Consider the following 115,343-nt stretch of genomic DNA (forward strand, 5'->3'; position numbering starts at 1 on the left):
GCGCTGCAGCGACAGGCCATGAAAGGCGATCCAGAAAGCATGTACCAATTTGCACAACTGCTGCTGGCCGGCAAGGCCCAGGGCAGCCTGGCGGGTTACGATCAATCGGCGCAATTCGAGGCCTACTACTGGCTCAAGCGGGCGGCGTTGATGGGCGACATTCCATCGGCGACAAAGCTGACGGAAATGTCAGAGGTAGAGGCTCAAATGGCCCTGCACAAGATGACTTACCAGAAGCTGGACAAGGCGTTGACCGGCACCAAGTCCTGATTCGACTGAGGCTGCAGGCTGCCTGGTTACCGCCTGGCAGCCTGCGTAGCTCACCTCAACCGCAAGTGCAGCTTGATCATACTAAGCAAGGCCTTCAGCCCAGGTAGATCCATACCACCCGGCTCAACCTTCCTACCATACATGCGCTCGAACTGGCGCAGAACACCCAGAAATTTTGCACTGTGACGGTCGACCATTTCTTCAGCCTGCTGGCGCAATCGGTCGGGTACACCAAAGCGTGCCTCAGCGATGGATCCCGCAATGGCGCACAGGGTGTCGGTGTCTCCCCCAACGTGGAGACCATTCCTGATGGTTTCCTCGAACGACTTGGCCTGGAAGACGCAGGAGAGCGCCTGGGGAATCGTTCCCTGGCAGGTAGGACTGAAGGTGTACTCTTCGTTCAGGACATCGAGATCCAAACGGGTCTCGTAATCGAACCAATCTGACATGACCTCTTCGACTACAGCCGCCTCTACCCCGTTGCGGAACAAGAAGATCGCCAGCGCAACCGCTTGCGCGCCTTTTGTGCCCTCGGAATGGGCATGAGTGATGCACGCCGACATGTGCGCCTCGCTCATCACGCGCTGAACACTTTCAAACGCCCAACCTACAGGTGATACCCGCATGCCGGCGCCGTTACCGCAGGAAAAATTCGGTTTGCTGTAGCTGGAGTTCGTGTGGGCCCAATCCATGAAGCTCGGGCCATACCCGTAGTTTGGGTAGGTGCGGGCGTAGAGCTGGTAGAACTCGCTGTAGGAACGATGATTGATGATCGCATCGGCGGTGGCCAGGCTTAAGACCGAGTCGTCAGTGATCGTCGAATGGCCGGGGATGAAAAAATTTGCGTTGCGATCTTTCTCGTCGCGAAATTCATAGTAGGAACCGGCGATGTCGCCAATAATTGCGCCAATCATGGGGTTGTTCCCTCTTGTTTTTGGCAATTATCACTGTTTGTCAGCTGCTTGCACAGCCCATTGTTCAGGACGCCATGGCGGGGGTATCGACCTCGAGGTCATCTGTGCTCTTCAGCCATTGCACGGGATGATGAGCGAAAGCCTCTCCGACACGCTCAGTCACGAATAGCCGTGCCTCGCGCATCATATCAATGGTCTGAGCGTCGAACCCCTTAAAAGCAATCACAGACGCCAGCCCAGTGTCGTAAATGATCAGCGAATCGGCAGCCTGAACGGCACACAGATCGCCCTCTAACGGACAATAACCCAATGCAGCCGGCCAATGGATAAGCCAGTAATCACCTTGGGCATCGCCTCCTTGGGCCATGTCAAAAGCGGGTAAAGCCTGTGTCACGGTTAAACGCATCAATTGCCCCTTCGCAGCTATCCACCCATTATAACCTGCTCCGGGGTTGGTATCTTCAGCTTTCCGAAAGCGAAGAGAATGTTACTTTTCCAACGCAACAAAAAGCCCGCATCTGCGGGCCTCTCGTGTTCCGTGTAACTTCGCTTATAGCGTGCACTCAGACGCGTTCCAGCTGCGCTGGAAGGTTAGAAGCGACTCTACCAGAGCGTCTTCACCTTTGCTCAAGACTTGCTGTTCAAACGCTTCGCCGTGGTGCAGTTTGAACGCCTTGATGAAGCCGCCGAGTTCCTCCTTGTCCAGGCCGGTGACCCTTTCCACCAGCTCGCCGTTAAGCCGAGCCTTCCGTACGAGCTTCTGCTTCAAGTCCTCCATCACAGTCTCGTAAGCAACCTTCCCAGCCGGGAACGCCTCAAAGATCGAATCCAGGTAATCCGCCCTGGACGCTTTCCAGATCACACCGCTACTCGTCACCTGATTGTTGCGCAGATATTCAAGGAAACCTGCGTAGGTAGTTCGCCGACGCTCTTTTGAACGGTCGTTATGGCTTCGGAACTCGTGCAGATAGACGTCCGGATCGAATAGGCTCGAGGACGCAGCGAATTCGAAGATCTGTTCAAGGTTGTCGAAGCCTCGCGCCCAGCGAGCGTGGTCATAGCCGAAAAACTCGACCGTGGCCTTGAAGTCCTGTGAGATCAAGACCTCCCCGCCATAGCGGTTGCCCAGGCTCACCATCATGGTCAGGCCTTTGTGGCCAAATTTCAGGCCCATCTTCTTGCCGATCACACCCATCAGGTTGCCCAGGTCGTTCCAGGCGTAATAGCCCTCGGCATAGTCCAGTTCATGATCCTTCACCCAGATCAAGTCAACCTGCACGCGTCCACCCTCTTCCAGCGGCACACCCAGGCTGATCATTGACGTTTTCTGGATCACAGTCAGGTCTGGCTCATCCTGACCATGGTACGCACAAGGGATCTCAACACCGTAGTGATCAGAGAGCAGCTTGGCGATCTGCGGAGGCGTCAGCAGGTCACGCAGACCGTCCGGCACGAGCAAGTCGATGTCGCCATGGTCGGCCTTGTCGCGGTAAGCAATGACTTTGCGCGGCAGCAGCTCCAATCCAGCTTCAAGCATGCGAGCCGACAGGATCGAAATGACCTCCGCAGCCTTACGTGCCTCCACCGCCGAGCTTACTCGTACGACACCATAATCCTTCAGCGCATTGCCACCCATTCCAACACCTCATCTCCAATATGAAACTACAGGCCGAGGTCTTCCCCAAACCGTTTTCCTAAATCTTTAAGACCAACATACTGCAGGCATTCTGGCCAGCCGAAACACCTCTCTAGCGACTTCACTTTTACCTTATCAAGGCCTGCAAGCAAAGCCTTTCTGTCGACCATGGTGCCTGCAAGCTCACGAAACAGATCATTTGTAGCGAAATCCGTCATCACCTCGGCCTGACCGACTAGCAGTGCGTGCATGACTTTGTGCTGACTACCAGGGATTAACCGCTCTGCGGCCAGGCTGATGGCCTTCTGAGTGTTGATGAATGACTCATTCATGAACATTTCTGGCTTACCCGGCTGTGTTTCGAGGAGCGGACGGGTGATCCTGTTTAGCACAGCCATGCTAGCGACCTTGTCAGCCAGTAGTCGTCCGATCCAAAACTTAAACCTTTCACATGAATAGGGGTCAGAAAGTTTATCTGCGATGAAGTTTTCAATAACGTCATCAACACCCTGGCCACTGTATAATGGTAACGATATACCGTGGGCAATACCCGTGGTTAAAAATAACTCATGCCTCGCATGATCAAACTGCATTTCATCACCCCATATGTGGAATGTGTCCAATGGAGCCTGGTCATGACGAATGATTTCTAATATTGATTTACCTTCAAGCCAATAATCACCCTTACCATATAACTTGATCACATCAGCGAACGGTTTCTTTGCTGTTAATTTGAAAATCAGAGTATCCAAACCCTCTGCAGCGATACCAGAAAAAGCGCTGCCGGCTTGAATCCTGTCCATTTCCTGGCCATAGCTATTTGGGGTCGATCCAACGACCAAACCAGACGGGGTGAAGCCCGTGAAATGTCGCCATAAGGGCTTGATCGCGGCATAATCCCCAGCCTCCAACAGGCGTCGGATAGGATTAATAGCAGGAAAATGCCAGGTCAGATGCTTGAGCTTAGGATGCTCTTCGGTGACAGAGGGCTCCGTGAAGCTGGCTAGCTTCGGCAGTTTGCTCTGGGGTAGCGTCAGGCCAAAGGCTTGCTGGTGGGCCTTTACGGCTTCGCCAATGGCCTGAAGGCTACCCTGTTTGATGAGCTGAATGACCTTCAACTCAATAGCATTGCAGAGATCCGGATCCGGATTTGAAATGTCTCCCAGTAACTGAAGCTGGTCGACCAATTGCAGTTCATTGTAGTTTTTATGGTTCATCGTGAATCTCCTGGGTTACTACCAGGTTAACAAACCAGTGACCTACAACTAAAGCAATTATGGAGTCTTAGCGCCGATTTCTTCGAGGAATGACTGGTAGTTCTCTTCGCGCAAGTTCGGGATTTTGCGTTGCGAGTGCTTCTTCTCGGGCGCTGGGTACGCAGCGTAGACAGTGACATTAACACCGTAAATGTTTTCAGCCCTTTTGGTTTGCGCTTCCAGGTACTCGCGAAGTTCCTGCTTATTCATAGTTAACCCATTTGGTTGATCGAGGTGAGGCTAAGGAGTGAAGTTAGCTCTGACTATGAATTGAGTATAAAAGTGGAGCTTCGCCACTGTCAATTCATTGCCTTTGTTTCTGTCCGGGTCGAGCTCATCACCAGAGAGGTCGACCGTTGCCGCGCAGCGGCCTGTTAAAGCCAGGAATTTAGGCACACCATGGCCTGCAACCCCATAGCGAGGGACGTTTGGGCTCCGCCGCTACTAGTCACCAGGGGCACACTGGTGCCATCCTCCACTCTCGCGCAGCGAGCTAATGCCTTTGTGCCGTATCATCGTAGGGCCGGCAGCAAAGTTTGGATCGGGCCGGTTTCTCATCCATCCGCGCAGCGGCTTCAACCGCGAAAACCAGCCATTCCTCCGGAATCGGATGTTATGGCCGCTCCCTAGCGTCCAGCGGGGCTCGATGGGTGTCGGCCAGGCGCACACGTAACCTCAATCCGCGCAGCGGCTAAAAAGCGAACTTAGCCACCCCTCCGGGTTCGGAGTGGGTGACCAGCCTGATGAGTGCACCAGCACGTCCTGCGGTGGTTCGTTCCCAACCCCCGGAAAGCCCGCTCCGCGAAGCGGCTAAAGCGGGGCCCTTACGGGCATTAGCCAACCCGCTGGGTTCGGAGCGATAGTCGTCGCACCTTAACGCTCGTCCAAAAATGAACATCGCATGCACAGTCGCTACCGAGGAGCACGCTCCGCGTAACGGCTAAAGCGAGGCCCTTTCGGGCCCTTAGCCAACCCATGGGGTTGGGAGCACTGAAGGCCCTGGTTGGGTACAACCAACGCAATCGGTTGATCCGGAGAGAGCAGAAATCCGCTCCGCGAAGCGGCTATCGGAGCTGTTCATGGTCAAGGGGACTCCCCGCCCTCAATTCTCAGGATCAACAGCCGGCCTTACCTGGCTTTAGCCATTCCGCTGGAATCGAATGGGGGTAAGCCAACCGGGATGGCTGACCATAAATTCTGAAGTGACTGCTGATTCGCTCCATGTAGCCCGCTTCGCGTAGCGGCTTAAAGCAAAAAGCCCCATCAACGGGGCTTTCGACACAACATGGAGCAGGAGCATCACTGATCCGCTACCACCACACCCAACTTCTTGCTGGCGTCCATTATCTCATTCATGTCTTTGACCAGGTCATTCAGGATAACCGGATCTTTGGCAATCACATCAATCATCGCGACAGTCTCTGTTGGACAAGCGCCTTTGTGGCCGCACTTAGCAAGCATGTTCCTTGCTGTACGGTAACCAATAGACACCCGCCCATTGTGATCAGCACTAGCGTATTTCTGGATCATTTCCAGACCCGCTTGCTTGTCCTCGTTGAAGGTATAAGCAACCTGCTGGCCAGCAACAACTGCCTCATCCAGTAGATTCATGAACTGCTCGGGAGTTAGCGACTTACCGGTTAGTTTCCAGACCGGTAAAACTGCTGCTTTATATGCATCAGTACCATTCACGTAAGAGTTTTTGGCATGAAGCCCCTCATGGAACATTGTACCTTTGTCTTTTAACCAACGAGCATCGGTTACAACAATCGAAACATACTTCTTGCGAACTTCGTTACCAGGAATTTCCCTGCCGGCAACTGTGTATGCCCTTACACCGGACTCTGCGGTAAGCTTTGGCGAAACACGGCCCAGTAGAAAATTAACGGTTTTCTTGGTCAAGCCCGCCCGCAAAAAAGCATCGGCGTCTACTTGCTTCAAAAAACGACCACGGTCGTCTTTCATCAGATAAACAATTGCCACCTCAGCAGGAAGAATATCTTGGACGCTCCTGAATAGAACGTCAGCCTCGGTTCCAGCTTTGTAGATGTTCCCCGCTTGTACCGACATACACCCACCCATGAAACCCATGACCATAAGCATGGTATTCATCAGCAGTTTAATGGTGACTGTGGTCATGTCATTATCTCATTTCGACATTGCAGAATAGAGGCACTTATTAGCCATTCCGCTGGAATCGGATGGGTGAAAGGCTACCACCGTGGTCATCCAAACAATTTCAGGCGCCCCGGCCAGCCTAAGCGGAAGCATAATTCTAGTGACGGAGTAAAAAGAAAAGCCCCTTGCAAAGGGGCTTAATCATGAATCTTCACATTTCACTGATCCGATACAACAAGACCATCCTTCTTCCCGGCTTCAGTGATTTCGTTCATGTCTTTGATTAGGTCGTTCAGAACAACCGGATCACTGACGATGGCATCAATCATTGCAACGGTATCAGTTTGGCAAGCACCTTTTCGACCGCACTTTTGCAGCATATTACGAGCGGTACGGTATCCAATTGAAACGTTACCGTTGTGATCATAACTGGCATATTTTTGGATCATCTCCAGACCAGCTGATTTGCCTTCGTTGTAGGTGTAAGCGACCTGCTGTCCAGCAACTACGGCCTCATCAAGAAGGCTCGAAAACTGTACAGCATTGAGCTTTACAGCCAGTTTCCATGCTGGGAAAGCCGCCTTCTTGTACTCGTCAGTTCCGTTTACGTAGGCGTTTTTTACATGAAGCGATTCGTGAAACATTGTGCCTTTGTCTTTCAGCCAATGCTCGTTGGTAGCAACAATCCCCAGAAACTTCCTGCGAACTTCGTTACCAGGGATGTCCCTTTGGGTCATGGTGTAAGCATGAACACCGGCCTCAGCCGTAAGTTTTGGCGAGATATGCCCAAGCATTGCGTCGATGGTTTTTGTGGTCAACCCGGCGTCAATGAACGCTTTGGCATCTACTTGTTTCAGAAAGCGACCACGGTCATCTTTAAGTAGGTAAACGATGGTCACTTCTGGAGGAAGTACATCCTGGACGCTTTTGAACAGCGAGTCGCCTTCAGTACCAGGCTTGTAGATGTTTGCAGCTTGTACCGACATGCAGGCGCCCACCAGACCCAGGGTCAGAAGTGCGGACTTCATCAGAGTTTTGGTGGTTGGCAATTTCATGTCGTAATCTCCTTTTCCTGACTTAATTATATGCACTGTTGACATCATGTCAATACATCACAACAAAAATAATAGCAAATTGCCAGATATTCTTTCCCGACTGCACGCGTTGAGCCGGATTTTGATTATCAGCGTTAGCCGGATCCCCTAAATCCATTGGTCTTCGCACCGATTAAAAGAGCGCACTTCCGTCTCTGACAAGAGAGGCTAATGCTTTGTCAGTAGACGGGGCATATCACTAAACAACAGCAGCGACGCCCTCATGCCCGTCATACCGGCGCAGAGATTAGCCTTGGCGAAGCGCCAAGAGCAGCGATCTTCGTGCCTGTATGCCTCCTGGACTTCACCTGCCCAGCAACAGTCGCCAATTCGTCAATACTTTGTTTTTGTTTGGCTAATAAAAAAGCCTGGCGAAGCCAGGCTTTTGGAGTGGTACTGCTCAGCTGATTTGCAGACCGTCGTCGATGATCCGATCACGCTGCGTAACCGCATTCAGGTATGTGCTGATCTGCGCAGGGGAGCCGTTCGGCAGTGCCTCAGTCTGCAGCATATCCACAGTAGCCTTGTGCGCGTGCTCATTCACAACAGGTGTTGGCGCTGCATGATGTGGCGCATCAGACATCACCGCCGAGATTCGGGCAGTATCCACGCCAGGGATAGCTGGAGCCGACACCGGATGGTCAATAACCAGCGACTGGTGGTCGAAGATCAGGTTCGGATTGTTTCCAATCAAAGCCTTGTTGTCTTCGTAGATTTTGTTAACCAGGTTATGAATCTCGGTGTTGCTAGCGTGCCCACCATTAGCATCGAGGTGGTCTTGGGCGATTTTCCACAAGCTTTCACCGTGTTTTACCTCATGCACAGTCGGCCCAGCCGCTGGTGCGGGTGTGGACGGTGCGTCTGGAGTTGGGACAGCTGCGGTTGCAGTTGGGACAGCTGCGGTTGCGTCTGGGGTTGCAGAAGCGATGGAATCGGTCGGAAAGCTAACCCCATCAGCCGGGCTGAACTTAGCACCCAATCCAGCTGTTTCGCCCAGGCCGGACATATCGGAATGATCCAGAACAACGTGCGGGCCAGCACCCAGCTCCGCATTTCTCGCGACCATCTCAGCCAAGTACTTGTCGACCGAAGCACGATCTGCTGCACTGGCAACGTGGTCGCTCACGGATGGATCTACCGTGTCAGCAATTACACGCAGCCCTTCTGCCGTGCTGCTACCGACGCTGTGGGCGGTATCAACCACGGCATCTTTCACAATCCCGGCTGCCTCGACAGTGGCATGTCCCGCGTCAACAATCACATCACCCGTGAATTTCGCAGCTACGGCAGCGCCGTGAGCAATCTGCCCTGCACCAGTGGCAACGAATTCCTGTGTAGCTACGGCTCCATCCGCAACAGCGTCTACCACAGCGATGGAACCAGCTTCGAAAGCCTCGCCTGCTTTGACGACGGTTTCCAGCGTAGCACCTGCTGCGGCTACAACAGCTTGCTGCGTGGTGTCGAGGGCAGCCGAAGCCAACTCTGTGGCGCCGTGGAATGCCGTTGCCGAGTGCTCCGCCACAGTCATTGCAGCATCGTGGACGAAGTCCAGGTTGCCTAGGGCGACGCCCAAGCCGACCATTGCAGCTACTTTGGCTGCCGTTGCCCACTTGCTGTGGCTGACCGCCTCGGCGACGCTCTTGGCATGTTCAACTTTCTCACGAACCTTGGCCTCATCGATTTTGAACGTCTGACTGACGAACTTGATCGACTTGTCTTCCAGGGTTTTAGCGAGCTCCTGGACTTTTGGGTTCTCACCCAGTTTCTCAGCCAGGAACGCAATACCTTTCATGCCGACTTTGGCTACGATGCCACCGGTGGCGCAGCCGACGATCAAACCGGCCCACTTCAATGAACGCTGAACGTGGTCATTACCCAGCGCTTCAGCAATTGTCGCCTTATGTTCTTTCAGGCGCTCTACCATACTCGGGCCGGTCTGCTTGAACGCCGTATCGTGGAGTTCAGAGATTGCCCAATGATCAAGTACGTCTTGCGGAATTTTCTTGATCACGTTGTCGCTGTAGCCGGCCTCGACCATCATCTCACGGCCAGGGTTCAGCTTCGCAGCATCCCAGACCATGGCAGTAAGGTCAGGGTAAGCCTCGGTAACCACTTTGGACATCTCGGCGCTCAAGGCGACGTTGCCAACCGCAAGTGGAAGAACGTCTTTAGCATCTTTGCCCAGCTTGGCAGCGACAGCCTCAAAGCCAGCCTTTGTGCGACTCTTCTGGATGGCCATCTGCCAAACCATCTGAGCGACCTTGATATTGCTCGCATCCTCCATTTCAAGAGGATCGCCCAGCTCATCGAGCGGGCCCTGAACCTCTTTGATTTTGGCTTTTGGCGCTGAGCTGAGGGAAGCAAGACCCTCCTGAACCAACTCGGCCTGGCGTGCCTCAGCCTTATCCTGAATGGCTTTTACGTCTTCAACATACTGAGCGTTGTACTTCTGGTACGCCGCGTCAACGATCTGTTGGGTAGAGGAACCGCTGGCGGCTGGATCAGCGACCACAGCATGTGGAGCCGTGTCGGCAATATGTTGAACAACCACATCGACCGGTTTCTCACTCAGCCCTTCGATATCCGTGGCAGCCTCTGCAGGCTTGCTAGCCAGGAGCTCTTGAATTTCTTCAGGCGATTTTCCATCCAACAGGGCGTTAATTCGCTCCTGGATAGACTCGGTCGATGGAGCGTTAGGGTCTTTCGCCGCTTCGAGGGCGACAATCATGTCCTGGCGCAGGCGATGGTTAGCCGCATTGCGTGCCAGGATCTTTTGAATCTGTTCAGGGGATTTGCCTTGGGCTTCGGCAATAATGTCCTGAGTTTCCTCAGGAGTATAGGTGCGCGGGCCTGTTCCGTATTTGACAAGGTCTTCGGCAATCTCAGCCACGGTCTTAGCTGGTCTCAGTCCATCGGCATCAAGAACTACGTCTTTTTCGCTCATTTTGGAGCTCCTATTCTTATTATTATTCTCAGCGTATCACAGCCAAAAACCAGAATTAAACAGGTTTCGAGGTATTAGCTGGAGCCGTTAATTGCATTTCCGGGGAGGCCATGAATTCATCCATCATGTCCGCTGCCCGGTCGAAACTGCTTACCTTTTCAGCCACGTCGTTAAACGAGTTCTGAACCGCAAGCTGTTCTTTATTCTGAGGTTTTTGATCAAGCATAAACGAGTCCTTCGTTAGAGTTGGTTAAACGAGTCTTCAAAAGTGCTTTAAACTTTTGAAGCCCTTGATATTCAGGGTCAGCATCCGCGAGCCTCAGGTCTCTGATAACAATTTTGCGGCGGCGATCAATGCCGGCGCTGATATCGTTTTTGATTCCATGATGCTCTAGCCAGTTGTCAACTTTACCAAAACTGCTGGCCATTTTGGCCATTTTTTTCAAGTATAGGCCGTTTAAAGATTTTGCCACTGCGTGCGCAGAGAATCCTGCTCTCAATGCCCAGGCGGCACCGGATTTGGCCTGGTAATGGCTGGCCACCAGGCTCTTTTTCAATGACTTTACCGCGACGTTGACCTTCATTTTATTGTGCTTGGAAGGGTTGTCGACAAAGTTCTTCATTGCCACCTTGAGTCGGTGGGTATTACGCTCTACTTGTTGCGAGGTTTTGGTGATTTTCTGGAAGGTTTCACGCATGCGTTTCATGCGCCACTCATCCACTCTCTCGCCCAGTATCTTGCCGTAGGCTGGTCTACTTGCCATGGCCTTGTACAAGGGCGTATTCATCATCAGGCTAACCTCATGGCGAGCCATCAACTTGGCTGCCACCTCAAGGTTACGCTTCGACGCAGGCATCAGCGCCAATTCATTCAAGGTGAACTGATCAAAACGACCGTTGTATTCGAACACGAGTCGCAGGGTCTGCCCGGCAGTTTGATCAAGGATCAACTCAAGATCGTACTGACTAAGGCCATCCGCATCGCCGCCGTACAGCTGCGCCAATTTTGCATGATTGTTTTTCACAAACTGCGCCAGCGCGGCCTGGTAGAAGAGATTATTGGAAGGCATGGCAAATCCTCATGTGCATTTTACTAGAATTGCACATGAGGCTTTTTGCAAGCAAATAGCGGTTGGTTTAGATGTCGTTCGCAGGCGGTAGAGCGGCTTCAGCCATGTTGCAGGCCATCACCTCGTTCGCCTGTTTGTACTTGACCGAGTCCTTGTACTCCGGCGAGCACGCTGGACAGGTGCTGCAGGTCGTACGGGTGTTCTTCAGCTTGCCAAGATGGCGATCACTCGGGTTGGGTTCAGCGAAACACAACCGCTTAACCCGCTCCAGGATTCGGAAGAAGTGCTTGCGACGTGCGCCACGGTTACCGCGCAGCTCGCTTTTCAATTGATCCATGGTGACACCCTCTCTTTTTGTAAAAGCTAGATTTGGGTTTGTCGCCTTGCCGCAGCCCCCTTTAGGCCGCCGCAGACCTGTAGACAAGTTCCCGCTGGGTGGCGACTGGGAACTGGCAGACTCAGGTCAATTTACCATAATTGACACCTCGACGCCCGCGCATTTTAAAACACCGCACGGTTAGGCCGGCAGGTGCAGCGCTTTCACCACCAGCAAGGCCAGGCCTACTCCTCCGAGCGCGAGAGCGCCAAAGGCCAACAACCATTGCCATATTTTGACTTTCACCATGCGGGCCGTCCGGTCACTGATGAAACCAAAAGGGATCGCACACCAGAGCACCAAGCCAGTGATTGCGACACGGTCGAACGTCGATGCAAAGAACTGTGTCAGTCCTGGTACCAGGGTGATCAACCCAGAAAGGATGAGAAAGAAAAGCGTGATCTGCTTGAATAACGACATCTTCAATCCTCAGACCCCAGGTGCAGCATTGAGGCCAGAATGGCCTTTCGTTTTTTGGCCTTCAAACTCGTCAAGGCGACCACCGATAACACCACGCCGATCACCAGGATCATCGTAATTCCACGGGTGCAGTCGCCGGGCAACGCACGGGTCAACCCAGGCGCTACCATCATCACAGCCGCGCCTACGACACACAGCGCAAACACGTATCTCGCTAGCGTTTCCATTTTATTCTCTTCAATCAGGTTGATCAGGTGAACTGGCTCTCGGCCAAGCTCCAGAGCTGTTTTATTTGGCATCTATCCCGAGCGAATCGAAGAACGCTGCGCTGTTCTCATGTTGGACGATGCCCTTCTGCTCTGCCATTGATTCCAGCAACGCCTTTGCGCGGGGATTCAGCGTCGGCACATCGAGTTTCAGAGGAAGGGTTTTCTGCGCCACGACCTCGCGCAACAGCAGTTGAACCGCTTGGGAAATAGTGAGCCCTTGCTCGGCGAGAATCTTGACCGCTTCGTCTTTAATGCCTTGCTCAACACGCGAACGAACAACTTCAGTTTTAACGGTTTTCATGAGATGAGCAAAACTCCTGGCTGATTTTTGTAGCTACATTTTCAGCGAGCTAAGCCGCACCGGTCAACAGGAAAACACCCCAAACAAACATTTACCTTGAATTGCCTGTTAGGAAATCAAAAAGCCCACCGAAATGGGCTTCTGGACTTGCACAAATCTAAGCGACCGGTTGCTTTTTGCTACCCGTCATCCAATCATTCATCAGGGAGTAAGCGACCGCCAGCAGCGTTGGGCCTAGGAAGATTCCCATAAAGCCGAAGGCGAGTAGCCCACCGAACAACCCGATCAGCAACACCACCAACGGCAGCGTGCTGCCACGACTGATCAGCAACGGCTTCAGGACATTGTCCACCCCGCTGACAATGACCACACCCCAGATTGCGAGGAAGATCGCCATGCCATACTCACCCTGATAAGCCAACCAGCCTACGGCAGGTAGCCAGACAATGGGTGGGCCCATTGGGATCAAACTGAGGAAGAAGGTAGCAAAGCCCAGCAGGATGGCACCGGGGACGCCGGCAATCATGAAACCTATCATCGCCAAAATGGCTTGAGCAGCGGCGGTACCAATCACCCCATTGACCACGCACTGGATACTGCCACCGACCAGGTTAAGATAATACTCGGCTCGGGTACCGATTAGCCGCTCAAGCAAGCTTTTCGCGAAAGCTGCGATTTGCTCCCCGCTTCGATAAAAAAAGAACACAAAGACCAGACTCAACGACAACTCAAGTAAACCGCCCCCGATTTGTGCGGTGCGGGCCAGCAACCAGTTACCTACCTGAGTCAGATATGGTCGCATCGTGGAAAAGAAAGCCACCCCTTCGTGATCTACCCGTGTCCATAGATCCAGGGCCTTATCGCCGATCAACGGCAAACCCTTCAACCATAGAGGTGCAGGCGGTAAACCCTCAATCCACAGATTTTTTATCAACCCCGATAGATTGTGAAGGTGCTCACCCAAATTGGAGACCAGGAACAGCACCGGAACCGCAAACAGCAGCATCCAAAAGCTAGTCAGGACAGTGGCCGCCAACGTTGCTCGCCCCTTCAACAGCACCGTAAGTCGACTCATGACGGGCCAGGTTGCAAAGGCAAGGACGCTTGCCCAAAAGAGTGCGGGTAAGAAAGGTACCAAGATCCAGAGGCTGGCACACAGCAGCGCCAGCACGATGATCGAGGACAGAAGCCTGTCGGTCGAAGTCATGCAAGAGTTCCGTCAATTGTTGTGATTTATTCAGAAGATAACGCAAAAGGCCCCGAAGGGCCCTTTGTCTTAAGAAGCTTTGCCGAACTCGACAACGCCCTTGTTGGCCAGTTGATCGGCCCGTTCGTTGCCTGGATGACCCGTGTGACCACGTACCCAGACCCAATCGATATCGTGACCCGCTCTTGCAGCATCAAGTGCCTGCCACAGGTCGCCGTTTTTGACGGGTTCTTTTTTCGAGGTTCTCCAGCCGTTTTTCTTCCAGCCCGGAAGCCACTCGTTGATGCCCTTGATCACGTACTGGGAGTCCGTGGTCAGCCTGACCTTTGAAGATGCCGGCAGCAGCTTAAGAGCATTAATGGCCCCCAGCATCTCCATTCGGTTGTTGGTGGTCATGACCTCTCCACCGTAGATTTCCTGCGGCGGCATACCTGGCACTTCGATCAGGGCACCCCACCCGCCTGGGCCTGGATTGCCCTTGCAAGCGCCGTCGGTGTAAGCATTCACTGTGTTTGGCATGTTCGCCCTTAATGCTGGATCGACTGGAGCAGGACTTTCGCCTCTTCCAGCGAAACTTGAATTTCCGCCAATGGCGCCGTATGCAGACCGTGAAAGCAGAAGTCTTTCAGGGACAGGCCTTCAGAACCGATATTTGCGTACCCCAGACCGTGTTTTTCACACATGTCTGTCGCGAACCCTTTTACGTCATGACTGAAATAGAGGATGAACCCCTCATTTCGATGACGCTCTTTTCGCAGGCCTTTGCTTTCACCCAGGGCACTGGCTTCGAGAAGAATCTGATTAAGGATTTCTTCGCCGATGTAACCGTGGTCATCTGCTACCCGGTTAATGAAGAACAACGGTTGAGAATCCGTTTGCGCGGGATCTTCGTTGAAGGCCCTCAAGGCCTTCAAAAATTGAATACTCGGTGTGTTTTCACCGTTTTCATTAGGCGCTTTTAGCGCGCTTTCGGCGAATTCAACGAATTGCCGAATCACATCGACCTTTTTAACTGACATGGCTCTCTCCATTTAATGGCAAAGTATATACAAAATCCAAATCCGGTCAATTGACATGGTTTAAGGCGCCAACGATTGGATTATTTTATATAGGATTTTGACATCTTCTTTGGCGACCCTTGGAAACTGGGTTTCCAGTATCTCGTCGTACATGTTTTGTACGGTTTCACCGTCATACCGTTGGGCAAGGGTGAGCACTTCAAAAGTCAGTTTCACCTGCACGGCGCTGAACAAATGATGCACCCGATCCCGTTTTGAATCAGTGCTGACCAGCAAGACCTTGCCCCCGAACAGCCTGTTGAGTATCCGGCTGAGAATGTAGGGATCTTGCCCTTCGGCAATCAATAAATCCCTGCTGAGACCATGGTCGTCCTCAGCTGCGCTGTCCCAGTGCGTCCAATCCTCGAGAGGGCAGATGTACCACGACCACGACGTATCAGCCGGCCCAGCAATTCCTATGCTGATCGGAAAAGATCCTGCATCTTTATCTGAGCCAGAAGACTCGACATCCATGACAATGAGTTCAGCCGTCATCCTGCAGACCAATCCTTTCCAAATATGGGACAAACGTACACCGTCACGATATACGAATCTGCAGGATAATTACTAGCACAATGAAATCATTTTTTCCTGAGGCAACGCTTTTCCATGCTTGTTTATCAATTGCCAGGCATGGCGAAGCTGCTCATGCTCCAAGGTATCGAGAACCTTGACCGTATTTGAGGAATATTGCTCAGCGAATCGCTCCCCGTTGCCACCCTCCAAGAGCAGTTCCAGTACCTCATCAGAAGGCGCTACAAACGATTCAAAACAGGGTAATCCCTGCGCAATCACAATTCCTGCGGGATCGTAGTCAACGAAGGCAGCCACAGGCTTCTGAAGTTGCTCAAGCAGAGCATGGGTAAAACCTACTTTGTACACGGTAGGATCACCACGAAACACCACCAGCGGGTTGCCAGGGATCTCGCCCAGCAACTCCACATCGTGCGCACGCTCGAAGCACTCCCAGTTCTCAATTACCAGGACGGAATCATGCCGGATATTGGCTGCCACCCACTCAAATCCGACATCGAGGTTGGTGCCGGGCGGCAGTGTTATCGGGCCCGTCGTGAGCAGCAAAGGACGACCAGGAAGGGATTTGATAGCAACCTTCCCCTCTCGGACGGGCCGGGAGGTATCCTTTTCATTGTTGCTGAGCCGTGAGACCTCGGCCCGACTCAATTGGTTGAAGGTGCTGATATCCGAACGCCAATCATAATTGCTGGCGAGCAGAATCCGTTTGATCTTTTCTCTGGCCGTGGCGTAGAAACGGAACGATTTACCGTCCCGATAACCAACCCCATACTCTTCGCAAAATGCCTCAAGCCCCTTGCCAGCAGGGTACTCCTCGCAGGCGTTCTGACAAATCGTCGCAAGGATTTTTGCTACACCCTTTTCCATGCGGAAATGTCCTCCACCTGTAGGTTGCCACTGCGCGGATCATCATTCTCGAAGAGATGGCGCTCGATGGTCAGCCCGGCAATCAACGGAGCGCCAGCATTGGTGTGGTTGTCCAGGGTGCTCATGAGGCAGAGCAAACTGATCTTCGGTTCGATGTGACTGAGCAACGGGTCATTGGCCAGGAATTCCCGCGCCGAAATTGGTTTTTTCGACTCATTGGCAGTGCGCAGGTAGTTGATGATAGCGGCCTGGATCGGCGTGACCTGAATCTCCACCACCCTCTTCTGCTCGTCATCGAGCAGGACGCCCGCACTGCGCTGCCGACTCGGCACGGCGGTCAGTGAAGGGATCGAGCGGGCGACTTCGATCAGGTTCTCAGTGATGTCATCGCGACCCATGTCCGGCCAAGGTGCGATGGCTATGCCACCGTGAAGGTACGCCCACTCGGGAATGTAGGGATACTCCTCCACATCACGCGGCTGGTACCCAGGGTTTTTCTGCAGGAACAGCGCCATGGCCCTGATCCGACGCGCCTTTGGCTGGATCTCGCGAGTCTTCTCCAGGAACGCCTTCAGGACGCTGGTGATATCCAGCAGGATGGCTCGCCATTCCGAGAGGTTGTCGACGATATGGCGGTAGTAGACCGTGTTCAGCGGCTCCAGCGTCAGCGACGATTCCAGCAAGTCCAGAAAGTCCCGGCTTTGAAGGTCGGTCAACGCCGCGTCAATTCTGTTCATCTGCGCAAGGTAGTACTCGTTCTGGCGCAGCTTCTCCGCATGAGTCTTCACGTTCGCGAAGTTGTTGTCCGTGAGAGTGCGAACCCGCATGAGGAGGTTGCTGGCCTCCTCGGACAGCTCGAACACCGCCGCATCGAAGTCGCTCAGGTAGTTTTCCTGGTCTTCGGTGCGGCCCTCATCACGGGCGTTGCTGTACTCCTCGACCAGCTTGCTCAAGCTGGCCGATTGTTCACCGAAGTTGATCGACACCGAGAAATTGCGGTGGCGCCGGAACACTTCATCCAGGTGCTTGCTCAGGGATGGGCCCAGGCGGAAGGTGTCCTCCCTGGAACCATCCGGGCGCATCACGCGAAATTGCTGCAACCGGCGCACCGCTTTCAGGTTGGTATCCGTCAGCGTCACCTTGCCGTCACAGTAGGCCTGGGCGATCAGGTGCCGATCTTTGTGGAGCATCTCGATAAAGTTCACGATGTCATCATGACTCTGAGACATGCCGGCGTTACGCCGGCCATCCATCATTTCCAGTACCGCACTCATGCCACGACCTTACGGGCGTCATAGGCCTCGTCTTCATGGCTGATTTGATCGTGCTGCATCAGGAAAATGATGACTTCCTGGACAAACTCGACCTTGCCGGTGAACTGGAAAATTTCCTCCTCGCGATTCACCTCTTCCAGGTAACCATCCTTGCTGAACTTGCGCAGAATTTTCAGGAAGCGGTCACTGTCCGAGCCGTCGCTGGACACGGTCTTGGTTTGGTTAGCCACGTTGCGCAAGGCTTCAGTCAAGCTGGGGTTTTGCGCGATCAGGCTCATCAGCTTGTTCTTTTCAAGCTTCTCGCCAGGGGAAATGGCGTTGTCGTCGCGCACCGTGCGCATGATCAGGTCAAGGAACGACACCAGCGGGCGGATGTTGTTCTTGATGTCGGTGAACAGGGCCTTCGCCGACTTCTTGCCTTCGTCATCGAGGTCAGCGTGCGTCACGAAATAGGCCATGCCAGACCCGGTTTTCGACAGGCGCAGGTCGATCTTGCGCAGGTAGTCGTCCACCTTGCGGAAATGCTCATCATCCTGAAGGTAGGTGTAACCGTCACGACAGGTCACGCCGCAGATGAAATCACCAGCCAGCAGTTGTTTGACAAGACGATTAAACATTGGCGGCAACCTCGTGCAGGTTCAGTTCTTTGCCGGTCACCACCGCAGTGGTCAAGCAGCGATCAGGTTCAATGGTGTACGCGTTTTTGAACAGCATCAGCGTCTCAGCGTCGGGATCTGGGAACGCGGAGACCAGGGTGATGTTGTTCTGGGACAGCAGTTTGCACAGGCCCACGATGTTGCCCGAGTCAATGGCCTTCAGCTCGTCCAGGCTCCAGACCAGGTTGATCGGCACGTTGCGGCGAATACGGTTGAGGAACGCGATGAAGATGATCACCAGCACCAGGTAGGACAAGCCGTTGGAGGACACGTTGTCCAGGTCGGCGGAGTTCTTGAAGGAGCGCACGTTGCCGTTTTCAACAACCTCACCCCGGATCGAAACCATGTGCTTGAAATCGGCGTTGATGCCGTTTTTAAGCTCCCAGTGCTCGAGCAATCCTTCGAGCATCTGCACGAACTCCATATCCGGCAGCGTGGTGCTGACATCCGACCATTCGCGGCGGGCATCGACCAGGCGCTTGATCGCCGGCCAGTACTTGAGCTCGTCCACGGTCGAGATGATCGACACCGTCAGGCCAGAGATGCTGTCAAAGCAGGTGCTGCTGTCCAGGTACTTTTGCAGCTCGCGGTTAAAGCTGTTGATGCGGTTGGTGAACGTGCTGAGTTTGCGGTGGAACAGCTCAATTTCCGCCGTGATGGTGCGCACTTCGGTCATCAGGATCTGACGCATGTCCGAGTGGCGTGTTTCAAACCACTCACGGAAGACTTTCAGCCACCCCAGCGGAGTGTCGTTGTCCAGGCGCTTGCCGGCTTCCTGCATGTAATCGAACGGTGGTGTATTGACCTGCTGGGTGAAGCTCTTTTTGATCTGCTGGACATAACCGCTGATTTTTTTGATCAGGACTTTTTCGGTGTCCAGTTGCTGATTCAGCACAACGATCAAACCGTCTGTTGTCCAGGTTGGATCGAACGCCACGGTCTCTTCACTTGCAGTGACATTGACCAGTCGCTCAATGCCCAGCGAAACATGCGCAGACTCTTTGGACAGAACGTCCACACGCAAATCGGCGGCAGCGGCGGTCGCATTCAAGGCCTCAGCCTGTGCTTTCCAAGCCTGCTCCAGTGCTTTGATCTCACCGGCGAGATCTGCCTCCTGGCGAGTCAGCTCCAACGCCTGTGCTTCTACACCCTCGCGGTGCACATACTCATTGGTCAGCCACAGCTTGTATTGCTGCACCTCTGACCAGGAGGCCCGGATCAGGTCGCGTTCTTTGGCCAGGGTGGCCAGCTGAGTTTTCAGGGCATTGATCTGCTCTACATCCGCCCCTTCCTTGCGCAGAACCTCATCGCGCTCGGCATTGCAGTCTCGAACCGCCGAATCAAACAGCATTTCGCGGTTTTTCAAACTGGTCTTGATGCGTTGAAGCCCGTTATCGCGCTCATTGATCGCCTGACTGCGCTTTTGTGCATAGGCGTTGCGGCGCAAGGCCATGGATTCACGCTGTTTGGTCTCAAACTCAGCGAGGGTCACCTTTCTCGCCGCGAAGGCGTCTTTCGCATTTTGCAGCGCAGCATCGGCAAGGGACTGAGCGTCGTTAAAGCTCTTGCGCAGTTCAAGCTTCAAGGCAGCCAGTTCGGTCTCACTGACCTGCACGCTAGACACTGCGTCCAGACGCTCTTTACCGGCAGCCTTGTCCACCTGCTGAGCTGCTTTCAGGGCCGCAGCCGCCGTATCTCGCTCAGCCTCAGCGGTCTTGCGGCCTGTCTGCAGTGCCGTCAGGGTCGCTTGTGCAGCTTCAATCTGCGCCAGCACGACACTCTCATCGGCCTGAGGCAGTGCCTCCAGGACTTCGAGATCGAGGCACAGCCCGTACAGGTTCTCACTGCTCTCGATAATCTGTGGCGACAGATCGGTACGGTGTAACAGGTCTTCACGAATGACCTTGGCGATATCGTGCTTCCACTCGGGATGTTCATTGCGCAATACATGCAGCAGTGAACCTTCGGCAGGAGTGTGGGAGCGACGAATGCTTTCGATCAGGATTTCCTGCTCACCAATGCGTTTGATGTGCTTGAGCACTGAAGCATCGGCAGCTTCTTCATCTTTCTTACACCGCTCGACCGCCTGGTTGGCCGTGCGGGAGGCTCGATCAGCCTCATCGCGCTTGGCTCGCAACCGTGTGACTTCTTCGTCCTTGATGCTCACGCGCTCGGCGATCTGGCGATCCGCCTGTGGGCTCTTGGCGTTTTGCTGGGCCACACCCAGGTTGATGCCGGCCTCCTGAACAGCTTCGTTGAGCGTCTTCAGCGGGGCTTCAGCATCAGCAGCCACCTCTTTTTCATGCTCGGTGAAGCGCTGTTCGGCTTTGGCGAGGAACTCTTCGCACTGCCGGCTGACCTCATCAAGCTCCTCGCGATACCGTGCACGGTCGCCCTCAAGGTCGTTGGCGAGGTTTACCTTAACCTGCTCATACTTGGCCGCGATGTTCGCAAAGGAGCCCTCCAGCGCAGCCAGACGGCTTTCCAGGCCCTGAATATCCTGAAGAACCTGATTGATCGTCTTGGACTTTTCGACCTTGTCGTCCATGCCATTGGTTTTGTACTCATCGAACTGAGCGATCAAGGCCTGAACCTTTTTGACCACCTCCGCCGCTTTCATCTCGACCTGAATGCGAGATTTTTCCAGCCCGTTAACCTTCTCGGCCTGTTCAGAGACTCCGGCATCACGGGCAGAACGTGCGTCGAGTGCAGCCTGACGCTCCTTCGCCTCTTCGGACGTTAAATGGTCGGCCAGCAATGTCAGTTTGGTCTTCAGGCCCGACAGGGTATGGCGCACCTGGGTGTGCTCATCAGCTTCGGCCTCGGCCTGAACCATCACCGGCTGCATCAGCATTACTGCCGAGTAAGCGCGGAAATGGCGTGGCCATTCCTCTATTTTTTTGCGGTCACTGCGAATGCTGTGAACACTTTCGGTACCGGCATCTTCGGACACGCAATCGACGACCATGGCCTGCAGATCTTCGAAGTTGGTTTTGCGGGAAAACATACCCAGGACGATCTTGTCGACGTGGTTGAGTTGCGTGCCATAACGCGAAAACGCGTAATCAGCGCTCAACCGCTTCAGGTATTCCTGTTGTTTGCGATCAGCACTGGTGACCTTGCCGTACTGAATAACGCTCTTGTAGTCCGCATAGTTTTCGATCTGGTGCAGGCTGCATTCGATGCGCAGTTCGCTCAATCGGGCGCGGAAGTCCTTGTTCTTAACAAACTCATTGTTTTCAAGGACAAACAGGCGTTTTTCATAGCCGCTGCGGACAAAACGATAGAAGACTTTATCGCCCGTCGAGTTGCTGTAAGCCACCACCAGGCGCAACGAACCGTCATCACGCTGATATTCAAAGACAATGTAACTGGTGGAATTCGGCAGGTAGTACTTGATGAACGAGTCCTTGCCAGGCGACACCAATTTGTTCGGGTTAACCCCGTAGAATAACGGCAGGAACTGCAACATCGAGGTCTTGCCCCGACCATTGCGCCCGGTAATGACCGCCCCGCCGTCCGTGACCAGTTCGGTGATCCGCCCCTTGGTGAGCGAGTCGATCAGAAATGCCCGCAGGATCTTGAATTGATGCACCGGCGCCAGAGCGCCGTCGAGGGCTGAGGCCAGGGCGGTGGGTTCAAAGGGAACTGATTGATCTGGGGCGTCTGTTACGAGCGTGTCCATGGGCTACCTTGACGAAAAAACCCCCTTTGCAGGGGGTGGGAATTGAGTGGTGTCAATATACCATATTTGTTTGAAAAATAAAGACGTAAACCCGCTTTTAACCGTTACCAGTAATGCCATCCGGCGTCTTTCAAGAAAGGCCGGAGCGTCAATTCTTCGGTGCGGTTGACTACCAGCGCCTGGTGGAGTTGGGCCTTATGCGTACGGCGCAGGCGACGCTCGCACACCAGAGTTCGAAACCAGGACGGTGCCCGGTAAAAGCTGTAAGGGCACAAATGGCGGCCCGCTTCAGAATGGAGCCGATTCCAGCTGATCTTGAGAAAAGAATCGTAATCCTTCGCATGGCGAAGCCTGCGGCTAACCACGCCGGAGGCTGGTTGCTCTCCGTTTGCCAGCGCCTGACCAACCTCTTCATTAAAGCCCTGCAGACTCCCAAAGAAGGAGTCTTTGTACACTTCAGTCTTGCGGCGATACGTTCTTGACATAGGCGTGAGCTCTCCCCGAAATTCCACTCTACCGAGCGCGCATCGCTAGGTTCAAGCGACATGTGTCACTTTTCGTTTGTCCTCATTGGGTAGTCAGGTCGCCGTCTGGTACAGTGGGCTTCGCATCAATATACCCACTATGTTCATTGCGAACGATTGCTGCCCAACGGATAGCCTGTCGACACTTAAAATCAACAACAGGAAAAATAATGCTCAAACGAATGCTCTTCATTTTACCCCTGGTGCTCGGCAGTCTGCCGGTTGTGGTCGGATCTGCCTGGGTTGCTGTCTATGTACTGAACTGGAAATTCCCTAACGTTTTTGAGCCTTCGACGGCTTTGAGTGCCAGCGAAACCATGAACTTTATCGGCTTCGTACTCATGGGTTTTGTGGTTTGGCCGATTGCTGGCGTCATCGCCACGCTGCCGCTACTGAAGCTGTATGAAGTACGCAAGTTGGCTCGTCGCCGCAGACAGGTTGCTCTCCGCGCCGCTCATGCTTAAAACTGCGTCCCTCAGGCCTTAAACGAGGCTTGAGGGATTCGTACGAAAGGATCACTGGGCAGCAAAAAAATCCCCCTTGGCTCAAGCCAAGAAAGCACCAAGAAGATCACGTTTCGTGATTATTTAAGCGACTATCATTGCCAATCTGCCATTTCGTGCTTAAATCTGTCTTCATCACTATGAAAGCCAGGGTTACCTAAATGTCCTCAGTCGCTGATCGCATCAAGCAATTTCGAACCAGAGCCTGTATGACTCAAGGAAAATTGGCCGAGCTTTGTGGTTGGTCGCAATCACGTATTGGCAACTATGAATCGTCGCGGCGGGCTCCACCCTTGAGTGAAGCCAGAATCATCGCCCGCGTACTGGGGGTCACACTTGAAGAGCTGGTCAGCGAAAACCCCCTTTCCTCTCCTAAAAAAGTTTCCTATGACTACCCGGTCGTCAGCCTGACCGATGTCGAAGGTATGCTCGCCGGCAACCCGATCCCCACGCACACCCAGACTGAGGTTTCTCACTACTGCACGATTGGACAAGCCTACTGGTTACCGATTACCGAAGACACCTTGAACTCTGCTACCGGGCTCAGCCTGTGCGCCGGCTCCCTCCTGCTGATCGACACTCAGGCGAAATTTGGCTCAGGCTCGCTTGTGTTGGCTCAGCTTCCAGGGAATCGAGGACTCACGGTACGCAAGCTGGTCAAGGACGCCGGCGACTCTTATCTGATGGCGCTGAATCCTGCCTACGCCATCATCTCCCAGGAAGGTGAGTTTGACGTGCTCGGCGTGGTTGTTGAATCAAAGCTGATTTTTTAACGATCCAGGATGAACGCGTCTTTCAAAGCCGGGAACCTTTGGTCAGGTTGAGCCATTTTTTCCAGCAGGCGATCCCGTTCGATAGTGTGCATGGAAAAGTTCTCCACGCGGCTGATCACTCGCTGGTCAAACAGGATGTCGAAGATATCTCCAGCCCTGTTCTTGCTGGACGTAACTTCCATATAGGGCCAAGTGGTGGATATCGGGCCTCTCACCCCTTCTGGCCAACGCCCTTTGCGTTCTGGTTTATCCGCATAGGCGCAGCGTGATCCCCAAAACATGGGATCATCGCTGAGTGCGTCGAACTCATCATCCAGGATCAGGTAAACCACCTCATGCTTGACCTCGTACTGACCATTCACCAACCAGCGCGTGACGGTTGAAAACGTGTCTGGGATCGAGGGAATGTCGAACAGCACCCCATCCATCGCCTTCTGTCCGGCCTTTCGGCAAGCCACCAGGTAGTTTTTGTTCAAGTACGGACGTTTGACCATCAGATCCTTACCGCCCAGCAGGGTAAAGCCCAGTTCTGGCGACGCAAACTCGATGAGCTCACAGGGATGGGCTATGGGGTTGGCAAAGATTTTTGGGATCAAATGAATCAACATGCATCAGTCCTTACACGAAATGGCAACACGAGTGCACACTCGGCACCCATGGTTCTGCACCACTACTGAGCTCATTCAGTGGTCTCTTGGTAACCTACAAGCCCAGGTCTTCCGAGAAGATATGCTTCAACACATGCGGGCTCTTCCACTGAAGGCTGCGCATAAACTCATCCGTAAATACCTGCGGGAAATGGCCCTTGTAGACATTCAGCGTCTGGTCATGGATTTTGAGCAGAGCGTTCTGAGTACGGGTATCAACCAAGGACGCCATGAAATCCCTTTTCAGCGGCTCGACATATTCTTCACTTTCCGTCGCCGTATTGCTATAGGCAACGAGCTCAAGCAGGCCCATGTGCGAGCGTCGCATGTCGAGGGTCTCGTAAATGTCCTCATTGTGGAGCTCTAGCGCCAAAGCGGAGACGAACGAACGGATCTCTGGATTGGATTTCAACGAACTGGTGATGTCCCCCTGCTTAAGGAGAACCGCCATGCTGACAGCGTTCCGGCCAATGGACATTTCACTCAACAACTCAACGGCCTCATCATGAGTCCACGTCACCTCTTCAGGTACCGACTTCATTACCTGCCTAAGATGTCCAAACAGGTTTCCTTCGGCATTAAGCTGGTCTATGACTTGCTTCTGTGTAAAACCGTTCCGCTTGAGCACGCCTAGGTACTGCGTTGCCAACTTTGAATCCAGCTTAGTTTCCGCATTAAACCGAGTCATTACCGACGTGAGTAATGATTGCTTTGGGCCGTCAGCAAAACCAGATAAAGATGAAAAATCGAATTTCTCGTTATCACCTCGAATCATCATGAACACCATAAACATCACATGTTCATCATCGATAAACGATTGATAACGCTCAGGGTAGGCTTCACGCAACCCCATCAGCAGGTTGGAACTATTCGTCTCTGTAAAGATATTCCTCATTAATCTGTTTTTGTGATGCTCATTTTGCGGCAGATGGTCTAATGAACTGGTCTTTCTGAGATCAAGTCGAGCACTCAAAAGATCAATGTGTTCGTCAATTAGAGCCAGGGCTTTTAAAGTCCCCTCCCGGCCACCGCAAACGATCAAGGCTGCAAGGTAATCCTGTAAGAGCAGCCCCGCGTCGCGGGGATCCACGAGGTCATCATATTCTACCTGAGCCACGAACAAACTGGCGACAAGCTCGGTCGCCAGGTGAGCACGGCCCAACTGCTGCTTTGATTTTGCGGTGTAGCTCACAGCCCCCTCAGGGCCCTTAGATAAATCTCGCCTCAAGTTTCCCAGGCCATGGTCTGACTGAACCAGCCCGCCCGCCTTTGCACAAACAACCGCCAGCTTGGTGCGCTTTGGCTCCTCTGGGTTGCTAATCAAATAACTCAGGCCAGCAGCGATTAGGGAGGTAAGCAGAAAAGGATTCGGATTGATTGACTGGCACACTTCTAACAGGCCAGCATCCACGACAAAATAGGTATGACGCTCAATAATTTTCCCAATTACATCCTGGGCACGCAATAATTGAATCTTTCCTCGCTTAGATTGAACGTCTAAATCCTTTAGGCTGTTCGCAAGTTTAGGGATGTCAGTTTCAAGCTTGTCAAAGAATTTTGGGGCATGGTTTCTACTGTGTGTGATTTTTTCGAGGTTATCTTCAAGATCCCGAATAATGGTACCGACCACAGTGCAGTGACTGGAATTCACAGACCAATCTCCGAAGAAAATATTGAAGCAGCAAACTTAAGATTTCTGCACATCAGAGATTTATCCAGACCAGAGAGTTCGTGTAAAAACGCCGCATTCACAGAGTAGTTTTCAACCAGGTGTTCAAAGAAGGCCATTGTTTCAACATTTTGGCCTAGTAGCGTACCGAGGGTAAAGAATGATCTCGACACTCCCACTGTAGTCGCCATTTTTTCTTTGAGTGTTGCGACAGCCACATCGACCTGATGCTGCGATGGTTGATCATCTCGGATGTGAAATAGGTGACTCATGCAGTGGTGATAGGCGCCGACTAGATTTGATATTTTCCGGTGATTCCTTGGCCAGGTGCCATCGCTGAAGTCATTGACCAAAAGACTCGAACTTATTTCGTGGTCTTCGGCGATTACGGCGAAGGATTTCTCCACGAAGTCGTAGAACGTGGTCTCCAGTTTTCCGCTACCCGTCTTCAAGCCTTCGGCAATGGAAATGATCTGGAATTCGAGGGCGCGGCTCGACCAATCTTTCGTGACGCTTCTCTGGTCGGGCGTGTCCTCCAACAATGACAGGAGAAATCGCTGTTTCCAGTCCAGGCACAAGGCGCCTTCATGGATCTTCAATGCGGCGTCACGGGCCGACATCCCGAAGTAGTGTTCGTAATCGCACCAGTTGAACAAGTCCGTGTTCACGTACCCCGCCTGCCACTGGCCAGCAAACCCGAGTTTCATGCTTTCGCAAGCCAGGTCGCGTTTATCCTCAGGGAAACTCTCCAACACCTCGAACATCAAGCGCGACGCCGTGTGCGCAAGAGACCGCCCTTCCCCTGCGGTGCGCTGGATCACATCGCCCACGCAATGAGCCCACATACTCGAGGTGATGTCGGTTAACCCTTTTGGCTCAATACCCACGCTCACCAAATGGGTCAGCCAGTTCTTCTCCAGCTCGAAGTCAAATTCGGCGTCGCGGCAATATGTCGTTTGGAAGGTCTGGAATTCGACATCAGACAGCTTCAGCAACTCGGTGACAACCTCAAATCGGCCCAATAACCTGGCCACTGAGAACAGGTTGTCGACAAAGTAATGCTGAGGCTCGCCGGCGCAGGATTGGACAAAATCCATTGCATTGACCGTGTCCTGATTCTGGGTCATCCAATACGCCTGGTAGTAGGACTCTTTGTACCAGCGCATCGCCTTGCGCAGGGGATACAGGTCGACGTGCATGCCCTTGGCCAGCAGGTTTTTTTCCATGTCTTCGATAAACCTGCAAACGTCTTTGTCCAGGCGACCCAGCAACTTGGACAACTCACCCACTGGACGGTCGTTTAACCCGAGCAGGTAAAACTCCCGGTACAGTGTTCGTAGACTGTCCTCCGTCACGACGTAGCCTTCCGCTATCGCGGTCTCGAACGCACGCAGGGATTGAACAATGAGGTCAGCCAGTGCCGGTGTCTCGGCCCAACGCTTTACGAAGGCCGGCGCCGCACAGTGCGCAGTAGTGATCGGGTACATGGAAGTCCTTTGATTCCCTGGTTATCAGGCTTACTTCGCCGGGCGGTCACGCCAGACGCTTTCTCGGCGGCCCAAAGCTACAGGCAGGAGACGGGCAATGTTGAGAGCGTCGTCGATTCCACGGTGTGCCGTGCCTTCAAAGGCCAGGTTCTCGTAGCGCAGGGCCTTACCCAGACCGGCGCCTTTGTCTTTCAGACCCAAGACCTTGCCGTAACGAGCTTTGTAGTTGATGTGCTGAATTGTCAGAAACGCCGGCGCCGGCACATTGATAAGCTGCGCATTGCGCTCGAACTGCTTGCGGTCGTAATCGCCCCAGCTTCCCCAGGCGTCGATAGCGCCGAATTGAGCCTGGCACTGAGCAATCCACGCCTCAAAGAGCGCAATCGCTTCCACGAAGCCAGGGGCGCCTTCCACGTCATGCTGGGTGATGCTGGTCAGCTGGGTGCAGAACGCCGACAGTTGCGGCTTCACGACCGGACGCACGAAGGTTTGGAACTGCGCCACTACCTGAAGCTCGGGATTCACCAAGCAGGCCCCGATTTCGATGATTTCCATCTGGTTGCGGTCAAACTGCGGTTGATCGCAGGTAGCTTCGAGGTCGAGCGCAATGAGGTTATTCAATTTTTATCCTTAAATTGACAAATCGTCACAAAACACTCTAGCCAGTACCGTCATATTTTTCAACCGAGGCGGGAGCGATGGATCATTGGTCTTTTTATACAGCGCGGCGATCAACTCATCGGCCTGGGCGTCGTCCGGTACTGTCGCGATGGCACTGACCATCGTCGGGACGCCAATGCTCTGGATGAAGCTCTTAACTGCCTGCTCATAGAGCGGATTATCGGATTTATCGCCGGCCAGGTCGATACAGAAGTCCCTGAGCCAATCCTTACGTTCTGCGAGGTCGAGCAGGAAGCCAGTGTTCTCGTATTGTATGCCGACGTAGTACATGTTGGCACAGGCCTCAGGGGTCGGCTTCACCAGGTGCATCCACTGTTCCAGAAGGGTCACCTGCTGTTCCCGGAAATTATCCTCGTGGGAGCTGTGCAAAAGGTCTCGGAAAATATACTTGCGACTGCTCAAGACTTCCTGAATCAGTTGAACTCCGTTTGCCTTCAGATAATTCTGAACAGCCGGCACCTCGACCAAGTCAGGATCCCAACGTGGATTGTATTCGCTAAAAATACTGTTGTTTTCCTTATCTACGAAAGAAAACTGGCTTAACAGCTTTTGATGAATTTCTGAGCGCGCAAGTTCAACCTTACCCAATAACAGCTGTCGAACATTTAATGTCTCACTGTACCTGGCTAGACGAAGGTAAAGAATAGCGTCCCGACTCATTCGCTCGGCTGAACATTTGGTAATCAGATCAACCACAACATGATTATCAGACTCGACATGAATCATTAACTGCTCGCGATCATTAATTGGGTTGTATGCCGCAAATGAATCACGACTTTCCTTGCTTTTATAAATCTCCTTCATGGGAAGTGGCAGTGGCGAAGAAAGCGCACCTTGCAAATGAGGCTTAACCTTTATGGAGATGTCATCCACATATTTTTTGATGACATCCCTATCATCTTTATCAAACTTCGACCAATTGTAAATATCAGCCACCCTTTCGCCGCCAAACGCCAAGGCGACGGCGATCAGATGAGCAATACCACCAACATATGTATCTCTATCGAGCTCTGGGTAGTTGGTTTCACTCTCGGCAAGTTCACTCGCAGTTACCCCTGCCGCCATTTGCTCCAGCAAATACGTTTGGCATTGCTGGATCGCATGACCTGATTTAAAAAACTCTGGATCTTCAAAACCAAATTCTTCAAAGTATTTCAGGTAATCGGAAATATTTATCATGGCGACCGAATCTCGTAGTCCTTAACTTTCACCCCTTCATTGAGGAGTTCCTTGTTAACGATGACTTCTGGAATCCGCCGTAGTTCTGGCGTCTTCGCTTGGCCAGTGCCCATCCACCGAATCCCGAAGTAACCAGAGCGGTAATGAGGTGCTTTGGTGCCTGGCGTGAGTGATCCCGAGGCTATCCGTTCATGGCGCGGAGTATAGCTTTGCGGGCCAACCACAATTCGGTCGTAGGTGCGCTGCAGTTGGCGAGAGAGCTTGCCGCGCTTCTTCTCAGCGACAGACTCCATGCGCTTTTCCAGATCACTGGCTTCATTGACTGTGACTTGCTGACGACGTTCAACGTTCAAGTAGAAAAGCACTTTAAACAGCCGAGTGAAGTTCCTTCGATAAGCATCCATGAAAATGTCGAGTTCACGAGGTGAACTCAGCTGGACAGATTTTTTGCTCATAATGTGGTTGAGGTTTCGCTCGAGCATATCCCCCAGCGCCTCATTTTCATCCTGAATATATAGACTGGCATAGTCCATTGCGTCAAATTGCACCGACTGCGTCTTCCTGCTATTCAGCGGTGAAGCACTAAAGCCAACGTACAAGAGCCTTGTTGGTTTATGGGGGTCAAGTTCTAGCCCTTCCCTGTCAACTGCTGACATTTTTGGCAGGACATCGAATTGACGCTCTTGAATATAGCAACCTTCACAGACACTCAAGCGCCCGTCATCATAAATAATATAATCTGATGCTCGACGAAACTCTGGGGGCTCAAACTCTATGTAACAAGTGCGTTTTGGAGCCGCAAGAAATCGAACGGGGATATTCTTTTTAACGCCGGTGTCATCAAGCAACATGCTTAAAGATTCATTGACTGTGTAGATAGGGCCTTTTGCTTCCTGATGGCGAATAATCGCATAGCAGGTTTCAATTGAACCACGATTCCAGCCAGACTCTGCCATTTTTGACAAGAAGTTGTTGTCGCTCATTAACTCAGACAGAACTTCCAGTCCGGAATATTCCTTCCTGGCGAATTCGACCAGCTTTTGATATTGGTCACCAAGGACAGCACTTCGCAATGTTTTAACCGGCTCAAGCGACATTCGCCGTGGAGCGCACATCGTCAGCGAATCGCCACTAATTTGTTCTAGTTCTTTGAGGGCTTCGATGATTTTGTGATCAGGGCGCATAAGCTGAAAATCCATAGGTTGAATCGCCAGTATAAAGATGGATCCCCCGGCCTGGCAAAGATGTCCCCGATATCCTGGTTTTCATAGCTTTTGGCCACAGGTGATGCGGGCCTCGGTTGTTGGTATTGTAGGCCTCCCTTCCGAGAGGTGTCGCCATGCTCGACCTTAGTGGTTTCCCAATTTCGAACGTTGCCCACAGCGCTGATGTTGGCCGATGGCACAGTGTAGCCACCGTAGGGGGCTACAAGCAGCCGCTGTCATCGCACTCCCACCTGGTCACGATGTACTGTCGCTACCTGGTAGCATCCATTGATCCCAAGGTGAGCACAGAAGATTTGCTGCTATTGCTGGAAACGGCCATGTGGCATGACATGCCTGAGACCAAGACTGGCGACATGTCGACCCCATTGAAACGGTGTATTGAGCGGGACTACCCCAAAGGTGAGTCGCCCCTCGATAAGCTTGAAATGAAACTGTGCCCGCCGTACGCCCAGCTCAAGGAGCGGATCAAAGGATCCTACCTAGAAGTCATCCTAAAATTGGCCGATATCATGGATGCCATCCATTTCATTGAACGCTCCGGCGTCGGGAAGGCAGCAGGCCGTATCTCCCGTGAGCGTTGCGTGGCTTTCCAGAGCTATGTCACATTGGGGCATAGCAAATGGCCGGAATACAACTGGCTGGGAGCTTCAGTTGTCCTGGACGATTTGCTTAATGGCGAACCAGACACCCTCGACTTCGAAGAAATGATCAAAGAGGTCAAACTCAAGGAATAAAAGCATGACAATACATCGCAAACTATTGGTAATTGACCTTGACCAGACCCTTATCCATGCGGACGAGAAGCCGTTTGAGCATGCGCAAACCAAGGTTGGCGAGTTTCACCTGGCCATTCGTCCAGGCATTGTCGAGATGCTTGAGCGGCTCCAGCCACACTATGATTTCGTGCTCTGGAGCAACAGCAGCCCTTCCTACATTCATGAAATGCTTGCTGCCTTCTGGCCAGAGCAAATCCCCATGACGGGCATCCTGTCACGCGCCGACTGCAGCAAGCTCGTCAAGCATGGTCAGGGGGAACCACACTTCAAGGATGTGAAAACCATCCGCGCCCGGTTTCCGCAGTACCGCAGGGAAGATATCGTCGGAATCGACGATAAGCCTGAGGTCTACGCGAACAATTACGGCAACCTCATCCGGGTCGTACCTTACCGAGGGGAAAACGACTACGAATTGGAACAATTGACGGATTACTTGATTTCCGTAGCCAACTGTCCCGATCTCAGAAAACTCGAAAAACGCGGTTGGAAAGCAGCCGTGCGCAAGCTAAGGTACCTGGCCGAGATTGTCGACGACGAGCCGGTGCCCAGCTGAAAACACAACCACTCTTAAAGCTAGACGAAGGATTAACATCGCCATGTCGGAACAAATGGAAAGCGTTAAAGCGGTCTTGAACGCGCTTCTTGGCGGAGTAGAAGCCGATGGCCAAAGCGCTCTACAGCAGGTCTCCGAGGTGCCAGCGGTCATCCAAGCTCGGGCAGCTGCAAAAGCCCTGAGCCTGGACACGTTCTACTTCGCACTTCCCTACAGGCTAAATCAGATGGTCGATGCCATTCTCGAGGCCGAGCTTCCAGGCAACGGGAACGCTCAATTTCTGATGGGGAATTCGAGCTTCGTCAGTAACCACCTCGACGAAATTTTTACAAAATTCGAGGGCAGCGCTTGCAGCCATGACAAGACGAGGACTGTGTTGAGGGGATTGATGCGCTTCTTCAGCACCGAGCAGCCGATCTCATTCAACTACGGGCAGGAGTACACCTTCGGCCTGCCGAAGAAGGTGCTAAAAAGTCATGACTCGATTGTTGAATATTTCAAAGGGCTGCGGCACCTGTTTTACGGAAACCCGGATTACTACCTCAAAGCCATGCAAAACATCATTGCCGACCATGCCCGCGCCAGCACCGGAACTGATAAAACCTGACAATAAAGCGCATATGTCTTTTATTTAGCTTGGGGTACCATTGGGTTAGGTAATAGTCCAATAGGTGTCCCATGCTTCCTCAGCCGCAGCATCCCATCCATTATGTCTTTGGTGTTGTTAGCCACGCCCCTTCGGTGTTCGAAGCTTGGGTGCACGAGTCTCTGAAGATCAAACTCCAATACCACTTCCTTTACCTCGCATTCTTTTTCTACGTCGGGTATTCGGTCGGCGGTGTTCGTTTTGGCATCGACCTCGCCGGCATCGGTGTAATGGCTACATTTCTGATGGCACTTCCTTCCCACATCCTGTCGCCAAAACCCTTCTCGCTCGAGCTCCTGTCGGACGCTTACTTCAACGCAGTATTGGCTTTCCACGGATTTTTTCTGACCTACTTCGTTCTGTTTAACATCCTGTCGTTGCCGGCCCATTATTTTGGGTTTTTCACGTTGGGGTACAGCAATGCACTGATTTCTCTTTCGATGGCCTTGATTGTGGGCTACAGCCAGCAGATGGCAGTCACCACTAACCATAAGGTCAACTGGTTGTCTGTCCCGCTGATTTCCATTGGCCTGGCCTACGGCATGTTCTCCGCATTGTCGACCGCGACGCCTTAAAACATTGACCTTTAATTGTCATTTTGCGACGTTACTGGTATAAAAGGCCACTACTCAACCTTCACACGGAGTCTATTCGTTGAACACACCTGTCGTTGCTACCACCATCACCCTGGCCAAGTGCCAGAAACTGAGCCTGAAAAAAACACGACCAAGCCTGACCGAGGTTCGTGTCGCCATCTCCTGGAACGTCAGTGAAAAGAATGGGCCGAAGGTCGACGTCGACCTGAGTGCTCTGTTGCTCGATAAAGACAACCGCATCATGACCGAGCAGGACTTCATTTTTTACCACCAACACAGCTCGCCTGATGGTTCGGTTCTCTACCTCGGCGATAACCGTGAAGGCTCCAAGGAAGGTGAGGAAGGCGACAGCGAGGCAATCAGAGTCGTGCTTGATGGCGTCCCTGAGCGCATCAAGCGCATCCTTTTTGTGGTCACCATCGACGACGCGATCAAGCTTCGTCAGAACTTCGGCTTGGCCAAAAACGCCGTTGCTCGCCTGTTTGACAACACCACCGGCCAGGAAATCGCCCGTTGGCCTTTGAAAGACGACTACAAGGAAGACGTCGCCATGCTCATGTGCGACCTTCACCGAAATGAAGCCGGATGGGACTACGAGCCCATTGGCCAGGGTTACAAAGGTGATTTGGGTGGTATCTGCGCAGATCACGGCCTGGTTTTCGCGTAAGCTGTCCGCAAAAGAAAAGCCCTGGCAATGCCAGGGTTTTTTTGTGCCCGCCGCTACTGGAGGCGGGAGACGTATCCCCCGCCCCTAGCTAACGTTACCTAAAAAGCGCGAAATGCTCCACCCAATTGAGCCAAGCAGGAGCCTGCGACTTCACTAACAATTGGCTGGAGATGGATAGCGCAGCGGCGTAGCCGCCGTGCTCTTGATATTCCAACCATTGATGTTATATTGACATCCATGACCGATATGAAATCGACCAAAACCCTGAAGATTCGAGTACGTGACAAGCACGCGGCGCAGCTGCGTGAGTGGTCTCGTGCGGTGAATTTCGTGTGGAATTATGTGAACGAACTGAGCAGTCGCTCGATTCGTGAGCATAGTCGTTTCCTGTCCGCTTTTGATCTGCACAAATACACGAACGGCGCCGGCAAGGATCTGAACCTCCACAGCCAGACTGTGCAGGGCATCAGCGACGAATACGTCACCCGTCGAAAGCAGTTCAAAAAGCGCCAGCTCCGCTGGCGCTGTTCTGGCGGCGCCAAGCGCAGCCTGGGCTGGGTACCCTTCAAAGTCGGAGCTGCGAAGTTCCAGAGCGGCCAAGTCGTCTTCAACAAGCAGCATTTCAAGGTCTTCGACAGCTACGGCCTGTCCAACTTCAAATTCCGTTCCGGCAGCTTCAACGAAGATTCGCGGGGCCGCTGGTATTTCAACGTTGTTGTTGACGTCGACCGTCAGCTGTCTGCCGGCCAAAGTGATATCGGCATCGACCTGGGCCTGAAAACCACAGCCACCTGCAGCGACGCTGAAAAGCTCGACAGTGGCAAGTTCTATCAGGGCCTTGAAAAGGCACTTGGCGTCGCCCAGCGGGCGGGCCGCAAGGCCCGCGTGAGGGCCATCCACGCCAAGATCGCCAACCGGCGCAAGGATGCCCTGCACAAATTCAGCAACGCGCTCGTAGCGCGTTGCGGGCTGATTGTCGTGGGCGATGTCAGCTCACAGAAACTCGTGAAAACCAACATGGCTAAGTCGGTGCTGGACGCCGGCTGGGGCCAGCTGAAGTCGATGCTGGAATACAAGTGCGATCACGCAGGCATCGTTTTCATGGTCGTAAACGAAAAGAACACCACCCAAACCTGTTCGAGCTGCAAGCAATTGCCGGACTCGAGGCCGAGAGGTATCGCAGGGCTTGGAATAAGAGAATGGACTTGTTGTGGGTGCGGTGTCACTCACGACCGCGACGTTAACGCCGCAAAGAACATTCTCGCGCTCGGACATGGGCGTCTAGCTGTAGGAATCCCCCACCATTTCAGTTGAATTGGTGGGGGTGGATGTCAAGATAGCAGCGCTAACAGATCGTTCTCATCGAGAGGTGGCACACCAAGCTCGCTGGCGGTAGTCACCTTCTTGCGCGACTTGCCCCCAGTGTCAATGCCACAGATCAGGCCGGTAGTTTTCTTCGACACGGAGCCAGACACGCGTGCACCGCAAGCTTCGAGCCTTGCCTGAGCCTGATCACGACTCATGGTCTCCAGGGTGCCGGTGATCACGTAAGTTTTGCCGACCAGACTAGTACCTTTTTCCGACTTGGCCTGAATCACCACGCCGAGCTCCAGCATCCGCTCTACCATGAGGCGAATCTGCGCGCCTGGCGCGAAAGCCTTCAGAATGGACGTCGCCGTGATATCGCCAATGTCGTCGATGACGATCAGTTGTTGGTAAGTGGCTGACATCACCGCGTCCAGGTCGACAAAGTTGCTGGCCAGGATCTTGCTGGTACCGGTTCCGACCTGACGAATACCCAGTGCTTCGATAAACCGCTGCAGGCTTGGGTTCTTGGCAGCCTCAATCGCCGCTAGCAGGTTCGTGGCTGATTTGTCCCCAAACGAAGGCAGGCGCGAGAGATCTTCCCTGGTCAGCGCAAATACATCAGCCAGGTCGTGCACCAGGCCCAACTCGCACAGGCTGGCGACCGTGCTGTCGCCCAGCTGATCAATGTCCAGCCGGGTACGCCCGCCAGCATGAATGATTTTTTCTTCACGCTGCGCCGAGCAGTTGTAGTCCCCGGTGCAGTACAGCGTCGACTTCTCCATAACCACAGGAGCGCCGCAGCACGGACAAGCCGTAGGAACCTGTACCGGTGCGGCCCCGTCAGGACGCTTGGATTCGACTACGCCCATGAACTGGGGGATCACGTCGCCAGCGCGGCGAATAATGCCAGTGTCGCCCAGGTGCAGGTTGTACAGGGCAACACGCTTGTAGTTGAACAAGGTCGCGTTGGAAACTGTTACACCGCCCACATGCACAGGCTGCAATCGAGCCACTGGCGTCAACTGACCGGTGCGCCCAACTTGGCAATCCACATCCAGCAGTGGGGTCATTTCTTCCTGCGCCGGGAATTTCCAGGCCCTCGCCCAACGTGGAACACGGGAGATGAATCCGAGTTCCATCTGATAGGCGAGCTTATTCACTTTGAAGACGACACCGTCAATGTCGTAATCCAGATTGTCGCGCTCAGCGAGAATGGCTTCGTGCGCTGCTTTAGCGCCGGCGAGTCCCTTGACCAGCTTGATATCCTTGGTGACCGGGATACCCCACGACGCCAGGGCAGCCATGGCCTCGGTGTGCGTGTCGAAGCTGCGACCTGGGCACTGCGCAAGGACGTAAGCGCAAAACACCATCGGGCGCTTGGCAGCAATGGAAGAGTCCAATTGCCGCATCGTACCCGCTGCTGCGTTCCGAGTGTTGGCAAATGGCTTGATGCCCTGCTCTACCAACTCTTCGTTCATCTTTTCGAAGCCTTTGCGCGACATGTAGGCTTCACCACGGATTTCCAGAAATTCTGGGTAATCGCCCGTCAACTGCAATGGCAAATTCTTGATGGTGCGCACGTTGTGTGTGATGTCCTCACCCTTAGCGCCATCACCTCGACTTACGCCCTGTTCCAGCAGGCCATGGCGATACTTGACCGATACGGCCATGCCATCAAGTTTTGGCTCCGTGGAATACTCGATGTCTGTATCGTCGAGTTCCGTTGCCACCTCGACGTCAAATTTTGAATAGTCATCGTCTTCGAATGCGTTGTCGAGGCTCAGCATCGGCACTTCGTGCACCACCTGCTCAAGGCTACTCGCCACATACCCGCCCACCTTGTGAATCGGCGAGCCCTCCGAATGGTACTGCGGGTTGGCCTTTTCCAGTGCAACCAGCGCTTTGAATTTCGCATCGTACTCCCTGTCCGAAACGTTCGGATTGTCGAGTACGTGGTAGTTGTGGTTGTACGAATCGATCTCGGCCCGCAAGGCCAAAAGTTGTTCCAGGGCGGGGCTGTGGGTGACGCCGGTCATAAGAATCCCTTCAGGGGTTATTGATTCCAAAATGATACCAGACATAGGGTTTTTGTCAATTAACGAGATTCGTTGATACCCCCCTGTATCCACGTCAATAATGGATGAAAACCCCTGTGGAAAATGAACCATGGCTACGACCACCCTCGAGCAAGACGCCGCCGTTCTGTTTCAGCGAGCACTACAAGAAAACCACTTAGGACTGGTCACCGCCCTTAAGATGACTGTCCCGGCAGGTGATCTGGCTGACGCCCTAAAACGCGAAATCAAGCCTGACCAGGAAATTTCTCCGGCTTGGATGGATGCACTCACTCGTCCAACCTATGACCTGCTGGATGCCCGAAAACTGACCAATGCCGATTTAATGTCCAACCCTGCTTATGCGCAATTCATTACTTCCTTGTTCGAGTCGACCAAAGACCGCGACAGTCAGCACGCCCTACTCCATGGGCTTACAGCAGCAAGTCAGCACGGCCTGGCCCTCCAGATGTTCACGCAAATGGCCGATCCATCGTCGTTCGCCAGCTACTTCAAAACCTACATCGCAAAAGTGGCGGCACAATATCCAGCGTATTTCTTTAGTGAAACGGGTACGACCAATAACCTGACGCCAGCCAGCCTAGAATTGCTGGATAAACTGGATCTCGACGTGCCGGCGCATTTCACGGCCAAAAATTACCCAGATTCAAACAGATCCGGTGATCAAGTCTGGAACGCCTCACGATTCAGCATGAACATCTCTCGCGTCGGCGCAGTGGCGAACGAGCATAAGCTTGAGGTGCCTACGGCCAAGCGCGTGGGTGGCGGGCCGCTGGTGATCAACAATGCAGCTTTGGCCAATGCCTACATGACTGAATACGCCCGCATCGATGCCGGTCTGGGTGCATGGCACCAGGAGAACTTTCCCCGCTACCTGCCTGTCCTTGCCGACGCCAGCAGTCGGGACGAGCTGGTAGCGCGTGGTGGTGTGCGCATCAAGCCAAACATTACTGATGAATATCAATACGGCCTCGGAACTGAGGAAACGAAAACCTGGACTAACCCTTCCCATGGATTCAGTCCGATCAACCCTGGCGATGACCTCGATAAAAATCAGATTCTGCTGGCCATGTCACTGCTGTCGCTTCAACAAATCGGTGACTTGATAAAAACCAATAACCAGCAAATCGTGTTAGTGCCGGCAGAACAGCTGCAAGCGCTGGCCATTGAACCCACCGCGCCGCCTGAGGCGTTGAAAGTGGCAATGCGTTACCACCGCCCTGAATTGCTCATCACCGACCTCTACAACGTCTCCAAGGATTGTTTCACTCAGATACCAACCAGTTTGTATTTGAGAGGTATCGAAGTGAAATACGCGCAGAACCAAAGCCTGTATATCTACTCCGGCCTCAGCGAAGACCCTGATTACCCAAGCTGTTTCGTGTCTGAAGCCGAAATCGAAGGAATGTTCAAAAACTTCACAAGAAGGGGCGTCGTCGACCCGGACGCAGAAAAGCTGATGATATGTGAGAAACCTCATCTCACCCTGGCGGAAAACGTCACAATTGCGCATGCGGTTCTGCAAGGTGTCACCGACCAGATCGGCTGCAAACCCGGTGTCAGCTTTCGGGGTTCCCCTGAGTTCATGAGAGCCTTGGCTGGGTCTAGAATTCCGACGACCGAGCCAGGAGGTATGACGGATATCAATGGCAATAACCAAGCTTGGTATACGTCCAATGAAGGTAAGCGTGTCGGTGCTTGCTTGGGCTCGGTCGGCTATGACTATGGCCTCCTTAAACTGTCGATTTCTGAGTTGCTGACCAAGGGCTGCCGCATGAAAGAAAGCGCTAGCGAGGACGCAAAAACCGCCAAACAAAGAATCCTTGGTCTGCTGGATCGGCACTCGCTGGAGGACATTGTCGCCAATATGAAAACCGACGCTCAATTCAAGTTTGTGAACGAAAACTTCGACCTGATGCCTCTGGTGCAAACGCTGCCCAAGAAGTTCTCGCTGACTGTAGCGAAGGACAACTTCACCAAAGACCTCGGTTTGTAGCCAACAAAAACGCTCCCCTCGGGGAGCGTCTTCTTTTCCGCCGAAGCTTCTAGAGCGCCAGCGAGTGCTCGAATGCCTTGCCGCGCATCTGCAGGCTCTGAATACTCTTGACCGCCGCGTCCAAGCCCAACTTGAACGCCATCAGTCGCAGCTCGTCAGTGTTCAGATCCGCCTTGATCGCGTCGTCATCCATGGACAGAATCTCGTTGATCACCACGGTCGCCGCGCTTTTGTGTTTGTCCACCAGCTCCTCAGTGTCGCCGGCATACTTGGAGCGACGAATCATGTGCCGCATCACGTCAGCCCAATTGCGCGGTTGCCCGGAGAAATTCACCGAGGCTGCAATTGAGTGCATGACCTGCTTTTTCGCACTCGGTGTCACCGCACATTCGTGTGCACGGATAAACGATTGATTGCCGCAGTAAACGGTAACCAGGTCGTCCGAGAAGGGTTTCCAGATCATCGGGATCTTGGCCATGACCTCGTCATCGAGGGTCGCGAACACTTGAACGGCCAGGTGTTTTTGCGATTGTTTACTCATCTGTCCGATGATGTCCAAGCCCAGGCGCAGGCGGTCATGTGTAAGAGCGTGAGACAGGCATGATTGCCACAGGTCTGGCGAGGTCTTGGGGAGGAAGCCCTGTAGTGACCACATCTTGAGCTGCGTGCGAGCAAACGATTCGGGCAAGTACTTCATCGTGTTGACGAAGATGCCCTTGCCAAGCCCTGAGACCCCGGTAACGGCGTCTATGAGCGCACGGTAGGCATCGTGGTCAACATCGTTACAAATCGTCTCCCCGTTCACCAGGAGCGTCCTGCTGACTTGAATGGCCAGGTTCTGGTCACTCGAGACTGTGGAGATCCAGGCGTCAAACGCACCGTTCAGCCGACTTTCGGCGCTCAGCTTATGGGTTATCGATTCATTCAACGTCACAGCAACCTCACTTTCAATTTTATCGGCGTCGGGCCTTACAGCCCGAGGTCTTCACCAAAGATCTTGCCCTGGTCTTTCAACCTGGCTTTGGCCACCCACCGGGTGTCGTCCATTATCGTGCTCATAGCGGAGGCTAATTCCTTCGGTAGAGGACGTTTGAACAACTCGGTAGGCGTGTACCCTTCAAAGCCTGCCTTCATGTCTGCCTTTAGCGTAGCAAAGGAGTCACCCATAGGTGTTGCCCATTGCATTCTTTTTCCGAGGGTCGCGCACTGCTCAATCGGGCGCAGTGTCTCCCGGAAGTCTTTTTCGCTAAGCTCCAGCCCTGCCGCCCTCGCATCAACGATCAATTTGGCCATGCCGGTAACAATTGGGAAGAGCTTACTTTGCTGGAAGGCTTTCGAGGGCTGGTACACAGAGGCGATGCTCAGGCGGTCAATCGCCATATCAAAGACCTGGCGGTAGTTCGTCGCAGTGCCGTCGGTTTTCAGCACTCTCAGCAACGCCGGCAGGTCTTTCCAGAAACTCAGCGTCAGGTTGCTGACCGCCACCGGCCCTAGCTCATGGACATCGCCATTAATCTTTTCAAGCAACCGCAACTGCATCGGCAGATGGTTCGCCTTCGCCGCGCACATGAACTCCTTCATATCTCGCACAAGGGCGATCTGCGTCTGGTGGTTCATCCGGTCGTAGATCATCGTGAACAGCTCGATATCGCCGACTTCATACAGCTTCCTGGCAATATATGGCTGATGAAGCGGCTGCATCCTCACCGCCTCAGGCTGAGCATCACTTGAGAACGGAAACATGCCGTCGACCTGGCTGATCATGAGCTTCAGCGCCTGGCGAGCCGTAGACGCCAGCCACAGATCAGATGGGATTTCTTCCATTTGCTTGATGAAGGCTACGACCAGGAGCGTCATTACGTTCTGCACCCCTTCAAGATAGCCTTCCTCTAGGCTGTACCCTTCAGGGGTCGCTTGTTTGATGAACTGCAGAAACTCCACCGCATTCTCACCCTCATCCATTTCAATCAATGACGAGCAAATCTCCTTGGCTTCTAAGCCAGCCCCCATGCGGCGACGTTTGGCGAGATCCTTGTGAATCTCAAGGCAAGGATACAGGCCCAGCGCACGGTCGAAGATCTCCGCTGAAGGTGGGCTGTACATGTAGTGAGTCCATACGCCATCGCGGGCCAGCGCCAGGGCCAGAGCATCATGGTCGGTGTCATGGTTAAACAGGTTGGTCATGTGAGTCCTTCCGGTCGCCGGCGGTTTTATAAAGCGAGTTCATAGGTGTGGGAATCGGTTGGGGCCCGTCGCTGAAGTTGAGGTGGTTCCACTTTCACGGGATCCTTCAACTCCAACTGTGAAACAGACTCTTTAAAGGCTTTGATCAGGGTCTTCTCATCAATGTGGCGACGGCTCACGCGCTGCAACTGGGAGAGCACCGTGGTGAACGTCTCGCTATGATCTTTAACCCGGATGTGCGTCAGTTCATGGTGAGCAATGTCTATCAGGTCGCCGTAGATCCATTTCTGGTTTTTGGCCATTTCTGCATTGAGCAGAATACTGATCCGGTTTTGGTCTTTTTCCACCACGTTGAGGCCTTCCACCGACCCGAACACGAACCCAGTTTGGATCAGCCGGTCGCTGTAGAAAAACTGCCCTTGGACGTCCATCTCGACGCCGAGTACCGCTCGGTATTCAGGTGTTTTCAAGAGTTCCTGGATCATCCTGTTCCAGCCGGCAGCCATCTTCGCCGTGCCTTTTTTTGACATGCTCGAAGCAATCAAGCCGCCATGTTTATGGGCATTTTCTGGGCTGGTATCGGTGTCTGAGAACTTCACCTTGAAATTCTCCGGATACCAATTCGCCGGGATTTTCCCGATGCGCTGATCCAATTCGGACTTGATCGACTTGACCTTTTCAGCCAGGTGGCGAAAGGGGCTCATAGCCAATGAATCGCTGATCTCTTCATCGTCGGCGTTCAGCTTTTCCAGCATTTGTGTTTCGCTGATGTTTTCCGACGCCGCCAGGCTGCTTAGCCAAGCCCGCTCTTCTGCACTCATGTGCTCAAACTTAACCTCTCGCTGGTTGAGCACCATGTCGATGTCGCCACCCAGCTTGAGTTTTTCGCGGTCGTTGACCAATTCCTGCATCAAATTGTTCAGGACTTGGTTCTGGTCGCGGCATAGACCGTCGCGGTTTTGCGTCAGAATGTCCACCGAATTCCCGGTGAGATCCAGGTACCCCTGAAACGAGGTAGAGCCCTGAGTCCACACGCTGAAATTGAACATAGCCAGGCCGTTCATTCGAACCCACAGGCTGGATGAGTCGTACCCATGGGGATTGTCGTCAAAGCGCAAATCACCCAGCACGGTGTTCAGATGGTACTGAGGCTTAGTGCGCGGACAGGTCACCTCTTCCCCATTCAGCGTAATGACGACCCCCTGAGGCAGGTTGGAATTCGTCACGATCTCCTGAATGGCTCGACGCATTGACCATACGCTGTTGTCTTCGAGGCCCATTTTTACCTCGAGCCTGACACCCTGATGCCAAGTGTCGACCTTCTTCCACTCGTATTTACTGCCAACACCCACGACTTCAAGATCTTGTGTGTTCATCCGCCATTCTTTGTGCGCAAACGCCAGGACAATCTTGGCGTGACCAAAACCCCCAATGCCGTTCTCTGGCTTCTGACTGCCGCCCAATTCCAGAAATACGTTGAGCAAAGTGCGCTCGTCCATTCCACAGCCATTGTCTGCGCAGACAACGGTTAGGAAGTCAGAATCTTGCTCTGACGTCAGGGAGAAATCGATGCGCGTAGCGCCTGCATCCAAGCTGTTTTGCATGCCTTCACGGGCCCAGGCCTTACGGAAATCGTTGTAGTTCCGCTTGTCGTTGGCAAAATAGTTGCCTGGAATTGTGACAGTACCGTAATTTACTTCTGGATCTTGGCTCATCTTAAAAACTCACAATCTGGCAATTATTAGCAATCATTTGGCGGGCCCGGCGTCGGGTTCCTGAGGGTACAGGCCGGCCTCAGGGGTTTTGGCGAGCAATTTCAGGTGGCGTTTGTCCAGAGCATCGACGGTGTAGCCGCGACGCGCATCAAAGCCCACCACAAACTTGTTCGCAACCAAGTGCTTGAATGTCTTGGCAGCAGCCTCACGCACGAAGTACTCCTTGACCTCACGCAGCTTGTCCTCGGGATTCAGCAGCGCCTGCAGCAGTTGCTCTTTCGTGTTGAAGTTGAAGCGGAACCAGTCTGTTTCGTCCTTGAGGATTCGATCTGTCTGCCATTTGGTCGTGTAATGCTGAGCAAAAACCAAGGCGTATGGCTTAGGGAAAAAGCTTAAACTTGCTTCAATTGTTGCCGGCTTGATGGCCATGATAAAATCCTCTCTATCACACTAGTGTGAGGATGGATCACAGGTGGAATCAATGGGAAGGCCGCACAAACCCTAGACCGGTTATGCCCCGCCACTGATGCACCATAGGGAAAGCCGATGAGTACATTGAGTGTGTTGCAACGCCTGCTGCCGAAGGTGGGCCCAGAAGACGCCGGCCAGTTACTGGGTGATACGGAGCACTGGCGTAATTTCGCCCGCCGCATTCAGCGCAACCCCGCCGTGATTGAAGCCTTGCGGATAAAGCAGCAGCATCGCTGCCCCGTCTGTCAGTGCGGTCTCGATGGTGCACTTACGGTGCACCACATCTCCTACATCAATCGCTGCCGGACAGCAGAAACCATCGAGCTGATTCACACAACGAAGCAGCGGGCCGACCGCCGTGTCATGGCGCCACCCTGCGAAGGTTGTCCGGAGATTAATCGCTGCCTGGGATTCCTGGCCCTGGTGCACAACGCCTGCCATGTGAAAATCCATGCTCAGGAGCAGCGAGAGCAGTCGTGACTCCAGCGCATGGCGCTGGCTGATGCTCTACCAACCGCTCACTTTGGCAGTGTCCTGGCGCGAGAGATCAATCAGCCGAAAACCCGAGAGATAAACCTACCGATATTCTCGCTGGCCGGCCCCGCCCTGCCCCGGTACCGACCGTCGCTTCAAACCAAGAGATGGATCGGCAGTTATTCAGCACCAGCACTCGTGGCTCTTAACTTGGGAATCGCAGCACCAAGAGACAAATACGCTGATATTGTGCCCAAGCCCCAGCTGAGCAATGACCTGAAGAGCTTTGACCGATGGTCGAGAGATCAAACGCAGGATATTCAAAACTAAGTCGTCGCGGTGCCCGGCAGCCGGAGCTGAATAAACGAGCTTGCCAGGAGATAAACACCTCGATATTCAGCCTGGTGCCCAGCATCACCCACTAGCATGAGAATCTCCCAGCCGACCCAAGAGACAAAACACGGGATAATCTGCCATTCCTCATCGTCCAAGCCCTCCTGCAAGAGCTGACCCCGCTAAAGCCAAGAGATGAATCCCTCGATATTCCGCACTGGCCGGCTCGGCGCTAACCAGGAGATCAAACCTCATTTAATCGAGAGACAGATCCCGCGATATTCACCGCATGCGAGAGCGGCGCCAGCCCCGCAGTGGCTTCTGCTGAAAACCAAGAGACAAATCAGCTGATATTCCGGCCTAGCCTTTATTACCCCGGCATCGGGACATGGGCTTCCAGCAGCCAGGAGATAAGCCCCCTGATAATGCTCTCTTCGCGATGGGGTGAGGTGAGAACCAGGTACACGAGGGGGAGAGACAAAACCAACTATAACCGGGAGATGGAACCCGCCTTATTCGAATACGATCAAAAAACAACCAGATCTGACCGGCTTATCCACAGGCTTCGAAGGTTGATCAGGAGATGAATCCCCTGAAATTCGTCCAGACCTAAGAGATGGATGTTGAGAAATTCGTGGGCAAGGAACCTGAAAATCAGGAAAAACCCTCAGATCCAAGAGATGGATCAGTGCATATTCGATACGCAGAAGAGATGAACCGCTGGAAACCCAAGAGAAGAAACTGGGGAAAGCCAGGAGATGGAGCTCGGCTTAATTGAGGTCAAACCCCACAGGGCCAGGCGTTTTGCGCCGCTCCCCTTCTTTTCTTCTTCCCTTTCCCTTTAATTCTTCTACCCGTTCCTGTCAGGCCGCAACCTTGGTCAGCAGTCTAGATCAGCTCAGCATCGAACCCTGACTATTCAGGGGCCCTGGAGACATCGGAGGTCTCATTTTCGCGTCCGACGCCTCCATAACCAGCAGGTGTCACGCAAATAGCGTTGATGGGCACAAAATGAATATAGCTGGCTGCCGGCGCCGCAAGGCCCGGCCCACAAGGGCTGGCGAATATCAGGGGTGTTATCTCCTGGCCAAAATAAGCGATTAAGCCCTGATTTGTCTCTTGGCTTTTCTGGGGTTTTATCTCCTGCCCCCGTTGCAGGCCTGCTCGGTGGCCCTCTAAGATCTTCGCTGATAGTTATCCGCCATCAATCAACGAGGAGTCACAGGATGTCGAACCCCAACCTAGCCACCGACGACAAGATCAAGCTCTTTGGCAAAGATGGTGTGTTCACTCCCAAGCCTACTTCACCGTTGAACCGCCCGACCGAGGCTCTACGATTGTTCCAGGGCTTCCTTTGCAACAACGAGCTTGAGCGAGCCTCCCAGGGCAACGTGATTGCGCTGTGGGAGCAGATCCCCAAGTACAGCGGCGAGCACCTGAACACCAAGGACGGCACGGTTCCTAACGACCACGTCATAGACTTCTACATCGGTGATCAGCCGGCCAGGATCACCCTATTTCCAGGTACCTACTACCCGAACAGGAAGAACTCTAAGCCTCAGCGCCGATATCCGGGCGTAAAAGAACAGGCGGTGGAACAGGCCATCATCCACCACGCCTGTGTCCAGGCCGAGACGCACTCTGTGAAAGGTGAAGTTGCCTATTACGTGAAATTTTCCATTAGCGGCCTGGCGCGTACCCTGAAGTTGATGGGCAGTACGCTGAGCAACACCCAGATCCGCGAAGCGCTCGAGGTGTTGTCCAGCAGCATCATGACGATTGGCTCGGGCCCAAACCAACTTCAGGACAACCGTGACCCTATCCTGCCAGGCTTTGAGCGCAACAAGGACGAGGTTGAGGTCTCCAACGGGGACGACGTCTGGCGGGTCAAACTGCACCCGCTGATTGCTCACGCAATCCTCAACGTCACTTACCGCCAGTTCCCCATGGGGATCACCAAAAACTACACACCGCCAGGCGCATACCTCATCCGCTACATGCACTACATCGTCCCGAATATCTCGACCAGTACACCGTTTTCATTCAGGTTGACCGAGATGAAGCGGCTCGCGGCAGGTCTGAACCACGTCCGTATCGCCGGCAGCATGGCCGCCGTGAAGAAGGAACTGGACAAAATGCAGCTGGATGGCCTGCTGGACTCCTACGACGTAGAGGAGGTCTTCCCTGCCCGGCGCCCTCGTGGTCGTCCGACCCCCATCGACTTTGAGATCACGCTGTTTCCTGGCAAGGAATGGATCAAGAACGTCAAGGCTGCCTCCACTCGGGTCACCGTGACCGAACAATCCTTGGGATTGCCTCGAAGCGAGCGCAGTCAGCGACAGCTGTCCCTGCCAAACTTTTGATGGCTGTGGGCGTCCATGGATTCCATCCATGGGTTACTCGGCTCAGTCAGGCCGCCTGCATGAACGCGGTTAGATAGGACTCGATGTCCGCCACCACGTCCTCAAGCGATTGCTCAGCATCCACGACTCGCCAGTTCTGCTTGATGTTTCCAGCTTCATCCAGCGCCAACTGGGTGTAGTTGGTGCGAACCTGGTTCAGGTAGTCGTGACCCTTGGATTCGAATTTATCCAGCGGGATATTCTTTTCAATCCGGCGCTTCTCCATTCGCACCAGGCTGGTCTCGGCACTGATATCCAGGAAGAACACCAAGTCAGGCTCACGCAGGTGTGGCTTACACAGGTCGTGAAGGGCTTGTACTTCGGGGCAACTCGAAACCTGGTAGGCCAGGCTCGAATCTGCGTAACGTTCACAGATCACATTAATGCCCTGCTGCAAGGCGGGAATGATCATGTTTTGGGTGTGATCACACCGGGCACCGTAGAAGCCCAACGCATCAGAGATCGCCGGCGCGTTGTGGTCTTTCGAAATGAGTAACTCACGAAGCGCTTCACCATAGGGAGTGCCGCCCGGCTCCCGAGTGTGCAGCGTACGAAATCCCCTCTGAGCAAACCACTTCAAGATAAAGGGCACGACTGTACCCTTGCCACACGCCTCAATACCTTCCAGCACAATAAAAGTACCCTGCACGCTCTACCCTGCCATTCTCAATTTCAAAAAGGGACGCAATAACCAATGATTTCTGCAGGCGTGAAAAGGGCCTGATAAAACAGGCCCTTTGCGCATTACTTAGCCTTGTTGTTCAGGTTCTTCTACCGGTTGGCTGCTGTCCGAAACGAAGCTCATCAGGGGCTCGGAGCTGTCTTCTGCGTCCGACTCAGGTGCTGCGGCTGGCGAGTCGACTGGGACAACCGGCGCAAGCACCTCGGCTGCAGCTACAACCACGCCGGCAGCGTTGGCTGTGGTTTGGCCGTTTGGAACCAAATTATCGTCACCACCAGCATCGTCATCCTGCCTGCCGCTCTCAGAAGGAGCCAAGCCGATGAGACTGGAAATGTCCCCCGGTTCCATGTCCTTCATGTCCGAGGTCAGCTTGAGCAGGTTTGCTTTAAGCGTGTCCAAGGCATCGATCACGGCGACGTTGCTGTGAGCGTAGGCACCGTCGTAGGTCAGGTTGATCGAAAGACGAAGGCCATTCATGCAGGCGCGGGCAACCATGCCTTTGGTGGTGCTGGAGAGCTTCAGACCATCGCTGCTGCAATCGATCCAGTCAATCCCTGGGGTTGGTGCCAGGTGGAATTTCACCTTGGCCTTGCCGCCTGTTAGGGCCTCAAAGGTATCAATGTGCGGCTTCATCTGCGTGGTCAAAATGACTTCGTCAGAAATGGCTGCGGACAGGCCGGTGAAGATGGCGGTAACGAGTTGCCATTGCTGTTGCTGCTGCTTGTTCAAGTTCATGTACAGAGGGTCTCTGGATGGGTGGTAAATCAGCGCCCCGCGAGCGCCTGTGAGGGCGTTCACGATACGGAATGAGGATTAATATTTTCACATATATTGACAGGAAAACCTAGCGAACTCAGGACTCCGTGTACCAGCGAATCGGGTATGCCTGCATCGCCAGGCAAGGGACGCTAAGCAATTCGTCTGAATTGTTGAAAACGATTTTTTGTCCAACGTGTGCTAAGGCTTTGGTGATGAGCCCCAGGCTTTCAAGCGGATGAACCAGTGATGAGTGCCCAGTCGAGAGCACGAACTCCGAATAGGCTTCTTTTTCAAGCTCGCTGCCGATCAGCCAAACATGCTCATCCTCACCCAGTGCTGCAATCATCTTGTGATGAAGGCTATAGGCACTCGCCAGGGCGTGCGGCTTCCACTGACACAACACGATGGTGCTAGCTGGTAGCGACAGGTCACTGTCGATTGTCTTGAACTGCCAGGCTTCTTGGGCTGATTCTGGCTGAACCAGCCACTTCTCTATTGGCTCACCACTGGCATCAAGGCTTGCCGTCAGGCGCAAGGAACCGCGCAAGTTCTCATCGCTTGGCAATTTATCAACAAAGATGACGACCACGTGTTCTGCCCCAACCGGCACAAAACCGGCTAAGCCAGGGAAGATCCAATGCGTCAGCATGGATCGTTGTGCAAGAGGTGAAGCCGCGTAATCGGACGTGATGTACGGGCTTGGCAGCCCTTGAGCCACCATCACCTCGTAATCATTGATCATTTCCATGTTTATCTGGCCCCAGGTTCTGCTGATATCGCCATGGTATGGGAGGTTTCCCTCCTCAGCAATGCTCTGGCTGCTTTCGCGCCCCCGATCAACACGGTACCCAAATCGTAGGAATCAATACCACCCATCAGCGATTGCGTTAAGCTCTCGGCATCGAGAAAGGCTTTCTTTGGTAGCGCTTCATGCTTCAGCAAGCCGCGCTCCTGCAATAACCTGTCTTCAAGCGTCACCAGGTCGGTCAAGCGGCCCTTGGCAAAACGTAGGTGTTTGTCAGCGTCCCAACGGAACAAGTTCAAAGCTGAAATAGAGCCGGCGAACAACAGTTCATGCCTCTCCTGTTTAGAAACGTGGAAGTCACCCGTACCCACGGTACCAGTGTTGATGAGGCCAATGTTCTCATGCGACTCCATCGACGGCATCGAATTGGCGCGCATCAACTGTTTGATGCCCCTCGAGAGGATAGCGCCGACCACTCCGCCAGCCACACTCTTGGCGGTATCAATTGGGTGAATCAGGTAGTCCCTTACCTTTTCCAATTTCTGGCTGAATGTCTGCTTTGCAAACGGCACCTTGATCGCCATCGACTTGGTGCCATTTCTGGCCAAATCCTGCAGCGCCTCGTTTTCGATGTTTTCTTCCAGTGCTGTTAGCTTGAAGCCAATTGTATTGGCGCGAACCTCTTCCTGGGTCTTGTATTCGTCGGCGAACATTTTATGAGGAAAATTTTCCACTAGGCCACCGTCGAAGTTGCGCATCCCATTGATTTTCATGGCTTCAAACAAGAATGGGAGGTTCATACTCGCCCGCACAGCTTGCTTGATCGGCATATCTGTATAGGAGTGCAGCGCGGACGGCGCCCGCACAAACACCGGCTTGAAGTCCCCGCCTTTATCGTAGTCACCAGTGCCAGGATCAGGTGCTCGCTTGCCCTTCAGCATTTTATCGCGAAGATACTTACGCTTGATGTTGCCCGGCGTGAACAACATATGGCTGTCGCTGATGGCCACGCCGAATTCTTTGAAGCCATAGCTCGGATCAATTTCACCCAGGGCTTTGAGCTGAGAAAACGTAATGTTACGTCTGTCCTGCAGGGTCTTGATCGGCGGATCAAGAAGATCAAAGTGCGTTTCCAGCACGATTTTCAATCGTTCCTGGATGAGGTCGCCGATGAACTCCTCAATGGAATCACTGTGAGAGACCGTAGAAGGTCGTTTCAGACGAATGCAGGTAAGCGCCGCCTGATAAGCCCTGGAGCGCCCCAACAATCCTTCAAACTGCAAGACGTCGGGCGATTGTCCTTTTTTCCACTGGTCAACTTTGAAGCTGTCCATGGCTAAATCGAAGATTTCTTGAAGGCTCAGCTTGCCCCCTGGCGTGTCGAACTGATCCAGGTGGCGTAGCTCCTCCTGCACGCGGTCTTCTGTCCAGGTCGTCCACTGCTTTACATTGAGGTCGGAACACTTCGCTAATTGCGGGAGAAAATACTTCTCGGCAAAGGTCTGGAGAAGATCGCCCTCATGCCATGGGTGCTCTTCCAGTTTTTTGTTCGATAGGAGTTCGACCATCTTGGCGACGAATTTGAATTTACGGGTTGATTCGGCATAGAAGTGAGAAAAACGGGAATTCACCACGATCTCGTTGACCGTTGCCGCGTCGTAGCCCAGAGCAATAGGCAGCCCCATCATCGCACCGGCTGAAGTGCCGGCGACGCGCTTAATGCCCTTGAGCATGCCCAGGTCTTCCAGAGTCTGCATAACCGCTGAATAGACCATCCCTCTCGCACCACCGCCTTGCAAAATGAGGACTTCGGGTTGCCGATACTTTCCGTGTCGCTCCTCATAGTCAAGCCGTTCCATCATGACCATAGATCGCTCTACGGCTTCTGAATGCATGCCGCGCAGGTGCGATGTAATGGTATCCGCGTTAATCGTGTCCTGATGGCTCTCGAGTTTGTGATAATCACGCACCTTGGTCTCAGCAGCGCGAAAATGCTCAAGGATTTTTAGAAATTCCTCGACCACATGATTGGGTTCTGACGACAGATGAACTAAAAACCGGTCGTACAAAGCGCCTGCATTCATCTGATTGATGGAAGGGGCCCCAACCTGAGCGGAAACCCTGTCCAAAGACAAAATGTCAGAAACCGCCTGAGTGAAAATGATCTTACGCTCAGCCGGGTTATCCAGGCTGTCGATGATGTCCGGGTAAACGTCGATCAATGCGTTCGTCAGGTGGAGTTCGTTGAGCGCCAATGTCCTGGCCAAGCGGTGTGTGGCGTGCTCTTTGAGGTAGGTATTCAGTGCTACCTGCAGCGTCTGCTGGACGTCTTCTAAAATATCGGCCATGCCTGCCTCAGTACTCTATCGGTGCCAAATATATCCCTATTATTGACACGGCAAGATTTCCAAAAGCAAGTCGCAGTACACACCTGATAATGGATCATTGTATCGGATATGTGATTTTTAAAAATTGATCAGAATCAAAATTCTAATTTGCACTCCGATAGAAAAATAAGTAGCAATCTCGCATGAAGAGGATAGTCCTCATACAGGTAAATAACGTAGCCTTCTTCTGGTAGCAGAAATTTGACATACCTATATCCCTCTCCTATATTTTAATATGACTTTCGCTCGCAGGAAAATGGAGTTTAAAAATATGAAAAATTCGGTCGGAGAATTACGTAACTTAAAAGAACAGCGAGATGCCTTGAACCGACAAATCGCTAAAATCGAGGCAGCAACCAAGGTCATTCGAGTGGTCGCCGATAAGACCATTGAGATGGCCAACGAAAACAAGGTCTCCGTGATCGACCTGTGCTTGATGATCGCTCCTGAGCTTGAACTGCGAAAAAAGGGGAAGGCCAGTGACAACGCCCCGGTTGTCGCACCGAAAAGAGCCAGAAAAACAAAGATTTACAAGAACCCGCACAATGGTGAAACCATCGAAACAAAGGGCGGAAACCATAGACTGCTTAAGGAATGGAAGGCCGAATGGGGTGCCGCCGAAGTGGAAAGCTGGGCGAGCTAAATCCAGACCACTCTCAACAGCAAAACAGGGCCACCGTTGGTGGCCAGGTTGCGATCAGCGCACGTAGGTGTGCACGGGCAGCGAGGTGATGATCGGGTTAGGGTCTAACCTGGAGTCCGTACGCGTTTTCCGACCGATTCGTTTCCAGTCATCCTTTTCACCCAGCTGGGAGCTGTGATGGACAACTTCGTCACCAGAGCGCAGGTAGATAATCGGTAGATACACCGCCATCGTCTTAGGCTTCGCGCCTTTCTCCTGTAGCACATTGGCTTTGTAGTAGCCCGCCAAAGGCTGCACGGAGGCCAGGGTCAAATCGGCCTGCTGGTTTGCCAGGATCTCATAGTCACATTTGGCTTGATCGCTTTCATAGCCCGCCTCCGAAAGCCGTTCCATCGCTTGCGCAACCGAGAGCTTCTTGATGCTTTTCCCTCCCGACGAATAGGAGAAGCCAATACGGTAGGGTTGGTAATCCAGCACAGGCAAATGACGATAACAGAGGCGCAGGGAGAGTCGACCCCAGCCAATCTGCTTCAGCAGTGCACGCATGATCTTGGACTTGCCGGACTTGGATTTCGCCCCTGCACAGAGACGGTCATTAACGATTTGCACGGCAGCAATCAAACGGTCTTTGCACAGGTTAACGTACTTGGCCCGCTCAAGAGTGTCCTCGTCTACACCGATGGCGCCCACGCAGACCGAGGTGTAGCGACCGTCAGCGGCGTGCTCCGGTGTAAAAAGATCACAGATCGCCTCCGTTGCCAGTTGGATGCCCGCCTCCCCCACCTGAAAATCTCCAGGTTTAGCGGCGACAAAAACCGGCGTGTCCTCATTCAGAGAACCGGTAAAGGCAGCCATTGCGGATTGCAATTGGCTGATACTGTCTTTTAACAACATGATTTCCATTGTTACGCTCCAGTGCTCCAAGCGTTAAGTCGGCGCAGTTCGAGATAACAATAGCGAAACATACTGTAATTGGAAAGCAAAATACCCGGACATGTCCGGGTATTAAGGTGTAAGCCTATTAAAACAGTTGCTGCAGATTAACCGCCGTAAGCTCGGGCGATTTCTGGAACATTACCAGGGATGATTTCTTCGCGCAGGATGCAAATCGCCTTTGGCGCGTTGATACCCAGTTTTGCCGAACCCTTGCTACCGTCATGAATCGCCACCATGCCGGAGGTATCCTCATGGGCTACTTCAGGTGCAGGGGATTTATGGTCGGGGTAAACAGGCGCGTTGTGAAAGCGACGACCCATCGAAGTGATTTCGACGAGCTTGATGAAAACGCCTGGGCCACGCATGACTGCGATGATTTCTTCATCGGTTGCGTCGGCATTGGCGCCAATCCAGATGTTCTGACCGGTCTTGCGGGACAGCACCAGGCCAACCCGAGCACCAGTCCCTTCTGCTTTTGATTGCGAATTGATCATGGAAAACACTCCTCCTGCGTATTTCCGCACATCTTGACAGAAACGCTACAGTTGGCAATACATTTCTATTGTTTGTCGTCGCCTTCGCCGTCCAGAGGCTTCTTGACAGGGCGTGTAGCCGGCCCGATACGTACGGATTTCTTGACCCCATGCCCGGAGCGCTGCCACGGTTTCTGGTTCGCCTGCTCGGCTTCAATCTGCCCCCTCATCAGCTGACTCTTTGCTTTTCGCCCGAGTTCACTGAATTCGTCCTTCAAGGCGTGCTCCGAGAAAAGAATAGCCAATTGCATGCAGCTCGTCTGGATGTTGTCGAAATCGTTGGCAAACCAGGCGGTTTTATTCATGTACGTCAGCTGCCCCTCCAGCCACTGATCCTCTCCACCCTCATGGAAGATTGCTAATGCGCTCATCGACTGCTGCAGCTTCTCCAGGGTCTGAGGCTTGAGGAAGGTGGACAGATAGCTCCAGAAGCCCGTTGGTATGGGTGCAATTAAGGCCGCTGAACGCAGCATGCCGATAAAGTCATCGCTGGTGATCTGCTCTTTCTTGAAGCGGCGCAGAGCGAATTTCAGCGCTTCAGTGTGCAATTGCTCAAGGGTGGTTGGAATTTTACCATTCAGGCTTCCGCGAGCGAGCCGAATGATCTGGTTGAAGGCGCAGAACTTTGCCCTGACGGTCAATTCTGCGAAGAGGCGATCTCTCTGCACATTGATCACTTCCGCCTTTGCGGCTTCATTGGGCGTATCGGTTTTAACCGGTTCCTTCCACGGGTAGGCGTACAGGAAATATGCCCCCTTGCGCTCGCGCAGCAGGAGCGAAAGATCACGATCAATGTACGTCACAAGATCCCACATGGACATCACCTCGTTGTTTCAGTGTTCCACACCACAGGAACCGCAGGTTCCAGGTAATCATCACCCGAGGACATTTGGCTGGAGTCCGATCCCGCCCTGAACGGTTGCCCTATGGGAGATGAATTCATATTTATATCGTCAATTGCCAAGTATTTGAATGTGGGGCGGAAGGAGCAGTCAAAACCGCACACGCGTAACCTGGATGCCACGGATTCACAGGTCTTGAGTGGCTTCGCATCGTTACTCAAGCTGACAAGCCCGTAAACCGTATGCTTCGAGTCCCGGTCATCCTTTGAGAAAATGAAGAATTTCTCTTGCAGTATGGACTCCGCCATCTGTTCGTTGACGACGCTATCCATTACACATAGGGCAAAAAAGCCTGGCGGCACCTCTTTGTGTAAGCCCGCATCAGCCAGGAGAGTCGCGACCCCTATCACGAGGCGATCCACCTGTAACTTCATGAATTCCTTGAAGCCAAACTCCAGTTGCGGAGCGGCCAGGATGTTCATGGTGTCTTCCGTCGATAGCAAGTTGTTCGCGTCCGAATATTCAAAACGCTCCACGCCGCGCACGATTCGCCAATCGCAGGTCAGGCCCAATTCAACCCCCAGGTCAAAGAGCCCCTGGCGCAAATTCCCACGTCCGCATAAGTGGGATTCGGCTTGAATGGTGTAACCGATTCGGCCCATGGTCATGACAATTGTCAGGGAAACGGGGTACTCATCGGGAATGTTGAAGTTGAGATTTAGTGTCCCATAATTGCCCATAAGCATGGCATCTTCTGGACGCGGCAAGATAATTTGACGTGGATCTTTACCACTGATCACCGCTGTGTGCAGGTCACTGTAAGATTTTTTCGTCAAAGAATCGAGAATACCACTGAAAATCGCCTCTCGAAGCTGTTCGAACGACAAAGTGAATTCTGACATCTTTAATCCCAGTCTTTATTTTTATTTAGCCATGTAATCCAAGCAAAATCTAGTTCTTTAAACTTGTCAGCTGTTCGTACATTCAGTATACTTTTCCCATACGCCAGTCTGACTATAGGAAGCAGCATGCTCTGGTATGATATTAAGGGCTCCTCGCGAGCCATCGCTTACGCCAACCACTTTTCCAATAAAGGTGGTTTAATCATCACGAACTCGGAACAAGACGCTAAAGTTCTGTTCCAAGAAATGGCATTCTTTGAGCCTCAGCTTAAAGGGCGTTTGCTTTATCTACCTGACAGCGAGACGCTGCCCTTTGACTTGCAATCCGCGCCAGCCATCATCATGAGTCAGCGGGCTGCGATCTTTCATCAATTGTGCGCAAAAGACAGCGCTGATTGTGTACTGATCGTTTCAGCAAGCAATGCCATGCGCGTTATCTCCGGCCCCTCGTTCTGGAAAGGTCAAGTGCGGCCACTGACCCCAGGCGCCCAGCTGGAAGAAACCCTTGGCGGAAAAATTCCCGATGTCATGAAGCTCATGGGTTATGAGCAAAGCAGTCGGGTAAAAAGCCCAGGCCAATGGTCACGCCGAGGACTGGTCTTCGACATCTACCCGGTTGGCCTCTCCTATCATGCCGGCCAGGCTGAACACATGGCCGTGCGCATTCGCATCAACGAGCGGGATCAGATCACGGCGATCCACAAAATGGATCCGCTGACCCAGGAATCGTCGGCTTTGACCCTCGACCTGCTCAATCTGTTTCCCAACCGTGAATACGCGATCACGAAGGAGTTCTGCACCAGTTTCCGTCGTGGCGCCTTCGCCGTGCATGAAGATGCTCGCCGGTTCGAAAGCTACCGCAGTGTCACCGATGGGCAAGATCATCCGGAGCTGGCCTCGTGGATCGGTCTGCCGGGAAGTGATCACACCTCGGTTCTGAACATTGCACCCGGCAACGATGTGGTCTTTGATGACCTGGCCGAAGATGCTCTCCACCGCCAGTGGATGTTGGTCACAGCCCGTCATCTGGACATCAAGGATGACACCAGCCGGTTGTGCCCACCGGTACACCTGTCATGGCTCAGCCCGGATCAGGTTCTGGAGACGCTCCAGGCCAAATCCCACTTCAAGCTGGAAAAGACCGGTTCCGAGAGTGGCATGAAGCGTCCAGGTAGCCTGAGCGCTGCCATTGATCTGATTAAGTCGATTCTCTCCGACAACCTGCCCACCCTCTTCGTGATGAAGAGCGATGTGCGCATGCGCAACATCCGAACCATCTGCCGTATGAGCGCTCACCCGCCGACGGCCATCGATGACTTCAAGGTGTTTGCAGCCAATCCTCAGGGCGTTGCCTACACCCAGGGAAATCTAGTCGAAGGCTTTACCGACCTGATCGCCGGCTATCGTGTGATCACCGAGCCGGAAGTGTTTGGCGTCACCATCGAATCGTCGGTGGAAGAAGACCTTGGCGAGCACCAACGTAAAGTCATCCTCCAGGGTCTGGGCGATATCGCCGTGGCCGATCCTATCGTTCATGCCATTCATGGCGTGGGTCGGTTCCAGGGTTTTGAGACCATCGACCTGGGTACTGCCGAAGAAGACATGCTGAAAATTGGTTACGCCAACGACGTCAGCACCTTCGTTCGCGTCAGCGACCTTGACCTGGTCTCGCGTTATTCCGGGGCTGAGCCGGAAAAGGCACCTCTAACCAAAATGCACGACGAAAGCTGGCTCAAGGGCCTGAAGATCGCTCAAGTGAGCGCTTTCGAGGCGGCACGCGAGCTGATCAACCTGCGTAACCTGCGTCGTCGGTCGACCGGAGTGGTGCTTAACCCGCCAGATGAAAGGTATGTATCGTTCTGTGAAACCTTCCCTTACGAGGAAACACAGGATCAGAAGCGCGCTATCGTCGACATTCAGAACGACCTGAGCTCAGGCCTGCCGATGGATCGCCTCATTTGCGGCGACGTTGGCTTCGGCAAGACCGAGGTTGCCATGCGGGCGGCGTTCCTGATGGCCAGCCAGGGCTACCAGGTGGCTTTTCTGGCCCCTACTACCCTTTTGGCTCAGCAGCACTACCAGTCGCTTCTGAAACGATTTGAAGACACCCCGATCAAGATTGTACTGGCCGAACGCGGCACCCTGAATGCCAAGATGTTGGCCGCGATTAAGAGCGGTGAAACCTCGATCATCATCGGCACTCACCGTATCCTCCAGCAGGACGTGGTGTTCAGCACCCTCGGCTTGATCATCATTGATGAAGAGCACCGCTTTGGAGTGAAACAGAAGGAATACCTGCGCACCATGCGCGGTAACAAACACGTGCTGTCACTGGCGGCGACCCCGATTCCGCGCACGCTCGGCATGGCTATGTCGGAAATCGTCGACATCTCCATCATCGCCACACCGCCTGCTAGTCGACTGTCAGTCCGCACCCTGGTGCGCCGCTATACCAGTGCCGTAATTCGCGAAGCTTTTTCCCGTGAATTGGCACGCGGTGGTCAGGTGTTCTACCTGCACAACCGCATTGAAACCATGGATGATTGCGTTGATGTGCTGCAATCCATTGCCCCCCATGCGCGGATTCGCAAGCTTCACGGGAAAATGAGCCAGGACGAAATGACCCGGATCATGTTCGCCTTCCGTAACAACGAATTTGATGTGTTGGTCAGCACGACCGTGATCGAGGTCGGTATTGATGTCCCTAATGCCAACACCCTGATCGTTGAGGACGCTGATAACTTTGGCTTGGCGCAGTTGCACCAGCTGCGCGGACGCGTGGGCCGGGCTGGAACGCAGGCATACGCCTACCTGCTGAGTAGCGAGCGTGAAAATAAGGTCAGCCTGCGCCGGCTGAAGGCCATGGAGCGCGCAAGTAACCTCGGCGAAGGTGTCCTGGTCGCTCGACATGACCTGGAAATCCGTGGCATCGGCGAAATCCTTGGCGATGAACAGAGCGGACACATCCACAACATCGGTTTCACCCTGTACATGCGCCTGCTGGAGCTATCGATCAAAGCTATTGACCGGGGTGAATCGCAACTCGACAAGGCTGTGATCCTGAGCCACGTGAACATGCCTATTCATGGCTCTATCCCGTCGAGCTTCATGCCGAACAATGGCGAACGTCTGACCTGGTACCAGCGTTTGATGACCAGTGAGTCGCTGGCCGAGCTCAACCAGAATGCCAAGGAACTTGAAGACCTGTACGGTTATGTACCGGCAGAACTTTATGACCTCAAGCAGTCGATCTCCGAGCATATTGCTGCCCGTCACTGGGGCATTGAGTCCCTGCGCGATGAGGATGGTTCGGTGATCCTGCAGATGCAACACACCAAGGAGCTGCAAGCCCTGAGCTTCTTGCTGGGCCACGCATTCAAGCAGCGCTTCCAGGCCACAGAGAAGGAACGCACGTTTGTGATCAAAAAGGCCCAGATCAGCCAAGTCGCCGATGCGATCCTGGCCGGAACGGTGTTCTAACCACCCTACATGGAAAGCCCACGGACGCGGTTGAACATCCGTGGCTTCCAGAAGGGGTGCATGTGATCGTTGGCCGCGAACTGCGCCAGGATGTAGCCAGCGTCGATCTGATCATGCACGTAGATGTTGAGCTTGTCCCTCATCTTCCTGATGGCACTGTCGTATTCGACCTTTAGGTAGCTATCCACCGTGCCCGAAGTGTAGTAGGCATCTTTGTCAGACATCGATAATTCAGTGGTAATCCGTACAGCTCGAACTTCTTCGTCGTATAAACGAAACACACCTTCGAGCGATAAAAGTGCTGCACCGACAACTACCGACTCACCCTTTACATGCAGCACCAGATCCCCATCAGTATGCTGGGAACCGATGCGCGTACCTGGCGGAAATCCCATAGGGTTATAGCTTTTCACCAGCCATTCAGCCAGCGCATGCCATGGACAAGATGTGTACAATTTCGAACGGGATGCACCCAGACGATTGGTTTCTTCCACGATGTAGCCAATGTTTAGGTTTTTCATAGCCCTACGAGCACCAGTTGTTGACACTACTGACATGAATCGGTATAAAAACCGAATCTTACTTGGACACGAGATAATGAAGCAGTTTTCTCACACTAGCACGGATCTAAAAATTGTTTCCAGCGTTGCCCTTGGCAATAAGCTCATGACAGTTCAGATAGGGGATCTCCCCGCAGCTGACCTTATCCACAGTGATTTTGCCGGAATCATATCTGGTGTGGCAGATCCAGAGGTTCTCGTCACCCTGCTGGAGTTGAACAATGTTGGTGTCTGGGATATTCCTCTCGACGAGGCAGGCATGTTCGACAGTATCTGCAACCATTTCCTAGCAAATGATTTCAAAGAATTGGCAGATCTGCTAGAGCAAAACAAGGAACAACTCCTCGCAATGGGCATGCAACAATTGGCTCAGCACTGGGATGAAAACCTTGAGAATTTACTCTATGAGCGCGCTGCTAAATCTGGCAAGATCAAGCATGCACGCCAAGAGAAGAACTTCGAACTGGTACTTCGTAAAGCGCACCCCCTGCGTCACAAAAAAACCCAACACCCCCTCGCTAAACATTTTGTCTCTCATGTCTGGCCAACTATCCATCAAGACATGAGGATGGAACTCAGCCATGCATAGGTAGCAAATGCAGATTTTTAACATGCCGTTGTACGAAGGCCTGCCCCAGGGTTTCCTGATCATGTTTATGATGATTGGAGCGGCCCTGGGGAGTTTTTTTAATGTCTTGGTGATTCGCTGGCCAAAACATCAAATTGCCAAAAATGATCAAGAAGCAGCGACGTGGCAGGCGCTGCGCAAAAAAGACAATAAACAGCTAAAGTTAGCCAATCAGGCTGAAATCCCCACCTTGATGGGCGGCTTTTCAAAGTGCCCATGCTGCAACACCCCGATACCCATTTACTGGAACATTCCAATAATCAGCTGGATATTGCTGAGGGGTACGTCGCGATGCTGCAAAAAGCCCATCAAATTCCAATACTTGGGCTATGAATTGTTCGGGGCGCTTCTATTTGGTGCAGTCGGTCTCAGTGTTGGCCCCAGCATGTATGGTTTGGTGCTAGGGGTATTCCTGATGATCCTCTCTCTGGCCGCCATGGTGGATCTTAAAGAAGGTTTCATTCCCGATTCAGTCCTATTTGCTGGCTATATTGTCGCCATGATTCTGACGACTGGCCCACATTGGGCAGATATGACAGGTGCTTTTCAGACGGGTCTGATTGCATTTTTTAGCCTTTATGTTCCTTTCCGTTTATACGCGGCCATACGGGGACAGGTGGGAATGGGGTGCGCTGACATGCACTTGATCGCCCTCTGCGGGATTTTCCTAGGCCCAAAGCTGATCTGGATCATCGTTCCCCTGATTCCTTTTCTCGGCGTAACGTGGTACGTGTTTCACAAGCAATGGCTACCCAGAGGAATGTTTGTCCAAGTCGTTGGAGCCAAGGGGATTCCGGCTGGCCCGGCAATCGTCGCCGCCACTTTTGTCATTACTGCCTCTATCATTAGCGGCCATCTCTAAGCCTGAACCGGCCACCTGGAGCAACATTGTTTCAGGGGGCTTCACCTCCGAATAAGATCGTAACTCTGATGCGCCTTGAGCACCGGCTCCGGCTCTGCAATAATTTGTTTATATTGTCACTGGAGCCTTCCATGAAAAAATTCCTGCTCGTGGGTCTGCTTTGCTTGCTGCCCTCACTTTCGTTTGCGGATAAATCCTGCCTGGAGATCAAAAACTTCAACGACCCAAGCGGTCAAAAAGAAGAGCAAACCATGGAAGGCATTGATTCGATGGCAGACCCCGCCAAGGATCTGTTCGGCTGCTTCAGTGGGGTCGCCAGCGGCCTGGCCAAAGGTGATGTGGCCGGTGGCTGCGGCTGCAAGCAAGCGATCAAAAAGCTGTGTAGCTTCAACACCAGGAAGAAACGCATTTCAGCGTCAGGTGGCGCCGATGTCGCCTGGTGCGCAGTGTTTGCGCCATGGGCGCTATAAGCCAAACCAGCCTATTGATGCACCAGCCACGAAAAAAGGCGGATGGCCCGTAGTCCATCCGCCTTTCGCGTTACCCTGACTCAAAAAATTCAGCTGAGGCACTTAGGCCTGTAGCGCAAATTCCTTGTAGCAATCAGCAAGACGTTCGTAAAGCACGTCCATCCCCTCTTCTTCCGTCCAGGTTTCCATCAGCTCGGCCAGGTAGACGTTATCCTCGCGACCCATCCAGACTTTGATGTACTCACCCTGCTTGTCGCCATTGTGCTGGCGGAACAGGTTCAGTACGTTTTTAGCCGCGTACATGCGATACAGGCTTGGGAAGCTGAGCCCGATGTCGGCCATGATCAGGCGATACAACTCGAAGTTGATTCGCCCGACGCAGCACAGGCCGACCATCAGATCCATGCGCGTGGAAGCGTCGATGGCGGTGAGCATGTAGAGCGTTTCATCAAAATCTACCGTCGTACCGGTGTCGTCCCACAGCTCCTGCAACTTGACCTTGGCAAGCTCAGGGTCGTTGACCTCACGAGCTACCTCGCTGAGCAGGAAATGCGCCATATCGACCACCTCAAGCATCGCCTGCTTGATGTCCATCGCATGGGTCTTGGTCGGGGCTTCGAGCGCCAGGACTTCGTGAGCAGCCGGTAGGCTCTCAACCGAATGGCCCAGGTCGATCCAGATCGCGTGGAACAGATTGAAGTCGATGCGCCCGGCACTGCACAGGCCCATCATCAGATCCATTTTCTCCAGCGGCGACAGCGATGCGGTGTAATACACGCGGCCATCAAACGGGATCGCCAGGTCAGCCAGGATATGCGCTGTCGGGCAACCTTGATAAACGGCGCCACTGGTGAGCAGGGCTCGCAGCAAGCGGAGCATGTCGTCTTTGAGCTGTTCTTCGTTACCGCTCGGCTTTTTCTTCCACCACTTGTAGCCGTAGTGCTCGATCAGCTTGCTGCATTCCACCACGGCGGTACGCAGGCCGTGATGCTCGTAATCATCCATCAGTTCAGCACACTCGACGCCGGCAGCTCGCAGGTAGCGGTGGCGGTTGCTGCGCCAGGCCGGGTCAAACACATCGTTCAAATTTTCCTGATATTTCAACATCGTGCCAAGCATGGCGGGGTTAAACGTCATCGGGTAAATCCTTAGATTAATTAGCAGGGTGATACGATTTTTTCAGCTCAGCAATCTTTCCTTCCAATTGCGGGTTTTCTGGAATGTTTGGGGCCAGGATGCGCAGCCCCTGGGTGACGTCCCAGTTGGTCATGAGCATGGCGTGAAAAGGCAGGTAGCCGTTTCTGACATAGGCCTTGTACAAGTCGGCGGCACCATCAATCGGTGCGACATACGCCGCGACCTTATCGGCATTGGCAATGTCTTCAGGCGTGAGGCGGGTCATCTTCCCGGTCACCGGGTCACGCATGGGGATATCCGGCGAGGTTGGGGTCTCGCTAGCGGCCATGGCCAGGGGACTCAGGGACAAAATCAACAAAAACGAGGCAAGCGTTCTGATTTTCATCTGCAATTTGCGGGAACCTCAGTCGAACTGAGGGTGGGATAGCTCGGCTCAGGTGGCCCCAGTCCCGCCTCCTCCTCTGTCAGCTATCTGATGATGTAGGTCGAGACCGCCAGGCGATCCGGCCACGCGTAAAGAGCCAGAATATCCCGGTGTCGTCATAGCGTCAATTTACGGCATATGTTTATTGCTTTAGTATTTGGGCTCAAACACTTGACCCCAGGGGCACTTATGCGTGAGTTCTTGTCCGGAATTCTGCCGAAACTGAGTTTTTCATCATCAAGGCGGGAACTTGAACGCTACACACGTGAAGCCGCTCTGATCCTGCACTACAGTGATTCCCTCGATTCGATCCCAGAGGACTCCCTGCACCAGAATTTTCAGAACCTGCGCGGGAGGCTTGACCGCACCGGCATGTTGCTGGCGATGGCGATCACGGTGCAATTCTGTCGCCGTGTCCTGAAGCTTGAACCCTACGAAGTGCAGGTCGTTGGTGCTCTGGCCATGTGTGATGGCCGTATCGTCGAAATGGCCACCGGTGAGGGGAAAACACTAACTGCCGCCCTCGCACTGGCCTGGCACGGGTTGAACGGCCATGCACGGGCCGTCACGGTCAACGATTACCTTGCCAAACGGGACGCGCTGGCCATGACGCCTCTCTACGACGCCCTGGGGCTCTCCTGTGGCTACGTTCAGGATCAAACGGGGCCGGAGTTGCGGCAGCAGGCGTATCAGTCCTCAATCGTCTATGGGACACCCAGCCAGTTCGTCTTCGACTACCTGCGCGACAACCAGGTTTACGATTTCAATTCCGTCCTGCAGCTCGACCACGACTTCATCCTGATCGACGAGGCTGACTCGATTCTGATCGATGAGGCGCGTACCCCGCTGGTGCTGTCAGGTGAAGGCTCGCTGGACGTGTCTCTTTGGGTAGAGCTCAAAGCCTTTGTGGCTACCCTCACCTATCAGGAGATGCCTGAGGACACCCGCACCCAGCTCGAGCGTAAGGTGCTGGATGGTTATCAGATCGGAGCGGATCTAGGTGTCGAATCCAAATACCAGAACGCCTTCCTCGCCGACCAGGCCATTGCGAAGGCTGAGCAATTCTTCATCCAGCATGGCGTAATTGAAAGTTCTAATGAACTCTGGTTACCGTCCAACTCCTATCTGTGGCGGGCCCTTTTGGCCACAGTCAAAGCCCGCCTGTTGTATCACCGCGACCGCGATTACATCGTCCGTGATGAGAAGGTCATTATCATTGAGCAGGAAACCGGACGGTTGTCATTGGGCAAACGCTGGAATGAAGGGCTGCACCAAGCGGTTGAGTGCAAGGAAGGTGTAGAAATCCGTCCGGAGACAGTCGAACATGGCCGGATAGCCCTGGCCAACTACATGAGCTTGTACAAAATCGTTGCCGGCATGACTGGCACGGTAGCAACGGTCGCCGCTGAGATTTCAGACCTCTATGGTCTGACCTATCTCCCGATTCCGCCACACCGCCCACTGATCCGCACCGAATGGCCAGATTTGGTCTTCATGACCAAAGAAGCCAAACTGGCCAAGATCGTAGAAGACGCCGCTCGCATCCATGCCACGGGACAACCCATTCTGATCGGTACGGGCAGCGTGGAAGACTCAGAAGCCCTTTCAGCCCGCTTCACGGCAGCGGGCCTGGTGCACAACGTCCTGAACGCCAAGCAGGACGAGAACGAAGCCGCCGTGATTGCTCAGGCCGGTCGTTTGAACGCCATCACGATTGCCACCAGCATGGCCGGTCGCGGTACCGACATCCTGTTGGGCGGTAACCCCGAATTCCTTCAGGAAGGTGAAACCCCTGAGCAACTGCAGGTCGAACGGGAACAGGTGCTGGCGGTCGGCGGCTTGTTTGTACTCGGCTCGGAACGACTGAATGATCGCCGGCTTGATAAACAACTCACGGGCCGCTCCGGTCGCCAAGGCGATCCAGGCGCCAGTCGCTTCTACGTGTCGCTAGAGGATCCATTGCTGGCCAACTTTGGTGGGGACACCCTAAAGTCGCTGTTCACCAAATTGGGCTTGGTCGAAGACGACTACGTGGAACACCGGATGGCGAACAAAGCGATAATCAATGCCCAGCGCAAAAAACAGTCGCTCTACTACGAATCGCGCAAAACCGGGCTTCGCCAGGACTCGGTCATCGAAATGCCGAGAAATGTTATATACGGACTGCGCAGAAACGTACTGGTGGTAGGCGATGAAGAAGCCAAAAATCTGCTGATGGGGCTTATTGATCCTGCAGTAGATCGCTTAATCACGGTCTATCTGGATAACCTGGCCGGCTTCGAAGAAACCTGGGATGTCGACGGCCTTAAAGCCAAGTTACGCCAGTGGGGTATGTCGGTTGACTGGTTTGACCAGCTGTTCAGCGACTCAATGACCCCGGTCATGAATGAGGGGCGGCTGCGAGACGAACTTAAAAAATGGATTCGTTTTGATCTCAACGCCCGGCTGAAACAGGTCTTATCGCGAGACATGAGCGCCTGCCGAACGCAGTACCTCATGGCCATCGATACCCTTTGGCGTGAATTCCTAGGCTCGTCCGAGATGACCCGCTCGGGTATTCACCTAAGGGCTTATGCCAACGAGAAGCCAGACTTGTCGTTTAAAAACGAAGTGTTCAAGTCCTTTCAGGAGCTTCAGGCTGAGTTACCCGTGGCAGTCCTAGACTTTGCCTATGGCTCAGTCCGGCAAGCTGAGCAGGAACTCGATGCCGAAAACGCAGTGAGCTAACCGCTGCGTAAAGCAAAAAGCCCAGCATTGCTGGGCTTTTCCCTCCCCTGAACCTTATTTAGGTTTGGCGAACTGATCCTTTCAACTTGGTTGCCCTTCCCCACGCACAGTACCGAAAGATCGCGGGAAGCGGCGGACAGATTCTTGGAACAAAAAACGGACAGCCTCTCGTAAGGATGTCCGCTTTGTTCTCAGCATTGGTGCAACGAAAGGCTACCGGTTTGCCGGTGCCTCTCGCCGAACCAAAGGATTACTGGTTTTGGTTTTTCATACGCAGGAACGTTGGAATGTCCAGGTAGTCGGTGTCCATGTTTTGGGCAGCATGCTGCTGTGGTGCAACAGGCTCGCGGTTTGTAGCATACGCCGGCTCGGACGCAACGGTCGCCACATGGCGTTCGTTGTGGCCAATCGGCGGGAAGTTGTTCGCCGACACGTGAGGCGAGCTTTGACGATTGCGACCCGAGTCATGCACAGGATGGTGGACTGGTGCAGGCGCAGGAGCAGGAGCTGGCTGGCGTTGGTAAGCAGGCGTTTCCTGGTATGTCTGCGCATGCGGTTGGTGGTGCTGGTGCGACTGCTGGTGCTGGTTGGAACGCATCACAGGGATATGATTGGCACCGCTTTTCTGGTCAATGAGGGTAGCCTCGTTCAAGCCGGTCGCGACCACAGTCACATGCAGTTCGTCACGCATGTTCATATCGACCACGGTACCGATCTTGACGGTGGCGTCATCGTGCGCGTAATCCTCGATGACCCGGCCTACGTCGGAGTATTCACCGAGGGTCAGATCCGGGCCTGCGGTGATGTTCACCAGGAAGCCCTGGGCACCCTTCAGATCCACGCCAGCGAGCAGCGGGTTCATGACCGCCGCCTCAGTCGCTTCTTTGGCGCGATTCGGGCCAGACGCGCAGCCAGTGCCCATCAGGGCCAGGCCCATGCCACTCATGACCGCTTTGACGTCCGCGAAGTCGACGTTGATCATGCCTGGACGCTTGATGATGTCCGAGATACCGCGCACAGCGCCGGCCAACACATCGTCCGCCTTAGCGAAGGCCGATGTTAGAGCGGCATCTTTGCCCAGCAGTTCCTGCAACTTGGCGTTCGGAATGGTGATCAGGGAGTCAACACATTCGCGCAGCTCTTGAATGCCCTGTTCAGCGGTGATGCGGCGGCGCTTGCCTTCGAAATCGAACGGCTTGGTCACCACGGCAACGGTCAGGATACCCATGCTCTTGGCAATTTTGGCAATGACGGGGGTCGCGCCTGTGCCTGTACCGCCACCCATGCCGGTGGTGATAAAGAGCATGTCGGTGCCATTGAGCATTTCTTCGATCTTGGCGCGATCTTCGTCGGCAGCCTCACGCCCCTTGGCAGGATCCGTGCCGGCGCCGAGACCTTTAGTGGTGTTGAAGCCCAGTTGGATGACCTTCGCGTTCGTGATCGAGCGCAGGGCCTGTGCATCCGTGTTGGCGCAGATGAACTCAACACCTTCAATGGTGTGAGCCATGTTCTTCACCGCGTTGCCGCCGCCACCACCCACGCCGATAACCTTGATTACCGCTCCATTCGACTCTGTATCTTCAATTCCAACGTCAACCATCATGATCTCTCCAAGAGCATTTCATTCGGAATAAACACTGTCAGGCATTGCGCGGCACGCTTTCCTGGGCAGCTTGTCAATCGTGCGGCGATTCTGGCAATTAAAGCTATATATTGCAAGCGAAAAACCGGGTTTTTATGGCCCTATTTCTTTCTTTTTAGACCTGTGGAACGTCAAGCAAGCCCTTCTGTCGAAGGAAATTCGATTGGTCAAAAACGAAAAAACCGCAGGCGCTCGCGCAACCTACGGTTTTGGCTAGAGGCCCGAGTTAGGCGGCTTTAGCTTTCTCGACATAGTCGATGATGGACTGTACGGTCTGCAGCTTTTCCGCCTCGTCATCGGTGATTTCGGTCTCGAATTCTTCTTCCAGCGCCATGACCAGTTCAACCACGTCCAGGGAGTCGGCGCCCAGGTCGTCGACGAAATTTGCCGCGTTGGAAACTTCGGTAATTTTCAGACCCAGTTGCTCGGAAACGACGGTTTTAACACGGTCTTCTACAGTTTTCATCAATCTATTTCTCAGCAGTTATTGGGCCGATGCCCGGACAAGGAGCGCATGCTAGCGCGGAATATACAACATATCAACAATATTGCCGAATGGGCGGGCCCTGGCACAACAAACCGCCCCGGAGGGCGGTTTGGCACAACCCGTAAGCTTAGTATTCGAGGGTTTTGGCAGGGGCTCGAGGCTTAAATTCACGGGGCTCAACCCGCTGACTCAACTCCAGGGTGCGGTTCATGTCCTTATCCAGCTCCATGGCGTTGCCGATCACTTTACCGAAGGAGTGGATGCTACCCAGAAGAATCTCTTTTTCCAGGCTTTCAGCCTTACGCACCGCAATCGGCGAGGCCAGGTAGGCATTCTGATTGGCAAAATTCAGGTGTGGGGAATGATAGAAGGACGTATCGACAAACGCCTTGATCGTTTTCGGCAACACCGGTTTCAGGAACTCTTTCGCAAACTTGGCGTTGGAAATCGGGCCGGCGTTGATTCGCTGCACCGGGATCACTTCAACTTCATACCCGTCACGCTTCATGACCTTCAACCAACCCGATCCGCCCTTGGTAATGAAATCATTCCAGGCGGTCTCAATCGGCTTTTTCACTTTGTTTTTGTAGTCGAATTCGGCATTCATTCGACGGATGCTGTCCATCTGCACGACACGTACGTCGTGGTTTGCGCGAACCGGACGCAAGATGACGCCACCGTACATCCCCTGCACGGTGTTGCTGTCGATCAGCTCCAGGATCGTGCTGCGCACCTTGGCCTCATTGTCCATGGGCAGGGTCTGCAAACGACGGTATTGCACGTCCACGGCCACAAACCACTTCAGGTAGGCTTCGTTGAAGAGCTCCCTGGACAAGCTGTCACGCTGCGCCTGGTAGTCGAGAATGTCGATATCCTCGATCTGCTCTGGCTTGTCGTCCTTTCTCGCTACTGCTGCCTGCCACTGGGCGTTCATGTGGATCAGGCGTTGTTTTTTGGCCTGAATTTCTGGGCTCGAGGTGCTCAAAATGAACGTCGATTCCATGTAGCCGACAGCCAATTGAGGCGCCTGCACCTGGTTCGACTCCTGAAGTACGGACAACCAGTTCGAACGGTACAGACCTTTGGCCTTGTCCACCACCGTCACTTGTTCGGCGAGGATCATGCCACCGGTTTTGGTGATCGGCGAGTTGTCCGGCATGGCAACGCAAGGCATTTGCGCAGTGCGTCGGGTATCGGACAGCAACGCAACTGAGGGTACGATCCGGTCGGTCGACTCCTTGGCCGCCTGGAGATGGCGTTCAGGCGGAACCACAGCGAGCGTGAACGGTTGACCAGCGACATCAACGCCATGAATAAAACATTCTTCCGGCGTGGCGCCCTTCACATACTGCTGCGGGTAACCCACAAAGCCCACCGCTTGTTCAGCGTGCAACGCTGCCAGGCTGCCCAGTATTTCTCGTTTTTCAGCCATTTCCGTGCCCTTCAAGAGACTTGTCAATACATGCATTATCTCATCAGCAACCCGAAACAATCAAGGCAAAATGACAGCAGGCTGCGAGAGTTTATGGTGTCCAGCGCCAGCGATATCCTGAGCGCTGGCAAAAGAAAAAGGCGCAAGTTCTGCGCCTTTCATTCCAAAAGCTTATCAGCTTTCAGCGTTTTTGTTTTTCTCGATCTGCTGGAGCATCAGCTCCACGGTTTTACTGATCGTGTCTTTCGACAGCTTGGTCGGTTGCGGTTCTGCCGGATACTGGATGCGCTCGTCGATGATCTCCATCCCGCGTCGGGCTTCGGCCATTGCCTCCTCCTTGCTCAGACCGCGCTCAGCTTCGATAGCGGCCAACTGGTGGACAGGTAAGGCCTTCTCTTGAGCTGCCGGCGACAACGCCACCGTGGACTTATCAATGTGCTCCCGGACGGTGTCGGTGATGATGCTCGACAGTGAAACGAAGATGTCCGCAGCTTCCGCCTTGATCGACGCATCTGGAGTTTCTGGCGCCCGCATGAACGGCAGACCCGATTCAATGGCTTTCTCAAGCTCCTCGCCTCGCTTCACTGTCTCCTGAGGCTGGTTGAGAATCTCTTGGGCCTTACGCTCCGTCGGTGTAGGCGAGGCTGGACGAGGCTGTGCAGGGGCCGCTGCAGGAGAGGTCGCTGTATTCGGCCTCTGGCCGGCTGGCTCTTGGACGCTGGTCGCTGTCGGCTCCTCACCTTTCAAGGCCCGCACGAAGGCTTCATCTAGAAGACGCTCTTTCTTCTCCATCAGACCAAACGCGATCTGACTGGCCAGCACCGGATCTTGTTTGCGAGCAATGGCTACACCGTAAGCATTGAACAAGGCCTTCAACCCGCCATCGAGGTCGGCAGGACGTCCCCGGTTTGTTTCCGGGCCCTTTTCGAACAGCCTGCTGACCGACTCACGGGCTTCGTGGATTCGCTTCACCATGTCGCCACGCGGTGCGTTCACCATGAGCATCTTGTTGATACGGTACTCAGGCGATTTACGCGGGTCAGTAAAGTACAGTTTGCAGCGCACCAGGATGTCACCAAAAATCACGTGTGCTTCACCCGGCTTTTGGCTCACCAAGTCACGGACGTTGATACGTTTGCGACGTTCTGATCGCGTCTGCTGGTTATCTGCATAACCCGACAACAATTCACCCTTTATTTCATGTCCGGCACTGGCAGCCGTTTCACCTTCACCACCACGATCAACAGCCAATGTTAGTGTTTCACCGCTGTCCTCTAGTTTCATGAAAACTTTAATGTTGGTGTTGGCTACTACTGACTTAGCCTCGTCCTCCGAGCCTTTCTTAAAGCTTGGAAAGTCCTGCCCAGCGAACACAACACTCATACCAAGAGAACGTGCCTGGGCCGCTACAACCGAGAAGCCCTTCACTGAGTAGTAGCCGTATTCGTCCATGATAAGTAAGAATGGCACGTTTGAGTTAGTTGGTTTGGCGTCCATCACCTCTTCGTGTGAACCTTCAACTTTTTCACCAAGTGCTGGCGCCAGCGCACTTCGCACACCAGCAACTACGAGTTTACCAAGGCCAGACAATGCATCAGGGTCTTTTTCCAACGCCGGCAACATAACAAAGAGGATTCGTCTGTTATACACCAAGTCTTTATAGTCGACCTCGCCAAGAGGTGCGTCAAAGATGTGCGCGTATGTAGAGGATAACTCAGAAAGTACCCCTGTTAGTTGCATAATCAAATAGCCATGTTGCTCGTAACACTTGGCAGATATATTACCGGCAAGTGCCTCATCCAAGTTAAAACCTGGAAGTTCCAGTAAGTATTTATTAAGAAGCGTAATTGCAATTTCAGGTAAGTCATCACGTTGGGTGAAGTCGCAAATTCTGTCCAGCGGAAGCGAGTCCCGGATCACCCCTACGTCTAGGTTGATTTCACCGGTATCCCTAAGGTAAACAAGGGTTTGCAGCGTAGCCGCGAGCAGTGCAGAAGCTCGGTTTTTCCACATATCGTCGCCGCCGCTATCCGGCATCAAACTCACAATAAGCGAACGTAAAGTTTCGGCAGGGCCATAGGCAAAGGGGTTGTTAGTGTTGGATAGACGGGTGCCGTCATCCTCTTTGTTAACACCCTTAGAACCGGTAAGGTAGTTGATCACCATCAGGTCGTCCTCTCGACCAAGGCGGCGCACCATGGAGAAAACCAGACCGAACACAGTGGTATCGCCCTTACCGTCGACGTACATCACTCCACTGCCCATCAAAAGTGCTTGATAGAACAATGAAAGGAGGAATCTTGTTTTACCAGAGCCAGTTGAGCCCATCACCAACATATGCGTACGCGCATCGTCGTTACTCACCCAGAATGACTCCTGGGTTAACAAGTCATTACCAATAAGAATGAGTCCATCGCCCAATGGTTTTTTAGTCTTTTTATCAATCTCATTGGGGTTCATTGGTCGGCGCAACGGGTACTTTTTCTCATACTTCTTGGCAAAGAAGTAGCAGAGCAGCGTCACCGGCACGAGGAAGTCTGAGAGTGAGCTGTAGTTACCAAGCCCAATAATGTTTGTTAGGGTTGATGCAAAGATCAGAAACCCTAGGAACATGGTTACCGGGCCACCGGCGAACGCAAAGAAGTCAGCCATCTGATAGCGGAATGGCCGTATCTCTCGTTGCATGATCGACGGATCAAGATCCGCGTTCTTGGATACACCGTGTACCATTATTTCACCATTCTTATTATTGTTTTATGGCTTTCTAGCGATGTTGTCAGGGTGATTCAGTCAAAACTGAAAAACCCTTTGGTACTTACAGACTGACAATTTATGGCCACTATTTAATCGGGCTGCTACACCCAATGCAAAGAGATAACCAGGCCGTCAGGCCCAGTCATCCTTGCTCTTGATCGAACTTTTGCTCGCATTAAGCTTCAATGCGATCCGCAATGCTTCAATCGCCTCGGTCACCTCTGGGTGCGGAATCGCCAGCTTGGCCTCTTTCTCAAGCAGCCAATGCGCGAACGTACCCGCCGCCTCGGGATAGGCAACCTTCTTGCCGACACAGTTCATCGCGTACCACAGCGGCCTGTTACGAGACTTCAGCCAGCGCAGACCTGACGGCGCCAGGGTTGCCCCCTCCCTCGCCGCTTCCAGCAAGCTCATCAGCGCGGTGGATGTATACGCGTGCTTGGAAACACGCTCATCGGCCATGATGTTGCGCAGGGTTGTTTTGTAGTCAGCACTGCCGATCATTCGGCGCAGGTCGACTTCTTTCGGCGTCCACTTGGGCCCATTTTTCTTTAAGCCCTGGTCAACGTACTCGGTCAGCTTCTCGGCAAGTGCCTTGTGCGAAGAGAAATCGCGCTGAAACACGATTTTTGGTTTCGGCAATGTCTTCGGGTCAAGTGTCTTGGCAGCATCAGCTGACGCAAATGCCTTTGACTGCACCCTGAACTGGTGGATCTGCCGGGTGTAGTCCAGCATGATCGGCAGCACTTCTTTCTGCTTGACGAGCATCTTGTTGCGGAACTGATCCAGCAAATTCTTCTCGTCCGGGGATAGTCGGTTATAACCCTGGTACATAGGCCCTATCTGGGTTTCAAAGCTCTTGCGAGCCAGTTCATCGTCGAATTTCTTGCCGCCGTCCCAGATAGGCCGTAACAGGGACTTGTCCCGCTCTGCGGCCTTCATCAACCCGACCGGAGGTACGCACTGAGAGAACTGACGCTCGCCCATGGCCATCGAATACGAATAGCTATCCGGGTCGTCCGGGTAGAAGTCCAGTGGCGTCTCTTCTGGGTGAATGCCAACGAATTCCTTGTTGTGTGGAAAAGCGGGCAACATTTTGGCCAAGAGCGTTTCCATGTCGTACTTAATATCGACATCCAACGCTCTGTCCATGATGCGAAATCCCCAGAGCATCAAGATCCCGGCAGGGATCCAGCGGCCCCAGAACAGGTACATGTCATCGAACTGACTGGTGATCGATACCGTGAGATCTTTCGGATCGCTGGCCAGCAGAAACGCCAGGCCGGCATTGAAGCTGTTATTCATGAACTGTTGGAGAAAGTCAGGAACCAGGTAGGCAAACATACCCACCTCGACCACGCGCAACCACTTCCAGCCAGTGGCGTATACCCAAAACAATTGGGTGGCCGCGAAATAGAGCAGGCAGAACATGATCAGAATGATGATGCCCCACGTTTCGGTGCCGCCTGTATCTGGCTGACCTCCACCCTTTTGCGCCATGGCTATTCCCCTCCTAATTGCTGCAGCAGTTTCAACGTGTCGTATTCTTCGTATTCAAAAGCGGGTTCATCCGCGCTTTCAATCACGGGTGGCGCGGTTTGCGCCGATGAGCTTGGCTCAGCAATAGGCACTGAGGTTTTCTCAAGGCTCACCACAAGGCTATCCGCCGCATGAGACTCAATGGCGGCAAGATCGTCATGGACGGGCGCATGAACGACCTCAGGCGCTACCTGGCGCTGCTCGGGCGCGTCCGGAGCAACCGTCGGCTCCATATCCGTGCGTGGCGGGTACGTCCTCACAGGCGCTCCTTGGCCTGTAGGCAGGCGAACGATGGGCTTGCGTTGTTTTCCCCCAAACTGAAGCAAGTCCGGGTTGCGCACCGACAGGTAAGCTTGTTCTCCGCTTTCCTGGAAAGCCATGACACGAAAACCGATCAGGCACATTTGCAGCAGGGCCTGATTCTGCCGGGGCTGACCAGAAATCCCTTCCAGGTATATCAGCAGATCGCGATGAGCTTGCTCCTCATCGTAAAGGCTGATTGAGCGGCGATGGCGCATTACTTCAGACTCGCCACGAGTTCGGCGTGTTTGCACATGCCATCAGAGTTCTCAAAGGCCGGGTTGTCACTCATCTGCTGATTTTCAAACCAGCCTTTGATGTGACGCTCCAGGAACTTGCTCGTGCCACCGATGAAACGAATCGTGTGGATGTCGTGTGCATTCTTCAGCTTTGACTTGATCGTTGATCGCAGCGAGTTGACCACCGCCTGTACGGCGCTTTCGACAAGGTCACTCACATTCATGACTTTTCCGAAGTGCAATACAGTGCCTTCTTTCAAGGCCTGATCAACTTGCTCATCCGTCGGCTCGATGCCGCCGAAAAAATCGAACAATCGATCTTTAATGCCATTGATGATGGTGATCATGCCCATGTTGTCCGTGGTTGAACGACTGAAGTCGATATCCCAGTCCTTCACGACGGCAATGTCCAGGGTACGCCCGCCAATGTCGACAATGGCAGTGCGTTGTTTAACGCGCTCACTGTCGATATACAACTTGTTGGCCGCATCTCGCTGAACAACGTAGTTCACCCAGCCTGCCACGGCCTCGGCCATCACTTCATGCTTGATGATCGTCGGCGGAGCGTAACCGTCCAGGCCTGTGACGTCGTTGCGCAGCAGGTTGGCTTTCTTCTGCTTGATTAGAGCGACGTTTGGCTTGTTGCTCACATAAAAGCGCTTAAGCGGCAGTCCCGAGGCCGTGACCAGTTGGTGACTGCTGTCCAAGCCGGCCATACGCAATGCGTGCGTGACGATGGCTCGGTTCTGAGCACTGTACGGGTATTCATCGTACGCCGTGTCTTCAGCGTTTTCGATGTCACCCAGGGTAAATGGGCCATCATCAGTATTGTAAGAAAAGACTCGGCTTTTTCCGCCGTTCAGAGAGATGCGCTGACTCAACCCGCTCATCGCGCTGGAAGAGCTCATGATCCTCAGTCCAGTGGACAGGGTGAGTTTAACTTCACGATGGCCGCCATCAACGCCGGCATAGATTACCGTCTGGGCTGACATTTATTATTCTCGTTATGTTGTCAATACAGAGAATATAAATGAATTCGAAACCGTCCACAACCGAAGTCCTACGACTTAACACTTATAGCTATTTAATGCCTTAGATATATGGCACATAAAAAACCCGCCATTCAAATGGGCGGGTTTTTATATGTTACTTGCCACTAATTGTCAAAATTCAGGACTTGGGACACCATCGTGATAACGGATTTTACGCTGTGCAGCCATCATCGGCTCCATCAGGGTCTTGTAGAACTCCCTGTAGCCAACAGGATCGTAGCACTGAATTCTAATCATATCCGCCAGCTTCTCCAACGAGTGGGATTCAGGCTTCACCGTGCGCTTCAGCTCACGAGCTATTGGCTTAACGCTGACACCACGCTCGTGCATCGAGACAAACGCTTCTACCTGCTCTTCCAGGCGATTTTCGAGGTGCAGGTTCATCAGGGTGAGATCCCAGTCCCAGCACCCCACCCAGGTGCGTTCGACCGTCAGCATGGTATGCAGGCGTTTGGCTTCGGCCATAGTATCCAGCGGTTTGCCGTTCACCACCTGATTTTCGATGCGGTCGAAGAAACGCTCCATCAACTTGTCCGGGTTCGTGTGGATGAACGCGGTAATCAGGTTGTCGTCGGCCTTGAGCGCCAGGCGGTTGATCGAAGACACCCCTTCCGGCTCCAACACCATGATCACCGACTGGCCATTGCCACGGATGCGCTCGACCTCGAAGTGAGGAACGCCGTAACAGGCGTGGTGCGACCGCACGTGCTCAATGAGAACGCCATCGCGCACGTACTCATCAAACTTCGCCTGGCTGACAAAGTGATAATCCTTGCCGTCGACCTCCCCCGCTCGCATCGGGCGCGTGGTTACGCTGACCGCCTCGTCGAACGCGTCGGTCTTGGACAACTCAGCGGCTAAGGTCGACTTGCCGCAGGTACTCATTCCACTCAGGGTCAGTATGAGACTCATGGGTATTTCCTCAAAAAGGAGCGGCACCGTCGTCGATCTCAGTCGTCTGGGGTTTTACCGATCTGGATTTAATTTGTTGGACAACCGATTGCAGGTTGGCGCGAAGCTCTGCCGCTGACTTGCCCGGCCCGTTGGCTGCAGGCTGAAGCCGGGAAAGGCCATCCAGCTTGGTGCACTGCGGGTTCGACGGATCGGTTCTGTCCGTGATTTCTTCCACTGTGACGGGTGCGGACGTGCTGGGTAAAGCCCGAGTCTTATTAGCCGGCTGAGATACCGCTACAGGGGTTGTCTCTATAGCAGGTTGTTCTTCAGATTTTGGACTGGCCGGCTGGCTCGCATCTCTCTCGAGCTGCTGGATCAGTTTAGGATCCTGAATATTGCGGATCATCAACTGAACGCTCTCGTTCCCCTGCCATACGTTGATATCCATGGTGAAGGCGCCATCAAACGAGTCGATAAACGGCGGTTTCCCTTCAACCATGGTGCCAAATGAGATCGCTTTGAACTTGAGCTCTGGACGACCTTCCACGGACAAAGAGAGTTGGATGTGCTTACCGTCTTTAGTCGCCTTCCACGATTCGACTTTAAACTTTGCATGAAACACCGGCTCTGGGAACAGTTGCCCCCACGGGCCCATGTTCTGGATGGCCTTGGCCAAATCCATCGTGAGCAGCTTGCTATCAATGTTCATCAAGTCGACGTCGATGCTGCCAATCATTTGGTCATGGCTAAGCTCCAAGCTCACCATGTGGTCAAACACTTCCATGAATTGCGGCAGGTTCTTGGATTTCAACGAGAGGCCCGCTGCCATGGCGTGGCCACCAAACTTGGACAGCAGGCCTGGATACTGCGCGTTGATCTTGTCGAGCAGGTGTTTCAAGTGCACTAATGGATGAGAGCGCGCACTACCTTTGACGTCACAGTTATCGACCACATCCTGGGCCGCTGCAATTTCTTCTGCCGAGGCGCCAGCCATTTTCAGCGCCTCCAAAGCCTCACGAGCCTCGGTCAGCGCGTCGGTATCTGTCATGCAGATCACGGGCCTGTTCAACTTGTCCTTCACCCGTGAGGCCACAATCCCCACAACACCGGGATGCCATGTCCTGTCATGCAGAACGACGCCGTGTTTGATCCACAGATTGAACTTTTCAATAAGCGCATTGGCGTCGACCACGTGATCGGCTTCAATATCCCGACGGGCCAGGTTCAGCTCTTCCAGGCGCCCGGCCAGCAGCTTGGCCTCTTCCTTGTCGGTGGACAGCAGGCAATTGACCCCCAAGGTCATGTCCTCGAGGCGGCCTGCGGCGTTGATACGCGGGCCCAGCATAAAACCAAAATCTTGCGCCGTGATACGGGTGTGTTCGCGCCTGGCGACCGTAATAAGCGCCAGAATGCCCTCTCGGGTCTTGCCAACACGAATTCGTTCCACGCCAGCCTTGATCAAGTTGCGATTGTTTTGATCGAGCTTCACCACGTCTGCCACGGTACCAACTGCCACCAGGTCGATCAGGCCAATCAGGTTTGGCTCCTTGACCCCGACTTCTTCAAAATACCCCACCTTGCGCAAGTGCGAGCGCAGCGCCAGCATGGTGTAAAAGATCACGCCGCAGCCAGCCAGATGCTTGCTCGGGAATGGGCAGTTAGGTTGGTTCGGGTTGACGATGGCGACGGCCTCTGGCAAGCCATAAGTACCCGCCAGGTGGTGGTCGGTAATGATCAGCTCGCAGGGATGCGGCAATGCTTTTACCGCAAGTCCGCCGTCGACGTTGGAAATGCCGCTGTCCACGGTGACAATCAAGTCGGGTTCCAGCTCCCCTGCGAGTTTCACAATCCCTGGCGTCAGCCCATAACCATGAATCCGACGATCCGGGATCTGAAATCTAACATCCTTGAAACCCAGCAGGCGCAGGCCTTCTACCGCGATGGCCGTGGAGGTGGCACCGTCGCAGTCAAAGTCACCAATGACGACCACGCGGCTCTGGCGCCGCAAGTGCCGTTCAAAGGCCTCAGCCGCCTGCTGCATACCCATCATCAGGAATGGATCGAGCAATTTGCTAAGCGAATAGGACATTTCGTCCATCGACTGAACGCCACGATTGCGCAGCACCCTGTCCAGCACGGGGTTGTCGTGTATCGGACGGTCGCCGACAGGTTGCAACTCGACAATAGGCTTTAGGGCAGTGATCACTGACAATACTCGCTTATTCTTTGATATTTCATTATCAACCATGAAAAAGCCCCGCCACAAGGGCGGGGCTATCATTTAGCGTTAAATGCCATCACACGGTTTTGACGGCGTTCAGCTTGCCGGTGTTGATGGTCGACTTCTCGGTGCTGGTTGCGGCCAGGGCACGGAGGTAGTACGTGGTTTTCAGACCACGGTACCAGGCCATGCGGTAGGTTTTGTCCAGCTTGCTGCCGTTGGCGCCGTCGATGTACAGGTTCAACGATTGAGCCTGGTCGATCCACTTTTGGCGACGGCTCGCAGCGTCGATGAGCCAGCGAGGTTCTACCTGGAACGCGGTCTGGTACAGGTCTTTCAGGTGTTGTGGGATGCGCTCGATCTGTTCCACCGAACCATCGTGGTATTTCAGATCGTTGATCATCACCTCGTCCCACAGGTTCAAGGCCTTCAGGTCGTTGACGAGGTAGGTGTTGATCAGCGTGAAGTCGCCCGACAGGTTCGCTTTCACGAACAGGTTCTGGTAAGTCGGCTCGATGGACTGCGATACGCCGGTGATGTTGGCGATGGTCGCCGTCGGTGCGATGGCCATGATGTTGGAGTTACGGATACCCTTCTGCACGCGAGCACGTACTGGCGCCCAGTCCAGGGTTTCGCTCTTGTCGACCGAGATGTACTTCTCGCCGCGTTGCTCGATCAGGATCTCCTGCGAATCCAACGGCAGGATGCCTTTCGACCACAGGGAGCCAGGGAAAGTCTCGTACGCGCCGCGCTCGTCAGCCAGGTCGCAGGATGCCTGGATAGCAAAGTAGCTGATGGCTTCCATCGAAGTGTCAGCAAAGGCTACCGCCGCGTCGGATGCATACGGGGTGTGCATTTTGTACAGCGCGTCCTGGAAGCCCATGAGGCCTAGACCGATTGGACGATGCTTGAGGTTGGAGTTTTCAGCCTGAGGCACAGCGTAGTAGTTGATGTCGATCACGTTGTCGAGCATGCGAATGGCGACGTTGATCGTCTTCTGCAGCTTCACCAGGTCGAGTTTACCGTCGACGATGTGGTTCGGCAGGTTGATCGAGCCCAGGTTGCAAACGGCGATCTCGTCCTTGTTTGTGTTCAAGGTGATCTCGGTGCACAGGTTAGAGCTGTGAACCACGCCGACGTGCTGCTGCGGGCTGCGCAGGTTGCACGGGTCTTTGAAGGTCAGCCATGGGTGGCCGGTTTCAAACAGCATGGACAACATCTTGCGCCACAGGTCTTTGGCCTGAATCGTTTTGAACAGCTTGATGGCGCCTTTCGTTTCGGTCAGCGCTTCATAGTGCTCGTAGCGCTCTTCGAAGGCCTTGCCGGTCAGGTCGTGCAGATCCGGAACTTCGGACGGCGAGAACAGCGTCCACTTGCCGTCATCGAAGACGCGCTTCATGAACAGGTCAGGGATCCAGTTGGCGGTGTTCATGTCGTGGGTGCGACGACGATCATCACCGGTGTTTTTACGGAGTTCGAGGAACTCCTCGATGTCCATGTGCCAGGTTTCCAGGTACGCGCACACAGCGCCTTTGCGCTTGCCACCCTGGTTAACGGCCACGGCGGTATCGTTCACCACTTTCAGGAAGGGTACGACGCCCTGGGATTTGCCGTTGGTGCCTTTGATGTAGGCGCCCATGGCACGCACCGGCGTCCAGTCGTTACCCAGACCACCGGCGAATTTGGACAGCATGGCGTTGTCGTGGATGGCATGGTAGATGCCCGACAGGTCGTCCGGAACGGTGGTCAGGTAGCAGCTCGACAGCTGTGGACGCAGGGTGCCGGCGTTGAACAGAGTCGGGGTCGAGGACATGTAGTCGAACGACGACAGCGTGTCGTAGAACTCAATCGCCCGACGAGTCGGCTCTTTTTCCTCAACTGCCAGGCCCATGGCCACGCGCATCAGGAAGACTTGCATGCGCTCGTAACGAACACCGCCGTCGTGCTGGAAATAACGGTCAAACAGGGTCTGAGCGCTCAGCAGATCAAGTTTCAGATCACGCTCTTCAACCAGCGCATCGCCGAGTGCTTTGAGGTCAAAACGGCCATCGATCAGGATAGGGTTCAGCTGGCCAATCGCGACACCGTGCTCCAGCGCCCTGATCAGGTCGGTACCGTAGTTAGCTTTGGTCGAAACTTTGAGGTGTTTGCGCGAGGTGACCTTGTGTTGCTTCTGCAGAACGCCAGCGGCAACGTAAGCATAAGCAGGTTCGGTTTCAATCAGTGTTGCGCAGGTCATGACCACAACTTGCACCACTTCCGGCCAGGTAAGACCATCGAAGGCGTTACGGATGGTGGCCTTGGCAATGGCGTCTGGCGAAACATCCTTGAGACCCTTGCAGCAATCGCGGAGGTAGCTGACCAGCAGCGTCAGCGTCAGCGGATGGCGAACGTCTTCATCGTCCTTGTAGGTGATTTTTGGCAATTTTTCCTGATCGCCACGCAGCCTGGCGTGCTCGGCACGGTACAGAACGTAGGCGCGGGTAACCTTCTGCTCACCGCTCAAGCCCAGGCCGCGCTCGACCATGTCTTGAATGTCTTCTACCGTCACCGCGTCGCGGTTGCGGCATTGCTCGACAACCTGCTTTACGATTTCGTTGATCACATCGGCGACGCGCAGGGACGAGCGAGCCTGAGGGCCTTCCACTTCAACGAAGGCCTTGAGGATGGCGTTTTTGATTTTGTGCTCTTCGAACTCGCTGGACAAGCCATTGCGTTTGATAACGGTAATCATGTGTAACCCTGTGTGGGGAGGCTGCTAACACAGCCCCGGTTTCTAATTTTGCAAATCTTGGCTGGTCACAAGGTGCCGTGACCAAAAAATGTCTGATTGACAATATATCATCATTGTTGGCGTCAAGATCAACTGATCGCTCAATGTTAATTCAGACCCCGGAACATGTTGTGAAACGGTTTCCAGACACCGACTTGTGCTGTTTTGGCCTCCTCCATCGCCGCATCCAGCAGGGCTCGCTCCTCATCAGAGTCTGTGGCCAAGAGCGAATTTGGCGTTGCTACACCCTGCCTAACCAGCGACTCACTTAGGGAAATCCCATCGCGGTCATACGCATTGCAGGCCAGCACCACATGGCTACTGAAATAACCAGTGCATTTGAGAAGCACCCGCTTACCCACAACCGTCGACTTAATAGCCTGATCGACTTCACCCTGAAAGTCATCATGCGAGAGGTCGGTACCCTCCATCGCCGCGCTTTCAATGCCGGCGAAGCGAAACTGGAAAGCGAACGGGTCGACCATGGCATTGCTGGTGCCTATTTTGGCCAAATACTCTCTGGCCTGGGCCTGTCCCGCAGTATCATTCTCGAGGGGTATCGCCCAATACACCAGGTTAAGCTGGGCTTTTTGTATCACCGTGACAGCTACATCCATGGGTTTATCAAACGGAACGACTGACCCCAAGATCGATATATCTCGAGGGGATGCCAGCACGCTGGTACACACCCACAAAAAAACGACGGGAAATAGCTTCTTCAGCATGACCGCTCCACTTCTTTGTATGTATAGTTTAAGAATAAGCGAATTATATCGGAGATAATCTGTGCGTAATAGCCATGGCAAAGGAGGGGTGTCATTTATTGAATGTAGCGCACTACCACTTTGTGCGAACATGGACTATGAACACTCTTTCAGGTATATCCAAAGAGTAAGTCCTGAGGAAGTCCTCATGGAATCTTTGGCCCCGGTTGTCGCCACCGAGTTGGCTGGTTTTTCTTGGTACAGCCCCGGTGCGTCCAGGCAGTTGGTTTCCGTCAAAACTTCCAGCGACATTGAGCTCGAAACTGGTGCATCCTATTTATGCGTATTTGAAGATTCCCCTTCGAATACGGGCAGTCATGCCATAAAGTTGAAATCAGTCCTTCCCCACGCTGAATGGGGTAAACAACGAATCGTAGAAGAGGCCTTCAAATCTTGGCGCCTGCGGTTTGTCGGCGATTACAACTTACGCCGTTGGTACAAAGCCCATGGTGAGCAGGCCTTCATGATGCTCGCACATCATCCAGACACGGTCGCTCAGCTTCTAAAACTCAATGACCACAGCATGCTGCGGCTGAAGAATGAAGTGGCCACGCTCCGAGGGCACTGGAACGAACTCAAGTTCTTGCTCAGGCACGAAATGCCGATGGATGAAGCGGAGCGCGCCTTGGACGTGTTCAATGCTCAGATTGAGCCCTCTGCGTGCCTCGATCCATTTCTGCTGCTCACGGTGCAGAAAAACCTGTCAAAAATGGCCCAACATCGCTATTTCGAGGCGATGGGAGTGTATGAGCGCTGCAAGACTGATCTCCCCTCGATGATTGCCGGGTATCTGGACACCCAGATGCAAAAAACTGGTGAAAGCGCGATGTTGCTCGACAAGGCCATCAATGCGGCAAGTGAAGCTCTTCGAGTGACCAAGGCGAATATCGAATACGCCATTGAAGGCATGGTCAAAAGCGGCGCGGCGCAGGTTCGTCTATTGCGTGGCGTACAGACAGTGTCCATGGGGCGCATGCTCGCCAACGACATCGCCTTGGCCGAAGGATTGGCCCAGCGCAACGAGAACAAAGACACCTCTATCTGGATCAAGGAATTCCAGCCTGAAGCATTGCCCGATGGGCGTACAATCAACCTGACCACTGAGCAGAGGGTCGGCATCCAAACGGTTTTCAGCGCCAATACTTCCGTACTGACAGGTGGGCCAGGTACCGGCAAGTCAACGGTCACAAAGTCCCTGATACGGGAAGTTCGTCGCCTCAATCCAAATGGGCGTATCTTTTTGGCCGCGCCCACTGGCAAGGCTGCACGACGAATGTCCGAAGTCACCGGGGAGGAGGCATACACCTTGCACCGGTTAATGGGCATGACACCAGGCAGCAGCCCTATGTTGGCCGGCTTTAATGAATATGACACGCTGATTCTCGATGAAGCCTCGCTGATGGACGTGTTTCTCCTCGCCTCTGCCCTCAAGCAGACAGGAAAGCGCGGGCGAGTAATCTTTGGCGGCGATAGAGACCAATTGGGATCGGTTGATACCGGCGCCGTGCTCAATGACATTATCGAGTCTCGGTACGTCGCCACGGCTGAACTGACTGAGCCGCACCGTGCGGCGCTCAAGAGCGATATCGTCAAGGGCTCGTACGCCATCAAAGATGGGAAAATGCCCCATTTCGCCGGGGTTGAAGGAGACTTGCACTTTATCTCTGCGGAGACCCCGGAGGAGATCAACCAGAAGATTATGCGGCTCGTCCGAGAGGTGATGCCCAGCACCTACGGTATCCAACTGGATGACATCCAGGTTCTGGCGGCGATGTTCAAAGGTGAAGCGGGTGTCAACCGGCTGAACGAAACCCTGAAACCATTGCTCAATCCTGCCTCGCAGGATGTAAACACGCCTTGCCGAAACCTCGGAAACCAAACCTACCATGTGGGTGACCGGGTCATGCAGCTGCGCAATCGTTACGATCTGGACATCCAGAACGGCGAGGTCGGGAAGATTATGGCTTTCGATGAAGTGAAAAAAGCGGTGCACCTAGAGATCGAAGGTCGGGTCATTGCCCTACCCTTTGATAATCACCCCTACCTTACCCACGCAGGGGCGATGTCGGTGCACAAAAGCCAGGGCTCGGAATACCAGTGCGTGTTGATCAGCGTGCCCGATGAACACGAGTTCAGATTGGATCGCCAATCCATCTTCACTGCCATCACACGTGGAAAGACCCAGGTCTGCGTGATCGGGAAAAAGGACACCCTCCAGCGGATCATTGAGAAACGCCAGGTACGTCTCACGCACCTGCCCTTCCTCATCGCGGAGCAGATTTGCGCAGTCTCCGACTACGAAGACTTTCAAAAGCTGGCCGAACAGGGTAAAACACCGAAGATTCCAAAGCCGAAACATCGGGTACGGGCTGAGGATATTGAAATTACGTTTTAGAGCCTGTGATGACTTACGATTATGATGTGACAACAGTAGCTCTTTGCGTATTCCCCGCATTGCTAGTACTGGATTTATCGATTGGCGGGTTTCTCAAACGAAGACGAAGAATTGCCTTCGAAAAAATCAGAAAGCGCGGCATCAGCTTCCTCAAGACCATGAGTTGGCAGGACTTTGAGCGGTTTTGCGCCCTGCACTTCAAGGCTTTGGGCTACGAGGTCGAGATGTGCGGCCTGGGTGGCGCCGATGGCGGCATGGATCTTCTGCTGCGCAAGCGCAGAAAAACCACCCTGGTGCAGTGCAAACACTGGAAAGCCAAGGTAGGCGTGACCACCGTTCGAGAGATGTATGGGGTGATGCACGCGCACAAGTTCGACGACGTGATCATTGTCGCCCTGTCCGGGTTTAGCCGGGAGGCTTCGCAGTGGATTGGCAATAAACCAATAATGTTGATGAGTGGGGAGGATCTCCTTACCCCACCCCAACTTTGAGGCCATAAAAAACCGCACATTTCTGTGCGGTTTTTTTGTTGAGCTGATCATCAGGCCGGCATCATGAACCATAGAGTGGCGATCAGGACAGCCGTCAGTGCACCCAAGACACTCATCGCAATCTTGAAGTGGCCGTTCTCGGCTTTGAGCCCGGCGAACTGGGCAGCGTACTGCGCAGTCAGCGTGACGTTACGCTGTTTCAACGTCTTGATGATGCCGTTGCCCTGGGCACGAAGTTGCAGGAAGCGATCTTTCCAAACAGCTACAGCGCCTTCAGCTTTTTTACGCGCCTTCAGCTCTTTCTCAAGCTCAGTCTTCAGCTTGACGATTTCTTGCATGCGCATGTCGAGTCGCTCATGCAGCACAGCGAACTCGGTTGAGCCTGAGCGCGCTTCGACCAGTTCACGCATGCTGATTTCCAGCTGGCTGATCTGCTCGTTTAGCCCGTCAATTTTACTCTGGAGTAAGGTGTTTTCATCACCCATCAGCTCCAGGCGCTTGTGCGTTTGGGTCAGCTCGTCGCTCAGTTCCATGAACTTTCCGCGTACTGCCGATTCCGCCGACACCGCCTCTTCCAGCTTGCCGTTCAGGGCTTCAAGAACCGAGGCTTCAACCAGGTCGCCGGAGCTCACACGATTTTTGTATTCGTTGACAGCTTGCTGGGCAGACTCACGCTCTGCAACGGCGGCAGCGACCAGGCCTTCGAACTTTAGCTTCTCAGCAGCAATCTTCTGTTCGCATTCTTGCTCAATCACCAGGCACGCATCTTTCACGCGCTGACTGTGATCCTTTTCAAGCTGCTCGGCCTGTTTAGCCATGTCGCGAGTGATTTGCTGAATACGCGCCGCGCTGTCTTGCTTGAGTGATTGCGTCGAGGCTTCGAGGCTGATGACTTGAGCCTTTACTTTATCCAGGCTTCGAGTCATTTCATGCTGACGATCACGAGCGTCCGTCATTTTGGTTTCGTGATCACGACGCATCTCGATGATGTTGTCGTTCAGTGCCTTTTCTTTGGCGCTGTGAAATTCTGCGGCGTCACCCGGCGCACGCTGAAGAATCTTGGTGGTGTCTTCGACCTGGTCGATGATTTCCAGGTAGTCGGCGCTTGAGCTGAGTGCGTATTTACCACGGTAGACCAATGCAATGGCCTTCTGCTTGAATTCTGCCCAGTCCTGGCCAAGACCGTATTCAGATTCAGGCTTGCTGACCAGGGATTCCATGGTCAGGTGCCCCAGCTGACCCGCGACGCTGGTTGGCGAGGGCGTAACCACGTAATTGACCAGGAAGCCTTCTGAAACTGCGATTCCACAGTAATTGAAAACCTTGGAAACCAGCATATCCCAGCTGAAAAACTGCATGCTGCGGTGCATGCCAAGCAATTCAGCCTTGGCCGCCGAGTTATTTCGGGCCGAGTCGAGAGAAAGGACTGTAGATTTAACTGCAGAATCGTCCATTAAAGGGTGCTCCGGGAGATGACTTAGCGCTTTGGAATTTATATAATGAATTGCCAATTCGGTCAACATGGAAATAAAAATGGATTTCGACATCAGCCTCATGCGTGACGTTCTAAAGTCGACATTTGGCTTTGATGACTTCCGGGATTTGCAAAAGCCCATCGTTCAGTCAGTCATGAATAAACATGACACTTTGGCCATCTTAAAAACTTCCGGTGGCAAAAGTCTCACTTACCAAGCGCCTGCTATTTATCGCGGCGGAACGACATTGGTCATCAGCCCGCTCATCTCTCTGATGAAAGATCAGGTCGATGCGCTGGTTGGCAAGGGTGTGGCAGCCGCCTACGTGAACTCGGGTCTCGCCCTCGATGAAGTGCAACAGCGCTACGCGACCTTGGCCCGAGGCGGTTACGCCCTGTTCTACGTATCCCCAGAGCGCTTCCAGGATCAGGCCTTCCTGCAAGCCCTGGTGCGGTCACCATTGAACATGATTGCCATCGACGAAGCCCACTGCGCCTCCCAATGGGGCCATAACTTCAGGCCGTCATATGCTCGAATCGGCGAATACCTTGACACCCTCGAAGTGCATCTTCGTCGGAGAGTCCAACGGATCGCCCTAACCGCTACAGCCAACTCCCGTGCGCAACAAGACATCGTCACGATGTTGAAGTTACGAGCACCGGAAGTGCATGTTCAGGATTTTGACCGCGAGAACCTAAGTTACGCGGTGATCATGGCCAAAAAGTCTGATCGAACTGTCGAGATTCTTCAGACGCTGGAAGAGCATAAAGGTGATTGCTGCATTATCTACTGCGTCACCGTCAAAGAGGTCGAGCGCTTGTATGAGCGCCTAAAAGGCGCCGGGGTTGATGTCAACCGCTACCACGGGCGACTGGAAACCGAAGAAAAGAACGAGATCCAGGAGCAGTTTATCAAGGGCAACATCCAGTGCCTGATCGCCACGAGCGCTTTTGGTATGGGTGTGGACAAGGCCGATGTACGCCTGGTCATTCATGCTCAGATGCCTGGGTCGCTGGAAGCCTGGTATCAGGAAGCAGGCCGGGCCGGGCGCGATGGTCTCCCTGCCAAGGCTATTCTCTTCTACCACGATGCCGATAAGAATATTCACCGTTTCTTCATTGGCCAGGCCAGCCCTGAGAGTTACAGGGTTGAGCCGGTCAAGGAAATGATCGGGCGCCTGCTTAAAAACGGGCCATGCCACCTCGACTCCCGACAAATCGCCATGAACTGCACCCAGCAGCTCGCGGTGTTGAACGCCGCCCTGCCAGAGATGGGCGTGCGTGTGATGGAAATTACCCGCAACGATGTTCTGGCCACCATCACCCTGCTGACCAATCAGGGTGAGATCGAAGAGCGTGACGGTTTGTATGCCCTCGACAATTGGCAGGAAGATGCAGAATACATCTGGGTAGACGATGTAAAGCGCCACAACTGGCTCAAGTACAACGCAATGTGCAGCTGGTGCGAGACCAACCTGTGCCGGCGCTGGCAGATCATGCGCTATTTCGATGAGCGCAAGCCTCATTACCATTGCGGCAACTGCGATAACTGCGAGCGTGAAGCGCTCTCGATCATCCAAGTGAATGCCGTGGAAAAGGCCGTACGGCCTACCACCCTCATCGCCTTGGCCAATGCCCTGAACGTCGTGTCAGACAAGCACCACAAGCAGTGGGAGCATATCCTGCTTGGTACCTTGCCGGTCAGTGAATTGACTGACGAGGAAACCCAGGTGTCTGGTCGGTTCGCATGGCACGCGGTGGGCGACCTGCGCCGCTGGGTGAAAAACCTGACCGACAACGAAATTATAGACGATCAGCGTAAATTGACAGCCAAAGGCATTGAGTGGGTCGAGGGTCGACTGGAGATTCCGATTGGTCAAAAACCAGATCGAGAAGAGGCGCCAGCCTCCCCGGTGTTGCCGATGCAGGTCATTGATAACCGCGTGAAGATGATCAGACGCTGGCGCAAATCTGTGGCGTACCAGGAGGATATCAATGAGATCACCCTCTTGAGTGAGGCTCAGATCCAGAAGATCGCCAAACTGGAGCCGTTAACGTTCGATGCGCTCGCCGGTGCTGGATTCTCGCAAGACTGGGTCACTCAGCACGCCAAGACCATCCTCACGACCATTGAAAAACACGAAAGGCAGTCCGAATATGAGCTCTAGAAGCACGTTCGCCGGGGTCGGCTCGCAAAAAACACCCAACACTCCTCAAATGCCCATCGGCGACATCATGGGCAAATTTGCCCGCGTGATGGTCATGGAGCGCGGCTGGGGCATGAACAGTGGTCGGGCCAAAGGGGCTGATACCTATTTTGAGCAGGGCCTGATCATGCCCGGTCGTGACGCCATGCAGGAGGGATTGTTCAAGGGGTTCTTGCCCAAGCGTCCGTTTAACGGTCACACCGACGGCATTTACATCCAGAATGAGGACACCCTAGCCAGGGCGAGGCAGATCCTCATCGACAACAAGGTCTACGACTTCAAGCCCAACAGCAAAATCCCTCGCTTCATCACGCTAGAGGGCAAAGCGAGGCAAAAGCTCAGCCAACAGGAAATCGATCTGGCCGACTTTCATACTCGAAACGTTTTCCAGATCCTGGAAGAGACCCTCGATAAACCGGTCAAGATGGTCGTGTGCTGGACGCCGGATGGGGCCACCACGATTGATGAGTACCAGATGGGGGTTACCGGGGGCACTGGTATTGCCATTGCGCTCGCCAGCGCTCTAAAGATCCCGGTCTTTAACCTCAACCGCCAGGATCACCTCGACCGCATCTGCGGCTTCATTGGTATGGAGCCGCCAAAGCTCATCCTTCCTGAGGTAGATCTGCTTCAACCACAGCTTTTTTGATCAGCTGAAACAGTTGCGCTGACTCGATAGACGCCATGTGCTGCACGCCATCGGCGTCCTCCAGGCGCACCGGGTAGGCCGGCGAGGTCGGGTCTAAGCCCAACAACGTCCAAATCCGACCCTCCTGGTCAATGATCATGTCGTTGGGCTCAATAATGATGCCTAGCCCCAGTCGCGTGGCTTGAGCAAACCACAGTTCTGCCCAATAAAGATGCGCAGGGGTCGCGTGCACTGTCAGACGCCAATGCAAAACCGTGGGCTCAAGAGCTGCATGCCCATCTGGGAGGTGCACACCGTGACGGGTCGCCAATGCCGCCAAGGCGGCCTGAGCTTCTTCGTAGAAGGCGCTGAGGGCTTGAGCAGCGCTACCCTTGCCCGAACTCACCACGAGCTACCTGGTGCATTATTTGGGGTTCTGTCGTGGTAGGCGTCGATGAAGTCCTTATAGCGCGCTTTCCAGTAGGACGACAACTCCAGTCCAACGAGGCAACTATCCAGGTTCAGGCCGGTTACCTTAGTGAATCGCTGACGTTGGGTTTCGCTCAGTTCCAGGTAAGGCGCAGCACTGGAGCGCCCCAGCTTGCACACCTTCACGGGCTGGTTATCCGGGCCGATGGGGGCCTGGCCACTGCGCAGCAACTGATCCGACGTCATCGGGCGACCGCCCTTGAAGGAACTGGTATCCACTACCGCATAGCCACCCGTGTTGACCGTTGGGAAACTGATGGTCTTGGCTTGCACTCGCTCAAGGTCAACCAGTGAGTCTTGCTGGTAGATCAGCGTTGATTTGGACGAGATCTGGGTGGCGCTTTTCCAGTCATACTTGCGACCCATTTCTGTCCAACGTAGCAAGTTAAGCCCAACCTCTCCCCAGCGTTGTCCGTATTCAGCCTGCCTGGTGTAAGTCGACCAGACCCCAAAAATCTCTTTTGGCGCCTCAGTCGAATACAGCATCCGCGCCGATAGACGCTCGCCGGCTTTAGCGTCAGCCGGGTTCACCGCCAGGTCGACCAAATCTCCCTTGATCGTGTTATGGGAGAGAATGCCGGCCTGCGCCGTCACACTTAAAACGCCAAGCAAAGAAAGTAATGCGATCCGCTTGATCATGGGGGTTCCCGTCTTATTTTTGTTGTTCTAGCAGCTTGGTGATGCTGATCATTTTTGTGATCACGCGCTTCGCCAAGCCGACGAGAGAAGGATCTTTACGCTGAATCTCAATGCGCCCTGCAATATCCCAAACGGACAGATCCTTGCCAATCAGCAGGATCTCCTGACATTCACGGGCCTGGAGCGTGTCATTCAAGCGATACAGCGTGCTGCGCTTATGCCCTTTGAAGGCGTTAAGCATGGGGTGTTCTTTGGTCACAATCGAAAAGACACCATCGTGCCCTTTCGGCGTGACCGAGAGCCATTTGCTCAAGGCTTGTGAAATCGGGCCAGGCTTATCATGCAGACCATGAAGGCTGAAGAAATGAATGTCAGCTTTATTCATCTCTGCTTCGGCAAGCGCCATACTGATCTTGGCTTCTTCAACAACGGGGAAATCAAGTTCCTCATTGTTCTTCGAGCTACCCATACACATACCTCCGGTTATTTTGGCAATATAAACGGGTTCACCCTTTAAATCAAAAAAAATGCCAGACACTCGGTGTAAGGCTGGCTATTTAAGATTAACCGTTTAATTTAAACTTCAGTCACTGCAGACTCGCCGCCCAAAGCCGCCAATAATTCCTTCAACAATTCACGCACTTCCGTACCCATAAATACCAAGTCGCCGGCAAGCTCTTCCAGCGGCTCACCCGCCCCGTGATCAACATCTACCAGTGCCGTAGGGGATAACACCCAGCTCTTGAGGGTAAAATCCTCTGACAGGGTGAACGTAGAGCGGTCGCCCATGGCCAGGGCCAAACAGGTCACACGCATGCCCTCTGCCAGGTAATTGACCAGGCGGGGATCATCAAGATTCAACTTGTTGTACTTCAGCGTGCCGGTGTCATCGGTCAAATCACACTTTACACCGGCGCTGAATGGCTCAGGCGTTTGCTTATCCTTCAACCATGTTGTCATCTGAGCGCAAACATCGTGGCTTGGATTCAAGGGGAATAAGAGTTTGTCGCTGATTCCACCCTTCACCAATTCAGCCAGACTGCTGGCTGTCTTGGCCGAGGTGGTATTGATGACCAGCAGATGTTCATCTGGATCTAGATAAGCCCAAGTGTCATGACCTTGGATGAAGTCCTCTGCCGAACGCATGAGATCCGCACGTACCTGCGTATCTAGATCCCGCCGCTCATCACGATTGACTCGACGGCCAAGAACCCTCTCCTCCGCCTCGATCACCTTCTTCAGTTTGGTTTTAATCACAGCAGGCGGCACTTTGCGCTCTTCACTTTTGAGGCAGACCAAATGGAAGCCCCCGCACGAGAACAGCCGGCTGTTGGTACCAAAAATTCGGGCAAACCCCATCGATGATTCCTGACCGGGTTGGCAGGCCTTGAAAGGTCGTTTGTCCAGATGCGTTTCCAAAGCGACCGCGTCTATTGTCGCCGGCACGCGGTAAACGCTGAGGTTCTTGAAAATCATGCTGCACTCCATGGCGCGAACCCGCTCGGGCTATCCCAAGATGCATCTGCCGTAACAAATGCGCCTGGAAACTTCGTTTCCGCGCCAAACCGTCAATTTATTATTATTGTTTTGTCGGGTTGTTTGACTGATGGGCATCAATCGTCTACCGCATCCCTTGCCATCATCCCCCAGCTGCACTACATTTGTCATCAATTGACGAAAGCCTCCACCATTGAGGCCGACGATTCCATTACCCGCCGCACAAGAGTCAACGGTTTCTGTGAACAACCCCACCACGTCACAACATCCCATGTCTCTCTGGAAAGGCCATCTTGCGCTTGCCACTGACGTGGTCAAAGCCTACTGCTTTCGCCAGGAGCTGCGCGAAGACGCCATCCAGGAGGTACTGCTTGCCTTATGGGAAGCCGTGCAGGACTGGGATGCTGGCATGCAGGAGACATTTACCCACTACGCATGGTTGTTCATGCGGCGAAAGCTTCTGGTGTACCTGACTCAGAAAGCAACGGACTGTCCTCGCCTCTCTCGGCGCGAGTTGTCGGTAATGAAGCAGATCCGCGTTTACCTGGCGGCAGGACACATGATCACCTGCCAGGCCATGGAGGAGCTCAGCCAGCAGTCGGGCATTACCCTCTACCGTCTGCACCAGCTCGTGGGCTTTTGGTACACATCCTGCGTGAGCCTGAGTGCTGCCAGCTTTGCTCAGATCGCCGATGGGTATGAGGACGACATCGATGTTGACGAGGAGCGTCGCCTGGAGGCCCTTGATAAGGCCCTGGCCAGTCTTCCAGAGCGAGAAATGGGGGTGATCCGGGAGCGACACCTGACTGACCCTCACAAAACGCTGGCAGAGCTCTCCGTGCTGATGGGGATCTCCATAGAGCGGGTTCGCCAGATTGAAGCCAACGGCATCAAAAAATTGAAACGCGCCCTGATGGAAGCTACCGCGTAAGTCGACACCTAAATAACCAGTAAGAGCGGGTCGCGAAAGACCCCACATCACCGGGCAGGCGCTTAAGCAAAGCGCCCGGTGTTGTTTTAACCTAAAAACTCATGATGAGGTTCACCCGTGTCCCAGGATTCTGCAGCCCTTAATGCCTCGATAGCTTCCAACCATTTTATCCAGTATGCTGACCTCTCCCGCTGTTTCTTCATTACGCCTGCGCAAGTGGGTAATGCCTCAATCGGCAGTAAGTCGAAAAAGCACTGCCGGGACGATTTCAAAGTTACTTTTTCCCCGCGCCCTTCAGGTAATGGCGGGCCGCAATGTACCTTCAATCTGGAATTACCACATCGCGATGACGTGCTCGCCATGCATACGATGTTCTCTAGTTTGATGCAGTATTACGAGTCTGTCGTGACTGGCGGTGCTTTTGACCCGCAACTGCATCCTGTGGCCAAGGGTAAGCACTATCAGTTCAGTACCACGGCATACGCCAGGCCGGGTAACCCCACCGAGGGGTCACTGCCTACTGTCCTGGTCTACCACTTCAACATCGCCCTGCTGATCAATGGCCGTCCTCATCACGTGGGTACAGTTACCCTGAACGGTGCCATCAATACGGTTTATAACCTACGCGATGATCTTGATGTCCTGAAGGCACTGTTTCAGCGAGAGCCGATTGAGGCTATCCGAAAGATTGCCCGTCCATCGGCTATTTGGATCTGAAAGCCAGGCAAACAAAAAGGCGGTCTGTCTCCAGGCCGCCCTCTTCTGCATCCCCTTAATCGCTCCTATTGATGAGCGACGCCAGTATTTCCTCGCTGCTCAGGTACTGAGCCACCGGCTTTTCCACGTCAGGCTCATACTCTTTGACCAGTTCGGGGTGAAGCAGCAGCTGCCGGTAATAGCTCTTGAACCGCTGCTCGATGTCACGATCACTGCCTCTGATTCGCAGTTCATGACCACCCACGTGCCCACGAGCCCGCCTCACGGCGGCATGAGCGACCTCCGGGCTCTGACAGGTCGCCAGGCCCCACGCTTCTTCCACCAACGGCGCATCGGGAAAGCGAACGGCGTACACAGCATCCAGAAACTCGTCAAACTTCGGCATGAAGGTACGGAAGTATCCGCAGTTGTTCAGCCTGGCCATGGCCTCCAGAATCTCCGCCGCCGAGACCTTATGTTCGGCAAACTTATGTAGCCAGACCCTTTCCTTGGTCAGGGAATCAATACGCGCATCGCTTTTCCACTGCCGGCCATAGCACTGGCCAAATTCAGCATCCAGGGAACGCCAGGCGTCAACCAACTGGTTGGTGTATTCGGTGATCGGGTACTGACGAATCAAGGCACAGAGCTGCACCACGGACTCAGGCCCTGGCGGGTACTCCTCAAAGCACTGAATTCCACGCATTAACCACTCGCGCAAGGCTTTCAGCTCAAGAGCTTTTCCCCCGACATTTTTCAGGGTGTTGAGCAACATTGGCGCTCGGAAATCGACCCTTTCACCATAGGTCAGGTTCAGGAGATTTTGGCTGTAGCGTTTCTCCAAGTGCTTGAAAAAGTTTGTGATCTCGGCACTGAGCTCAAGAAAATCCGGGGGCGTCTCAGGGGGCATTAGTCTTCATCCTCGAGCATGGCGGCTAGACGCGCTACATCTTCAGCAGTTTGTTCAACCACAGCACGGGTTGGATTTTCTTGGATCCAGCGCGTGATGGCATAAGGCATCGTCTTCAGCGTGGGTTTTTGTTTGGACTCGCGCAAGTCATCAAACATCCCCGCCAGGCAGGAGTCTATGCACAAATCGGGAAATTCAGAGCGTAGCTTTGCGAGCAAACCTTCGTCAGGCTTGAATACCAAGCCTTCATACCAGTAAAGGTTGGTCGGTAACCAGCCGGGGTAACCATGACTCAGGGCGTCTTTGCGGTTGTCCAGCGAAATCACCTCAGTGATTTGCGACATCGAGGACGGGCCAAGATCGCTAAGCTTGAGCGCATTGGCGCGGTCAGCCGCTGACAGATCCTTGATTTGGCGCAGGGCAACGTTTTTTTTGCGCTTGCCGATGGCACTGGCGGAACCGACCATGCCGGCACTCACCAAATGACCGCCTACCGCACCCTGTTCGACGTGCCAGAATTTGAAGGCTTGAAAGCGATCAATCACCGCCCAGATCAAGGATTCAGGAATGTCCCACTCCTGGGCCCAGCGCTTGGCTTCCAGAGCGATTTTGCCCACCGGCGAGGCGGTAAACAGGCGCTCGGACAGCTCCCTGACAACCGCCTTCTCCAAAAATGTGCAAACGTTGGCTTTCAATAATTTGCGAAGGTCTTCCGTCATTGGAATGTGCCGTCAATTTTTAGCGATTAATTATGCAAGTGGCTTCCGGGTCAATCATTAACATACAATTGACAGATGCCACAAACGGGCCGAGAGCATAAAGTTTTCTATGGAAATTAACAAGTCGACTGCCAGCGCGGACGAAACCATCGTCCTCTACCCTCGCAGCTACAACAAGCGCGGTGAGGAGCGTCTTCACTCTGTACAGGGGGTTACCCTCGATGGCCGCGAGGTCAACGTCAAACTTCGCGTCGACGAAACCATGCTGGGCAAGGAAACCACCCCCAGCATTGCGGAGTTTTCGCGTGAGGACGTAAAAGCCAAAACACCCTGCTTGGCCACCCCTAACAATGGCCCGGACAGCCGCGAAGGCATGCTGCTGTTCACCGGCTGTGAAGTGGAAGGCGAAAACCGAAAAGGGATTCCGACGTTCATTGCCCGTTGGGCCTACGTGCTGGCCTCTCACTCCGAAGCGCAAACACCGGTGTACGGGCTCGGTCGGGTGGTCATGCTTGCCGACAGCCAGGCCACAAAGTCGATTCAACAGGAACTGGCTGACCTGGAAAAGCTAAAGCCAGAAGGCTGGGAAGCGATTGCAGAACGCAAGCGCCTGACCCTGGGCGATGCCATGCAATTTTCTTACTTCGGTCAACTCTACCAGGACAAGGAAGAAGAGGCCTTCGCCATCAATAATCGCCAACCCCTGGTAGCGTTCGCTGACCGAGTTTTCACGGGCTACACCCGTGGTGGGGTCGTCGGTGGGTTGTTGATCCGCCTGCAGGATGAAAGCGGTGCGTTCATTCCTGGGTTCAGTGTCGAGGTATTTCCCCGCTGGATTCGGCAAAACACGTATCAAGCCGCCACTGATGTCATGAAGTTTTTCTTTCGCTCATTTGACCAGCGCTCGCCGGGCGATCTGGCCCACACGATCACAGCCATGCCTATCATGCGTTATTCGTGCGGGCCTTCGTTCAAAAACTACTATTTCCAGAAAGACCCTGAAGCTTCACTGCTCAAGATCAAGAAACGTTACCTGATCAACAATGAGCCAACGGTGTCGATGATCGCGTTTACCCTCAGCAAGCGCGAGGAAAGCGGTGATCGCTTCATGCTCAAATACTTCCCGTTGAGTAACCCACTGTGCTCCGTCGCCACCATCGGTGAAAAAGCCCAGGCGACTCAACCTACCAATGAAGTCGTGCATCAGCACCAAGAGTCTGTCGATCATAGCCTCCGCCCAATAGTCGGCTTGTCCTCCTGCCCTGCCCTCGCGTTTGCGGCCTGGTACCAACCAGCTTTCATTGAACCTCAGTTCAGTGGCCTGGTGCCTGAGCAAAACGATGTCGATATTCCTACTGAGGCTCCGGAATCAACCCCTGAGCCTCTTGTAAGTGCAGCTGAGAGCAACACGGTTAGCGAAGAGACGGCCTCTCACACGGTGGAGGTCGTCGCAGAACCGCCGCAAGAGCCCGTGAGCGACGAACAGAGTGCTGAGACCCATCTAGCCATGGATAATGCGCCGACACCCCCTGAGCAGGCCACAGAATCGGTTGTGTCGGTTGATGCATCAGACGAAGCGGACTTGTCGGACATGTTTGCTGATGTCCCCGAGGACGAACTGAGAAAGGCCGAGGAAGCAACAGCGCAGATCCTCGCCGAGGTGGCAGCAGAACCTGTTGTCGTAGAGGATGCGGATGAAGACGTTGATCAGGATACTGATCTTAGAGCCGAACCAATCTCCGACGAATCAGCTACACCCGAAACATCAAGTGAGGACACGGCCACGCCTGTCAGGGTCGAGGGGGACGAACAGAGCACCCCGGTTACCGTCCCAACAGCGCCGATTGATGAGCTGAGGTTCATTGACGTGTCGACCGATGGCGAGCACGCGCCGCTGCCGGAAGTCCCTGAGCCTGCAACGGAAACGACTGACCAGATTCAACCCCCGGAGCCGTCTTCTCCAGTTAGCAACCTCGTCGAAGTGCCGCCAATCACGCCCAGAGTTAGCGAACCAGAGAAAAAGAAAAAGGGCTTGGCCCGGTTCTTCAATGAAAATGGCCTCCTTTGAGGGAGGCCATTCGGTCAATCAGGCTTACGGTTGAGGGCCGTCGCTCTCACGCTTGATTTCGGGGGTTGCAGGTTTAAACCATTCAACCCCGTTATCGATAGCCATGCTGCCTGTGATCCATTTGCTGTGGTTTTCAATCAGCTTTTGATTGATTTCCATGTAGACGTGGTATTCCTCAGGCTCAATCGCCGCGTTCCTGGCAACTTCCCTTGCTTTGTTCAGCTCATGAGTCAACTGCAGGTCAATCAAGGCAGTCTCACCGGTACGGAAGCTGTATTTGACCGACTTCCCGGTTGAGGCCAATTGAAACAACGCCGTCGTCACCAATTTACCAGCCACGACTTCCTTGACTTGAGCCGGCTCGCCGGCACGACTTGGGCGGAAAAACGCAGTGGGCGGAGCGTTCCTGCGAGTGTCGGCCATACCTGGAATGTGCAGATTGATGTACGCCAGCTTGCCGCCGTTGAATTCTTTGTCCATCACCTTCAAGGTAACATCGCGCTTTTTTGGCATAACAGGGTAGATATCTTCCCCAACCTTCAGCAGGTGACTATCGAGAAGCGATACCGACTGACCTTCGTGGTCTGTTCCCAGCTTCACCTCAGCGAATGAACGACCATCCGGGCCGATCAACAAATAGGCCTTCATGGTCGACGCACCCTTCTTGCGGGCAGACATATCATGCTTGATGCCTTTGCCAAGCAATACGCTCCATTCCCCCATCATGAGCACACCGGTCTCATCGATCTTGGGGATCACCACGCTTTTGTCGTGGAGGGTGACATGCTGATCGAGTTGGAAGTCGCGGAACGTGCCGTTTGAACGTTTCACACGAACCGTATCTCCGTCCGCCAGGCGCTCGGCTTCCCAGCCCCGCATGAGCTTGCCAGGAAAACCGTAGTCCATCTCAATAATCTTGGTCAGGAGCTTTATTGTTGATTTTGGGTTCATCTTGAAACCACTCGATTTCGTCTCATACCAGTACTATGAAGTGTGATACAGCGTGGAATCAAGAATTTATGGCTCAATAATCACCATAAATTGACATTGGGTGTTGACACCCTTTTGCTCCAACCTATAATCCGCTGAAACAGGGCTTTTTTTGTAAAAAACCCACGTTTTTCTTAGTGTAACACCACCTCCCTGGAGTTTTGCATGACCAAGCAAGCCCTGATCGATTCGATCTACGAAAGCATCGAAAGCACTGGCACGACCGTGACCAAGAAAGCCATCGGCGACGTGCTGACCGCCCTGCCAGAGGCCATCATTGCCCAGCTGAACGCTACCCGCACCGCTACTCTGGGCGGCATCGTGTCAATCAACGTCATCGACAAGCCTGCTCGTAAGGCTCGCAACCCGAAAACCGGCGAAACCCTGCAGATCCCGGCACGCCTGGGCCTGAAGATCAAGCCTATCGGCGGTCTGAAAAAGGCGATCTGATTCATTCAGCGCCGTTCAGACCAATAGCCCCCGTCAGGGGGCTTTTTGATATCATAAAATTGCCATTTGTCAAACATATCTTGTTTATTGACATTTGATGTGGTTTATTACATACAAATTGACACACTCGAGTGCGTTTGTATGAAGACTTTTGATCTCGATTTAAGGGCCCTCAAGTCAAAGGAAGCTCAACTCCTTACACAGTCAGTTTACCTGGCTGAACAGATTGAGGCATTAATTCAAGCCCCCGCCCCCGCCTCTATCGACGACCCGGTGTTAAACACTCTTCGACTGCAGCGCTGTCTCGCCTTGTCCAGGTTGCACGACATTCAGAGTCGAATCCAGATCGAGCAGGCAAGATCCCTTGGCCGAGCGTATCTGAAGACCGTGGAAACTCTGTTTCCTGATCGGTTGGTAACCGTGGTTCCCGCTGAGTTCAAACCTGAGTGCCATCCAGGTAATGAAATAGATATGCTCGAACAACGGCGCGAAACCCTCTACCAGAAAATGGAATCAGCGGAGAATCGCAGCAATGCATTGGCCGCCCAAGCGAAATTGCTGGCCCAGGCTAATAGCACGGTCAATCAGGATGAGATCGAGGAGTTGCTGAAGAAAAGGGAGAAAGCTGTCGCGTACTTTGAGCAGCAAAGTATCAAAATACTGCGGACTCGAAAGCGTTTGTACCAGTTGTACTCTCGGCTACCGGAAAGAATCTTGCACCGACTTACAGTTTCGAATGTGAGTGTGCAGCAAGATGAGACTGTGCGAGAAAAAATTTCAATACGCCCTGTCTTTCGACGTCGAATGCTGAGTTGTAAATGAAAGAGGCCCCAGTTCAACTGGGGCCTTTTCACTTAGGATTTGAAAAAATCTTCTACCAACTTCTTCAGTTGCTCGATCTTGTCTTGATCACATTCTTCTTTACTGACGATCACCCTGAACTCTGTCGGCGTGCTAACCAATGCTCCCACCACAGTATCGCCCATGTTGAGTTTGACCTCCGTGTTCACCTTATCGCGTTGACGAGGTTTGATGTCAGCGTACTTGGCCTTGATCTTCTTGATAATATCGCCACGATTTTTGAATTCGCCTGCGATATAATCTGCCATTAACTTCAAGGCGTACTTGACCACTTCATCCTGATCAACTTCTGGATTCAAATCCTTGAAGATTTTTTCCATATCAGCTGCTTCGTTGATTTGGAGCGCCCTTGGAGAAACTTCCAAAAATGCCCTAATGTCCGGATGAAGTTCTTTATATTTTATCAACTTGTAATACTGAGCTTTTCCCAACACCAAGCGCTTGCAGATGTTTTCCTGGCTCTCCTTCATTTCTTGCAACTGTTTAATGGTAATCCAGCGTTCGTAATCGTACGGCTTTTTACGGTTGCTGTTTTCCGAGTCGCAGATGTAAATCATCTCCAGGTCGGACAGCTCCCGAATGACGACGGCGATTTTTACGCCTTTGAGCTTTTTAATGGCCCGCCACCGGCGCTCGCCAAAAACAATTTGATAACGATTACGAAACCGACGGACACCAATCGCCTGATTTTGACCATTTTCCTCAATGGATTTTGATAGCTCATCAACCCCCTCGTCATCAAAATCCCGCCGATTTTGGTAAGGGTTTGGATCAATTTCATGAGTATCCAGATGGGAAATGTACTCACCTTCGAGCACCTTCTCAATTTCTGGAACGACAACTTGCTGAGTATATGAAGTTGAGTTTTCCTCCATCGTTAGCCGCAACTTGTCAGCATTAGATAACTTGCCATTTCCTTTGCCGGTCATCCGCTCTTTCATCGCCTGTGATGCTGGCGAGAGATTACCTTCTTGTGCGGTCATCTTATGCAGCCTCTTGGTTGAGGGCAGGAATATTGATCAGGATCTTTGCCAAGTCGCGATATGACTCAGCCAGTAGTCCTTCCTTCCCTGCACCAACGGCGAATTCGTGACTATAAGTATTAAAGTCGATTTCAGTTCGCTCGGGTATATACAGCGGCAACTTAGGAAGGCCGCCAATTTCGACTTTATCCAAGTTAACTCTGGCAATATTTTTTCGTGTATCGATTTTGTTGAGCAATACACCGACAATCGATTGTGTCGGGTTGTGTTTTTTCACAAACTTCATTTCTTCCGAGTTTAGCATGTTGACAATGCCCTGCTCTGCGTATGCACTGCCGTCAACAATAAAGACCAAATGCGTTGCAACGGTCAAAGCAATCTTAACCAGCATGTCCATGGATGGAGATGCGTCAATGATGATGAAATCAATGTCGCCATCAAACTGATGCAGCATTCTTTTTAAGTTCATCGCCACTTTAAGAATTTCGTCAGCATCACCACGAACGCGATGTTCGAGCGCTTCTTTGATCCCGCCATCAGAGGAGATTAAACCAACGCCGTCAAGCTTTGTGCCCCACGCGATGCAATCCAGGATATCGATATTCGGGTTTGCCACGAGGCTGCTGCTGGTGGACGCCTTCTCTGCCGATTTTTTTGCACCTATGTGGAATGAGCTGTTCATCGACTCGTCAAAATCCAAAAAAAGCACCGACTTGCCCTGCTCGGCCAGTGCTGCCGCTTCGTTGATGCTGGTGGTGGTTTTTCCGACACCGCCCTTGTTGTTCACGAACATGAGGATCTTGGTGTGGTGCATTTGGTACAGAGGGTCGAAGTCTTGAAGCATGGTGGCTGTCCTTAGAAGATTTTTGGATTCGCCTAGAAAGCTCTAAGCAAGTGAAAAAACTATAAGCCTTATAGCTTTTCATGTCAAATCGTAAGGCTTAAGGAACCAATGTTTTTTGCTGGTTTATTGAAATTTTTTATGACTGTGGTCGCAATTTGCGACTTTCATCCTACCTGTCAGACGACGCTCAAATTTAGGGTAGCTTATCGAGCATGTCGCCAGCCTCTGGGTCGCTGTCGCCTGGGATGGCCGCCCTCCTCCTTTTGCATCATGTTCGACCCTCTGCCATGTGAAACTTGGTGCCGAAGTCGCATTTTGCGAGTGGCACTATTCAGGCTTCTGAGATACCACCGGCTGAACGCGGTCTTCAGTATCTCTGCCGGCATTCCACTGAGAGCATCCTGTGAGCCTAGCTGAAAAGGTGATCATGGAGGGCTACCAATCTTTTACTCCTTCTCTTGATCGAACTTTTTAGATGTTCTTCGCGAGAGATGCCTGTCGCATTTTGCGACTTTGGTCTTGCGCTCTAGGTGGAGTTCAGGAGTCGCAAAATGCGACTTAGTAGTGTCGAAAAAAAATAACCCTACAGATATGGGTACCAAAGTCGCATTTTGCGACTTGGCCTGATGGTCTGTGTGGAGCCCCCAAATGCGTCTCTTGGGTAAGTTCATTCAGATGTTCCGTTTTTCGTAGTCCTGAGAACATTTTCTAAATTTATAACGACGGGGTGATGCGGGACAGTCGCAAAATGCGACTATTTCATGTGACCAGATTGCCTTTATTGGTCATAGTATGAACTAACCGTTTCGTACAATGTTAAGATCCATGTTCTGCTTCGCTGGCATCTTAGACTGTCGTGGATCATTCACTTCGGCCCATCGTGCCTGCTTTAAAATCCGTAGGACGTGGTTAAAGGACAGCTGATTTTTACGGCCATGAGGCTTGGTGCATGGGCAGGAAGACTTCTGAAAAAATGGCTAGACCTTATTGCCCTGGTTGCTGACCGGTAACAGACTCTTCGAGCAGGTGCTTACTGCGGGCGGCACCTTGCAAACCGATTTGAAGATGAACCGTTGTCCGGTACTGGTGGAGCCTTAACTGAAGCCGCTAGCGCCTGGGATGCATCAACACTATAAAGCTGAGATCAAGGCTCGCACCGCTGGCCTGGCCTGGCCTGGCCTAAACGCGCTACAGCAGGGACGATACTGACGGTTCCGTCAATGTACTGGTGGTCGATATTCGAGCAGGTGAAACCATTGCAGGCGTTTCACGCCATATAAAATACCAGGGGAAACCAATCGTCACACGGATCATTGGCGACAGCGCTAACACCGCGCAGTTCGCTCGCATGATGGCGACGTCGAAGCACATTCTGGTATTCGGCTCAGTAATGCACTCGTATTTCAAACCAGGCCTAGGGAAATGCGAGGGACAACAACGAGGGTACCAAAGTGAAAATCCGAACAATACCTTCTGATGCGGAATGCCAGCGCAGGCAAAAGTTCTGTATTTGTATGAGACCTGCGAGCGTGAGGTTGGCCGAGGTGAGTAGCGATCCTGTGAACGGGCTCTTATGTTTCCAACATCCGCTCGCCAGTTGGCGCGTTTCATTTTCCTTGCAGAGCGGCGTGGATGAAGAACTTAACGCCAGAGCCGGCGAACTGAACTTGAGGGTCTTGCCTACCGAAACAGAATCCGACAATCGCATTTTGCGACTCAGCAGGGCTGACCGCTGAAGCTAGAACAGAGGTGTAGATAGGGTGATGCCAGTCAAAGGCCAGGCAAACAGTTCATACTGAACCATCTGACGCTAGGAGTCCGGTGCCTGGAAATGCTGCAGAGCTCCCGGATCGGTCTCGATTTCAGCCTCCCTCAACGAGTCGCATTTTGCGACTGAGACCAAATACCCTTGATATTTGTATGGAATTAAGTCGAGGATCAGAGGCTAAAAGAGCCTTCAAGAGCGAGTCGCAAAATGCGACTCCTACCAAACCCCATGAATATGGAGGTGAATCCATCCCGAAATCAGTCGCAAAATGCGACCTAATGGACTTGGGGCCTCCTGATCACCTGTTTGATTTAGAGCACGAAGCCTCGTGAGTGGCCATGCCTCTTTTAAAACACTGGAAGCTGGCCGAGCGGAAGCGACGGACAGGCAGCTAATCGGCGATCAATCGGTGGGATTCGGAACTGGCCGACGACAGTTTATGGTTGGTGGTTGTGGTTGGTGAGGGTCAGCATCGCCTAGGGTTTGGTTGCAAACACCTCTCTTTTTCAGGGTCAGGGGAGCCCCATCTCATTCGACAGCCTCACGTCGTGGCTGGATGGCTAGAAATCCTTGAGCGCACTTTTTCTGGTTGCGCCTTACATAGGCCTGTGGAGTTCTGGTCATGTGGGGAAATCATCCAACGGGAAAGTTTCCTGATCAGAAATCTCTCGGGTTTCGTAACACGCCAGCAAGGCCTCCCATTTAAGGTCTCTTGTTTACCGGTCAAGCGGCCCAAAGCTTCTTAACATCCACCCACCTCGACCTGTAAGTCGCCGCCTGGTCGCGGAAAGGAAGGGGATTCCACACGGTGTCAGCCAGCCTCGGCTGCCTGCTCACTTCTACAGGTTCCTGCTGCTGACGGCCTAACAGCGCAATTCACTTCACAGACTATCCGGCCAATGTCCTGACCTTTTGGCAACTTTAATCCACGCCCACGGATGTTTTTTGGGGCGTCCAGGTACGCATACTCGGTGTGGCCGCAGGCCACGCAGAGAAAGACGCTCTGGCATTTCCGATTATCTGGGTGGGTATGCCCTGAGACTGGGCACTTACGACTGGTATTGGCCGGTGGTAGCGCCAATAACCGCCCGCCTTGCCAGGTGGATTTGTAATCCAGTTGGCGGCCAAACTCGCACCAGTCTTGATCCGGAAACGGATGGTTTCGAACTTTCCAGGGGATAGGGCCATGAGGTTACCCATACGTTACTGCCCAATCTCTGGTGCAATTCAACGTGCGGCGTTTCCTCACAACCAATCTGTTGGGACGTTATATCGTAACGTTGCTTAGTCGCATTTTGCGACTCGTTTCAAGGTGCACTCATACTCTGGCCATAACCACCAAGAGTCGCAAAATGCGACTCTTTGATAGAAGTAATCAGACCCGCACCGCACTGTCTAAACAGGAGGAAGCGCCCGTGGGTAAGTCGCATTTTGCGACTTGAGCAACCCTGCACGTTAAGGTTCGACTCAGACTGAAGTCGCAAAATGCGACTTGTGACCAGGTGGGTGCGCATGGTGAGGTCTTAGGTATGGGCGATCCTGAACTGTTCCACACCTGCATCTCGGTGTGCCACGAATAGCCTTAGTAAGCATCTGATGGGAAGCCATCGGATCAGCCATTTTCACCATGCTCATCTACAGCAATGAGGGAAGGGTAAGTGGCACAATCAATCCTATCGCTCGGCGGCCATACGTGAGTCGCAAAATGCGACTGATGAAAATGACGATGGTTCATCAGTGGGATCAAAAGCCTCGTTTGACGTGGGAAAGCCAAATCAAATGTTCGAGCTATAAGACATGGAATGCAGCCACGCTTTGTGAGTGTGTACGGATCTACTGAACCGGACACCAGCATCAACACCTCATGCTATTAAGGCTAGCGAGTGTCTGAGCGGCAGGCCTAGTTAAGTCTCGCGGGCGTATAACGGAGTTAGATTCACGGGATTAGTGAGAAAATAGCCAAGTCTCATAGGATGGCGACACCTGGCGATCACGACAGATTTCGCTGATCAAGGACGCCAATCCGCTACGCACCATTAGTTCTTAGGATGTACTCAGCTTTCCGCTTCTATGTTTTCGGTTAACGGTGGACGGTGACAGCTACAGGGAATTTCTTGGAGTGGAGACCATTAGGTAGAGCACCAGGCTTTCCGGAGAACCATGCTGGACTTTAGGTATATCGTCAAATCGAGAGGGAGGTTAAGAAGGAGCGGTACCGCTACAGGGATATAGAGTTGCCAGCTAAAAGCGCTGTGAAAGACAGGGATGGGCGCAGATTTACCCCTTGAGGCATAAAAATACTGATTTCGTTTAAAAAATCTGCTGGGCAAAGCACCTGAAAATCACGCAGATTTAAAATCTTAAAACCGATAAGCCTTATGACTTTTGATGGTTTTGGCGTTTAAGGCAAAGAAAACCGCCCCTTAGGGGCGGTTGGCGTTAAGCGAGGGCAGGGGAGGCCGGTTGTGCTGCTTTACGTGCGTCTTCCGGCATACGCTGCATCAGGTGGATCATGAACGCACTCTTGGCAAAGGTGAGCTTCTGCTGATCGACGTCCACATGCTTGTCTGAAAACATGCGAGCAAGATTGCCGCTTTCGAGCTGAATGTTGACCCAGCCCTGCAGCGCAGGAACTTTGCGAATCTCGGTTTGATAACCGATCAAGTAGTTGGTCACAGCATGCGCAATATCGTCGTACTTCGGGGAAGAAGACTTCAGCTCATGCTGAAGCACCTGCTTGAGCAATAGCTTTGAGTCTCCGGTGGCAACGAACTCCCTCAGGAAGGCCCTGTGACGCTCCTTGAACGCTGCATAGGTCGATTGCTTGTCTGTGGCCTCAGGAGCGGCGATGACCTCCGCTGCCGGCTTAGGAGGCTCAGGCAACCGTTCCGTTTTGTAGTTGGTGTAAGCCCAACGCACCATGCTCGACAGCCAACCGATAATGTCGGAGTGTTCAGCTTCAATTTTTTCGTACAGCTCGCGAGCGTACTTCCAAATTCCCGTGGCGATGAATCCTGGCATCTCGTCCATCGTGTCCCCGGCCTCAATCGGCTTGCTGCCCTCATCATGTGCAGCCTGAAAGATGAAAAGGAGGAGGGATTTGATGTCCGTTTTATGACCCATCTTGCCGATTTCACGAGCTGTAATGGTGAGGGCCAGCCGATGGTTGGAACCTTCAAGTCGGTAGTCATCAAGGGAGGGCTTATGTCGCTCGCACAGCGTGGCCCAGGACATGTCTACCTGATCAGGAACCGCATCAAAACGACTGACATGGGTGCCCGTAAAGTGCACCAAAGGAACATGCTTTTGGGAGGAGGGCGCCCTGAACTTGATGGCACGACTCGCCTTAATGACGTCTTCCTGGTCACGCGCCATCCCCAAAATGTCATCCATCGAAATGGCTGCGCCAGGGCGATGGTAGGCTTTTGGCTTGATGTCGGAGTTTTCTTTCGAATGACTCGGGTAGTAGTAAAAGCGCGAAGGGTTGCAGCAGCTGACGTCCAACTCGATTCGGGTTTTCAGCGACTCGAAGCAAGATGGCCAGTGCTCAACCAGAATCGGCTCGAACAGGCGCAGAACCATGCGGTATTTCCACGGCGTTGCCAGCGAGTAGTTGTGGGTCGTGTAGACGCAATACTCATAGCCGGCAAACAGCTCTTCAGCCTGATCCAATGCACCTGGCTTGTCCAAGTCGATCACCAAGGCTGTGATTGCCTCGATGTTGATGTCACCCCGGTAGTGGGGCGGTTGCTGCACCTTACCAGGCTTCTGTTGGGGGTAAACCAACTGCCACTCTGCCTCATGCTTCATCATGACAGGCATGAAGCCTTCCCCGTCTTTACGGTTCCGCAGGCGGTGAGTGGCCACTGTTTCTTTGAATTCCTCCCAAGAGAATTCCTGTTGACCTGTGCTCACGTCAACATCGAAGCAGTTTTTGAGGTCAACGACGTAAAGGAATTCTTCTGGTTGCTGGTTCATAGCGCCTACTCGTAAGTCATTAATTGATCATAAAATCTGCGGAAGCGCTGGCGCAAGCGAACTGGAGACATTGGGTGTGAATTGACATTGTGCCAATCTTTAGGTATGTATTGTCACCTTATTTAAGGAATTGCCCATGAAGCCTATCGCCATAGATGTAGATGACGTGATCGCAGTGCTAAAAAACGCACTCTACACAAGCCTGAAGAAGCGCTACCCGAGCGTCGAAAGCCCTGAGCATTGGGCCGGCTTCGACATTTACAATCGCTATGGTATTCCTATCAAGGAATTTCTGGACATCATTCTCGAGGACAACCTGCTGGCCACGATTCCTATGGCTCGCGGTGCCCTGAAGGCTTTGCAGGCCCTTAAGGACAGTGGTCGCCCGCTGGTATTGATTACGTCTCGAGGTTACGCCCCAGAAGCCCTGACCACCGGCTGGTTGGCTGCCAACAAGGTGCCGCATGACGATCTGATCATCGTGCCGGAGGGCATGACTAAAGCCGAGGCAGCCATTGCGAAGTACCCACAGGGCTTCTTGTACATGGTTGACGACTTGCCGAAAAACCTCGATGACATGAAAAACGCAGGCCTGGTGAAATACACGATCCTGATCGACCAGCCGTGGAACCAAGAGCGCCAGGACTACAAGGAAGGGGTGTCTCGGTTCGAAAGCCTTGAGGATTTTGTTATTTCGCTGCAGCGTGAAAACTTCAAAGAGCACCTGAAGTTTCCGGCAGTATCGCTGGAGCTGGCCTGCTAAATAGACATATGTGATATATTGACGCGGAGGTAGGCCTGTGGCCATCTCCCCAGTGTGTCACATCATGCAAGGGGAGGGTGTCCTGCAGGTGTTGCCGACAGGTTCAAAGAACACTTCAGGAGCTCTCCAATGCACGATCAGAAACCCTCTGGGCAGCAAGCCTCTGGGGATAAGAAATCTGGCTGGCTGACAATCGAAAATGCCCGAAACCTGGGATTGATCATTGCTTCCGTCGCCGTAACCTATGCCGCGATCAACACCGCTCAGCAAGCAACCGCGACGCGACCAGCCCCAGCGGCCCCTCTCGCCGTTGCCGCACCAGCCCCTTCGCAACCCATCCCGGCACAATCTCCCGCTCCAAAACCGACCGGCGATTCGCTTGAAAGCAATGGTCGCCTGGATCTTGGTCAGGATGAGCGTTCCGAGGCCTTCAAAGAGTTCCTCAAAGTAAAAATTGACGAACTGAATAAGGCCGGCCCGGTTGTCTATGCGACCGAACCAGTTGCTCCAGAGCCTCTGGAGGCGGTCGTTTCGTCTGCCCAGGCGCCAGTGGCACCACAAGAGTCCCCGTCGCTTGCAGCGGCCCCACAGGCGGTTCAACAGCCGGCGTCACAAGAAGCCCATGCTCCAACCGGCAGTACCGAGCCAGTTAAGGGCACTACGTCGAAGGGCTTCCCAATGACCACGCATCCGGCCCCGTTTGTCGACGCCGTCGCGAAGGCAAGCCTGGAGAGTAAGCGAGTGGCGTTCGCCAAATCCGGACAGCCTGGTGTTGCAAAAATTGGCTACAACGTCGATGGCTCGATCATGGGCGAATCTGAGAAGCAAGAGCAGATCCGGTCTACCCTTACGAATATTCCTGATGAGTGGACGATTATTTACAAGGCTCCGCAGGAGAAGGTCAGGCTCTATGTCTTTACCGACCCAAGCTGCCCATATTGCAAAAAATTGCACAGGGCGCTGCCACAATTGCAACAAGCCGGGATTTCCGTTCACTACCTGATGTATCCGCGTGACATGGCCACAGTCGCCGTGGGTCAAGTGTCTCCGACCGGCGAGAATATGCGCAATATCTGGTGCACGCCTGACCAGAGGGCCGCAATGGACAGCGCGTTCTTAGGCTACCGCGTGCCTGATGCTGACTGCGCAGCACTGCCGAAGTCGATCCATCGCACCCCACCGCCCGTGCCGGATCACTACAACATGGGTCAGATGTTCGACGTTCAGGGAACGCCAACCATGTTTGCTTCGAACGGTAGGTCAGCCAAAGGGTTTGGTGAAGCTCAGGAGCTGATTAGTTACCTCCTTCGCTGAATCGTTGCCTCTACGCTTCACCCATAAAAAAACGTGCGCCAGGCGCACGTTTTTCGTTTTCAGGGTAAAGGCCACGTTGGGAGACCCGCTGCTGCGGCTCTCTGGATCGCCTCAGCGCATTTCAAGGCCCGCTGCCAGGCATTCGCCGCCAGAAGACTTCTTAATGCGCTCACAGAGCTTCTGGTGCCGTTCCTGATCATCTGACCGCAGCGAAGAAACCTTGAGCGAGCCCACTGGTAAGGAAAGGCGCTCTGGGGAAAGGGTAGGGCCAGCCAAACGTGCACGGGTGTCAAACGTCATGCCTGTTTGGCTGATACGCATGACTTTGAAAATTTCACCAAGAATGGTGGCGTCGAGCAAAGCGCCGTGCAATTCCCGCTTGATCTTGGCATCGCCAAGCAACAGGTTGTTCAAGCGGTCAAGGTTATAGCGACCAGGCCCGTATTTGGCCCTCGCCAGCACCAGGGTACAAATGACCGGGTTACCCAACTGCGTAAGCGTCTTCAGGCCAGCGTGCTTTAGCTCCGCATCCAGAAATGGGATGTCGTGCGCAGCGTTGTGAGCGACAAGCGTAGAGCTGCCGATGAACTCCAGCATATCCATCGCAATGTCAGAGAAAACCTTTCCGCCACCCAACTGAATACAGTCATCGCGGCTCAATCCGTGCACATCGTAGGCGCCCTCAGGTACGGATCGCTGGGGGTCGATATACACATGAAAGGTTCTGCCCGTTGGGACGCTACCCTTCATCTCGACGATGCCAATTTCGCACAGTCGATGGCCTTCATGAAACTTGAATCCTGTGGATTCAGTGTCCAACACCGCAAAAATCTCTGGATCTGACATAGATGTTGCCCGCGATTAAGTGACTGACCTCATTGTTTCATGGACGAGAGCGTCAATTAAAGGGGATTGTCAGAATAGTCAGGGTCGGACAAGGCGGTATCGGATGCTGGGTCTTCCCAGGGCATCGTGTCCTGTGGCAATTCTCTGAAATCAATGCCTTCCAAGACCTCGCCTGCTGAGCTTGGGCCTTTGTCCCCTCTGGCTTTGTCTTTACCGCCCCGTTTGGACGTCTGTGGGTCTGGATGCTTGACCAGCGACTGGTCAATGTTTTTGAACCTTGATTGTCCACCGGTAAACCCAACGTAAGCCGTGCCGAGCGGCCCGTTACGCTGCTTCCCAATGATGATCTCGGCAATGCCTTTGTATTCAGTGTCAGGGTTATAAACCTCATCCCGGTACACGAACATGATCACGTCAGCATCTTGCTCAATGGCACCAGACTCACGCAGGTCGGCAGCGATAGGACGCTTGTTCGGGCGCTGCTCCAATGAGCGCGACAGTTGGGAGAGAACGATAATCGGGATACCAAGAAGTTTACCCAAGGCCTTGAGGCCCTGAGTGATTTCACCCAGCCCTTTAACTGGATCACCCGCGTGAAGCGCCGACAGCCGCATCAACTGCAGGTAGTCGATCATAATCAGGGAGAATGGCGTTTCATCGAACTTCCGGATGGCTCGTGCGCACAGTTGCTGAAGCGTCAGGCCTGGGCTGTCATCGATGAAAATTGGGGCTTTTTTAAGTTTTTCGCTCGCGATCTGAAGCTTTTCGAGGTCGCCGACTTTGAGCTTGCCACGACGAAGGTCTTCAAAATCAATCCCACCAATGCTGGCAACCGAACGTTGCAGAATCGATGTGTCAGGCATTTCCAGGGAAAACACCATGGTCGCCCGATTCAACACCACCGACACGTATTCGATGATATTCATCGCAAACGTCGTCTTACCCATGGAAGGGCGGCCACCGATGATGATCAGGTCTGCTGGTTGCAAGCCTGCCAGAAACTCATCGAGTTGATCGAAGCCCGTGGGCACGCCCGGCGTGGTTTTTCCAGAAGCTAGATCGGTAAACTGAACAAACCATCGATCAAAGACATCAGCGTAGGATTTGACTGTGTCGGCACCAGAGGTCATCCGGTGATTGGCGTCCTGAACGCCCTTCGATAGCTTCGAAAGATCTTCGGACAACGGCGCTTTGAACTGCAGCAGATCCACTTGGACTTGTTGCAGATTTCGCAGGGTATCGCGGCGAACGGCAATATTACGCAATTCTTCTGCCGCTCGAGTCACGCTGAGGGCGTCTGGCATTTCAGCCAACGACTCCATCAAGAACTCTTCAACGAACTTCATGCTGGCAAAACGGGAGAGGGCGAGAGCCGTCGAAACCGGGTTGTTCAGCTTGGTCTCACCGCTAACCCAGGCATAAATCTGCCGAGCGCCATCATTAAAAAAGTCACCAGGTTCGATAACCTCAGCGACTTTTGTAAAAAGGCTCGGCGAGTCCAGCAAGGTGGCGATGATCGTTCTTTCGAGGGGATACGCCCGCTCAGCAAAATTTGATATTCCATTAGCATCAACGAAAGACGTCATCGGCATACACCCGGTTGCAGTTTGAGGGAGACGAGTATAGGGTTCCGACCTCAATTGTCAATTGATTGCATATAGTGTCATCTGTCACCCTAGATAGACCATCTGCATCCCAGGAGCAAGCCGCGTGAGCTTTGTCCATCTGTCCCTACATTCCGAATACTCCTTGCACGACTCGCTGGTCAGAATCGACCAGCTGATGGATGGCGTGGCCGATGCTGGGATGCCAGCGGTAGCGGTGACCGACGACTGCAACATGTTTGCGACGATCAAGGCATATAAGGCGGCTATGGCGTCCGGCGTCAAGCCGATTATTGGTGCCCAGATACTGATCCAGACGAGTCGTCTGAGCACCTCGCTTCTAACCGTCCTGTGCCGCGACAATGACGGATACCGAGCACTCAGCGAAATCATCTCGCAGGGTTATGAAAAAGGCATCCGTGACAAGCTGAATCGTCCGATCATCCCGCTCAGCTGGTTTAATGACAAATCTTCAGGTTTGATCGCACTGTCCGGCGCTCGGCAAGGGGAAATCGGCACGCTGTTGATGCAAAACCGCGATAAAAGCTTGGTGATGGACTCGGTCTCGGAGTTCCGCGAGCTCTTCGGTGACAATTTTTACCTCGAGCTGCAACGTATTGGCCACGGCGCCGACGACCGCTATGTCCGTGAAGCCGTGCAGCTGGCCATGGAAGTCGACTTGCCGGTGGTCGCAACCAACAACGTGCGCTTTCTGCAGAGCGATGAATTCAGTACTCACGAGGTTCGTGACGCTATCGCCCAAAAGCGTACCGTCGACGAGTTGCGAAAAGACCACACGCCGAACTGCACGCAGCATCAGTTCCTGAAAAGCCCTGAGGAGATGATTGAGCTCTTCTCGGACATTCCTGCAGCCATTGAAAACACCCTGGTTATTGCGGCCCAGTGCAGCGTTGACCTCACCCTAGGCAAAAACTACCTGCCGGCCTTCCCAGCCCCGGAGGGGATGACCGAGGCTGACCTGCTCGACAAAATGTCATTCGATGGCCTGGAAACACGCCTGCGTGAATACTTTCCGACAGACGAGGTCATTGCCAAACACCGGCAAGAGTACGAGGAACGCCTGCGCTTTGAGCTCAACACCATCAAACAGATGGGTTTCCCCGGCTACTTCCTGATCGTTGCTGACTTTATCACCTGGGCCAAAAAGAACGACATCCCGGTAGGGCCAGGCCGTGGTTCGGGCGCCGGCTCCCTGGTGGCCTACGCCCTAGGAATCACCGACCTTAACCCGATCCCCTATGCATTGCTGTTTGAGCGATTCCTTAACCCGGAACGGGTCTCGATGCCCGACTTCGACATCGACTTTTGCATGGACAAGCGAGACAAGGTGATCGAATACGTAGCGGATGCGTATGGTCATCACGCCGTCAGTCAGATCATCACGTATGGCACCATGGCTGCGAAAAGCGCCATCAAGCGGGTGACTAACGCGCTGGGCATGCCAGGGGGCCTGGGTAACAGCATGGCCAACCTAGTTCCCAAGGCGCCTGACATTACCCTTGAAAAGGCTCTGAAGCTGGCGCCTGAGCTGAAGATCTTGATCGATACGGATCAGGACGCCCGCAGGATTTGGGATTATGCGGTGGCTGTTGAGGGTTTGTGCCTGCAGACAGGTAAACATGCCGGTGGTGTTGTAATCGCACCGACCAAATTGACCGACTTCTCTCCTGTCTACTGCGACGCTGACGGTTCGAACCTGGTAACTCAGTTCGACAAGGACGATGTGGAAGCAGCAGGTTTGGTGAAGTTTGACTTCTTGGGCCTGAAAAACCTGACGACCATCGATTATGCGGTGAAATCGATCAATGCTCGCCACCTGAAGGAGGGTAAGGCCCCTCTGAACATCGCCTTCATCCCATTGGACGACAAGCCGACCTACAAGCTGCTACAAAACGCCGAGACCACGGCAGTGTTCCAGCTTGAGTCGAAGGGCATGAAGGAACTGGTCAAAAAACTAAAACCTGACTGCCTGGAAGACTTGATCGCACTGGTGGCCTTGTTCCGTCCGGGCCCACTGCAATCGGGCATGGTCGACGACTTCGTAAACCGTAAGCACGGCAGGGCAGAAGTTACCTACCCGCATTCGTCTCTTGAGCCGGTATTGAATAACACCTACGGCGTAATCGTGTACCAGGAACAGGTGATGCAGATCGCCCAGGTCATGGCCGGTTACACCCTCGGCGGCGCGGACATGCTGCGCCGAGCCATGGGCAAGAAAAAACCCGAGGAAATGGCTAAACAGCGGCAGATCTTCGTCGACGGCTGCGTCAACAACAAGATTCCCGCCGAGCTGGCCGAATCCGTGTTCGACCTGATGGCGAAATTCGCCGAATACGGCTTCAACAAGTCTCACTCTGCCGCCTACGCGTTAATTGCTTACCAAACCGCCTACCTGAAAGCGAACTACCCTGCCGACTTCATGGCGGCGGCACTGACCTGCGACATCGGCAACACCGATAAAATCGTCAAGCTGATCCACGAAACCCGCATGATGGGCCTGGAAGTCACCCCACCTGATATCAACCACTCCAAGTGGGCCTTTACCCCGCACAACGGCAAAGTGCTGTACGGCATGGGCTCGGTGGACAGGCTGGGCGAAGTACCGATCCTGGAAGTACTGAAGAACCGTGAACAAGTGGGCGAATTCGAAAACCTGGTCGACTTCCTCTACCGCGTCCCACTGCGCAAGAACGTGATCGAGTCCTGTATCAATGCGGGCATGTTCGACTTCAGCGGGATTGATCGGTCTGAACTGCTCGCGGTGTACCCGCTGGCGCTGGAAGCCGGCAAGCACCTGCGCAAGCACCAAGGGCAGGGCATGTTATTTGATATGGAGATCCCGCCCGTCCCCCGTTTGACCGTGCCAGCGATGGAAATCAACATTCGTCTCGACGGTGAGCGCAAGGCCCTGGGCCTATACCTGACAGGCCACCCTTACGAGCAATATCGTCCGGCCCTGCGTCCAGCTCTGACCTGCAACCTATCGGATCTGGTTACCAACCTCGAAGATGAAACGGTCGAGCGCGAGGATCGCTACTACAACGTCACCGTAGCGGGCCTAATGACCGACTTCGACTGCCGGTCGAATACCAAGGGTACCTACGCCAGCTTCAAGCTCGACGATGGCACGGCCCGAATGGATTGCATGATTTATAACAAGGAGTTCAACGACTTCCAGGCCTTTTTGAATAACCATAACCTGGTGGTACTGCAGGGTCGGGTTAGATCCAACGAAAAAACCAAAAGCTTCAACCTGATCATCGATACGGTGCAGCCGCTGGACGCCTTTCTGGCCAACCAGAGCGGCAAGGTGGTCGTTAACCTCCCCGAAGGGGCTAGCGTTATACGCGAGATGGGCAAAGTGCACGGCTTGTCCTCCCTGAACGACGAAGGCACCATGCGCGTGTTCATCCAGGGCTTCGGAGAGGAAGAGGCAAATGAATTGCCGATCCCTCCGATCAGCGCTAATGGCCCGGCCATGCAAAAGCTGGTGAGCCTGTGGGGTGACAATGTTAAGATCGAATACGTCAAGCAGTATGCCCGGAAAGTGGATTATCGGGTGGCGCGGGACACCGTACCGACGGCAGTGATCGATGACATGGATCAGCACCGGGCGGCACTGAGATTGGCGCTAGAAAAGGCTCTGAGCGCCGCTGAGGTTGCGATGACCGGATCGGAAGAGTCTGGGCCGACACCAGACTGATCGAAGGCTATAGGGGGCTCAGGCGCTGTAACAGCCCCCTTTGTTCATCAACCCCCTGCAATACACAGGAGAATGCGCAGGCTGAGCTCCCAGGACGTGGTTCACTAACGCTGACAATTTATGTCTGATGTTAAGTGCGAAAGTACCGTTCCGTTGAACAATGAAGACAAACTGGCTTGGTGTCACGAAGGTGAACTTCGTGAAGACGCCTTCATTCAATTGATGAACCGCTGCACCTATCTGCAGGTGGAGTTAAACCCCCGCAAAGCGACTGACAAAAAAGCTCCGGACTTGGTAGTGCCCGGTTATGGCGAGTGCGACCTGAAGGCCGTACAGACGCCATTTTTTGTGAGTAGCCGCTGGGGTTTTGATCCTTATTACGCCATCACACTGAATCTGAAAGATGTCATCCGCTACCGGAGTTTC

General features: G+C 53.5%; 101 protein-coding genes (2 of these 101 only partly in view). 31 read left to right on the forward strand and 70 right to left on the reverse strand.

What is annotated here, in order from left to right:
- A protein-coding gene (locus NQL71_RS32735; RefSeq protein WP_274644995.1) for a hypothetical protein crosses the window boundary here: on the forward strand, positions 1-270 show its end. It extends 723 nt beyond the left edge of the window; only the last 270 of its 993 coding nucleotides appear in the window; its start codon lies beyond the left edge, outside the window; its stop codon occupies positions 268-270.
- A gap of 50 nt (positions 271-320) precedes the next feature.
- Here NQL71_RS32735 and NQL71_RS32740 read toward each other — a convergent pair whose 3' ends face one another.
- The 23 genes from NQL71_RS32740 to NQL71_RS32850 form a co-directional block, all read right to left on the reverse strand.
- On the reverse strand, positions 321-1,184 hold the full coding sequence (locus NQL71_RS32740) for an ADP-ribosylglycohydrolase family protein (protein ID WP_274644996.1): 864 nt from the start codon (positions 1,182-1,184) through the stop codon (positions 321-323).
- A 64-nt stretch (positions 1,185-1,248) separates the two neighbouring features.
- The gene (locus NQL71_RS32745) at positions 1,249-1,590 is read right to left on the reverse strand and encodes a hypothetical protein (RefSeq protein ID WP_274644997.1); all 342 of its coding nucleotides are present in this window, start codon (positions 1,588-1,590) and stop codon (positions 1,249-1,251) included.
- A gap of 144 nt (positions 1,591-1,734) precedes the next feature.
- Positions 1,735-2,820, reverse strand: coding sequence for a hypothetical protein (locus NQL71_RS32750; RefSeq protein WP_274644998.1), 1,086 nt, complete (start codon positions 2,818-2,820; stop codon positions 1,735-1,737).
- Between the two features lie 26 nt (positions 2,821-2,846).
- Positions 2,847-4,037: a hypothetical protein gene (locus tag NQL71_RS32755; RefSeq protein WP_274644999.1), complete on the reverse strand. Its 1,191-nt coding sequence runs from the start codon at positions 4,035-4,037 to the stop codon at positions 2,847-2,849.
- Positions 4,038-4,094: 57 nt separating this feature from the next.
- A complete protein-coding gene (locus NQL71_RS32760; RefSeq protein WP_274645000.1) occupies positions 4,095-4,286 on the reverse strand; it encodes a hypothetical protein in 192 nt (63 codons plus the stop codon).
- A 1,089-nt stretch (positions 4,287-5,375) separates the two neighbouring features.
- Positions 5,376-6,215 carry a hypothetical protein gene (locus tag NQL71_RS32765; protein WP_274645001.1) on the reverse strand — a complete coding sequence of 280 codons (840 nt, stop codon included), beginning with the start codon at positions 6,213-6,215 and terminating at the stop codon, positions 5,376-5,378.
- 197 nt (positions 6,216-6,412) lie between these two features.
- Positions 6,413-7,249: a hypothetical protein gene (locus NQL71_RS32770; RefSeq protein WP_274645002.1), complete on the reverse strand. Its 837-nt coding sequence runs from the start codon at positions 7,247-7,249 to the stop codon at positions 6,413-6,415.
- Positions 7,250-7,688: 439 nt separating this feature from the next.
- Complete coding sequence (locus NQL71_RS32775; RefSeq protein ID WP_274645003.1) at positions 7,689-10,232, reverse strand: LysM peptidoglycan-binding domain-containing protein; 2,544 nt, start codon at positions 10,230-10,232, stop codon at positions 7,689-7,691.
- Positions 10,233-10,287: 55 nt separating this feature from the next.
- A complete protein-coding gene (locus tag NQL71_RS32780) occupies positions 10,288-10,458 on the reverse strand; it encodes a hypothetical protein (protein WP_274645004.1) in 171 nt (56 codons plus the stop codon).
- A complete protein-coding gene (locus NQL71_RS32785) occupies positions 10,451-11,302 on the reverse strand; it encodes a hypothetical protein (RefSeq protein WP_274645005.1) in 852 nt (283 codons plus the stop codon). The genes NQL71_RS32780 and NQL71_RS32785 overlap by 8 nt, the downstream gene beginning before the upstream one ends.
- 67 nt (positions 11,303-11,369) lie before the next feature.
- Positions 11,370-11,639, reverse strand: a complete 270-nt coding sequence (locus tag NQL71_RS32790; RefSeq protein ID WP_274645006.1) for a hypothetical protein — start codon at positions 11,637-11,639, stop codon at positions 11,370-11,372.
- A gap of 180 nt (positions 11,640-11,819) precedes the next feature.
- Complete coding sequence (locus NQL71_RS32795) at positions 11,820-12,098, reverse strand: hypothetical protein (RefSeq protein WP_274645007.1); 279 nt, start codon at positions 12,096-12,098, stop codon at positions 11,820-11,822.
- A 2-nt stretch (positions 12,099-12,100) separates the two neighbouring features.
- Entirely contained in the window at positions 12,101-12,325 is a 225-nt protein-coding gene (locus tag NQL71_RS32800) for a hypothetical protein (RefSeq protein WP_274645008.1), read from the reverse strand.
- A gap of 61 nt (positions 12,326-12,386) precedes the next feature.
- Positions 12,387-12,668, reverse strand: a complete 282-nt coding sequence (locus NQL71_RS32805; RefSeq protein ID WP_274645009.1) for a type II toxin-antitoxin system RelB/DinJ family antitoxin — start codon at positions 12,666-12,668, stop codon at positions 12,387-12,389.
- Positions 12,669-12,825: 157 nt separating this feature from the next.
- Positions 12,826-13,875, reverse strand: a complete 1,050-nt coding sequence (locus NQL71_RS32810) for an AI-2E family transporter (protein WP_274645010.1) — start codon at positions 13,873-13,875, stop codon at positions 12,826-12,828.
- A gap of 69 nt (positions 13,876-13,944) precedes the next feature.
- Positions 13,945-14,394, reverse strand: a complete 450-nt coding sequence (gene rnhA / locus NQL71_RS32815) for a ribonuclease HI (protein WP_274645011.1) — start codon at positions 14,392-14,394, stop codon at positions 13,945-13,947.
- An 8-nt stretch (positions 14,395-14,402) separates the two neighbouring features.
- Positions 14,403-14,894, reverse strand: a complete 492-nt coding sequence (locus NQL71_RS32820; protein WP_274645012.1) for a hypothetical protein — start codon at positions 14,892-14,894, stop codon at positions 14,403-14,405.
- 60 nt (positions 14,895-14,954) lie between these two features.
- Entirely contained in the window at positions 14,955-15,428 is a 474-nt protein-coding gene (locus tag NQL71_RS32825) for a hypothetical protein (protein ID WP_274645013.1), read from the reverse strand.
- Between the two features lie 72 nt (positions 15,429-15,500).
- On the reverse strand, positions 15,501-16,334 hold the full coding sequence (locus tag NQL71_RS32830; RefSeq protein ID WP_274645014.1) for a DUF7281 domain-containing protein: 834 nt from the start codon (positions 16,332-16,334) through the stop codon (positions 15,501-15,503).
- On the reverse strand, positions 16,319-17,608 hold the full coding sequence (locus NQL71_RS32835; RefSeq protein WP_274645015.1) for a hypothetical protein: 1,290 nt from the start codon (positions 17,606-17,608) through the stop codon (positions 16,319-16,321). The genes NQL71_RS32830 and NQL71_RS32835 overlap by 16 nt, the downstream gene beginning before the upstream one ends.
- The gene (locus tag NQL71_RS32840; protein WP_116264535.1) at positions 17,605-18,225 is read right to left on the reverse strand and encodes a condensin complex protein MksE; all 621 of its coding nucleotides are present in this window, start codon (positions 18,223-18,225) and stop codon (positions 17,605-17,607) included. Before NQL71_RS32840 ends, NQL71_RS32835 begins: the two co-directional genes overlap by 4 nt.
- The gene (locus tag NQL71_RS32845; protein WP_274645016.1) at positions 18,218-21,949 is read right to left on the reverse strand and encodes an ATP-binding protein; all 3,732 of its coding nucleotides are present in this window, start codon (positions 21,947-21,949) and stop codon (positions 18,218-18,220) included. Before NQL71_RS32845 ends, NQL71_RS32840 begins: the two co-directional genes overlap by 8 nt.
- A gap of 104 nt (positions 21,950-22,053) precedes the next feature.
- A complete protein-coding gene (locus NQL71_RS32850; RefSeq protein WP_274645017.1) occupies positions 22,054-22,434 on the reverse strand; it encodes a hypothetical protein in 381 nt (126 codons plus the stop codon).
- Positions 22,435-22,643: 209 nt separating this feature from the next.
- Between NQL71_RS32850 and NQL71_RS32855 the strand changes: the two genes are divergently transcribed.
- Together NQL71_RS32855 and NQL71_RS32860 are read left to right on the forward strand one after the other, a co-directional pair.
- Positions 22,644-22,937 (forward strand): hypothetical protein, encoded by a 294-nt coding sequence (locus NQL71_RS32855; RefSeq protein ID WP_274645018.1) that lies wholly within the window; start codon positions 22,644-22,646, stop codon positions 22,935-22,937.
- A 248-nt stretch (positions 22,938-23,185) separates the two neighbouring features.
- The gene (locus tag NQL71_RS32860) at positions 23,186-23,749 is read left to right on the forward strand and encodes a LexA family protein (RefSeq protein WP_274645019.1); all 564 of its coding nucleotides are present in this window, start codon (positions 23,186-23,188) and stop codon (positions 23,747-23,749) included.
- On the opposite strand, the gene NQL71_RS32865 is transcribed toward NQL71_RS32860, so the two are convergent.
- The 6 genes from NQL71_RS32865 to NQL71_RS32890 all read right to left on the reverse strand — a co-directional run bounded on the left by NQL71_RS32865 (position 23,746) and on the right by NQL71_RS32890 (position 30,596).
- Entirely contained in the window at positions 23,746-24,357 is a 612-nt protein-coding gene (locus NQL71_RS32865) for a DUF6012 family protein (RefSeq protein ID WP_274645020.1), read from the reverse strand. The genes NQL71_RS32860 and NQL71_RS32865 overlap by 4 nt on opposite strands.
- A gap of 94 nt (positions 24,358-24,451) precedes the next feature.
- Positions 24,452-26,047 carry a hypothetical protein gene (locus NQL71_RS32870; RefSeq protein WP_274645021.1) on the reverse strand — a complete coding sequence of 532 codons (1,596 nt, stop codon included), beginning with the start codon at positions 26,045-26,047 and terminating at the stop codon, positions 24,452-24,454.
- A complete protein-coding gene (locus NQL71_RS32875; protein ID WP_274645022.1) occupies positions 26,044-27,291 on the reverse strand; it encodes a hypothetical protein in 1,248 nt (415 codons plus the stop codon). The genes NQL71_RS32870 and NQL71_RS32875 overlap by 4 nt, the downstream gene beginning before the upstream one ends.
- Before the next feature lie 291 nt (positions 27,292-27,582).
- Positions 27,583-28,173, reverse strand: a complete 591-nt coding sequence (locus NQL71_RS32880; protein WP_274645023.1) for a 3'-5' exonuclease — start codon at positions 28,171-28,173, stop codon at positions 27,583-27,585.
- 9 nt (positions 28,174-28,182) lie between these two features.
- A complete protein-coding gene (locus tag NQL71_RS32885; protein ID WP_274645024.1) occupies positions 28,183-29,412 on the reverse strand; it encodes a hypothetical protein in 1,230 nt (409 codons plus the stop codon).
- Positions 29,409-30,596, reverse strand: a complete 1,188-nt coding sequence (locus NQL71_RS32890) for an AcrVA2 family anti-CRISPR protein (protein ID WP_274645025.1) — start codon at positions 30,594-30,596, stop codon at positions 29,409-29,411. Before NQL71_RS32890 ends, NQL71_RS32885 begins: the two co-directional genes overlap by 4 nt.
- A 155-nt stretch (positions 30,597-30,751) precedes the next feature.
- Here NQL71_RS32890 and NQL71_RS32895 point away from each other — a divergent pair, with 155 nt between their 5' ends.
- The 6 genes from NQL71_RS32895 (at position 30,752) to NQL71_RS32920 (ending at position 35,190) form a co-directional block, all read left to right on the forward strand.
- The gene (locus tag NQL71_RS32895; protein WP_274645026.1) at positions 30,752-31,372 is read left to right on the forward strand and encodes a YfbR-like 5'-deoxynucleotidase; all 621 of its coding nucleotides are present in this window, start codon (positions 30,752-30,754) and stop codon (positions 31,370-31,372) included.
- A 4-nt stretch (positions 31,373-31,376) separates the two neighbouring features.
- Positions 31,377-31,967 carry an HAD family hydrolase gene (locus NQL71_RS32900; RefSeq protein ID WP_274645027.1) on the forward strand — a complete coding sequence of 197 codons (591 nt, stop codon included), beginning with the start codon at positions 31,377-31,379 and terminating at the stop codon, positions 31,965-31,967.
- A 43-nt stretch (positions 31,968-32,010) separates the two neighbouring features.
- The gene (locus NQL71_RS32905) at positions 32,011-32,574 is read left to right on the forward strand and encodes a hypothetical protein (protein WP_274645028.1); all 564 of its coding nucleotides are present in this window, start codon (positions 32,011-32,013) and stop codon (positions 32,572-32,574) included.
- 71 nt (positions 32,575-32,645) lie between these two features.
- The gene (locus NQL71_RS32910) at positions 32,646-33,188 is read left to right on the forward strand and encodes a hypothetical protein (RefSeq protein ID WP_274645029.1); all 543 of its coding nucleotides are present in this window, start codon (positions 32,646-32,648) and stop codon (positions 33,186-33,188) included.
- A gap of 79 nt (positions 33,189-33,267) precedes the next feature.
- Positions 33,268-33,876, forward strand: a complete 609-nt coding sequence (locus NQL71_RS32915) for a TerD family protein (RefSeq protein ID WP_274645030.1) — start codon at positions 33,268-33,270, stop codon at positions 33,874-33,876.
- Positions 33,877-34,113: 237 nt separating this feature from the next.
- Positions 34,114-35,190 (forward strand): RNA-guided endonuclease InsQ/TnpB family protein, encoded by a 1,077-nt coding sequence (locus tag NQL71_RS32920; RefSeq protein ID WP_425520710.1) that lies wholly within the window; start codon positions 34,114-34,116, stop codon positions 35,188-35,190.
- Between the two features lie 17 nt (positions 35,191-35,207).
- Here NQL71_RS32920 and ligA read toward each other — a convergent pair whose 3' ends face one another.
- Entirely contained in the window at positions 35,208-37,220 is a 2,013-nt protein-coding gene (gene ligA, locus NQL71_RS32925; RefSeq protein WP_274645031.1) for an NAD-dependent DNA ligase LigA, read from the reverse strand.
- Positions 37,221-37,350: 130 nt separating this feature from the next.
- Here ligA and NQL71_RS32930 point away from each other — a divergent pair, with 130 nt between their 5' ends.
- Positions 37,351-39,255 carry a hypothetical protein gene (locus tag NQL71_RS32930; RefSeq protein WP_274645032.1) on the forward strand — a complete coding sequence of 635 codons (1,905 nt, stop codon included), beginning with the start codon at positions 37,351-37,353 and terminating at the stop codon, positions 39,253-39,255.
- A 49-nt stretch (positions 39,256-39,304) separates the two neighbouring features.
- Here NQL71_RS32930 and NQL71_RS32935 read toward each other — a convergent pair whose 3' ends face one another.
- From NQL71_RS32935 to NQL71_RS32950, 4 genes are read right to left on the reverse strand one after another with little or no spacing between them, the layout of a single operon-like run.
- Positions 39,305-40,183, reverse strand: a complete 879-nt coding sequence (locus NQL71_RS32935; protein WP_274645033.1) for a hypothetical protein — start codon at positions 40,181-40,183, stop codon at positions 39,305-39,307.
- A gap of 41 nt (positions 40,184-40,224) precedes the next feature.
- Positions 40,225-41,439, reverse strand: coding sequence for a hypothetical protein (locus tag NQL71_RS32940; RefSeq protein WP_274645034.1), 1,215 nt, complete (start codon positions 41,437-41,439; stop codon positions 40,225-40,227).
- Positions 41,440-41,465: 26 nt separating this feature from the next.
- Positions 41,466-43,154 carry an ATP-binding protein gene (locus tag NQL71_RS32945; protein WP_274645035.1) on the reverse strand — a complete coding sequence of 563 codons (1,689 nt, stop codon included), beginning with the start codon at positions 43,152-43,154 and terminating at the stop codon, positions 41,466-41,468.
- A 33-nt stretch (positions 43,155-43,187) separates the two neighbouring features.
- Positions 43,188-43,583 carry a hypothetical protein gene (locus tag NQL71_RS32950; RefSeq protein ID WP_274645036.1) on the reverse strand — a complete coding sequence of 132 codons (396 nt, stop codon included), beginning with the start codon at positions 43,581-43,583 and terminating at the stop codon, positions 43,188-43,190.
- Positions 43,584-43,700: 117 nt separating this feature from the next.
- Here NQL71_RS32950 and NQL71_RS32955 point away from each other — a divergent pair, with 117 nt between their 5' ends.
- Positions 43,701-44,105, forward strand: coding sequence for a hypothetical protein (locus NQL71_RS32955; protein WP_274645037.1), 405 nt, complete (start codon positions 43,701-43,703; stop codon positions 44,103-44,105).
- Between the two features lie 1,553 nt (positions 44,106-45,658).
- On the forward strand, positions 45,659-46,795 hold the full coding sequence (locus tag NQL71_RS32960; protein WP_274645038.1) for a hypothetical protein: 1,137 nt from the start codon (positions 45,659-45,661) through the stop codon (positions 46,793-46,795).
- Positions 46,796-46,841: 46 nt separating this feature from the next.
- Here NQL71_RS32960 and tmk read toward each other — a convergent pair whose 3' ends face one another.
- The 4 genes from tmk to NQL71_RS32980 all read right to left on the reverse strand — a co-directional run bounded on the left by tmk (position 46,842) and on the right by NQL71_RS32980 (position 51,368).
- Positions 46,842-47,426: a dTMP kinase gene (tmk, locus tag NQL71_RS32965; protein WP_274645039.1), complete on the reverse strand. Its 585-nt coding sequence runs from the start codon at positions 47,424-47,426 to the stop codon at positions 46,842-46,844.
- Between the two features lie 156 nt (positions 47,427-47,582).
- Positions 47,583-48,245, reverse strand: a complete 663-nt coding sequence (locus NQL71_RS32970; protein WP_274645040.1) for a hypothetical protein — start codon at positions 48,243-48,245, stop codon at positions 47,583-47,585.
- Positions 48,246-48,369: 124 nt separating this feature from the next.
- Positions 48,370-49,023 carry a hypothetical protein gene (locus NQL71_RS32975; RefSeq protein WP_274645041.1) on the reverse strand — a complete coding sequence of 218 codons (654 nt, stop codon included), beginning with the start codon at positions 49,021-49,023 and terminating at the stop codon, positions 48,370-48,372.
- Between the two features lie 2 nt (positions 49,024-49,025).
- Positions 49,026-51,368 (reverse strand): patatin-like phospholipase family protein, encoded by a 2,343-nt coding sequence (locus NQL71_RS32980; RefSeq protein ID WP_274645042.1) that lies wholly within the window; start codon positions 51,366-51,368, stop codon positions 49,026-49,028.
- A 310-nt stretch (positions 51,369-51,678) separates the two neighbouring features.
- On the opposite strand from NQL71_RS32980, the gene NQL71_RS32985 reads away from it, so the two are divergent.
- Positions 51,679-52,050, forward strand: a complete 372-nt coding sequence (locus NQL71_RS32985; RefSeq protein ID WP_274645043.1) for a histone-like nucleoid-structuring protein, MvaT/MvaU family — start codon at positions 51,679-51,681, stop codon at positions 52,048-52,050.
- 54 nt (positions 52,051-52,104) lie between these two features.
- Here NQL71_RS32985 and NQL71_RS32990 read toward each other — a convergent pair whose 3' ends face one another.
- From NQL71_RS32990 to NQL71_RS33005, 4 genes are all read right to left on the reverse strand, one after another.
- Positions 52,105-52,953, reverse strand: a complete 849-nt coding sequence (locus NQL71_RS32990; protein WP_274645044.1) for a hypothetical protein — start codon at positions 52,951-52,953, stop codon at positions 52,105-52,107.
- A 137-nt stretch (positions 52,954-53,090) separates the two neighbouring features.
- Complete coding sequence (locus NQL71_RS32995) at positions 53,091-53,480, reverse strand: carbon storage regulator (RefSeq protein WP_274645045.1); 390 nt, start codon at positions 53,478-53,480, stop codon at positions 53,091-53,093.
- Between the two features lie 65 nt (positions 53,481-53,545).
- Positions 53,546-54,334 (reverse strand): hypothetical protein, encoded by a 789-nt coding sequence (locus NQL71_RS33000; RefSeq protein WP_274645046.1) that lies wholly within the window; start codon positions 54,332-54,334, stop codon positions 53,546-53,548.
- 5 nt (positions 54,335-54,339) lie between these two features.
- A complete protein-coding gene (locus NQL71_RS33005; protein ID WP_274645047.1) occupies positions 54,340-55,263 on the reverse strand; it encodes a hypothetical protein in 924 nt (307 codons plus the stop codon).
- Between the two features lie 426 nt (positions 55,264-55,689).
- Here NQL71_RS33005 and mfd point away from each other — a divergent pair, with 426 nt between their 5' ends.
- The gene (gene mfd, locus NQL71_RS33010) at positions 55,690-58,743 is read left to right on the forward strand and encodes a transcription-repair coupling factor (RefSeq protein ID WP_274645048.1); all 3,054 of its coding nucleotides are present in this window, start codon (positions 55,690-55,692) and stop codon (positions 58,741-58,743) included.
- A 5-nt stretch (positions 58,744-58,748) separates the two neighbouring features.
- Here mfd and NQL71_RS33015 read toward each other — a convergent pair whose 3' ends face one another.
- Positions 58,749-59,264 carry a hypothetical protein gene (locus tag NQL71_RS33015; protein WP_274645049.1) on the reverse strand — a complete coding sequence of 172 codons (516 nt, stop codon included), beginning with the start codon at positions 59,262-59,264 and terminating at the stop codon, positions 58,749-58,751.
- A 76-nt stretch (positions 59,265-59,340) separates the two neighbouring features.
- On the opposite strand from NQL71_RS33015, the gene NQL71_RS33020 reads away from it, so the two are divergent.
- The 3 genes from NQL71_RS33020 to NQL71_RS33030 all read left to right on the forward strand — a co-directional run bounded on the left by NQL71_RS33020 (position 59,341) and on the right by NQL71_RS33030 (position 61,263).
- The gene (locus NQL71_RS33020; protein WP_274645050.1) at positions 59,341-59,892 is read left to right on the forward strand and encodes a hypothetical protein; all 552 of its coding nucleotides are present in this window, start codon (positions 59,341-59,343) and stop codon (positions 59,890-59,892) included.
- Positions 59,893-59,899: 7 nt separating this feature from the next.
- Positions 59,900-60,793 (forward strand): prepilin peptidase, encoded by an 894-nt coding sequence (locus tag NQL71_RS33025; RefSeq protein ID WP_274645051.1) that lies wholly within the window; start codon positions 59,900-59,902, stop codon positions 60,791-60,793.
- 68 nt (positions 60,794-60,861) lie between these two features.
- Entirely contained in the window at positions 60,862-61,263 is a 402-nt protein-coding gene (locus tag NQL71_RS33030) for a hypothetical protein (protein ID WP_274645052.1), read from the forward strand.
- A gap of 102 nt (positions 61,264-61,365) precedes the next feature.
- On the opposite strand, the gene NQL71_RS33035 is transcribed toward NQL71_RS33030, so the two are convergent.
- Positions 61,366-62,400, reverse strand: a complete 1,035-nt coding sequence (locus tag NQL71_RS33035) for a dUTP diphosphatase (protein ID WP_274645053.1) — start codon at positions 62,398-62,400, stop codon at positions 61,366-61,368.
- A 16-nt stretch (positions 62,401-62,416) separates the two neighbouring features.
- Complete coding sequence (locus NQL71_RS33040; RefSeq protein WP_274645054.1) at positions 62,417-62,791, reverse strand: hypothetical protein; 375 nt, start codon at positions 62,789-62,791, stop codon at positions 62,417-62,419.
- Positions 62,792-63,013: 222 nt separating this feature from the next.
- On the opposite strand from NQL71_RS33040, the gene NQL71_RS33045 reads away from it, so the two are divergent.
- Complete coding sequence (locus NQL71_RS33045; protein ID WP_274645055.1) at positions 63,014-65,551, forward strand: preprotein translocase subunit SecA; 2,538 nt, start codon at positions 63,014-63,016, stop codon at positions 65,549-65,551.
- 250 nt (positions 65,552-65,801) lie between these two features.
- Here the strand turns inward: NQL71_RS33045 and ftsZ are convergent, their stop codons facing one another.
- The 11 genes from ftsZ to NQL71_RS33100 all read right to left on the reverse strand — a co-directional run bounded on the left by ftsZ (position 65,802) and on the right by NQL71_RS33100 (position 81,609).
- On the reverse strand, positions 65,802-67,151 hold the full coding sequence (ftsZ, locus tag NQL71_RS33050) for a cell division protein FtsZ (protein WP_274645068.1): 1,350 nt from the start codon (positions 67,149-67,151) through the stop codon (positions 65,802-65,804).
- Between the two features lie 268 nt (positions 67,152-67,419).
- Positions 67,420-67,659, reverse strand: coding sequence for an acyl carrier protein (gene acpP / locus NQL71_RS33055; RefSeq protein ID WP_274645056.1), 240 nt, complete (start codon positions 67,657-67,659; stop codon positions 67,420-67,422).
- 148 nt (positions 67,660-67,807) lie between these two features.
- Complete coding sequence (locus NQL71_RS33060; RefSeq protein WP_274645057.1) at positions 67,808-69,112, reverse strand: hypothetical protein; 1,305 nt, start codon at positions 69,110-69,112, stop codon at positions 67,808-67,810.
- A gap of 174 nt (positions 69,113-69,286) precedes the next feature.
- Positions 69,287-71,842, reverse strand: a complete 2,556-nt coding sequence (locus tag NQL71_RS33065) for a type IV secretory system conjugative DNA transfer family protein (RefSeq protein ID WP_274645058.1) — start codon at positions 71,840-71,842, stop codon at positions 69,287-69,289.
- 156 nt (positions 71,843-71,998) lie between these two features.
- Positions 71,999-73,366 carry a secretion/conjugation apparatus DotM-related subunit gene (locus tag NQL71_RS33070; RefSeq protein WP_274645059.1) on the reverse strand — a complete coding sequence of 456 codons (1,368 nt, stop codon included), beginning with the start codon at positions 73,364-73,366 and terminating at the stop codon, positions 71,999-72,001.
- A 2-nt stretch (positions 73,367-73,368) separates the two neighbouring features.
- Positions 73,369-73,923, reverse strand: coding sequence for a hypothetical protein (locus NQL71_RS33075; RefSeq protein WP_274645060.1), 555 nt, complete (start codon positions 73,921-73,923; stop codon positions 73,369-73,371).
- Positions 73,923-74,936, reverse strand: a complete 1,014-nt coding sequence (gene parM, locus NQL71_RS33080; RefSeq protein ID WP_274645061.1) for a ParM/StbA family protein — start codon at positions 74,934-74,936, stop codon at positions 73,923-73,925. Before parM ends, NQL71_RS33075 begins: the two co-directional genes overlap by 1 nt.
- A gap of 171 nt (positions 74,937-75,107) precedes the next feature.
- The gene (locus NQL71_RS33085) at positions 75,108-75,908 is read right to left on the reverse strand and encodes a guanylate kinase (RefSeq protein WP_274645062.1); all 801 of its coding nucleotides are present in this window, start codon (positions 75,906-75,908) and stop codon (positions 75,108-75,110) included.
- Positions 75,909-75,918: 10 nt separating this feature from the next.
- Complete coding sequence (locus NQL71_RS33090) at positions 75,919-78,138, reverse strand: single-stranded-DNA-specific exonuclease RecJ (protein ID WP_274645063.1); 2,220 nt, start codon at positions 78,136-78,138, stop codon at positions 75,919-75,921.
- Between the two features lie 49 nt (positions 78,139-78,187).
- Positions 78,188-80,845 carry a ribonucleoside-diphosphate reductase subunit alpha gene (locus tag NQL71_RS33095; protein WP_425520711.1) on the reverse strand — a complete coding sequence of 886 codons (2,658 nt, stop codon included), beginning with the start codon at positions 80,843-80,845 and terminating at the stop codon, positions 78,188-78,190.
- A gap of 146 nt (positions 80,846-80,991) precedes the next feature.
- Positions 80,992-81,609, reverse strand: a complete 618-nt coding sequence (locus NQL71_RS33100; protein WP_274645064.1) for a thermonuclease family protein — start codon at positions 81,607-81,609, stop codon at positions 80,992-80,994.
- 187 nt (positions 81,610-81,796) lie between these two features.
- Here NQL71_RS33100 and NQL71_RS33105 point away from each other — a divergent pair, with 187 nt between their 5' ends.
- Complete coding sequence (locus tag NQL71_RS33105; RefSeq protein ID WP_274645065.1) at positions 81,797-84,043, forward strand: ATP-dependent DNA helicase; 2,247 nt, start codon at positions 81,797-81,799, stop codon at positions 84,041-84,043.
- Between the two features lie 8 nt (positions 84,044-84,051).
- Positions 84,052-84,534 (forward strand): restriction endonuclease, encoded by a 483-nt coding sequence (locus NQL71_RS33110; RefSeq protein WP_274645066.1) that lies wholly within the window; start codon positions 84,052-84,054, stop codon positions 84,532-84,534.
- 50 nt (positions 84,535-84,584) lie between these two features.
- Here the strand turns inward: NQL71_RS33110 and NQL71_RS33115 are convergent, their stop codons facing one another.
- Complete coding sequence (locus tag NQL71_RS33115; protein WP_274643820.1) at positions 84,585-85,988, reverse strand: coiled-coil domain-containing protein; 1,404 nt, start codon at positions 85,986-85,988, stop codon at positions 84,585-84,587.
- A gap of 79 nt (positions 85,989-86,067) precedes the next feature.
- Here NQL71_RS33115 and NQL71_RS33120 point away from each other — a divergent pair, with 79 nt between their 5' ends.
- Together NQL71_RS33120 and NQL71_RS33125 are read left to right on the forward strand one after the other, a co-directional pair.
- A complete protein-coding gene (locus NQL71_RS33120) occupies positions 86,068-88,176 on the forward strand; it encodes a RecQ family ATP-dependent DNA helicase (RefSeq protein WP_274643821.1) in 2,109 nt (702 codons plus the stop codon).
- Positions 88,177-88,225: 49 nt separating this feature from the next.
- Entirely contained in the window at positions 88,226-88,864 is a 639-nt protein-coding gene (locus NQL71_RS33125; RefSeq protein ID WP_274643822.1) for a hypothetical protein, read from the forward strand.
- On the opposite strand, the gene NQL71_RS33130 is transcribed toward NQL71_RS33125, so the two are convergent.
- The 4 genes from NQL71_RS33130 to rdgC form a co-directional block, all read right to left on the reverse strand.
- A complete protein-coding gene (locus NQL71_RS33130; RefSeq protein WP_274643823.1) occupies positions 88,821-89,249 on the reverse strand; it encodes a hypothetical protein in 429 nt (142 codons plus the stop codon). The genes NQL71_RS33125 and NQL71_RS33130 overlap by 44 nt on opposite strands.
- Positions 89,246-89,971, reverse strand: coding sequence for a hypothetical protein (locus NQL71_RS33135; RefSeq protein ID WP_274643824.1), 726 nt, complete (start codon positions 89,969-89,971; stop codon positions 89,246-89,248). The genes NQL71_RS33130 and NQL71_RS33135 overlap by 4 nt, the downstream gene beginning before the upstream one ends.
- A 13-nt stretch (positions 89,972-89,984) precedes the next feature.
- Positions 89,985-90,440: a hypothetical protein gene (locus NQL71_RS33140; RefSeq protein ID WP_274643825.1), complete on the reverse strand. Its 456-nt coding sequence runs from the start codon at positions 90,438-90,440 to the stop codon at positions 89,985-89,987.
- A gap of 107 nt (positions 90,441-90,547) precedes the next feature.
- Complete coding sequence (rdgC, locus tag NQL71_RS33145; protein WP_274643826.1) at positions 90,548-91,447, reverse strand: recombination-associated protein RdgC; 900 nt, start codon at positions 91,445-91,447, stop codon at positions 90,548-90,550.
- 262 nt (positions 91,448-91,709) lie between these two features.
- Here rdgC and NQL71_RS33150 point away from each other — a divergent pair, with 262 nt between their 5' ends.
- Positions 91,710-92,399, forward strand: a complete 690-nt coding sequence (locus NQL71_RS33150; protein WP_274643827.1) for a sigma-70 family RNA polymerase sigma factor — start codon at positions 91,710-91,712, stop codon at positions 92,397-92,399.
- Positions 92,400-92,516: 117 nt separating this feature from the next.
- The gene (locus NQL71_RS33155; protein WP_274643828.1) at positions 92,517-93,116 is read left to right on the forward strand and encodes a hypothetical protein; all 600 of its coding nucleotides are present in this window, start codon (positions 92,517-92,519) and stop codon (positions 93,114-93,116) included.
- A gap of 55 nt (positions 93,117-93,171) precedes the next feature.
- Here the strand turns inward: NQL71_RS33155 and NQL71_RS33160 are convergent, their stop codons facing one another.
- On the reverse strand, positions 93,172-94,005 hold the full coding sequence (locus NQL71_RS33160; RefSeq protein ID WP_274643829.1) for a hypothetical protein: 834 nt from the start codon (positions 94,003-94,005) through the stop codon (positions 93,172-93,174).
- Positions 94,005-94,724, reverse strand: coding sequence for a hypothetical protein (locus NQL71_RS33165; protein WP_274643830.1), 720 nt, complete (start codon positions 94,722-94,724; stop codon positions 94,005-94,007). Before NQL71_RS33165 ends, NQL71_RS33160 begins: the two co-directional genes overlap by 1 nt.
- A 109-nt stretch (positions 94,725-94,833) precedes the next feature.
- Between NQL71_RS33165 and NQL71_RS33170 the strand changes: the two genes are divergently transcribed.
- On the forward strand, positions 94,834-96,792 hold the full coding sequence (locus NQL71_RS33170) for a hypothetical protein (RefSeq protein ID WP_274643831.1): 1,959 nt from the start codon (positions 94,834-94,836) through the stop codon (positions 96,790-96,792).
- A gap of 24 nt (positions 96,793-96,816) precedes the next feature.
- Here the strand turns inward: NQL71_RS33170 and NQL71_RS33175 are convergent, their stop codons facing one another.
- Positions 96,817-97,743, reverse strand: a complete 927-nt coding sequence (locus NQL71_RS33175; protein ID WP_274643832.1) for a hypothetical protein — start codon at positions 97,741-97,743, stop codon at positions 96,817-96,819.
- A 204-nt stretch (positions 97,744-97,947) separates the two neighbouring features.
- Between NQL71_RS33175 and NQL71_RS33180 the strand changes: the two genes are divergently transcribed.
- Together NQL71_RS33180 and NQL71_RS33185 are read left to right on the forward strand one after the other, a co-directional pair.
- Positions 97,948-98,232: an HU family DNA-binding protein gene (locus NQL71_RS33180; RefSeq protein WP_274643833.1), complete on the forward strand. Its 285-nt coding sequence runs from the start codon at positions 97,948-97,950 to the stop codon at positions 98,230-98,232.
- A 141-nt stretch (positions 98,233-98,373) separates the two neighbouring features.
- Entirely contained in the window at positions 98,374-99,054 is a 681-nt protein-coding gene (locus tag NQL71_RS33185) for a hypothetical protein (RefSeq protein ID WP_274643834.1), read from the forward strand.
- 32 nt (positions 99,055-99,086) lie between these two features.
- On the opposite strand, the gene NQL71_RS33190 is transcribed toward NQL71_RS33185, so the two are convergent.
- The 4 genes from NQL71_RS33190 to NQL71_RS33205 form a co-directional block, all read right to left on the reverse strand.
- Positions 99,087-100,076 (reverse strand): ParB/RepB/Spo0J family partition protein, encoded by a 990-nt coding sequence (locus NQL71_RS33190; RefSeq protein WP_274643835.1) that lies wholly within the window; start codon positions 100,074-100,076, stop codon positions 99,087-99,089.
- A 1-nt stretch (position 100,077) separates the two neighbouring features.
- Positions 100,078-100,920 (reverse strand): ParA family protein, encoded by an 843-nt coding sequence (locus NQL71_RS33195; RefSeq protein ID WP_274643836.1) that lies wholly within the window; start codon positions 100,918-100,920, stop codon positions 100,078-100,080.
- A 2,579-nt stretch (positions 100,921-103,499) separates the two neighbouring features.
- Positions 103,500-103,769 carry a zinc ribbon domain-containing protein gene (locus NQL71_RS33200; RefSeq protein ID WP_274643837.1) on the reverse strand — a complete coding sequence of 90 codons (270 nt, stop codon included), beginning with the start codon at positions 103,767-103,769 and terminating at the stop codon, positions 103,500-103,502.
- A 1,358-nt stretch (positions 103,770-105,127) separates the two neighbouring features.
- Positions 105,128-106,666: a hypothetical protein gene (locus NQL71_RS33205; RefSeq protein WP_274643838.1), complete on the reverse strand. Its 1,539-nt coding sequence runs from the start codon at positions 106,664-106,666 to the stop codon at positions 105,128-105,130.
- Between the two features lie 136 nt (positions 106,667-106,802).
- On the opposite strand from NQL71_RS33205, the gene NQL71_RS33210 reads away from it, so the two are divergent.
- Positions 106,803-107,429, forward strand: coding sequence for a 5' nucleotidase, NT5C type (locus NQL71_RS33210; RefSeq protein ID WP_274643839.1), 627 nt, complete (start codon positions 106,803-106,805; stop codon positions 107,427-107,429).
- A gap of 129 nt (positions 107,430-107,558) precedes the next feature.
- Positions 107,559-108,743 (forward strand): thioredoxin fold domain-containing protein, encoded by a 1,185-nt coding sequence (locus NQL71_RS33215; protein WP_274643840.1) that lies wholly within the window; start codon positions 107,559-107,561, stop codon positions 108,741-108,743.
- 111 nt (positions 108,744-108,854) lie between these two features.
- On the opposite strand, the gene NQL71_RS33220 is transcribed toward NQL71_RS33215, so the two are convergent.
- Together NQL71_RS33220 and NQL71_RS33225 are read right to left on the reverse strand one after the other, a co-directional pair.
- Entirely contained in the window at positions 108,855-109,589 is a 735-nt protein-coding gene (locus NQL71_RS33220; protein ID WP_274643841.1) for an exonuclease domain-containing protein, read from the reverse strand.
- Positions 109,590-109,645: 56 nt separating this feature from the next.
- Entirely contained in the window at positions 109,646-111,175 is a 1,530-nt protein-coding gene (locus NQL71_RS33225; RefSeq protein WP_274643842.1) for a replicative DNA helicase, read from the reverse strand.
- 124 nt (positions 111,176-111,299) lie between these two features.
- On the opposite strand from NQL71_RS33225, the gene dnaE reads away from it, so the two are divergent.
- Together dnaE and NQL71_RS33235 are read left to right on the forward strand one after the other, a co-directional pair.
- A complete protein-coding gene (gene dnaE / locus NQL71_RS33230; protein WP_274643843.1) occupies positions 111,300-114,917 on the forward strand; it encodes a DNA polymerase III subunit alpha in 3,618 nt (1,205 codons plus the stop codon).
- 153 nt (positions 114,918-115,070) lie between these two features.
- Positions 115,071-115,343, forward strand: partial view of a hypothetical protein gene (locus tag NQL71_RS33235; RefSeq protein ID WP_274643844.1) — the start only. 303 nt of this gene lie beyond the right edge of the window; the window shows 273 of its 576 coding nt (coding positions 1-273); the start codon lies at positions 115,071-115,073; its stop codon lies off the right edge, out of view.

The sequence above is a fragment of the Pseudomonas serbica genome, from assembly GCF_028823535.1.
GTDB classification, from domain to species: Bacteria; Pseudomonadota; Gammaproteobacteria; order Pseudomonadales; family Pseudomonadaceae; genus Aquipseudomonas; species Aquipseudomonas serbica.

What these genes read in the sequence shown, in the direction of transcription:
- NQL71_RS32740 (WP_274644996.1), bottom strand. Translation starts at nt 1,184, where the DNA reads ATGATTGGCGCAATTATTGGCGACATCGCCGGTTCCTACTATGAATTT.
- NQL71_RS32745 (WP_274644997.1), bottom strand. Translation starts at nt 1,590, where the DNA reads ATGCGTTTAACCGTGACACAGGCTTTACCCGCTTTTGACATGGCCCAA.
- NQL71_RS32750 (WP_274644998.1), bottom strand. Translation starts at nt 2,820, where the DNA reads ATGGGTGGCAATGCGCTGAAGGATTATGGTGTCGTACGAGTAAGCTCG.
- NQL71_RS32755 (WP_274644999.1), bottom strand. Translation starts at nt 4,037, where the DNA reads ATGAACCATAAAAACTACAATGAACTGCAATTGGTCGACCAGCTTCAG.
- NQL71_RS32760 (WP_274645000.1), bottom strand. Translation starts at nt 4,286, where the DNA reads ATGAATAAGCAGGAACTTCGCGAGTACCTGGAAGCGCAAACCAAAAGG.
- NQL71_RS32765 (WP_274645001.1), bottom strand. Translation starts at nt 6,215, where the DNA reads ATGACCACAGTCACCATTAAACTGCTGATGAATACCATGCTTATGGTC.
- NQL71_RS32770 (WP_274645002.1), bottom strand. Translation starts at nt 7,249, where the DNA reads ATGAAATTGCCAACCACCAAAACTCTGATGAAGTCCGCACTTCTGACC.
- NQL71_RS32775 (WP_274645003.1), bottom strand. Translation starts at nt 10,232, where the DNA reads ATGAGCGAAAAAGACGTAGTTCTTGATGCCGATGGACTGAGACCAGCT.
- NQL71_RS32780 (WP_274645004.1), bottom strand. Translation starts at nt 10,458, where the DNA reads ATGCTTGATCAAAAACCTCAGAATAAAGAACAGCTTGCGGTTCAGAAC.
- NQL71_RS32785 (WP_274645005.1), bottom strand. Translation starts at nt 11,302, where the DNA reads ATGCCTTCCAATAATCTCTTCTACCAGGCCGCGCTGGCGCAGTTTGTG.
- NQL71_RS32790 (WP_274645006.1), bottom strand. Translation starts at nt 11,639, where the DNA reads ATGGATCAATTGAAAAGCGAGCTGCGCGGTAACCGTGGCGCACGTCGC.
- NQL71_RS32795 (WP_274645007.1), bottom strand. Translation starts at nt 12,098, where the DNA reads ATGTCGTTATTCAAGCAGATCACGCTTTTCTTTCTCATCCTTTCTGGG.
- NQL71_RS32800 (WP_274645008.1), bottom strand. Translation starts at nt 12,325, where the DNA reads ATGGAAACGCTAGCGAGATACGTGTTTGCGCTGTGTGTCGTAGGCGCG.
- NQL71_RS32805 (WP_274645009.1), bottom strand. Translation starts at nt 12,668, where the DNA reads ATGAAAACCGTTAAAACTGAAGTTGTTCGTTCGCGTGTTGAGCAAGGC.
- NQL71_RS32810 (WP_274645010.1), bottom strand. Translation starts at nt 13,875, where the DNA reads ATGACTTCGACCGACAGGCTTCTGTCCTCGATCATCGTGCTGGCGCTG.
- rnhA (WP_274645011.1), bottom strand. Translation starts at nt 14,394, where the DNA reads ATGCCAAACACAGTGAATGCTTACACCGACGGCGCTTGCAAGGGCAAT.
- NQL71_RS32820 (WP_274645012.1), bottom strand. Translation starts at nt 14,894, where the DNA reads ATGTCAGTTAAAAAGGTCGATGTGATTCGGCAATTCGTTGAATTCGCC.
- NQL71_RS32825 (WP_274645013.1), bottom strand. Translation starts at nt 15,428, where the DNA reads ATGACGGCTGAACTCATTGTCATGGATGTCGAGTCTTCTGGCTCAGAT.
- NQL71_RS32830 (WP_274645014.1), bottom strand. Translation starts at nt 16,334, where the DNA reads ATGGAAAAGGGTGTAGCAAAAATCCTTGCGACGATTTGTCAGAACGCC.
- NQL71_RS32835 (WP_274645015.1), bottom strand. Translation starts at nt 17,608, where the DNA reads ATGAGTGCGGTACTGGAAATGATGGATGGCCGGCGTAACGCCGGCATG.
- NQL71_RS32840 (WP_116264535.1), bottom strand. Translation starts at nt 18,225, where the DNA reads ATGTTTAATCGTCTTGTCAAACAACTGCTGGCTGGTGATTTCATCTGC.
- NQL71_RS32845 (WP_274645016.1), bottom strand. Translation starts at nt 21,949, where the DNA reads ATGGACACGCTCGTAACAGACGCCCCAGATCAATCAGTTCCCTTTGAA.
- NQL71_RS32850 (WP_274645017.1), bottom strand. Translation starts at nt 22,434, where the DNA reads ATGTCAAGAACGTATCGCCGCAAGACTGAAGTGTACAAAGACTCCTTC.
- NQL71_RS32855 (WP_274645018.1), top strand. Translation starts at nt 22,644, where the DNA reads ATGCTCAAACGAATGCTCTTCATTTTACCCCTGGTGCTCGGCAGTCTG.
- NQL71_RS32860 (WP_274645019.1), top strand. Translation starts at nt 23,186, where the DNA reads ATGACTCAAGGAAAATTGGCCGAGCTTTGTGGTTGGTCGCAATCACGT.
- NQL71_RS32865 (WP_274645020.1), bottom strand. Translation starts at nt 24,357, where the DNA reads ATGTTGATTCATTTGATCCCAAAAATCTTTGCCAACCCCATAGCCCAT.
- NQL71_RS32875 (WP_274645022.1), bottom strand. Translation starts at nt 27,291, where the DNA reads ATGGAAAAAAACCTGCTGGCCAAGGGCATGCACGTCGACCTGTATCCC.
- NQL71_RS32885 (WP_274645024.1), bottom strand. Translation starts at nt 29,412, where the DNA reads ATGATAAATATTTCCGATTACCTGAAATACTTTGAAGAATTTGGTTTT.
- NQL71_RS32890 (WP_274645025.1), bottom strand. Translation starts at nt 30,596, where the DNA reads ATGCGCCCTGATCACAAAATCATCGAAGCCCTCAAAGAACTAGAACAA.
- NQL71_RS32895 (WP_274645026.1), top strand. Translation starts at nt 30,752, where the DNA reads ATGCTCGACCTTAGTGGTTTCCCAATTTCGAACGTTGCCCACAGCGCT.
- NQL71_RS32900 (WP_274645027.1), top strand. Translation starts at nt 31,377, where the DNA reads ATGACAATACATCGCAAACTATTGGTAATTGACCTTGACCAGACCCTT.
- NQL71_RS32905 (WP_274645028.1), top strand. Translation starts at nt 32,011, where the DNA reads ATGTCGGAACAAATGGAAAGCGTTAAAGCGGTCTTGAACGCGCTTCTT.
- NQL71_RS32910 (WP_274645029.1), top strand. Translation starts at nt 32,646, where the DNA reads ATGCTTCCTCAGCCGCAGCATCCCATCCATTATGTCTTTGGTGTTGTT.
- NQL71_RS32920 (WP_425520710.1), top strand. Translation starts at nt 34,114, where the DNA reads ATGACCGATATGAAATCGACCAAAACCCTGAAGATTCGAGTACGTGAC.
- ligA (WP_274645031.1), bottom strand. Translation starts at nt 37,220, where the DNA reads ATGACCGGCGTCACCCACAGCCCCGCCCTGGAACAACTTTTGGCCTTG.
- NQL71_RS32930 (WP_274645032.1), top strand. Translation starts at nt 37,351, where the DNA reads ATGGCTACGACCACCCTCGAGCAAGACGCCGCCGTTCTGTTTCAGCGA.
- NQL71_RS32940 (WP_274645034.1), bottom strand. Translation starts at nt 41,439, where the DNA reads ATGACCAACCTGTTTAACCATGACACCGACCATGATGCTCTGGCCCTG.
- NQL71_RS32945 (WP_274645035.1), bottom strand. Translation starts at nt 43,154, where the DNA reads ATGAGCCAAGATCCAGAAGTAAATTACGGTACTGTCACAATTCCAGGC.
- NQL71_RS32950 (WP_274645036.1), bottom strand. Translation starts at nt 43,583, where the DNA reads ATGGCCATCAAGCCGGCAACAATTGAAGCAAGTTTAAGCTTTTTCCCT.
- NQL71_RS32955 (WP_274645037.1), top strand. Translation starts at nt 43,701, where the DNA reads ATGAGTACATTGAGTGTGTTGCAACGCCTGCTGCCGAAGGTGGGCCCA.
- NQL71_RS32960 (WP_274645038.1), top strand. Translation starts at nt 45,659, where the DNA reads ATGTCGAACCCCAACCTAGCCACCGACGACAAGATCAAGCTCTTTGGC.
- NQL71_RS32975 (WP_274645041.1), bottom strand. Translation starts at nt 49,023, where the DNA reads ATGGAAATGATCAATGATTACGAGGTGATGGTGGCTCAAGGGCTGCCA.
- NQL71_RS32980 (WP_274645042.1), bottom strand. Translation starts at nt 51,368, where the DNA reads ATGGCCGATATTTTAGAAGACGTCCAGCAGACGCTGCAGGTAGCACTG.
- NQL71_RS32985 (WP_274645043.1), top strand. Translation starts at nt 51,679, where the DNA reads ATGAAAAATTCGGTCGGAGAATTACGTAACTTAAAAGAACAGCGAGAT.
- NQL71_RS32990 (WP_274645044.1), bottom strand. Translation starts at nt 52,953, where the DNA reads ATGGAAATCATGTTGTTAAAAGACAGTATCAGCCAATTGCAATCCGCA.
- NQL71_RS32995 (WP_274645045.1), bottom strand. Translation starts at nt 53,480, where the DNA reads ATGATCAATTCGCAATCAAAAGCAGAAGGGACTGGTGCTCGGGTTGGC.
- NQL71_RS33000 (WP_274645046.1), bottom strand. Translation starts at nt 54,334, where the DNA reads ATGTGGGATCTTGTGACGTACATTGATCGTGATCTTTCGCTCCTGCTG.
- NQL71_RS33005 (WP_274645047.1), bottom strand. Translation starts at nt 55,263, where the DNA reads ATGTCAGAATTCACTTTGTCGTTCGAACAGCTTCGAGAGGCGATTTTC.
- mfd (WP_274645048.1), top strand. Translation starts at nt 55,690, where the DNA reads ATGCGCGTTATCTCCGGCCCCTCGTTCTGGAAAGGTCAAGTGCGGCCA.
- NQL71_RS33015 (WP_274645049.1), bottom strand. Translation starts at nt 59,264, where the DNA reads ATGAAAAACCTAAACATTGGCTACATCGTGGAAGAAACCAATCGTCTG.
- NQL71_RS33020 (WP_274645050.1), top strand. Translation starts at nt 59,341, where the DNA reads ATGAAGCAGTTTTCTCACACTAGCACGGATCTAAAAATTGTTTCCAGC.
- NQL71_RS33025 (WP_274645051.1), top strand. Translation starts at nt 59,900, where the DNA reads ATGCAGATTTTTAACATGCCGTTGTACGAAGGCCTGCCCCAGGGTTTC.
- NQL71_RS33030 (WP_274645052.1), top strand. Translation starts at nt 60,862, where the DNA reads ATGCGCCTTGAGCACCGGCTCCGGCTCTGCAATAATTTGTTTATATTG.
- NQL71_RS33035 (WP_274645053.1), bottom strand. Translation starts at nt 62,400, where the DNA reads ATGACGTTTAACCCCGCCATGCTTGGCACGATGTTGAAATATCAGGAA.
- NQL71_RS33045 (WP_274645055.1), top strand. Translation starts at nt 63,014, where the DNA reads ATGCGTGAGTTCTTGTCCGGAATTCTGCCGAAACTGAGTTTTTCATCA.
- ftsZ (WP_274645068.1), bottom strand. Translation starts at nt 67,151, where the DNA reads ATGGTTGACGTTGGAATTGAAGATACAGAGTCGAATGGAGCGGTAATC.
- acpP (WP_274645056.1), bottom strand. Translation starts at nt 67,659, where the DNA reads ATGAAAACTGTAGAAGACCGTGTTAAAACCGTCGTTTCCGAGCAACTG.
- NQL71_RS33060 (WP_274645057.1), bottom strand. Translation starts at nt 69,112, where the DNA reads ATGGCTGAAAAACGAGAAATACTGGGCAGCCTGGCAGCGTTGCACGCT.
- NQL71_RS33065 (WP_274645058.1), bottom strand. Translation starts at nt 71,842, where the DNA reads ATGGTACACGGTGTATCCAAGAACGCGGATCTTGATCCGTCGATCATG.
- NQL71_RS33070 (WP_274645059.1), bottom strand. Translation starts at nt 73,366, where the DNA reads ATGGCGCAAAAGGGTGGAGGTCAGCCAGATACAGGCGGCACCGAAACG.
- NQL71_RS33075 (WP_274645060.1), bottom strand. Translation starts at nt 73,923, where the DNA reads ATGCGCCATCGCCGCTCAATCAGCCTTTACGATGAGGAGCAAGCTCAT.
- parM (WP_274645061.1), bottom strand. Translation starts at nt 74,936, where the DNA reads ATGTCAGCCCAGACGGTAATCTATGCCGGCGTTGATGGCGGCCATCGT.
- NQL71_RS33085 (WP_274645062.1), bottom strand. Translation starts at nt 75,908, where the DNA reads ATGAGTCTCATACTGACCCTGAGTGGAATGAGTACCTGCGGCAAGTCG.
- NQL71_RS33090 (WP_274645063.1), bottom strand. Translation starts at nt 78,138, where the DNA reads ATGGTTGATAATGAAATATCAAAGAATAAGCGAGTATTGTCAGTGATC.
- NQL71_RS33095 (WP_425520711.1), bottom strand. Translation starts at nt 80,845, where the DNA reads ATGATTACCGTTATCAAACGCAATGGCTTGTCCAGCGAGTTCGAAGAG.
- NQL71_RS33100 (WP_274645064.1), bottom strand. Translation starts at nt 81,609, where the DNA reads ATGCTGAAGAAGCTATTTCCCGTCGTTTTTTTGTGGGTGTGTACCAGC.
- NQL71_RS33105 (WP_274645065.1), top strand. Translation starts at nt 81,797, where the DNA reads ATGGAATCTTTGGCCCCGGTTGTCGCCACCGAGTTGGCTGGTTTTTCT.
- NQL71_RS33110 (WP_274645066.1), top strand. Translation starts at nt 84,052, where the DNA reads ATGACTTACGATTATGATGTGACAACAGTAGCTCTTTGCGTATTCCCC.
- NQL71_RS33115 (WP_274643820.1), bottom strand. Translation starts at nt 85,988, where the DNA reads ATGGACGATTCTGCAGTTAAATCTACAGTCCTTTCTCTCGACTCGGCC.
- NQL71_RS33120 (WP_274643821.1), top strand. Translation starts at nt 86,068, where the DNA reads ATGGATTTCGACATCAGCCTCATGCGTGACGTTCTAAAGTCGACATTT.
- NQL71_RS33125 (WP_274643822.1), top strand. Translation starts at nt 88,226, where the DNA reads ATGCCCATCGGCGACATCATGGGCAAATTTGCCCGCGTGATGGTCATG.
- NQL71_RS33135 (WP_274643824.1), bottom strand. Translation starts at nt 89,971, where the DNA reads ATGATCAAGCGGATCGCATTACTTTCTTTGCTTGGCGTTTTAAGTGTG.
- NQL71_RS33140 (WP_274643825.1), bottom strand. Translation starts at nt 90,440, where the DNA reads ATGGGTAGCTCGAAGAACAATGAGGAACTTGATTTCCCCGTTGTTGAA.
- rdgC (WP_274643826.1), bottom strand. Translation starts at nt 91,447, where the DNA reads ATGATTTTCAAGAACCTCAGCGTTTACCGCGTGCCGGCGACAATAGAC.
- NQL71_RS33160 (WP_274643829.1), bottom strand. Translation starts at nt 94,005, where the DNA reads ATGCCCCCTGAGACGCCCCCGGATTTTCTTGAGCTCAGTGCCGAGATC.
- NQL71_RS33165 (WP_274643830.1), bottom strand. Translation starts at nt 94,724, where the DNA reads ATGACGGAAGACCTTCGCAAATTATTGAAAGCCAACGTTTGCACATTT.
- NQL71_RS33170 (WP_274643831.1), top strand. Translation starts at nt 94,834, where the DNA reads ATGGAAATTAACAAGTCGACTGCCAGCGCGGACGAAACCATCGTCCTC.
- NQL71_RS33175 (WP_274643832.1), bottom strand. Translation starts at nt 97,743, where the DNA reads ATGAACCCAAAATCAACAATAAAGCTCCTGACCAAGATTATTGAGATG.
- NQL71_RS33180 (WP_274643833.1), top strand. Translation starts at nt 97,948, where the DNA reads ATGACCAAGCAAGCCCTGATCGATTCGATCTACGAAAGCATCGAAAGC.
- NQL71_RS33185 (WP_274643834.1), top strand. Translation starts at nt 98,374, where the DNA reads ATGAAGACTTTTGATCTCGATTTAAGGGCCCTCAAGTCAAAGGAAGCT.
- NQL71_RS33190 (WP_274643835.1), bottom strand. Translation starts at nt 100,076, where the DNA reads ATGACCGCACAAGAAGGTAATCTCTCGCCAGCATCACAGGCGATGAAA.
- NQL71_RS33195 (WP_274643836.1), bottom strand. Translation starts at nt 100,920, where the DNA reads ATGCTTCAAGACTTCGACCCTCTGTACCAAATGCACCACACCAAGATC.
- NQL71_RS33205 (WP_274643838.1), bottom strand. Translation starts at nt 106,666, where the DNA reads ATGAACCAGCAACCAGAAGAATTCCTTTACGTCGTTGACCTCAAAAAC.
- NQL71_RS33210 (WP_274643839.1), top strand. Translation starts at nt 106,803, where the DNA reads ATGAAGCCTATCGCCATAGATGTAGATGACGTGATCGCAGTGCTAAAA.
- NQL71_RS33215 (WP_274643840.1), top strand. Translation starts at nt 107,559, where the DNA reads ATGCACGATCAGAAACCCTCTGGGCAGCAAGCCTCTGGGGATAAGAAA.
- NQL71_RS33220 (WP_274643841.1), bottom strand. Translation starts at nt 109,589, where the DNA reads ATGTCAGATCCAGAGATTTTTGCGGTGTTGGACACTGAATCCACAGGA.
- NQL71_RS33225 (WP_274643842.1), bottom strand. Translation starts at nt 111,175, where the DNA reads ATGACGTCTTTCGTTGATGCTAATGGAATATCAAATTTTGCTGAGCGG.